The organism is Aquamicrobium sp. LC103 (genome assembly GCF_001014615.2).
Taxonomy (GTDB): Bacteria; Pseudomonadota; Alphaproteobacteria; order Rhizobiales; family Rhizobiaceae; genus LBCQ02.
Genome location: NZ_LBCQ02000011.1, coordinates 55,390 through 165,531, shown reverse-complemented (window position 1 = coordinate 165,531; position 110,142 = coordinate 55,390). Strand labels below are relative to the sequence as shown.

General features: G+C 65.1%; 116 protein-coding genes, 1 other RNA gene, 1 pseudogene and 1 riboswitch (2 of these 119 cut by a window edge). Of the genes and pseudogenes, 54 read left to right on the top strand and 64 right to left on the bottom strand.

The window, feature by feature from the left end:
• From XW59_RS21320 to XW59_RS21310, 3 genes are all read right to left on the bottom strand, one after another.
• Nucleotides 1-440, bottom strand: partial view of a fasciclin domain-containing protein gene (locus tag XW59_RS21320; protein WP_047147627.1) — the 5' portion only. 121 nt of this gene lie to the left of the window's left edge; 440 of the gene's 561 nt are visible here — the first part of the coding sequence; its start codon is at nt 438-440; its stop codon lies beyond the left edge, outside the window.
• Between the two features lie 131 nt (nt 441-571).
• Nucleotides 572-1,288: an anti-sigma factor gene (locus XW59_RS21315; protein WP_136068399.1), complete on the bottom strand. Its 717-nt coding sequence runs from the start codon at nt 1,286-1,288 to the stop codon at nt 572-574.
• Nucleotides 1,285-1,824, bottom strand: coding sequence for a sigma-70 family RNA polymerase sigma factor (locus XW59_RS21310; protein WP_137327070.1), 540 nt, complete (start codon nt 1,822-1,824; stop codon nt 1,285-1,287). Before XW59_RS21310 ends, XW59_RS21315 begins: the two co-directional genes overlap by 4 nt.
• A 106-nt stretch (nt 1,825-1,930) precedes the next feature.
• Between XW59_RS21310 and argB the strand changes: the two genes are divergently transcribed.
• Nucleotides 1,931-2,824 carry an acetylglutamate kinase gene (gene argB, locus XW59_RS21305; RefSeq protein WP_047147630.1) on the top strand — a complete coding sequence of 298 codons (894 nt, stop codon included), beginning with the start codon at nt 1,931-1,933 and terminating at the stop codon, nt 2,822-2,824.
• 5 nt (nt 2,825-2,829) lie between these two features.
• On the opposite strand, the gene XW59_RS21300 is transcribed toward argB, so the two are convergent.
• Nucleotides 2,830-3,627 (bottom strand): hypothetical protein, encoded by a 798-nt coding sequence (locus tag XW59_RS21300; protein ID WP_047147631.1) that lies wholly within the window; start codon nt 3,625-3,627, stop codon nt 2,830-2,832.
• A gap of 3 nt (nt 3,628-3,630) precedes the next feature.
• On the bottom strand, nt 3,631-4,401 hold the full coding sequence (locus XW59_RS21295; protein WP_047147632.1) for a hypothetical protein: 771 nt from the start codon (nt 4,399-4,401) through the stop codon (nt 3,631-3,633).
• 202 nt (nt 4,402-4,603) lie between these two features.
• Here XW59_RS21295 and XW59_RS21290 point away from each other — a divergent pair, with 202 nt between their 5' ends.
• On the top strand, nt 4,604-4,942 hold the full coding sequence (locus XW59_RS21290) for a hypothetical protein (protein ID WP_047147633.1): 339 nt from the start codon (nt 4,604-4,606) through the stop codon (nt 4,940-4,942).
• A gap of 178 nt (nt 4,943-5,120) precedes the next feature.
• On the opposite strand, the gene XW59_RS21285 is transcribed toward XW59_RS21290, so the two are convergent.
• Together XW59_RS21285 and XW59_RS21280 are read right to left on the bottom strand one after the other, a co-directional pair.
• Nucleotides 5,121-6,026: a DMT family transporter gene (locus tag XW59_RS21285; protein ID WP_137327069.1), complete on the bottom strand. Its 906-nt coding sequence runs from the start codon at nt 6,024-6,026 to the stop codon at nt 5,121-5,123.
• Nucleotides 6,027-6,141: 115 nt separating this feature from the next.
• The gene (locus XW59_RS21280) at nt 6,142-6,924 is read right to left on the bottom strand and encodes a GGDEF domain-containing protein (protein ID WP_047147635.1); all 783 of its coding nucleotides are present in this window, start codon (nt 6,922-6,924) and stop codon (nt 6,142-6,144) included.
• 111 nt (nt 6,925-7,035) lie between these two features.
• Between XW59_RS21280 and XW59_RS21275 the strand changes: the two genes are divergently transcribed.
• Together XW59_RS21275 and XW59_RS21270 are read left to right on the top strand one after the other, a co-directional pair.
• Nucleotides 7,036-7,746 carry a pyrimidine 5'-nucleotidase gene (locus XW59_RS21275; protein WP_047147636.1) on the top strand — a complete coding sequence of 237 codons (711 nt, stop codon included), beginning with the start codon at nt 7,036-7,038 and terminating at the stop codon, nt 7,744-7,746.
• Nucleotides 7,743-8,609: a DUF817 domain-containing protein gene (locus XW59_RS21270; RefSeq protein ID WP_047147637.1), complete on the top strand. Its 867-nt coding sequence runs from the start codon at nt 7,743-7,745 to the stop codon at nt 8,607-8,609. Before XW59_RS21275 ends, XW59_RS21270 begins: the two co-directional genes overlap by 4 nt.
• An 8-nt stretch (nt 8,610-8,617) precedes the next feature.
• Here XW59_RS21270 and XW59_RS21265 read toward each other — a convergent pair whose 3' ends face one another.
• Nucleotides 8,618-9,460 carry an LOG family protein gene (locus tag XW59_RS21265; RefSeq protein WP_136068401.1) on the bottom strand — a complete coding sequence of 281 codons (843 nt, stop codon included), beginning with the start codon at nt 9,458-9,460 and terminating at the stop codon, nt 8,618-8,620.
• Between the two features lie 155 nt (nt 9,461-9,615).
• Here XW59_RS21265 and dapD point away from each other — a divergent pair, with 155 nt between their 5' ends.
• The 4 genes from dapD (at nt 9,616) to XW59_RS21245 (ending at nt 12,751) form a co-directional block, all read left to right on the top strand.
• Entirely contained in the window at nt 9,616-10,470 is an 855-nt protein-coding gene (gene dapD / locus XW59_RS21260) for a 2,3,4,5-tetrahydropyridine-2,6-dicarboxylate N-succinyltransferase (RefSeq protein ID WP_047147639.1), read from the top strand.
• A 39-nt stretch (nt 10,471-10,509) separates the two neighbouring features.
• Nucleotides 10,510-10,878 (top strand): DUF805 domain-containing protein, encoded by a 369-nt coding sequence (locus tag XW59_RS21255; protein WP_246666161.1) that lies wholly within the window; start codon nt 10,510-10,512, stop codon nt 10,876-10,878.
• A gap of 89 nt (nt 10,879-10,967) precedes the next feature.
• Nucleotides 10,968-12,155, top strand: coding sequence for a succinyl-diaminopimelate desuccinylase (gene dapE / locus XW59_RS21250; RefSeq protein ID WP_047147641.1), 1,188 nt, complete (start codon nt 10,968-10,970; stop codon nt 12,153-12,155).
• 2 nt (nt 12,156-12,157) lie between these two features.
• Complete coding sequence (locus XW59_RS21245; RefSeq protein WP_047147642.1) at nt 12,158-12,751, top strand: hypothetical protein; 594 nt, start codon at nt 12,158-12,160, stop codon at nt 12,749-12,751.
• Here XW59_RS21245 and XW59_RS21240 read toward each other — a convergent pair.
• Entirely contained in the window at nt 12,746-13,930 is a 1,185-nt protein-coding gene (locus tag XW59_RS21240; RefSeq protein WP_047147643.1) for an MFS transporter, read from the bottom strand. The genes XW59_RS21245 and XW59_RS21240 overlap by 6 nt on opposite strands.
• A 48-nt stretch (nt 13,931-13,978) precedes the next feature.
• Here XW59_RS21240 and XW59_RS21235 point away from each other — a divergent pair, with 48 nt between their 5' ends.
• Nucleotides 13,979-14,539, top strand: a complete 561-nt coding sequence (locus tag XW59_RS21235) for an Lrp/AsnC family transcriptional regulator (protein ID WP_047147644.1) — start codon at nt 13,979-13,981, stop codon at nt 14,537-14,539.
• Here the strand turns inward: XW59_RS21235 and truA are convergent.
• The 6 genes from truA to def all read right to left on the bottom strand — a co-directional run bounded on the left by truA (nt 14,523) and on the right by def (nt 18,038).
• Complete coding sequence (gene truA, locus XW59_RS21230) at nt 14,523-15,266, bottom strand: tRNA pseudouridine(38-40) synthase TruA (protein WP_047147645.1); 744 nt, start codon at nt 15,264-15,266, stop codon at nt 14,523-14,525. The genes XW59_RS21235 and truA overlap by 17 nt on opposite strands.
• Nucleotides 15,266-15,766: an N-acetyltransferase gene (locus XW59_RS21225; protein WP_047147787.1), complete on the bottom strand. Its 501-nt coding sequence runs from the start codon at nt 15,764-15,766 to the stop codon at nt 15,266-15,268. Before XW59_RS21225 ends, truA begins: the two co-directional genes overlap by 1 nt.
• Nucleotides 15,763-16,698: a methionyl-tRNA formyltransferase gene (gene fmt / locus XW59_RS21220; protein ID WP_047147646.1), complete on the bottom strand. Its 936-nt coding sequence runs from the start codon at nt 16,696-16,698 to the stop codon at nt 15,763-15,765. Before fmt ends, XW59_RS21225 begins: the two co-directional genes overlap by 4 nt.
• Before the next feature lie 84 nt (nt 16,699-16,782).
• The gene (locus tag XW59_RS21215) at nt 16,783-17,169 is read right to left on the bottom strand and encodes a PIN domain-containing protein (RefSeq protein ID WP_246666160.1); all 387 of its coding nucleotides are present in this window, start codon (nt 17,167-17,169) and stop codon (nt 16,783-16,785) included.
• The gene (locus tag XW59_RS21210) at nt 17,166-17,453 is read right to left on the bottom strand and encodes a plasmid stabilization protein (protein WP_047147788.1); all 288 of its coding nucleotides are present in this window, start codon (nt 17,451-17,453) and stop codon (nt 17,166-17,168) included. Before XW59_RS21210 ends, XW59_RS21215 begins: the two co-directional genes overlap by 4 nt.
• Before the next feature lie 57 nt (nt 17,454-17,510).
• Nucleotides 17,511-18,038, bottom strand: a complete 528-nt coding sequence (gene def, locus XW59_RS21205) for a peptide deformylase (RefSeq protein ID WP_047147647.1) — start codon at nt 18,036-18,038, stop codon at nt 17,511-17,513.
• A 101-nt stretch (nt 18,039-18,139) separates the two neighbouring features.
• Between def and XW59_RS21200 the strand changes: the two genes are divergently transcribed.
• Together XW59_RS21200 and XW59_RS21195 are read left to right on the top strand one after the other, a co-directional pair.
• Nucleotides 18,140-19,402, top strand: a complete 1,263-nt coding sequence (locus XW59_RS21200) for a DNA recombination protein RmuC (protein ID WP_047147789.1) — start codon at nt 18,140-18,142, stop codon at nt 19,400-19,402.
• Between the two features lie 84 nt (nt 19,403-19,486).
• Nucleotides 19,487-19,984 (top strand): CAP domain-containing protein, encoded by a 498-nt coding sequence (locus tag XW59_RS21195; RefSeq protein WP_047147648.1) that lies wholly within the window; start codon nt 19,487-19,489, stop codon nt 19,982-19,984.
• Nucleotides 19,985-19,990: 6 nt separating this feature from the next.
• Here the strand turns inward: XW59_RS21195 and XW59_RS21190 are convergent, their stop codons facing one another.
• The gene (locus tag XW59_RS21190; protein WP_047147649.1) at nt 19,991-20,449 is read right to left on the bottom strand and encodes a MarR family winged helix-turn-helix transcriptional regulator; all 459 of its coding nucleotides are present in this window, start codon (nt 20,447-20,449) and stop codon (nt 19,991-19,993) included.
• Nucleotides 20,450-20,551: 102 nt separating this feature from the next.
• Between XW59_RS21190 and XW59_RS21185 the strand changes: the two genes are divergently transcribed.
• The 5 genes from XW59_RS21185 to XW59_RS21165 all read left to right on the top strand — a co-directional run bounded on the left by XW59_RS21185 (nt 20,552) and on the right by XW59_RS21165 (nt 24,745).
• Nucleotides 20,552-21,634: an exo-alpha-sialidase gene (locus tag XW59_RS21185; protein WP_137327068.1), complete on the top strand. Its 1,083-nt coding sequence runs from the start codon at nt 20,552-20,554 to the stop codon at nt 21,632-21,634.
• A gap of 12 nt (nt 21,635-21,646) precedes the next feature.
• Nucleotides 21,647-21,943: a MoaD/ThiS family protein gene (locus XW59_RS21180; RefSeq protein ID WP_047147650.1), complete on the top strand. Its 297-nt coding sequence runs from the start codon at nt 21,647-21,649 to the stop codon at nt 21,941-21,943.
• 133 nt (nt 21,944-22,076) lie between these two features.
• A complete protein-coding gene (locus XW59_RS21175) occupies nt 22,077-22,424 on the top strand; it encodes a GFA family protein (RefSeq protein WP_047147791.1) in 348 nt (115 codons plus the stop codon).
• A 160-nt stretch (nt 22,425-22,584) separates the two neighbouring features.
• Nucleotides 22,585-23,631, top strand: a complete 1,047-nt coding sequence (locus tag XW59_RS21170) for an LLM class flavin-dependent oxidoreductase (protein ID WP_047147651.1) — start codon at nt 22,585-22,587, stop codon at nt 23,629-23,631.
• A 97-nt stretch (nt 23,632-23,728) separates the two neighbouring features.
• A complete protein-coding gene (locus tag XW59_RS21165) occupies nt 23,729-24,745 on the top strand; it encodes an LLM class flavin-dependent oxidoreductase (RefSeq protein ID WP_047147792.1) in 1,017 nt (338 codons plus the stop codon).
• A gap of 3 nt (nt 24,746-24,748) precedes the next feature.
• Here XW59_RS21165 and XW59_RS21160 read toward each other — a convergent pair whose 3' ends face one another.
• The 4 genes from XW59_RS21160 to recR form a co-directional block, all read right to left on the bottom strand.
• Nucleotides 24,749-25,123: a DUF6481 family protein gene (locus XW59_RS21160; protein ID WP_047147652.1), complete on the bottom strand. Its 375-nt coding sequence runs from the start codon at nt 25,121-25,123 to the stop codon at nt 24,749-24,751.
• Nucleotides 25,124-25,257: 134 nt separating this feature from the next.
• Nucleotides 25,258-25,839 carry a Kazal-type serine protease inhibitor domain-containing protein gene (locus tag XW59_RS21155; RefSeq protein WP_047147653.1) on the bottom strand — a complete coding sequence of 194 codons (582 nt, stop codon included), beginning with the start codon at nt 25,837-25,839 and terminating at the stop codon, nt 25,258-25,260.
• A gap of 138 nt (nt 25,840-25,977) precedes the next feature.
• A complete protein-coding gene (locus XW59_RS21150; protein ID WP_246666168.1) occupies nt 25,978-27,177 on the bottom strand; it encodes a lytic murein transglycosylase in 1,200 nt (399 codons plus the stop codon).
• A 91-nt stretch (nt 27,178-27,268) separates the two neighbouring features.
• Nucleotides 27,269-27,874, bottom strand: a complete 606-nt coding sequence (gene recR / locus XW59_RS21145) for a recombination mediator RecR (protein WP_047147793.1) — start codon at nt 27,872-27,874, stop codon at nt 27,269-27,271.
• Between the two features lie 94 nt (nt 27,875-27,968).
• On the opposite strand from recR, the gene XW59_RS21140 reads away from it, so the two are divergent.
• Nucleotides 27,969-28,478, top strand: coding sequence for a GNAT family N-acetyltransferase (locus XW59_RS21140; protein WP_047147794.1), 510 nt, complete (start codon nt 27,969-27,971; stop codon nt 28,476-28,478).
• A gap of 75 nt (nt 28,479-28,553) precedes the next feature.
• Here the strand turns inward: XW59_RS21140 and XW59_RS21135 are convergent.
• From XW59_RS21135 to ffs, 4 genes and pseudogenes are all read right to left on the bottom strand, one after another.
• Nucleotides 28,554-29,183, bottom strand: a pseudogene (locus XW59_RS21135) (cell wall hydrolase); the annotation flags it as partial.
• A gap of 128 nt (nt 29,184-29,311) precedes the next feature.
• Nucleotides 29,312-29,635, bottom strand: coding sequence for a YbaB/EbfC family nucleoid-associated protein (locus XW59_RS21130; RefSeq protein ID WP_047147656.1), 324 nt, complete (start codon nt 29,633-29,635; stop codon nt 29,312-29,314).
• Between the two features lie 39 nt (nt 29,636-29,674).
• Nucleotides 29,675-31,495, bottom strand: coding sequence for a DNA polymerase III subunit gamma/tau (locus tag XW59_RS21125; protein WP_047147657.1), 1,821 nt, complete (start codon nt 31,493-31,495; stop codon nt 29,675-29,677).
• A gap of 105 nt (nt 31,496-31,600) precedes the next feature.
• An RNA gene (ffs, locus tag XW59_RS21120) (signal recognition particle sRNA small type) lies at nt 31,601-31,698 on the bottom strand.
• A 148-nt stretch (nt 31,699-31,846) separates the two neighbouring features.
• On the opposite strand from ffs, the gene XW59_RS21115 reads away from it, so the two are divergent.
• The 3 genes from XW59_RS21115 to XW59_RS21105 are packed head-to-tail and all read left to right on the top strand — an operon-like array spanning nt 31,847 to nt 34,139.
• Nucleotides 31,847-32,263, top strand: coding sequence for an HIT family protein (locus tag XW59_RS21115; RefSeq protein ID WP_047147658.1), 417 nt, complete (start codon nt 31,847-31,849; stop codon nt 32,261-32,263).
• A 33-nt stretch (nt 32,264-32,296) separates the two neighbouring features.
• The gene (nudC, locus tag XW59_RS21110; RefSeq protein ID WP_047147659.1) at nt 32,297-33,238 is read left to right on the top strand and encodes an NAD(+) diphosphatase; all 942 of its coding nucleotides are present in this window, start codon (nt 32,297-32,299) and stop codon (nt 33,236-33,238) included.
• Between the two features lie 31 nt (nt 33,239-33,269).
• The gene (locus tag XW59_RS21105) at nt 33,270-34,139 is read left to right on the top strand and encodes an aminoglycoside phosphotransferase family protein (RefSeq protein WP_047147660.1); all 870 of its coding nucleotides are present in this window, start codon (nt 33,270-33,272) and stop codon (nt 34,137-34,139) included.
• A gap of 15 nt (nt 34,140-34,154) precedes the next feature.
• Here XW59_RS21105 and XW59_RS21100 read toward each other — a convergent pair whose 3' ends face one another.
• Nucleotides 34,155-35,021 carry a prephenate dehydratase gene (locus tag XW59_RS21100; RefSeq protein WP_047147661.1) on the bottom strand — a complete coding sequence of 289 codons (867 nt, stop codon included), beginning with the start codon at nt 35,019-35,021 and terminating at the stop codon, nt 34,155-34,157.
• 3 nt (nt 35,022-35,024) lie between these two features.
• Nucleotides 35,025-35,759 carry a 3-deoxy-manno-octulosonate cytidylyltransferase gene (locus XW59_RS21095; protein ID WP_047147662.1) on the bottom strand — a complete coding sequence of 245 codons (735 nt, stop codon included), beginning with the start codon at nt 35,757-35,759 and terminating at the stop codon, nt 35,025-35,027.
• A 195-nt stretch (nt 35,760-35,954) separates the two neighbouring features.
• On the opposite strand from XW59_RS21095, the gene XW59_RS21090 reads away from it, so the two are divergent.
• The 7 genes from XW59_RS21090 (at nt 35,955) to XW59_RS21060 (ending at nt 45,718) form a co-directional block, all read left to right on the top strand.
• A complete protein-coding gene (locus XW59_RS21090; protein WP_047147663.1) occupies nt 35,955-36,815 on the top strand; it encodes a cytochrome c family protein in 861 nt (286 codons plus the stop codon).
• A gap of 158 nt (nt 36,816-36,973) precedes the next feature.
• Nucleotides 36,974-38,857 carry an extracellular solute-binding protein gene (locus tag XW59_RS21085; protein ID WP_047147664.1) on the top strand — a complete coding sequence of 628 codons (1,884 nt, stop codon included), beginning with the start codon at nt 36,974-36,976 and terminating at the stop codon, nt 38,855-38,857.
• Complete coding sequence (locus XW59_RS21080; protein WP_047147665.1) at nt 38,854-40,731, top strand: extracellular solute-binding protein; 1,878 nt, start codon at nt 38,854-38,856, stop codon at nt 40,729-40,731. Before XW59_RS21085 ends, XW59_RS21080 begins: the two co-directional genes overlap by 4 nt.
• Nucleotides 40,732-40,872: 141 nt before the next feature.
• Nucleotides 40,873-41,967, top strand: coding sequence for a microcin C ABC transporter permease YejB (locus XW59_RS21075; protein ID WP_047147666.1), 1,095 nt, complete (start codon nt 40,873-40,875; stop codon nt 41,965-41,967).
• Nucleotides 41,967-43,118, top strand: a complete 1,152-nt coding sequence (locus XW59_RS21070) for an ABC transporter permease (RefSeq protein ID WP_047147667.1) — start codon at nt 41,967-41,969, stop codon at nt 43,116-43,118. The genes XW59_RS21075 and XW59_RS21070 overlap by 1 nt, the downstream gene beginning before the upstream one ends.
• Nucleotides 43,115-44,746: an ABC transporter ATP-binding protein gene (locus tag XW59_RS21065; protein ID WP_047147668.1), complete on the top strand. Its 1,632-nt coding sequence runs from the start codon at nt 43,115-43,117 to the stop codon at nt 44,744-44,746. The genes XW59_RS21070 and XW59_RS21065 overlap by 4 nt, the downstream gene beginning before the upstream one ends.
• Nucleotides 44,747-44,770: 24 nt before the next feature.
• Entirely contained in the window at nt 44,771-45,718 is a 948-nt protein-coding gene (locus tag XW59_RS21060) for a glyoxylate/hydroxypyruvate reductase A (protein ID WP_047147669.1), read from the top strand.
• 28 nt (nt 45,719-45,746) lie between these two features.
• Here XW59_RS21060 and XW59_RS21055 read toward each other — a convergent pair whose 3' ends face one another.
• From XW59_RS21055 to XW59_RS21045, 3 genes are all read right to left on the bottom strand, one after another.
• The gene (locus XW59_RS21055; protein ID WP_047147670.1) at nt 45,747-46,607 is read right to left on the bottom strand and encodes an NlpC/P60 family protein; all 861 of its coding nucleotides are present in this window, start codon (nt 46,605-46,607) and stop codon (nt 45,747-45,749) included.
• Nucleotides 46,604-46,954: a MarR family winged helix-turn-helix transcriptional regulator gene (locus XW59_RS21050; protein ID WP_047147671.1), complete on the bottom strand. Its 351-nt coding sequence runs from the start codon at nt 46,952-46,954 to the stop codon at nt 46,604-46,606. The genes XW59_RS21055 and XW59_RS21050 overlap by 4 nt, the downstream gene beginning before the upstream one ends.
• Before the next feature lie 69 nt (nt 46,955-47,023).
• On the bottom strand, nt 47,024-48,400 hold the full coding sequence (locus XW59_RS21045) for a leucyl aminopeptidase family protein (RefSeq protein WP_047147672.1): 1,377 nt from the start codon (nt 48,398-48,400) through the stop codon (nt 47,024-47,026).
• 131 nt (nt 48,401-48,531) lie between these two features.
• Between XW59_RS21045 and XW59_RS21040 the strand changes: the two genes are divergently transcribed.
• A complete protein-coding gene (locus tag XW59_RS21040; RefSeq protein WP_047147673.1) occupies nt 48,532-49,350 on the top strand; it encodes a tetratricopeptide repeat protein in 819 nt (272 codons plus the stop codon).
• 65 nt (nt 49,351-49,415) lie between these two features.
• Here XW59_RS21040 and XW59_RS21035 read toward each other — a convergent pair whose 3' ends face one another.
• The 9 genes from XW59_RS21035 to XW59_RS20995 all read right to left on the bottom strand — a co-directional run bounded on the left by XW59_RS21035 (nt 49,416) and on the right by XW59_RS20995 (nt 58,422).
• Nucleotides 49,416-50,411 (bottom strand): type II secretion system F family protein, encoded by a 996-nt coding sequence (locus XW59_RS21035; protein WP_047147674.1) that lies wholly within the window; start codon nt 50,409-50,411, stop codon nt 49,416-49,418.
• A gap of 12 nt (nt 50,412-50,423) precedes the next feature.
• Nucleotides 50,424-51,437, bottom strand: coding sequence for a type II secretion system F family protein (locus XW59_RS21030; RefSeq protein WP_047147675.1), 1,014 nt, complete (start codon nt 51,435-51,437; stop codon nt 50,424-50,426).
• A gap of 54 nt (nt 51,438-51,491) precedes the next feature.
• Nucleotides 51,492-52,997 (bottom strand): CpaF family protein, encoded by a 1,506-nt coding sequence (locus XW59_RS21025; protein WP_047147676.1) that lies wholly within the window; start codon nt 52,995-52,997, stop codon nt 51,492-51,494.
• 17 nt (nt 52,998-53,014) lie between these two features.
• Nucleotides 53,015-54,301 (bottom strand): CpaE family protein, encoded by a 1,287-nt coding sequence (locus XW59_RS21020; RefSeq protein ID WP_047147677.1) that lies wholly within the window; start codon nt 54,299-54,301, stop codon nt 53,015-53,017.
• A 10-nt stretch (nt 54,302-54,311) separates the two neighbouring features.
• A complete protein-coding gene (locus XW59_RS21015) occupies nt 54,312-55,022 on the bottom strand; it encodes a CpaD family pilus assembly protein (protein WP_047147678.1) in 711 nt (236 codons plus the stop codon).
• Between the two features lie 25 nt (nt 55,023-55,047).
• A complete protein-coding gene (locus XW59_RS21010) occupies nt 55,048-56,619 on the bottom strand; it encodes a type II and III secretion system protein family protein (RefSeq protein ID WP_082137734.1) in 1,572 nt (523 codons plus the stop codon).
• On the bottom strand, nt 56,616-57,425 hold the full coding sequence (gene cpaB, locus XW59_RS21005; RefSeq protein ID WP_047147679.1) for a Flp pilus assembly protein CpaB: 810 nt from the start codon (nt 57,423-57,425) through the stop codon (nt 56,616-56,618). Before cpaB ends, XW59_RS21010 begins: the two co-directional genes overlap by 4 nt.
• A gap of 152 nt (nt 57,426-57,577) precedes the next feature.
• Nucleotides 57,578-58,099: a prepilin peptidase gene (locus tag XW59_RS21000; protein ID WP_047147680.1), complete on the bottom strand. Its 522-nt coding sequence runs from the start codon at nt 58,097-58,099 to the stop codon at nt 57,578-57,580.
• Nucleotides 58,100-58,239: 140 nt separating this feature from the next.
• Nucleotides 58,240-58,422, bottom strand: a complete 183-nt coding sequence (locus XW59_RS20995; RefSeq protein ID WP_047147681.1) for a Flp family type IVb pilin — start codon at nt 58,420-58,422, stop codon at nt 58,240-58,242.
• Between the two features lie 367 nt (nt 58,423-58,789).
• On the opposite strand from XW59_RS20995, the gene XW59_RS20990 reads away from it, so the two are divergent.
• The 14 genes from XW59_RS20990 (at nt 58,790) to XW59_RS20925 (ending at nt 71,841) form a co-directional block, all read left to right on the top strand.
• Nucleotides 58,790-59,218, top strand: coding sequence for a pilus assembly protein N-terminal domain-containing protein (locus XW59_RS20990; protein ID WP_047147682.1), 429 nt, complete (start codon nt 58,790-58,792; stop codon nt 59,216-59,218).
• A 133-nt stretch (nt 59,219-59,351) separates the two neighbouring features.
• Nucleotides 59,352-59,909, top strand: a complete 558-nt coding sequence (locus XW59_RS20985) for a TadE/TadG family type IV pilus assembly protein (protein ID WP_047147683.1) — start codon at nt 59,352-59,354, stop codon at nt 59,907-59,909.
• A 49-nt stretch (nt 59,910-59,958) separates the two neighbouring features.
• On the top strand, nt 59,959-60,567 hold the full coding sequence (locus XW59_RS20980) for a TadE/TadG family type IV pilus assembly protein (RefSeq protein WP_136068403.1): 609 nt from the start codon (nt 59,959-59,961) through the stop codon (nt 60,565-60,567).
• Nucleotides 60,568-60,671: 104 nt separating this feature from the next.
• Nucleotides 60,672-61,901: a phosphopentomutase gene (locus XW59_RS20975; protein WP_047147685.1), complete on the top strand. Its 1,230-nt coding sequence runs from the start codon at nt 60,672-60,674 to the stop codon at nt 61,899-61,901.
• Nucleotides 61,894-62,787: a bifunctional DNA-formamidopyrimidine glycosylase/DNA-(apurinic or apyrimidinic site) lyase gene (mutM, locus tag XW59_RS20970; protein ID WP_047147686.1), complete on the top strand. Its 894-nt coding sequence runs from the start codon at nt 61,894-61,896 to the stop codon at nt 62,785-62,787. The genes XW59_RS20975 and mutM overlap by 8 nt, the downstream gene beginning before the upstream one ends.
• Nucleotides 62,788-62,829: 42 nt before the next feature.
• Complete coding sequence (locus XW59_RS20965) at nt 62,830-63,603, top strand: enoyl-CoA hydratase (protein WP_047147687.1); 774 nt, start codon at nt 62,830-62,832, stop codon at nt 63,601-63,603.
• A 159-nt stretch (nt 63,604-63,762) separates the two neighbouring features.
• A complete protein-coding gene (gene rpsT, locus XW59_RS20960) occupies nt 63,763-64,029 on the top strand; it encodes a 30S ribosomal protein S20 (protein ID WP_047147688.1) in 267 nt (88 codons plus the stop codon).
• A gap of 868 nt (nt 64,030-64,897) precedes the next feature.
• A complete protein-coding gene (gene dnaA, locus XW59_RS20955) occupies nt 64,898-66,364 on the top strand; it encodes a chromosomal replication initiator protein DnaA (RefSeq protein WP_246666159.1) in 1,467 nt (488 codons plus the stop codon).
• A gap of 167 nt (nt 66,365-66,531) precedes the next feature.
• The gene (gene dnaN, locus XW59_RS20950) at nt 66,532-67,650 is read left to right on the top strand and encodes a DNA polymerase III subunit beta (RefSeq protein ID WP_047147690.1); all 1,119 of its coding nucleotides are present in this window, start codon (nt 66,532-66,534) and stop codon (nt 67,648-67,650) included.
• 30 nt (nt 67,651-67,680) lie between these two features.
• Entirely contained in the window at nt 67,681-68,847 is a 1,167-nt protein-coding gene (gene recF / locus XW59_RS20945; protein WP_047147691.1) for a DNA replication/repair protein RecF, read from the top strand.
• Between the two features lie 66 nt (nt 68,848-68,913).
• Nucleotides 68,914-69,675, top strand: coding sequence for a molybdopterin-synthase adenylyltransferase MoeB (locus tag XW59_RS20940; protein WP_047147692.1), 762 nt, complete (start codon nt 68,914-68,916; stop codon nt 69,673-69,675).
• 8 nt (nt 69,676-69,683) lie between these two features.
• Nucleotides 69,684-70,172, top strand: coding sequence for a GNAT family N-acetyltransferase (locus XW59_RS20935; protein ID WP_047147693.1), 489 nt, complete (start codon nt 69,684-69,686; stop codon nt 70,170-70,172).
• Nucleotides 70,169-71,422, top strand: a complete 1,254-nt coding sequence (locus XW59_RS20930) for an aconitase X catalytic domain-containing protein (RefSeq protein ID WP_082137735.1) — start codon at nt 70,169-70,171, stop codon at nt 71,420-71,422. Before XW59_RS20935 ends, XW59_RS20930 begins: the two co-directional genes overlap by 4 nt.
• Nucleotides 71,423-71,448: 26 nt before the next feature.
• Nucleotides 71,449-71,841 (top strand): DUF126 domain-containing protein, encoded by a 393-nt coding sequence (locus XW59_RS20925; RefSeq protein ID WP_047147694.1) that lies wholly within the window; start codon nt 71,449-71,451, stop codon nt 71,839-71,841.
• 320 nt (nt 71,842-72,161) lie between these two features.
• Here the strand turns inward: XW59_RS20925 and XW59_RS20920 are convergent, their stop codons facing one another.
• Nucleotides 72,162-73,154 carry a 3',5'-cyclic-nucleotide phosphodiesterase gene (locus XW59_RS20920; RefSeq protein WP_047147695.1) on the bottom strand — a complete coding sequence of 331 codons (993 nt, stop codon included), beginning with the start codon at nt 73,152-73,154 and terminating at the stop codon, nt 72,162-72,164.
• A 105-nt stretch (nt 73,155-73,259) separates the two neighbouring features.
• On the bottom strand, nt 73,260-74,261 hold the full coding sequence (locus tag XW59_RS20915) for a D-glycerate dehydrogenase (RefSeq protein WP_047147696.1): 1,002 nt from the start codon (nt 74,259-74,261) through the stop codon (nt 73,260-73,262).
• A gap of 251 nt (nt 74,262-74,512) precedes the next feature.
• Here XW59_RS20915 and XW59_RS20910 point away from each other — a divergent pair, with 251 nt between their 5' ends.
• A complete protein-coding gene (locus tag XW59_RS20910; protein ID WP_246666166.1) occupies nt 74,513-74,995 on the top strand; it encodes an SH3 domain-containing protein in 483 nt (160 codons plus the stop codon).
• A gap of 145 nt (nt 74,996-75,140) precedes the next feature.
• Here the strand turns inward: XW59_RS20910 and irrA are convergent, their stop codons facing one another.
• Nucleotides 75,141-75,551: an iron response transcriptional regulator IrrA gene (gene irrA / locus XW59_RS20905; protein WP_281406243.1), complete on the bottom strand. Its 411-nt coding sequence runs from the start codon at nt 75,549-75,551 to the stop codon at nt 75,141-75,143.
• A 271-nt stretch (nt 75,552-75,822) separates the two neighbouring features.
• On the opposite strand from irrA, the gene fabA reads away from it, so the two are divergent.
• From fabA to fabI, 3 genes are read left to right on the top strand one after another with little or no spacing between them, the layout of a single operon-like run.
• Nucleotides 75,823-76,338: a 3-hydroxyacyl-[acyl-carrier-protein] dehydratase FabA gene (gene fabA / locus XW59_RS20900; protein WP_047147797.1), complete on the top strand. Its 516-nt coding sequence runs from the start codon at nt 75,823-75,825 to the stop codon at nt 76,336-76,338.
• A gap of 54 nt (nt 76,339-76,392) precedes the next feature.
• The gene (fabB, locus tag XW59_RS20895; RefSeq protein ID WP_047147699.1) at nt 76,393-77,613 is read left to right on the top strand and encodes a beta-ketoacyl-ACP synthase I; all 1,221 of its coding nucleotides are present in this window, start codon (nt 76,393-76,395) and stop codon (nt 77,611-77,613) included.
• Between the two features lie 13 nt (nt 77,614-77,626).
• Entirely contained in the window at nt 77,627-78,439 is an 813-nt protein-coding gene (gene fabI / locus XW59_RS20890; RefSeq protein ID WP_047147700.1) for an enoyl-ACP reductase FabI, read from the top strand.
• Between the two features lie 19 nt (nt 78,440-78,458).
• Here the strand turns inward: fabI and XW59_RS20885 are convergent, their stop codons facing one another.
• Nucleotides 78,459-79,478, bottom strand: a complete 1,020-nt coding sequence (locus tag XW59_RS20885; protein ID WP_348639326.1) for a class I SAM-dependent methyltransferase — start codon at nt 79,476-79,478, stop codon at nt 78,459-78,461.
• A gap of 199 nt (nt 79,479-79,677) precedes the next feature.
• Here XW59_RS20885 and XW59_RS20880 point away from each other — a divergent pair, with 199 nt between their 5' ends.
• Together XW59_RS20880 and XW59_RS20875 are read left to right on the top strand one after the other, a co-directional pair.
• Nucleotides 79,678-79,968 carry a metalloregulator ArsR/SmtB family transcription factor gene (locus XW59_RS20880; protein WP_047147701.1) on the top strand — a complete coding sequence of 97 codons (291 nt, stop codon included), beginning with the start codon at nt 79,678-79,680 and terminating at the stop codon, nt 79,966-79,968.
• Nucleotides 79,969-79,996: 28 nt separating this feature from the next.
• Complete coding sequence (locus XW59_RS20875; RefSeq protein ID WP_137327067.1) at nt 79,997-81,112, top strand: alkene reductase; 1,116 nt, start codon at nt 79,997-79,999, stop codon at nt 81,110-81,112.
• Between the two features lie 249 nt (nt 81,113-81,361).
• Here XW59_RS20875 and pnp read toward each other — a convergent pair whose 3' ends face one another.
• The 10 genes from pnp to rimP form a co-directional block, all read right to left on the bottom strand.
• Nucleotides 81,362-83,512 carry a polyribonucleotide nucleotidyltransferase gene (gene pnp, locus XW59_RS20870; protein ID WP_047147703.1) on the bottom strand — a complete coding sequence of 717 codons (2,151 nt, stop codon included), beginning with the start codon at nt 83,510-83,512 and terminating at the stop codon, nt 81,362-81,364.
• A 292-nt stretch (nt 83,513-83,804) separates the two neighbouring features.
• Nucleotides 83,805-84,074, bottom strand: coding sequence for a 30S ribosomal protein S15 (rpsO, locus tag XW59_RS20865; protein ID WP_047147704.1), 270 nt, complete (start codon nt 84,072-84,074; stop codon nt 83,805-83,807).
• Nucleotides 84,075-84,244: 170 nt separating this feature from the next.
• Nucleotides 84,245-85,963, bottom strand: coding sequence for a sensor histidine kinase (locus XW59_RS20860; RefSeq protein ID WP_246666158.1), 1,719 nt, complete (start codon nt 85,961-85,963; stop codon nt 84,245-84,247).
• A gap of 83 nt (nt 85,964-86,046) precedes the next feature.
• Complete coding sequence (gene corA / locus XW59_RS20855; RefSeq protein ID WP_170990196.1) at nt 86,047-87,102, bottom strand: magnesium/cobalt transporter CorA; 1,056 nt, start codon at nt 87,100-87,102, stop codon at nt 86,047-86,049.
• A 91-nt stretch (nt 87,103-87,193) separates the two neighbouring features.
• On the bottom strand, nt 87,194-88,177 hold the full coding sequence (truB, locus tag XW59_RS20850) for a tRNA pseudouridine(55) synthase TruB (RefSeq protein WP_047147706.1): 984 nt from the start codon (nt 88,175-88,177) through the stop codon (nt 87,194-87,196).
• Entirely contained in the window at nt 88,177-88,584 is a 408-nt protein-coding gene (rbfA, locus tag XW59_RS20845) for a 30S ribosome-binding factor RbfA (RefSeq protein WP_047147707.1), read from the bottom strand. Before rbfA ends, truB begins: the two co-directional genes overlap by 1 nt.
• A 108-nt stretch (nt 88,585-88,692) precedes the next feature.
• Complete coding sequence (gene infB, locus XW59_RS20840; protein ID WP_047147708.1) at nt 88,693-91,269, bottom strand: translation initiation factor IF-2; 2,577 nt, start codon at nt 91,267-91,269, stop codon at nt 88,693-88,695.
• Nucleotides 91,266-91,925, bottom strand: a complete 660-nt coding sequence (locus XW59_RS20835) for an RNA-binding protein (protein ID WP_082137736.1) — start codon at nt 91,923-91,925, stop codon at nt 91,266-91,268. Before XW59_RS20835 ends, infB begins: the two co-directional genes overlap by 4 nt.
• A gap of 27 nt (nt 91,926-91,952) precedes the next feature.
• Nucleotides 91,953-93,569 carry a transcription termination factor NusA gene (gene nusA / locus XW59_RS20830; protein WP_047147710.1) on the bottom strand — a complete coding sequence of 539 codons (1,617 nt, stop codon included), beginning with the start codon at nt 93,567-93,569 and terminating at the stop codon, nt 91,953-91,955.
• 50 nt (nt 93,570-93,619) lie between these two features.
• The gene (gene rimP / locus XW59_RS20825) at nt 93,620-94,240 is read right to left on the bottom strand and encodes a ribosome maturation factor RimP (RefSeq protein ID WP_047147711.1); all 621 of its coding nucleotides are present in this window, start codon (nt 94,238-94,240) and stop codon (nt 93,620-93,622) included.
• A gap of 316 nt (nt 94,241-94,556) precedes the next feature.
• On the opposite strand from rimP, the gene XW59_RS29410 reads away from it, so the two are divergent.
• Nucleotides 94,557-94,721, top strand: coding sequence for a hypothetical protein (locus XW59_RS29410; RefSeq protein ID WP_170990194.1), 165 nt, complete (start codon nt 94,557-94,559; stop codon nt 94,719-94,721).
• Between the two features lie 31 nt (nt 94,722-94,752).
• Here XW59_RS29410 and XW59_RS20820 read toward each other — a convergent pair whose 3' ends face one another.
• From XW59_RS20820 to XW59_RS20795, 6 genes are all read right to left on the bottom strand, one after another.
• Nucleotides 94,753-95,451 (bottom strand): tRNA (guanine(46)-N(7))-methyltransferase TrmB, encoded by a 699-nt coding sequence (locus tag XW59_RS20820; RefSeq protein ID WP_047147712.1) that lies wholly within the window; start codon nt 95,449-95,451, stop codon nt 94,753-94,755.
• 17 nt (nt 95,452-95,468) lie between these two features.
• Nucleotides 95,469-96,743 (bottom strand): methionine adenosyltransferase, encoded by a 1,275-nt coding sequence (metK, locus tag XW59_RS20815; protein ID WP_047147713.1) that lies wholly within the window; start codon nt 96,741-96,743, stop codon nt 95,469-95,471.
• 180 nt (nt 96,744-96,923) lie between these two features.
• Nucleotides 96,924-97,337 (bottom strand): helix-turn-helix domain-containing protein, encoded by a 414-nt coding sequence (locus tag XW59_RS20810; protein WP_047147800.1) that lies wholly within the window; start codon nt 97,335-97,337, stop codon nt 96,924-96,926.
• 450 nt (nt 97,338-97,787) lie between these two features.
• Complete coding sequence (locus XW59_RS20805) at nt 97,788-98,438, bottom strand: LysE family translocator (RefSeq protein WP_047147714.1); 651 nt, start codon at nt 98,436-98,438, stop codon at nt 97,788-97,790.
• Nucleotides 98,439-98,527: 89 nt separating this feature from the next.
• A complete protein-coding gene (gene dmeF, locus XW59_RS20800) occupies nt 98,528-99,490 on the bottom strand; it encodes a CDF family Co(II)/Ni(II) efflux transporter DmeF (protein WP_047147715.1) in 963 nt (320 codons plus the stop codon).
• A gap of 12 nt (nt 99,491-99,502) precedes the next feature.
• Nucleotides 99,503-99,781, bottom strand: coding sequence for a metal/formaldehyde-sensitive transcriptional repressor (locus XW59_RS20795; RefSeq protein ID WP_047147716.1), 279 nt, complete (start codon nt 99,779-99,781; stop codon nt 99,503-99,505).
• A gap of 91 nt (nt 99,782-99,872) precedes the next feature.
• Between XW59_RS20795 and XW59_RS20790 the strand changes: the two genes are divergently transcribed.
• Nucleotides 99,873-100,610, top strand: coding sequence for a GNAT family N-acetyltransferase (locus XW59_RS20790; RefSeq protein ID WP_047147717.1), 738 nt, complete (start codon nt 99,873-99,875; stop codon nt 100,608-100,610).
• A gap of 232 nt (nt 100,611-100,842) precedes the next feature.
• Here XW59_RS20790 and XW59_RS20785 read toward each other — a convergent pair whose 3' ends face one another.
• A complete protein-coding gene (locus tag XW59_RS20785; protein ID WP_047147718.1) occupies nt 100,843-101,277 on the bottom strand; it encodes a 6,7-dimethyl-8-ribityllumazine synthase in 435 nt (144 codons plus the stop codon).
• A 79-nt stretch (nt 101,278-101,356) separates the two neighbouring features.
• Nucleotides 101,357-101,501, bottom strand: a riboswitch (FMN riboswitch).
• 52 nt (nt 101,502-101,553) lie between these two features.
• Entirely contained in the window at nt 101,554-102,489 is a 936-nt protein-coding gene (locus XW59_RS20780; protein WP_047147719.1) for a GlxA family transcriptional regulator, read from the bottom strand.
• 95 nt (nt 102,490-102,584) lie between these two features.
• Between XW59_RS20780 and XW59_RS20775 the strand changes: the two genes are divergently transcribed.
• A complete protein-coding gene (locus XW59_RS20775) occupies nt 102,585-103,733 on the top strand; it encodes a DJ-1/PfpI family protein (RefSeq protein ID WP_137327066.1) in 1,149 nt (382 codons plus the stop codon).
• A 60-nt stretch (nt 103,734-103,793) separates the two neighbouring features.
• Here the strand turns inward: XW59_RS20775 and XW59_RS20770 are convergent, their stop codons facing one another.
• Nucleotides 103,794-104,384, bottom strand: a complete 591-nt coding sequence (locus tag XW59_RS20770; RefSeq protein WP_047147721.1) for a TetR/AcrR family transcriptional regulator — start codon at nt 104,382-104,384, stop codon at nt 103,794-103,796.
• Between the two features lie 93 nt (nt 104,385-104,477).
• Here XW59_RS20770 and XW59_RS20765 point away from each other — a divergent pair, with 93 nt between their 5' ends.
• Both XW59_RS20765 and XW59_RS20760 read left to right on the top strand, forming a co-directional pair.
• Nucleotides 104,478-105,269, top strand: coding sequence for a crotonase/enoyl-CoA hydratase family protein (locus tag XW59_RS20765; RefSeq protein WP_136068417.1), 792 nt, complete (start codon nt 104,478-104,480; stop codon nt 105,267-105,269).
• Nucleotides 105,270-105,415: 146 nt separating this feature from the next.
• The gene (locus tag XW59_RS20760) at nt 105,416-106,765 is read left to right on the top strand and encodes an EAL domain-containing protein (RefSeq protein ID WP_047147801.1); all 1,350 of its coding nucleotides are present in this window, start codon (nt 105,416-105,418) and stop codon (nt 106,763-106,765) included.
• Between the two features lie 31 nt (nt 106,766-106,796).
• Here the strand turns inward: XW59_RS20760 and XW59_RS20755 are convergent, their stop codons facing one another.
• Nucleotides 106,797-107,153: a septal ring lytic transglycosylase RlpA family protein gene (locus XW59_RS20755; RefSeq protein ID WP_047147723.1), complete on the bottom strand. Its 357-nt coding sequence runs from the start codon at nt 107,151-107,153 to the stop codon at nt 106,797-106,799.
• A gap of 495 nt (nt 107,154-107,648) precedes the next feature.
• On the opposite strand from XW59_RS20755, the gene XW59_RS20750 reads away from it, so the two are divergent.
• Nucleotides 107,649-108,350, top strand: a complete 702-nt coding sequence (locus XW59_RS20750) for an outer membrane protein (RefSeq protein ID WP_052958345.1) — start codon at nt 107,649-107,651, stop codon at nt 108,348-108,350.
• Nucleotides 108,351-108,453: 103 nt separating this feature from the next.
• On the opposite strand, the gene XW59_RS20745 is transcribed toward XW59_RS20750, so the two are convergent.
• Nucleotides 108,454-109,914, bottom strand: coding sequence for a PepSY-associated TM helix domain-containing protein (locus XW59_RS20745; RefSeq protein WP_082137737.1), 1,461 nt, complete (start codon nt 109,912-109,914; stop codon nt 108,454-108,456).
• A 61-nt stretch (nt 109,915-109,975) separates the two neighbouring features.
• Nucleotides 109,976-110,142, bottom strand: the 3' portion of a protein-coding gene (locus tag XW59_RS20740; protein WP_052958349.1) for a hypothetical protein. Its footprint extends 232 nt past the window's final position; the window shows 167 of its 399 coding nt (coding positions 233-399); its start codon lies off the right edge, out of view; it ends in the stop codon at nt 109,976-109,978.

Sequence of the window (110,142 nt, the reverse complement as noted above, 5' to 3'; positions counted from 1 at the left end):
TCCATCTTCGCCTTCAGCACGCAGCCGCCGACAGTCTTCACGTCGTGCTCGCCGCCGTCGTCGGAGATCATCTTGCCGATGGCGTCCGACATGGCATCGGCCGCGACGACATGGCAAGTCAGCACCTTGGCGAGCTGTTCCTTGTTCTCGGGCTTCAGGAGCTTGTCCACCGTGCCGGCGGGAAGCGCTTCGAACGCCTCGTTCGTCGGCGCAAAGACCGTGAACGGTCCCTCGCCCTGCAGCGTCTCGACCAGGTCCGCGGCCTTCACGGCCGCGACGAGCGTCGTGTGATCCTTCGAATTCATGGCGTTCTCGACGATGTTCTTGTCGGCAAACATCGCCGCGCCGCCGACCATCGGGTTGTCCTTGGCGAAAGCGAACCCGGCAAAGCTGCCGACGGCAAAGGTGGCCGCGACGATCGTGGGAGTGGTCTTGCGCATGTCGTATCTCCTCGGATGCTCTCCCCTTCATTGGGGCGCGTGCAGTTACGGGAGATCGGACGGCGATGTTTCACATGCAGGCGTTTTCGCCGATAAGCTTTTCGTGATCGGGCGGCGCGGCTGGCAATATTTCAAATATTCCGCAGGTCGCCGGTAGCCACGACGGGTCCGGTGGGCTGGCCGGTCGAGGAGCCACCCTGGGGCTCGAGACTGATGGCGAGGAGAGCCCCGGCCGCGATTCTCGCCCGCAGTTCCGGCGAGACGGGAAGTTGAACGGTTGCGCCGATGGGTATGACACCCAGAGAAACCGGAGGCTCGGCGCCTTCGATCACCCACAACTCGAAATCGCTCCCCTGCCCCCGGTCGCCGGTGACATGCGAAAGCCCGAGCGAACCCGCCGCCGGATCATATACGGCGAGGTAGCGCACGCCCGTGCTGTCTTCCGCCAGCGAGGCCGCTAGCCGGCCAGGCGGCTCGGTCGGCATCGGCGCAAGCAGCGGCACCGCGACGGAGATCGCGAGAAGGGCGATCGCGGCGGCGGCAAGCGCGCGCCAGAAGGCGATGCTGTGCAGCCATCCGCCGTGCACCGGCGCGGTTTCCGCACTGGAAAAGAGCCGCGCGTCGAGCGCCTGCTTGACGGAGGGAGGCGGCTCGACCTCGTCGTAGTCGGCATCGAGAGGAGACAGGCGCGCCTGCCATGCCTCGACGAGCCCCGCGAAGGCTGCGTCCTGTTCGACACCGCGGGCCGCCTCCCGGCGTTCCGCGTCGGACAGCACGCCAAGCACATATTCGGCGGCCAGCAGATCGTCGCCGCCGTTTTCGCGATTGCCTTCGTCCGTCGCCGTCATCGCTCCAGACATTCCTTGAGTTTCATCAGGCTGCGCCGCAGCCAGGTCTTCATCGTATTGAGGGGCACGCCATGTCGCTCGGCAAGCTGCGCATAGCTCTCGCCCTTGAGATAGGCGCCGCGCACGGCCTGCGCCCTGTCCTTCTCCAGCTCATCCAGGCAGCGGTGGATCCTCGCCTTCTCGCCCGCCGCCACCGCCATTTCCTCCGGCCCGGAGCCCGGGTCGGCGACGTTGAGCGCAGCGTCGATACCGGCGGTTTCGCGCCGCCTTGCGCGCAGCCTGTCGATCGCATGGTTGCGCGTCACCGCGACCAGCCAGGAAATCGGGCTCAGATCAGACACTGCATAGCGGTCGGCCTTCGTCCAGATCTTGACGTACACCTCCTGCAGCGCCTCCTCGGCCTCGGCCCTCTCGCCCAAGACACGAAGGCATACGCCGAAAAGTTTCGCGCTCGTCTGCCGGTAGAGCAGATCGAAGGCGGCGCGATCCTTCATCGAAGTCCGCACGATCAGCTTCGAGATATCCGGCGATCCCATGGATGATGAAACTAGCGCCGAGGCGCCGATTTGCAATGCGAGACCATTTGCCCGCGGAACGCTTTCCCGTTATTAGAGCGCGACCCGTTTCTGGCCGAGGACAATCATGACGGAACCTCTCGACACCGCCGAGCAGCAGGCAAGCCTTCTTTCGGCGGCCCTGCCCTTCATGCAGCGCTACGAGAACAAGACGGTGGTCGTGAAATATGGCGGCCATGCCATGGGCGACACGGAACTCGGCAAGGCCTTCGCGCGCGACATCGCGCTCCTGAAGCAGTCCGGGGTCAATCCCATCGTCGTGCATGGCGGCGGTCCGCAGATCGGCGCGATGCTCACCAAGATGGGCATCGAATCCAAATTCGAGGGCGGCCTGCGCGTCACCGACCGGAAGACCGTCGAGATCGTCGAGATGGTACTGGCCGGCTCGATCAACAAGGAGATCGTCGCCCTCATCAACGCCGAAGGCGAATGGGCGATCGGGCTTTGCGGCAAGGACGGCAACATGGTCTTCGCCGAGAAGGCGCGCAAGACCGTGACCGACCCGGATTCCAACATCGAGCGCGTGCTCGATCTCGGCTTCGTGGGCGAGCCCGTCGAGGTCGACCGCACGCTGCTCGACCTCCTCGCCCGTTCTGAAATGATCCCGGTGATCGCGCCGGTGGCACCGGGGCGCGACGGCCACACCTACAACATCAACGCCGACACCTTCGCCGGCGCCATCGCCGGCGCGCTCTCCGCCTCGCGGCTCTTGTTCCTCACCGACGTTCCGGGCGTGCTCGACAAGGACAAGAAGCTGATCGACGAGCTGACGGTCGCCGAGGCCAGGGCGCTGATCAGGGACGGCACGATCTCCGGAGGCATGATCCCCAAGGTCGAGACCTGCATCGAGGCTATCGAGCGCGGCGTCGAAGGCGTCGTCATCCTCAACGGCAAGACGCCGCATTCGGTGCTGCTGGAACTCTTCACCGAGCACGGCGCGGGCACGCTGATGCTGCCTTAGGACGGCTACTGGGCGACGGCCTCGGCCTGTGCACCGGCTTCGGCGACCGTCACCCGGAAGAAGTCGCCCTGTATCAGGAATTCCTCGACGCCCGCCTGCGTCGCCGTGAACACGATCGCGCGCGCGGGCGTCTCGCCCTTGCAGAACTTGCTGTTGCGCCGAGCGAGACCGCCGTCGGAGAACGTGCCGGTCTGGGTCACGGGCAGCGCATTGGCGACGTCGGGCCAGTCACGCGGCAGCTTGCCGCAATCGCCGCGCTCGGAGTGGATGATGCGGCTTTCCCCGACGGTGATCTGAAACTCCGGCGTATAGTCGACGAGCGGCGCGTCGGCAGGCACCAGGCTCCACGGCCGCCAGTCGGAGGCGAGCAGCGCACCGCTGCCTACCCCGAGGCAGAACAGCAGCGCCCCGCCCGCTGCCGTCCGCATGTCGAACCATGCGAGGCCGCGTTGTCCGCCGGTCGCCTGCGCCGCCGTGCCCGCCGGCACGGCCGGCTCGTTGTCCTCCTCCGCCTCACGTGCCTGCCGGTAGAGCGCATGCCAGCGCGCCGCAAGCGCCGGATCGTCGTCGACGCCGAGGAGCTGTTCCAGTATCCGCAGGCTGCGCAGGCGCGGAACATGCCGGCCCGAACGCCAGTTGTTGAGGTTGCGCATTGCGGTGTCGAACTCCCGCTGCGCGCCATTGTTGGACAATTCGCAGAAGCGGGCCGCCAGAGACGCCGTGTCGACGAAGCCGGCGCGGTTGCACAGCTCGTCCAAAAGGACGTTCCAGCGATTGATGTGGTCGTAGCGTTGTTCGGACATGTCTCACTTCCCCTCGTTTGCAGCTTCCGGCTTTATGGTCACCACGTCGACCTTGACGTAGTCGCCGAACAGCCTCAGCTCCGCGGTTCCCGGCGCGATGCCGGTGAACCTCACACCCCTGACAAGTTTCTCCGCTGTGCAGCGCCGCACCACCTTGCGGACGAGCCCGCCGTCGGTAAGGGCACCGTAAGGCGTCTGCGGCAGCGTGGCGGCGATCTCGTCCCACTCGGGCGCCTCGCTCTCGCAGCTTTCCAGCGCGCCGTGGATGAGGTGGCTGGTTCCGACCGGAATCCGCACATATCCCTCGAAGCTCACCTGCGGCAGCGCCGCCAGCGCGGCGTGCCTGCTGCTGGCCATGGCGGCGTAGACCGCGCCGGAGCCGAGAAGCAGGGCCATGCCCGCCAGCGCCCAGCCAGTCGGGACGCGCCGCCCGGCGTGTCCCATGGCCTGCGGCGCGACATGCGCGTCGCTCGTGTCGTCCGCCATTGTCGCGTGGCGATAGAGCGTCAGCCACCGGCGTTCCAGCTCGGGATCGCCGTCCACCTCCAGCAGTTGCGCCAGCGTGGCTAGGTTGCGCCGCAGCGGCAACCGCCGGCCGGCGCGCCATGCACGCAGCTTCTTCTTCGCGGCCTCGAAGTCCTGGCGCGAATTCTTGCCGAGGCGGGCGCACAGCTCGCTTGCCGGATCGTTGTTGTCATACCAGCCGCGACGGTTGCACAGCGCATCGAACAACTCGTGCCAGGTGTCGAAATCGCCCCAGCCTCCTGCGCTCATGCCCAAAGCCCCCCCCGACAGTCCTTTCGGTATTTTCCGTCAGTTTCCGGGAATGGCAAGCGAGCCCGACGCGGCTTTTTCCGTAGTTTCCGGCAATGACCGCATTTTGCGCGGGACGAGGATCGAAAATCGCACAAGCTTTGCGCGACGAACGGGCGCGTCCGCGCTCGCGTCGCAGGCAACCATCAAGGGAATATAGAGCATGTACCATCGCCTCGCACTCCTGCTACTCGCTCCACTCGCCGGCTGCGTCAGCGCCGGCAGCGCCGACAAGACCGTCGAGCTTTCCATTGGGGAGACGAAACATCTCACCGCCTATCGAGCGGATGGCTGCGGCGCCGCGCCGCCGAGCTTCGACACGGTCTCGAGGCGCCTGCCTCGGTCAGGCATCGTCTCCTATTCGGACGGCGGCCTTTCCAGTCGCGTCAGTGACCAGTGCAAGACGCGGGTGCCCACACGTGCCGTCAACGCGACAGGCGTCAGGGCCGGGTCTGAGGTGAAGCGCTACCAGTCGGGTACGGTCGCGATCGTCGTCAGGTAGTGTCCACGATCTGAGCCGTCCTCCACGAGAGACTAAGGCGCGCGTGCCGGGCTCCGGGGAGCCTTCGTATCGCATTCGCCGCCGATACCGGCCATGGCGACATGGCCGTTCGATCCGGCTCGCAGCTGCTGATGAGGCCCCATCGGAGCCGTGAGCCGGATCCTTTTGCCGCCGGGGATTATCCCGCCAGCACCAGCACCACGATCCCCGCCACGATCAGGATGCAGCCGGCGGTCTCGATGCGGTTGATCTTCTCCTTGAAGAAGAAGACCGAGGCGGCGAAGGTGAACAGCATCTCTATCTGCGCCAGCGCCTTGACCACGGCCGCCTGCTGCAGGGTCATCGCCATGAACCAGCCGAAAGAGGCGGTCGCTCCGGTCAGTCCCGTGAAGAGCGCTGGCTTCCACGCCTTGGCGATGCGGCCGATCTCGTCGCGCTCGCGCCACAGCATCCATATGGCCATCACCGCGCTCTGCAGGGTGATCGTCCAGGCGAGCGTGACGGCCGCCTGCATCATGAAGTTCGGCCCGCCGAGCGAAAGCGAGGCGGCGCGATAGGACACAGCGGAAATGCCGAAGAAGGTGCCGGAGGCAAGCCCGATCAGGGCGTTGCGGGCGAAGACGGAGGCGACGAGGTTGCGCAGCGTCAGATGCATGTGCGCGACCGAGATCAGCATCACCCCGAAGACGCTGATCGCGATCGCCACCAGCGCACCCGCCGTCACGCGCTCGCCGAAGAAGATCAGCGCGAAGAGCGCGGCCTGTGCCGGCTCGGTGCGCGAATAGGCGGTGCCGACCGCGAAATTGCGATGCGAGAAAAGGTGGATCAGCAGGAAGGTCGCGGTGATCTGGCCGAGCCCGCCGATCACGACCCAGCCGAGAAAGCGCGCATTCGGCGCGGGCAGCGCATAGCCGGCGACCAGATGCAGTCCCGCCACGAAGGCGAGCGCGAAAGGCAAGCCGAAGCCGAAGCGCACGAAGGTCGCCCCGGTCGTGCCCATCACGGCTTTCAGATGCTTCTGCGCGGCCGAGCGGAGGTTCTGCAGGAACGCCGCAGCGATGGTTATCGGGATCCAGAGTTCCATGGGGAGAAGGCGCTGGGTGCTCGGTGAAACGGTTGGTCGACTGACTAAGCCATCGCGGCCGTGCCCGCAATGGCTGGCCCATCGTTGGAGCGCAACTGCGCCCAGCCGTTCTCGCCTATGCCGCGGCCGAAACCGAGCCGTCGAGCACGACACGGTTGCGGCCGAGCCGCTTCGCTTCATAGAGGCGGCCGTCGGCCGCCCGCATCAGGTCCGATAGGCCCTGCCGGGGGCGATGCGGCGTACCGCCGATGCTGACCGTCAGCGGCAGGACCGCGTCATCATCGGGAAAGAAGCGCAACCGCTCAACCGCCTGCCTGAGGCGCTCGGCGGCCTGGGCTGCCTCTTCACCCTCCACGCCGGCGAGGAAGACGGCGAATTCCTCGCCGCCGATTCGCCCGAGCAGGTCGCCCTCGCGCACCGCGCCGCGGATGGCCGCGCTGATCAGACGCAACGCCTCGTCGCCCTTGAGATGGCCGAAATTGTCGTTGATGGCCTTGAAATTGTCGGCATCGACGATGAGCAGCGTGCCGGCGTCGGTGCGCCTCCGGCTCTTCTCCAACGCGGCAAAGAAGGTCTCGCGGTTGAGCAGGCCGGTCATCTCGTCGCGCCGCGCCTTCTCCGCCAGGCGCGCATGCGCCTCCGCAAGCGCGGAGTGGGCGTCCTCGAGGCGCAGATGCGTCGCCTTCAGCTCGGCGAGCGCCATGGCGAGCCTTTCCTTCTGCCAGAAGGTGTAGGCGCTCGCCGGCCAGGCGATCACGAGCGGACAGAGGATCGACATCAGTATCGCGTTGCCGTCGACGCTTCCGCCCAGTGCCGGCACCATCACCGCCACGATCAGAAGCGACGCCGCGGCCGAGCCCAGCGCCGCCACGGTGGAGTTCAGGATTATCCGCTGCATCGAAGACGTTTCCCCCATGGGCGGCGGTCATGCCACGACAAACGTGAACCGAGCGTTTCCGTCGGGCTAAAATTCGCGCCGGCGCGCCCGAATCCATGTTAACGATGCGCCATGACCAACGCACCCGATCCCCGCCGCTTCACCCAGATCACCGACTGGGTCTTCGACCTCGACAACACGCTCTATCCGCATCATTCGAACCTGTTTTCCCAGATCGACGTGAAGATGACGGCCTATGTGTCGGAGCTGCTGCAACTGCCGCGCGACGATGCGCGCAAGCTGCAGAAGGAGCTCTATCTCGAATACGGGACGACGCTGAACGGGTTGATGGAACGTCACAAGATCGACCCGGACGACTTCCTCAACAAGGTGCACGACATCGACTATTCCTGGGTCGATCCCAACCCGAAACTCGGCGAGGCGATCAAGGCGCTGCCGGGACGCAAGTTCATCTTCACCAATGGCGACCGGGGTCATGCCGAGCGGACCGCCCGCCAACTCGGCATCCTCGACCATTTCGACGACATCTTCGACATCATCGCAGCCGGGCTCCTGCCGAAGCCGGCAGCCGCCACCTACGACAAGTTCGTCGCGCTGCATCGGATATCCGGCCCAAACGCGGTGATGTTCGAGGATCTGGCGCGCAACCTCGCCGTGCCGAAGGCGCTCGGCATGACGACCGTGCTCATCGTGCCGAACAATTTCGAGCCGACATTCACCGAGATATGGGAACGCGACGCCGATCATGAAGACGACGTCGACTATGTCACCGACGATCTCGCAGGTTTTCTGTCGTCGATCCTGAAAGCGCCGCCCGCTTGAAGCGCTTCACCTCGCTCGAGGCGCGGATCGACGCGGCCGCGCATGCCGTCCTCGACAGGCTGCCGGCGTCAGGCCTGTCGGGCGGGCTGGTCGAATTCCTCGTCTTCGGGCTGAAGCAGGCCTGGGCCTGCCTGTTCGGCGGGGCGATGCTGGCGCTCATCATCGGCACGCGGCTCTTCTGGCCGGACGATGTCGTGCTTGCGCGCTACGATTTCCTGTTTCTGGCCGCGCTCGGCATCCAGCTCGCCATGCTGGCCTTCAGGCTGGAAACGCTGTCGGAAGCCAAGGTCATTCTGATCTTCCATATCGTCGGCACGGCGATGGAAATCTTCAAGACGCAGGCCGGCTCCTGGATCTACCCCGAAGACAGCTTCTTCCGCATCGGCGCGGTACCGCTCTTTTCAGGCTTCATGTATGCCGCGGTCGGCTCCTATCTCGCCCGGATCACGCGCATCTTCGACATGCGCTATACGCGCTATCCGCCGTTCTGGGCCACGGTGGCGCTGGCTGGCGCCATCTACGTCAATTTCTTCGCCCATCATTTCACGCTCGACATCCGCTACGGGCTCTTCGCCGCAACCGCCATCCTTTATCTGCGGACGACCGTGCACTATCGCGTCTTCCGCTTTCGCCACCGCATGCCGCTGCTCGTCGGCTTCCTGCTGGTCTCGCTCTTCATCTGGTTCGCCGAAAACATCGGCACATGGTCGCGAGCGTGGGTCTATCCCAGCCAGAACGAGACATGGACGCCGGTCTCCATCCAGAAGCTCGGTGCCTGGTATCTCCTGATGATCATATCCTTCGTGCTGGTGACGGTGGTTCATCGCCCCCAGGGACCGGAGGACGCCGACGCCATGCGGTAGAAACGCGGTCAGGCGATATCGTAGAACTTCGCCAGGATCTCCCAGGCCTCATCCGCCGTATCCACGGCATCGATGAGGTCCTGGTCGCCGGGCGAGATCGTTCCCTGCTCGGCGAGGAAATCGAGATCGATGGCGCGAGACCAGAATTCCTTGCCGAAGAGGATGACCGGCACGCGCTGCATCCGCCCGGTCTGGATCAAGGTCAGCGTCTCGAAGAACTCGTCCATCGTGCCGTAGCCGCCTGGAAACACCGCCACGGCCTTGGCGCGCATGATGAAATGCATCTTGCGCACCGCGAAATAGTGGAAGTTGAAGCAGAGTTCGGGCGTCACATAGAGGTTCGGCGCCTGCTCGTGCGGCAGCACGATGTTGAGGCCGATCGACGGCGCGCCGCAATCGGCCGCGCCCCTGTTGCCCGCCTCCATCACGCCGGGCCCGCCACCGGTCACTACCACATATTCGCGGTAATAGGATTTCGCCGAATGCTCGGAGCAGAGCCGCGCGAATTTGCGCGCCTCCTCGTAGTAGCGGCTGTTGGCTTCCAGGTTCTTCTTCTGCGTCTCGTTCTTGGCCGCCCAGGCCTGACCGCCCGGCTCGGGAATGCGGGCGCCGCCGAACAGCACCACCGTCGAGCGCACGCCGCGCTCCGCCAGAATCATCTCCGGCTTGAGCAATTCGAGCTGCAGCCGCACCGCGCGCAGCTCGCGTTGGGTCAGGAATTCCTCGTCGTCCCAGGCCAGCCTGTATGTCTGGGAGCGCGTCTGCGGCGTGTCGGGAACGCTGCGCGCGCGCTGGAGATCCTCATCCGAATGCGGAAGAGGCGTCCAGCCGGTTTTTTCCATGGGGTTCATTTGAATCTGCACCGTATCGTTGCGCCTCTGCCCAGGGCGCGTCCCGTGATTGACCCTTTTCGGCGCATGGAATAGTTTCCGCGCCAATTGCGGGTCGACTTGCCCTCCCAGCCTAACGGCTACCCCCTTAACAGCACGTGTAACGGAGCTTTTTGATGACCAAAACGGATTTCGCGGCCCTGGAGAAGACCATCGACAAGGCCTTCGACGAGCGCGATGCTGTGAACACCGGCACGCGCGGCGAAATCCGCGAGGCGGTCGAGACTTCGCTCGAACTGCTCGACAAGGGCCAGGCGCGCGTCGCCGAACGCCAGGGCGACGGCCAGTGGACCGTCAACCAATGGCTCAAGAAGGCGGTACTGCTCTCCTTCCGGCTCAACCCGATGGAGATCATCAAGGGCGGGCCGGGCGAATCCGTCTGGTGGGACAAGGTCGCCTCCAAATTCGACGGCTGGTCGCCGAACGAGTTCGAGAAGGCCGGCTTCCGCGCGGTGCCGAACTGCGTGGTGCGCCATTCGGCCTATATCGCTCCCGGCGCGGTGCTGATGCCCTCCTTCGTCAATCTCGGCGCCTATGTCGGCGAGGGCACGATGGTCGACACCTGGGCGACCGTCGGCTCCTGCGCGCAGATCGGCGGGAACGTGCACCTGTCGGGTGGCGTCGGCATCGGCGGCGTGCTCGAACCGATGCAGGCCGGCCCGACCATCATCGAGGACAATTGCTTCATCGGCGCGCGCTCCGAAGTCGTGGAAGGCTGCATCGTGCGCGAGGGCTCCGTGCTCGGCATGGGCGTCTTCATCGGCAAGTCGACCAAGATCGTCGACCGCGAGACCGGCAACATCACCTATGGCGAGGTTCCGCCCTATTCCGTCGTCGTCGCCGGTGCCCTGCCCGGCAAGCCGATGGGCAATGGCGAGCCCGGCCCGAGCCTCTACTGCGCCGTCATCGTCAAGAAGGTCGACGAGAAGACCCGCTCGAAGACCTCGATCAACGAACTCCTCAGGGACTGACGAGCCCTTTCAGGCGCCATGCAGCCGGAGCATCACAATTTGAGCAAGAACCAGATCCTTTGGCTCTTCTTCGGCTTTTCGGGCCGCGTCAGCCGCGCGGCCTATTTCCTCGCCGGCCTGTTCCTCGCCATCGTGCAGGTGTTCCTGCTCTATCGCTTCAGCATGGTGCCGGAAGAGAGCGCGGCGAGCCAGTTCTGGGCGCTCGCCTTCTGGGTGGCCGTGATCGTCTCGATCTGGTCGAACGTCGCGCTCGGCGTCAAGCGGCTGCACGATTTCGGCAAGCCCGGCATTCTCGCCGTCGCGCTCTTCATTCCGGTCGTATCGATCATCGCCTATGTCGTGCTCTGCCTTCTGCCGGGCGACCGCGGTCCCAACATCTATGGCGTCCACACCAACGCGCCGCGCTGAGCATGATGGCTGCGTCCGGCGTCTGGCCCATTCGAGGAGCGGACACAGCAGCGTGACAGCCGGCTTTCTTTCGAATATCCGTCGTTGCCATGACATTGCCCAAAGACCCCGCTGAAAACCTCGCCGCCCTCATCCGCTGTCCGTCGGTGACGCCTGCCGAGGGCGGCGCGCTCTCGGCGCTGGAATCGATGCTGAAGCCGCTCGGCTTTTCGATCGACCGCCCCACCTTCTCCGAGGACGGCACGCCCGACGTCGAGAACCTCTACGCGCGGCTTTCGGGCAACGGCCCGCATCTCATGTTCGCCGGGCACACCGATGTCGTTCCGATAGGCGACGAAGCCGCGTGGACGCATCCGCCTTTCGCGGCCGAGATCGCCAATGGCGAGATGTACGGCCGCGGCGCGGTCGACATGAAGGGCGGCATCGCCTGCTTCATCGCCGCGGTCGCACGCTATGTCGAAAAGCATGGCGGGCCGAGGGGCTCGGTCTCGCTGCTGATCACCGGCGACGAGGAAGGCCCGGCGATCAACGGCACGGTCAAGCTCCTCGATTGGGCGGCGAAGAAGGGCGAAACATGGGACGCCTCGGTCGTCGGCGAGCCGACCAATCCGCAGGCGCTCGGCGACATGATCAAGATCGGCCGGCGCGGTTCGATCTCCGGCACCGTCGTCGTCCATGGTCGCCAGGGACATGCTGCCTATCCGCACCTCGCCGACAATCCGGTGCGCGGCATCGTCACGCTGGTCGACGCGCTGCTTCACCCCGCCTTCGACGAGGGCACGAAGGACTTCCAGCCGACCAACCTGGAAGTGACCACCATCGACGTCGGCAATCCGGCGGCCAACGTCATTCCCGCCAAGGCGACCGCCTCCTTCAACATCCGCTTCAACGACAGCTGGACGGCCGAGACGCTGCAGGCGGAGGTTCACAACCGGCTCGACCGCGCCGCCTCGGACACGAAGCTGCGCCCCGGCCGCGACGAGAACATCGAGTTCGAACTGATCTGGCGCGCGCCGCCGAGCCCGGTCTTCCTCACCCGCGACGACAGGCTGGTCGCCGGCCTGACCAAGTCGATCGAGGCGGTGGTGGGTCGCACGCCGCGGCTTTCCACCTCCGGCGGCACCTCCGACGCACGCTTCATCAAGGATTATTGCCCGGTCGTGGAATTCGGCCTCGTGGGCCAAACGATGCACATGGTGGACGAGCGCGTGGCGCTTGCCGATCTCGAAACGCTGACGCAAATATATCTGCGGTTCCTGGAAGACTGGTTCGGATAGAAATGCCGCCCGCCGAAGACATACAGCGCTACCTCTTCGGCGTCTGGCGAATGATGACCGGCCGCCCCGACGGCCTGCGGATGCTCGACCTATCCGTCGACGGCTTTTGGAATTCCTTCTCCGCGATCGTCGTCGCACTGCCGGCCATGCTTGCGGGCTGGGTACCGATGGCCAATGACGCGTTTGGCCCGGACGTGCCCTTCGCCGCGCGTCTCGCCCATGTGGTCAGGCTGGCCATCATCGACCTCGGCTCATGGGTTATTCCGCTCGCCATATTCGTCACGGTTTCCGGCTATGTCGGGCTCAAGGACCGCGTGATCCCCTATGTGGTCGCCAGCAACTGGGCCTCGGCGCTGCTGATCTGGTTCCTGCTGCCCGTCTCGGTCATCGATCTGTTCTGGCCTGGCGCCAGGGACGCCACCTCGGTTCTCGCCCTCGTCATCTTCCTGGTGACGCTGGTGCTGTTCTGGCGGCTCACCAATGTGGCGATCGCCAAGGGGCCCGCGATGGCCTCCGCCGTCTTCGCCGGCATGTTCTTCGCCTCCCTCCTGGTCCTGTTCGCGCTGCAGGAGCTTTTGGGCGTGCCGCCGCTATAGGCTTCGCGGCCGCGGAGCGAGCGCCGCCGCGGCGGCGGCAATCAGCATCAGGCCGGAAGCCACGATGGCGAGGAAGCCGAGGCCGTTCGCCGAATAGAGCGGGCCGAAGCCGGCGGTTCCGGCAAACAGCGCAAGATATGTCACACCACTGTTCAACCCCATGATGGCGCCGCGGCGCGTGGGGTCGAGCGCGGTCAGGCGCATGATCAGCACGTTCAGCCCGAAATGGTTGGCGAGCCCCCAGAGCAGCACCATGACGAGCATGACGGCGTAGCTTCCGGCGGCGAAAGCCATGGCCGCGTAGACGGCCGTCACCACGAGGAAGATCGCCGGCAGGAGGCGGCTCGCGGCGAAGCGGTCGATGAGCCCGTCGAGGAACACCGCGCCGCCGAAGCCGATGCCATAGGCCAGGGCGACAAGACCGTTGGCGCTGAGGCTGAGCCCGAGCGCGTCGTGCAGATGGTCGCCGACATAGGCATAGACGCCGTAGAACGAGGCCATGAAGGCCGCGCATGCGACGAGCAGCGCCGCCACACCCTTCACGCGCAGAGCCTCGAACGGCGATGGCGCGGTGGCGGCGCGCGGCGCCTCGCCGAACGCGGTGAGCGAAATCGCGCCGAGCACGACGAGCGTTGCCGTCGCGACGACGCCATAGACGAAGCGCCACCCGAAAAGATCGGCCAGCACCGCCGCCAGCGACACGCCGGCCACCATGCTGAGCGTCCAGCCGGTAAGCACGATGCCGATCGTCTCGCTTTCGCGTCCTTCGGGCGCCACCACGGCGGCGAGCGTGTAGATCGCCGGCAGGGCGATGCCGGCGGCAATCCCGGTGACGAACTGGGCGGCGACCAAGGTCGCGAGCCCCGGAGCGACGGCGCTCAGCACCAGCCCGACGGCGAACAGCATAAGCGAGACCCTCAGCATGGCGCGGGGCCCGAAGCGGTCGATCACCCGGCCGAGGAAGAAGGCGCTCGCCGCCGTTCCAAGCCCGAAGACGGCCGAGGCCGACATCACCGCCGGCACGTCCGTGCCGAGCGCGTTCGCGACCTCGGGCGCGATCGGACCCAGGGCGAGCGAGTTTGAGCCGATGACGCCGATGCAGGCGGTCAGCGCATAGGCGATCGCGGGAATCCCCGGGCGGCGGGAGGAAGCAGATATCTGTTGATCAAAATTCGTCATTACCTCATTATTACCGAATGAAATTCGGCTACAATCGGGAATATCGAGATGGATGAAAAAACAGATGTCGTTCGGCTGAAGCGCCCGGCCGAACGCGCGCTCGACGCCATGGACCGAAAATTGTTAGGCGCTTTGATCGAGGACGCCACGGTCAGCTATGCCGAACTCGGCGACCGGGTCGGGCTCTCGCCGCCGGCGGTGCATGAGCGCGTCAAGCGGCTGAAACGTTCCGGCGCGATCAGGAAGATCGCCGCCCTGATCGATCCGGACGCGGCGGGCAAGCCGCTCCTCGCCTTCGTTCATGTGGACACGACCGGCTGGGGCAAAACGCCGGTGCTGCTCGCCATCGAGGAGCACCCCGAGGTGGAGGAAATCCATTCCGTCGCCGGCGACACCTGCATGCTGCTCAAGGTGCGCACGGAAAACGCCCACGCCCTTGAAGGGCTGCTGGCGCGGCTCTACGACACGCCCGGCGTCAAGGCGACACGCAGCTACGTCGTGCTTTCCACCTATCTGGAACGGCCGGTGCAGGCCGGCGTGACGACCCAATGGCCGGCGCTCGCCAAGCTGGCGCAGGCGGGGCTCGAGGCGGTCAGTAGTCGACCCTAGTGAGGTAGAGCCCGTCCGGCGGCGAGACCGGGCCGCAGGCCGCCCTGTCCGCCGCCTTCAGCGCAGCCTCGACATCGCCGGCATCCCACGCGCCCTCGCCGACGCGCTTCAGCGTACCGACCATCGAGCGCACCTGATTGTGCAGGAAGGATCGAGCCGAGGCGCGTATCTCGATCAGGTCGCCGTCGCGCGTCACGTCGAGCCGGTCGAGTGTGCGGACCGGGCTGTTCGCCTGGCATTGCACGGAGCGGAAGGTGGTGAAGTCGTGCCGGCCGACGAGCCGCTGCGCGGCCTCGTGCATGGCGCCCTCGTCCAGAAGCTTGGGCACGTGCCAGATCTTTTTGCGCATGAGCGCCGCCGACGCGCGGCGGTTCAGTATGACATAGAGATAATGCCGGGCCGTCGCGGAGAAGCGTGCGTCGAAATCATCCGCAACCAGGCTCGCCGCCAGAACCGAAACCGCATCGCCGGCCATCGCAAGATGGGCGTTGAGCGCGCCCTGGACCTTGTCGGGGTCCCAGCCCTTTTCGAGGTCGACATGGGCGACCTGACCCGTCGCATGTACACCGGCATCCGTTCGGCCGGCGCCGCGGATCGTCACTTCCTGGCCGCAGAAGCCGAGGATCGCCTTCTCGATCGCCGCCTGCACGGACGGCAGCTCCGCCTGGCGCTGCCAGCCGGCATAGGCGCTGCCGTCATATTCGATGTCGAGGCGGTAGCGCGGCATCAGATGGCGGAGAAGGCGGCGGCATAGACGAGCCGCCCCGTGGCAGGCGCGTCACTCCAGGCCAGTGCCTGCAGCGCATAGCCCTGATAGTCGCTGCTGAAGCCCGCCGCCCTTTCGTGGCTGTAGCCGAACCGGCCGTAATAGGCCGGATCGCCGAGCACGACCGAAAGCGCCTCGCCGGCAAGCCGCAAGCGCCGGTGCGCTTCCTCGATCATCACGCTGCCGACGCCCTGGCCGCGATATTCCATGTCCACCGCGACGGGCGCGAGCGCCACCGCCTGAAAGCTGCGGTTCGCCGTCTCCACGCCGAGCCGTGAAAACAGGACATGGCCGACGATCCTGCCGTCGCGCTCGGCAACGAGTTCCAGCACGTCGTCGCCATCGGCCACCAGACGGTCGACCAGATCGGCTTCGCCCGCCTGGCCAAAGGCATGCGCCACGACATTGCGGATCGCCTCGCGGTCGGCCTCGCGGACCTCGCGGATCAGAGCATGGGTCATCGCAAGCAATCTCCCGGTTCGAGTTTCGCCCCGCGCAGGAAATCCACCGCCGCCAGCGGCTTGCCGCCGGCGCGCTGCAGCTCGAGGAGCCGAACGGCGCCTTGCGCGCAGGCGATCGCCAGCGTCCCGTCCAGCACCTCCCCGGGCTTGCCCGCGCCTTTCACCTGTGTTGAACGCAGCAGCTTCACGCGCTCGACCTTGCCCCCGAGTTCCATCTCGCACCATGCGCCGGGAAAAGGCGAGAGGCCGCGGATATGATTGTGCACCTCGTCCGCCGGCCGATTCCAGTCGATGCGGGTTTCCTCCTTGGCGATCTTTTTCGCGTAGGTCGCGCCTTCCCCGGGCTGCGGCGCAAGCTCGAGCGTTCCGGCATCGAGCGCCGCGAGCGCCTTCCCCATCAGCCCCGCGCCGACAGCCATCAGGCGGTCGTGCAACTCACCGGCCGTCATGTCGGCGCCGATCGCAACGCGCTCGGTCATGGCGACGGGACCCGTGTCGAGCCCCTCGTCCATCTTCATGACCATCATGCCGGTCTCGGCGTCGCCCGCCATGATGGCGCGCTGAATGGGAGCCGCGCCGCGCCAGCGCGGCAGGAGCGAGGCATGACCGTTGAAGGCACCGAAACGGGTGCCTTCGAGAATCGGCTTCGGCAACAGCAGGCCGTAGGCGACGACCACCGCCACATCGGCTCCGAGGTCGCGGAAAGCCTGCTGCTCCGGCTCGCTTTTCAGCGAAGCGGGCGTGCGCACCTGAGCACCCAGTTCCTCGGCCAATCGGTGGACCGGCGATCTGGTGAGCTCGAGTCCGCGCCGGCCGGCCGGACGCGGCGGCTGCGAATAGACGGCGGCGATCTCATGCCCGGCATCGGCGAGCGCGCGCAGGGTCGCGGCCGAGAATTCCGGCGTTCCCATGAAGACGACGCTTAATGACATGCCGCTACCTGCCCTGTTAGCGATCTTTTCCGAAAACCGATTGCGGCTCAGACACCCGCTTCAAACGGGTTTACGAGCTTCAGGTCAAGCCCATCGAAGTCGCGCGTGTTGCGCGTCGCGAGCGGCGCCATGGGCAAGGCAGATCGCGGCGATCATGGCGTCGCCGACACTTGTAGGTCGACCTTCCCGCTCGCGAGCCGCCCGCAGCCTGCCAGCAACAAGTGGCGTTTCACCATCAAAGTTCAGCACCTGGTTGCGAAATTTCTCGCTCAGCAACTCTTCGAGGATGCGTACATAGCGATCCGATCCGGTTCTTAGACGAAGCTTCTCAGCTCCGAATGCCTGCTCCATTACCACTGGCCCGCAAAGGAAAAGCTCCGCCAGCTCCTGCCGTTTGAACCAGTCGCGGACACTGACGTCCGGCTGAAGTTTGCTCACCTCGGAGATGACATTCGTGTCGAGCACTATCATTCGAAATCCGGCAAAGGCCGCCCGAAATCCCGTTTTCTCTCCGCCTCGATTTCATCCATCACCTTGGAGAAGGTATCGTCCTCTTCGTCATCCGGTCGAAGAATGGCCCGCAACTGCTCCCAAGCGGATTTGCCTTCTATTTCAGCGGTATTTCGTCGGGCCAAAAGGCCTTGGCGCAAAATGTCGATCGCCTCCGCGGAAAGACTATTGCCGTCTTTCGCGGCCTCCTCGGCGAGTTCATGTCTCAGTGCGTCCGGAATGTTTCTGATCAGCAGGTCGCCCATTTGCGCCTCCATCGGTTGATATCAACGATATCAAACGCCGGGCCGGGCGGCAAACGATCAGCCGACCATGCGGCTCGGCGCCTTGTCACGGGCGAGCTTCTTGAACTTGCGTACGACCATGTCACGCTTGAGCTTGGAGATATGGTCGATGAAAAGAACGCCGTTGAGGTGGTCGATCTCGTGCTGCAGGCAGGTCGCCATCAGCCCTTCGGCCTCCATCACCCGCTCCTTGCCGTCGCGGTCGAGATACTTCACCGTCACCGTATCCGGCCGCTCGACCTCGGCATAATAGTCCGGGATCGACAGGCACCCCTCCTCATAGACCGAGATGCCGTCCCCCGTGGCAACGATCTCCGGATTGATGAAGACGTGCGGCGCGTTGGGCTCGTCCTCCTTCGAGAGATCGATCACCAGCATGCGCAACGGCTCGCCCACCTGAATGGCGGCGAGGCCGATGCCTGGCGCATCGTACATGGTCTCGAGCATGTCGTCGGCAAATCCGCGCAGATCGTCGTCGACGCGTTCCACCGGCTTGGAAACCAGGCGCAGGAGGGGATCGGGAAGGATGATGAGCGGTCTGATCATGCCCGTCAGGTAATGACTAAGCCGTCGGGCGTCAACGGGTTTGGCGGCAATGTTCACCTTTTGGTCTTATGCTGGAGGATCGAATCATCTATCCTCCAGCGATGAGCGATTTGACCGCACTGCTTTCCCTGCCCATGGCGCAACTTGGGGCCACCACGATCACGCTCGGCAATCTGCTTGCCGGAGCGGGCATTCTGTTTACCGCACTCTTCGCTATGCTGATCGTCGCCTTGTGGCGTTCGGCGCGCCAGCGGGCGGAAGCCGCCGCGGATGCCGCCGAGCGGGCGCGCGAGGCCGAAGCCCGCATGGCCGAGATCGTACGCGCGCAATCCGAGATGCAGGGCCGCATCGGCACGATCGCCGAGGTCTTCGGCAACCGCCAGGCGGAGCTCACCAGAACGCTCGGAGAACGGCTCGACGGCATGACCTCGCGTCTCGGACACTCGATCACCGAGCAGACGCGTTCCACCCACGAGAACCTGGCGAAGCTGCAGGAGCGGCTCGCCGTCATCGACACGGCGCAGTCCAACATCCAGTCGCTCGCCGGCCAGGTCGTGCAGCTCCAGCAGATCCTTTCCAACAAGCAGACACGCGGCGCGTTCGGCCAGAGCCGCATGGAGGCGATCGTCGCCGACGGGCTGCCGCATGGCGCGTACGAGTTCCAGGCGACGCTCTCCAACAACAACCGGCCCGACTGCCTTGTGCGCATGCCCAACGGCGCGCCCGACCTGGTCATCGACGCGAAGTTTCCCCTTGAATCCTGGAATGCGATCCGAGCGGCGGCCGAAAACGACAATCCCGATGCGCAGAAATATGCCGCGCAGACGTTTCGCCGCGACGTCGAGGTCCACATCAAGGCGATCTCCGAGAAATACCTGATCAACGGGGAAACCCAGGACACGGCCTTCATGTTCGTGCCGTCGGAATCGATTTTCGCCGAGATCCACGAGAATTTCGAAGCGCTGGTGCAGAAGGCGCATCGCGCGCGCATCGTGATCGTTTCGCCCTCGCTGTTGATGCTGTCGATCCAGGTCATCCAGGCAGTGCTGAAGGATGCGCGCATGCGCGAGCAGGCGCATCTGATCCAGGGCGAAGTGATCCGGCTGATGGAGGATGTCGGCCGCCTCGACGAGCGCGTGCGCAAGCTGCAGACGCATTTCATGCAGGCCAGTCGAGACATCGACCAGATCATCACCTCCACCGAGAAGGTCACCAAGCGCGGCGCCAAGATCGAGGCGCTGGAATTCGGCGTCGCGCCCGCCGAAGAACCCGAAGGTTCGAAGCCCACGAAGGAACCCGCGCCCCGCGTCGCGGATTCCCGAACCGGGCAATTGCGCCTGCGCGTCGTCGAGGACGGGGAATAGATTTTCCGGCATTTTTATCGGTCTGCCCGGTAATTGCCATGTTCGTCCCTATCCCGGTGTCGATCGACAAGCTTGAGGGACCTCATGCAACAGTCCAATGCTTTCGCGGTGCTTTCGCGCCGCGCAATCCATGTCGCCGCGCTCGTTTTCCTCGCGCTTCTCGCCGCCTGCCAGACGGCGGGCCGCCCGGGCGACGGAGCGGGTGCTTCCCGGGCGGGGGTCTCCTATCTCGCGGACATACGCTCGCAGAACGGGCTGCCGACGATGTCGCCTGATGCGACGCTCGAACGCGCCGCGCTGCGGCAGGCCGGCTATATGGCGCAATCCGGCCGCATGGCTCACGACACCGGCTGGCGGAAGGATTTCGCCACGCGGATGGCGCAGGGCGGAGTCGCCGCGCCCGCCGCCGAGAACCTCGCTCACGGACGCATGGAACTCGACCGGGTCTTCCAGATGTGGATGAACTCGCAGGGCCATCGGCGCAACATGCTCGACGAACGCTTCACCCGCTTCGGCCTTGCCTATGTCAAGGAAAGCCCTGACAGCGACAGGCGCTACTGGGCGCTGGTGCTGGGCAAGTAGCCAGGCTCACGAAAGCGCGACGAGATCGGCGAGAAGCTTCTCGATCTCGGGCTTCGAGACCATCCTGATGTTTTCCGCCTGTCCCTTGTTCCAGAGCGGCACGGCCTCGACGAGGAGCGCCAGGCCTTCTTCGGTGAGCGCCAGCCGGCGGCCGCGCTTGTCGTTGGCGTCGATGCTCACCACCAGCAGCCCGCGCCTTTCCAGCGGCTTCAGGCTGGCCGTCAGCGTGGTCCGATCCATCGCGAGCAGCGAGGCGACATCCTTCATCAGAGGCGGTTCCGGCCTGTTCAGCGACATCAAAAGCGAGAACTGCCCATTGGTCAGGCCGACCGGGCGCAACGCCTCGTCAAAACGCCGCGCGATCGCGCGCGCGGCGCGCTGCAGATGGAGGCAAAGGCAATTGTCGCGGACCATCAGCGTGGTCTCGAAGGGCGGCCCAGGACGAATCACGTCTACTTTTGACATGCGATAATAATGTTGATATCAACTGATTTGTCCAGCCCTGCGCCGGCTTTTTTGCCGATTTCCTCCCGAGCAAGGGCCGGTCCGCTGTGAATGGAGGAGAAAATGGCGGAGAAAATCCTGATTCTCGTCGGTACGAAAAAGGGTGCCTTCATCGTCGAAAGCGATCCCGGCCGCAAGTCCTGGCGCATTCGCGGCCCCTTCTGCGAAACCTGGCCGATGAACCACGTCGTCGGCGATCCGGCAACGGGCGCGATCTACGGCGCCGGCGGCAACGAATGGTTCGGGCCGGCGGTGTGGAAATCACGAGACTTCGGCGAGACATGGACGCATTCGAGCGCCGGACTTGCCTACGAAGCCGGAGAGGAGCCGATCAAGGCGGTATGGAGCCTCGCGCCGCGCAACGGCCGCCTCTATGCCGGGGTCCAGCCTGCCGGCCTGTTCTACAGCGACGATCGCGGCGAGAACTGGAACCATGTCGAGGGGCTGCAGAGGCATCCGACCAGGCCGGACTGGCAGCCGGGCGGCGCCGGCCTCATTCTCCACTCTCTTATTCCCGATCTCGACGACGAAGACCGCATCTGGATCGGCATATCGTCAGCCGGCGTGTTTTACTCGGGCGACGGCGGCCAGACCTGGGAGCCGCGCAACCGCGGCACGCGCGCCGACTTCCTGCCGGAAGGCCAGAACTATCCGGAATTCGGCCAGTGCGTGCACTGTCTGGTGAGGCCGAAGGGAGAAAGCGACCTTCTCTACCAGCAGAACCACTGCGGCATGTACCGCAGCGAGGATGGCGGCAGGTCCTGGAAAAGCATCGAGGCGGGCCTGCCCTCCACCTTCGGCTTTCCCGCCGCCGTGCATCCGCGCGATTCCTCCACGCTCTATCTGCTGCCGCTCAACGGCGACATCGCCGGCCGTTTCGTGCCGGAGGCGAAGGCCGCCGTCTGGCGCACACGCGACCGTGGCGAGACCTGGCAGGACCTGCGCGAGGGCCTGCCGCAGGAAAACGCCTTCTTCGGCGTGCTGCGCCAGGCGATGGCCACCGACGTGCTGGAACCGGCGGGCGTCTATTTCGGCACCAGCGGCGGCGCGCTTTTCGCCAGTTCGGACGAGGGCGATAGCTGGACCTGCATAGCGGAGCACCTGCCGTCGATCTCCTCCATCGAGACTATGGTAGTTCGCGACTGAACGGAGAAGAACATGGCGCATGACGGCGAAGGAACCGCCGCGCGGAGGATCCTCGTCAAGCTCTCGCCGCTGCTCGTCGATCTCTTTCCCGGTTCGGCGCGGCGCGTGGAGATCGAGGCGGCGAGCGTGAAGGAGATGGTCGACGCGCTCGACCGCCGCTGGCCGGGAATGCGCGACCGCATCTGCGATTCCACGCCCGCCATCCGACGCCACATGAACGTCTTCGTGGAAGGCCGCCGCGCTCGTCTCGACACGCCGCTTTCGCCGGGCGCGGAAGTCTTCGTCATCACCGCCATCAGCGGAGGATGAGGTAAATCATGGAAGAAGAACCGAGATTTCCCGCCGGATCGACCCCCTCGCCGCTATCGACAGCCATCGCCGCGCGAAGTAGCTTTTCTGCGTCCGGCATTCAGTTCACAAGAGCCGGCGTTGGGAGATGAAAATGCTCACTGGAAGCTGCCATTGCGGCGAGATCAAATTCGAAGTCGATGGAGAAATGCCGGCCGAGGCGCTCGAGTGCAATTGTTCGCATTGCAGCCGCAAGGGCTATCTCTTGTGGTTCGTCCCGCGCGCGGCACTTGCGCTGAAAACGCCCGAGGAAAAGCTCTCGACCTATCATTTCAACAGGCACGTCATAGATCACCATTTCTGCGGCAATTGCGGCTGCGCGCCCTTCGGCTTTGGAACCGATTCGAAGGGCAACGCCATGGCATCGGTCAACATACGCTGCATCGAGGGCGTGGAGCTTACCGAGATCAAGCGCATCCCCGTCGACGGACGCAGCTTCTGACCAAGCCGCGGCGGCGGCTCGCGGCCGCGTAGCCGTGCGTCTGTTCCGGACCGTCGTCCGCTTTTCGACCGCAAATGGAGAACACCCTGTTCACCGGCGCGCCACTGGCATGGCGGCGCGCGAACACATAGTTCTGTGACCGACAACAAGGAACACGTTCATGGAAATCGGTCTCTATACGTTCGCCGATGTCGGCACGGATCCCGTAACCGGCAAGAAGATCGGGCCTTCCGAGCGCCTGCGCAATCTCGTCGAGGAAATCGAGCTCGCCGACCAGGTGGGCCTCGACGTCTTCGGGCTCGGCGAGCATCACAGGTCCGACTATGCGGTCTCCTCGCCCGCCGTGGCGCTCGCGGCGGCGGCGACGCGCACCAAGCGCATCCGGCTGTCGAGCGCGGTCTCGGTGTTGAGCTCGGATGACCCGATCCGCGTCTTCCAGCAGTTTTCCACCCTCGACAACCTCTCCGAGGGACGCGCCGAGATCATGGCGGGGCGCGGCTCCTTCATCGAATCCTTCCCGCTCTTCGGCTACGACCTCGGCGACTACGACACGCTGTTCGCCGAAAAGCTCGAGCTGCTGATGAAGCTCAACGAGGGCGAGCGCGTCACCTGGCCGGGCGGACAGCACACGCAACCGATCAACGAACGCGGCGTCTATCCGCGGCCCTATCAGGAGAAGCTGCCGATCTGGATCGCCGTCGGCGGCACGCCGCAGTCGGTCGCCCGCGCCGGCGTTCTCGGCTTGCCGCTGGCGCTCGCCATCATCGGCGGCGAGCCGGCGCGCTTCGCGCCGCTCTTCGACCTCTACCGCCGCGCCGCCGCGCAGAGCGGGCACGACGCGGCGAAGCTCGCGACCTCCATCAACGTTCACGGATTCGTCGGCGAGACCACGGTGGAAGCGGCCGACACCTTCTATGCTCCGCAAGCGGAAGTCATGAACCGAATCGGCCGCGAGCGCGGCTGGGGGCCGACCAATCGCGACCATTTCGATCAGTCGCGCGGTCCGCGCGGAGCGCTTTTCGTCGGCAGCCCGGCGGAGGTCACCGACAAGATCCTCGCCAATCACGAGGTTTTCGGCTTCAGCCGCTTCCTCATCCAGATGGCGATCGGCGTGATGGACCATGCCAAGCTGATGAAGGCGATCGAACTGCTCGGAACCAAGGTCGCGCCGGAAGTGCGCAAGGCAACGGCGAACAAGTCGAGATAGGAAAGGATCGAAAGGTTGGGGGGCTGGGCGCATCGGGTTTGCGGCGATGCCTGCGGCGACCTATATCGATAGGCGACACAAGCCGGATGCCTCGCCCATGATTCCCCTTTCCGTACTCGATCTTTCCCCCGTCCCCCAAGGCAGCGACGCCGCTCAATCGCTGAAGAACACGCTGGACCTTGCCCGACATGCCGAGAAGCTGGGCTTTAGCCGCTACTGGCTGGCGGAGCACCACAACATGCCGGGCATTGCGAGCGCCGCCACGGCGGTCGTGATCGGCCATGTGGCGGGCGGCACCTCGACGATCCGCGTCGGCGCCGGCGGCATCATGCTGCCCAACCATTCGCCGCTGATGGTCGCCGAAGCCTTCGGCACGCTCGCCTCGCTCTATCCCGGCCGCATCGATCTCGGCCTCGGCCGCGCGCCCGGCACCGACCAGCTCACCGCGCACGCGCTTCGCCGCAACATGAACGCCGACATCAACTCCTTCCCCAACGACGTCGTCGAGCTGATGTCCTATTTCCGGCCGCTCGAGCCGGGCCAGCGCGTGCGCGCCATTCCCGGCGCCGGCCTCGACGTGCCGATCTGGATGCTCGGCTCGAGCCTGTTCGGCGCCCAGCTCGCCGCCGCGCTCGGCCTGCCCTATGCCTTCGCGTCGCATTTCGCGCCGGCCGAGATGGAAGGCGCCATGCAGGTCTACCGCGCGCGCTTCGAGGCGTCCGAGCAGAGCGACAAGCCTTATGTGATGCTCGGGCTCAATGTCATCGCCGCGGAGACGGACGAAGAGGCGCAGTTCCTTTTCACCTCCCTGCAACAGGCCTTCGTCAACCTGCGCACCGGCCGCGCCGGACAATTGCCGCCGCCGGTGAAAGGCTTCCTCGACGAGCTCGACCCGATGGCGAAGATGATGCTGGACCAGGCGCTGTCATGCGCGATCGTCGGCTCGCGCGAAACGGTCCGGCGCGGCCTCAAGGCCTTCGTCGAGCGCACGGGGGCGGACGAACTGATGGTGACGGCGCAGGTCTACGACCATGCCGCCCGCGTCAGGTCCTACGAGATTCTCGCCGACGTCCACCGGCAGCTCTCCGAGGAAGCCGCCGCCGCAGCGGAGTAATCGCTATTTCTGGCGCGCCTTGCGCGCGGCGTAGCGGGCATCGCGCTTCGCCTTGCGCTCGGCCTCGTCGGCCAGAAGGCGCGAGATGCGGTCGCGCTCGGAGTTCTCCTTGGCTTCGGCCGCCGCCTTGGCTTCAGCTTCCGCCGCCGCCTCGCGTTCGGCGCGCTCACGCGCCTCCTGCTCGGCCTTCTCGCGCCTCAATCTCTCGCGTTCCGCGTTGCGCTGCTCGCGCGCCTCGGCGATCGCCTTGCGTTCCGCCTGCTTGGCGAGCAGCACCGGATCGTCGGCTGCCTGCTTGAACTTCGTCAGGAGCGCCTTCTTGGCGTCGTTTGCCGACTGGCGGCGCTCCGCAAAACCCTTTTCCTTGTAAACTGCCATTTCTGCCTTCAACTCATAATCCGTCGAGGCGCTTAATGGTGCGTCATTCGACTCTGTTCAAGGCAAAAAAGCCCTTCTCCGCATGAAAACGCGAAGAAGGGCGGCAGTTTCGTCAAATTGTCGACGGCTTGCGCCTAGCGGCACTCGCCTCGGCCGACGATCTGATAGCGGGCGGACTCCGCCTCGCAGGCATTGCCGAAGGTGCGGACATGGCCTCCCCGACGTGCGCAGACCGGCGCGTATTCGCGCGTGCAGGCCATTGCCGGCGGACGCCCGCCTCCACCGCCTATGCCGCCGGCGCCGCGGCATTCGCCCCTGGAAACGACGCGGAAGCCTTCCGCGCTGGCGATGCAGGAATTGCCGAAGGTCTGGCGCTGGCCGCGCCGTTCGCCGCAGACCGGATCATATTGCTGCGTGCAGGCGACCGGCGGGCGCGGCCCACCGCCGCCGCTGCGGCACTGGCCGTCGCTGACCACGCGATAACCCTCCGAGCGCGCCACGCAGGCATTGGGGAAGGTCTGGCGGTCGCCGCCGCGAATGCCGCAGACCGGCGCGTATTCCCGCGTGCACATGCCCGGCCCGCCAGGCCCGCCCGGAAACGGCGGACGAGGGCCGGGACCCGGTCCGGTCTCGACGACGGTGCAGGCGGCGAGAAGCAGCACCGCGAAGGACGCGAAAATGCCGCCGCGCCCCTTGAAGAAATCGAAGAATTTCATGGAATGTCCTCCAGCCGGCGCGCCCTCCATCCCCGAGAACGCGCATTGCGAGCAAACGATCCACCACTACCTGTGATTTGGCAAGTGGCATAGTGAAGCCGCGGATTGCAGCGACGATTTCCAAGGTTTCAAAACGGCTCAGCGCAGCGCGCGTACCAGTCCGGCGTCGGGGAAGCAGGTGGGATTGCGGCCGTTCCTCGCCTGCCACTCGCCGATCGAGCGGCGCGTGCGGAAGCCGGGCAGGCCATCCGCGCCGCCGACATCGTAGCCGAGCTTTTCAAGCCCGCGCTGCATTGCGGCGATGTCGGAGCGGTAGAGCTTGTCCACCCTGCCCCAGCCGGCTGAAAAGCCGCGATCGCCATAGGCGATGCGGTCGCCGGCGTGACCGACGAAGAGCGCGTAGAGGTCGCTCTCGTTGTATTCCTTCAGGACGTAAAAGTTCGGCGTCACGATGAAGGCCGGTCCGGAGCGCCCGGCGGGCATCAGGAGATAGCCCTCGGCGCGCAACTCATGGTCGGGAAAGGGGCGGCCGTTCACCCTGGTCACGCCGAGCAACGCCCATTCGGATATGCGCTTGCCGCGGTCCGGCCCTTCGAGCGCGCAGGAGACGCTCTCGGGAACCTTGACCTCGAAGCCCCAGTCGCGGCCCCTCACCCAGCCATAATGCGCCAGATAATTGGCGATCGAGGCGAGCGTGTCGACCTGCGAGTTCCAGATGTCGGGCCGTCCGTCGCCATCCGCGTCGACCGCATGTTCGAGATAGGAGGTCGGCAGGAATTGCGGCTGACCGAGCGCGCCCGCCCAGGAAGATTTCATCGCGCCGGGCGAGACATGGCCGCGCTGAACCATTTCGAGGGCCGCAAGCACCTCCTTGCGAAACATGTCCCTGCGGGTCGCCATGAATGCCTTGGTGCCCAGCACCTCGAAGGCGTTGTGCGGGATGTTGGCGGAACCGAAGCCCGATTCGCGGCCCCAGATGGCGAGCACGATGCCCGGCGGCACGCCGTATTGCCGCTCGATCGCGGCAAGCGATTGCGCGTGACGACCGGCGCGGCTGCGCCCGCCGGACGTGACGCCGGCGACCGTGCGTTCGGCGAAATAATTGCCGGGCGAGCCGAACTCCGCCTGATGCTGTGCCCTCGGCGTCTGCGGCTTCTGGCCGGGCATCACCAGGTCGGGCAACTTCAGGTTCGGCGTCACACCCCGGAACGCCGCATTGAAGGTCTCCGCCGAAATGCCGCGCGCCCGCGCCTCCGGCCAGAGGTCGCTCTGCAGCCAGTTCTGGAACTGGGCGTTGACGTTGGACTGAGTGGCGGCGGGGAAGGCGTACGAAATCAAAGCGAGGAAGAAGCCGACGAGCGCGAGAGTTTTCGTCAGAGGGGGGCAACGTAGAGCTAAATTTCTCACACCGCGCTCCTTTAAAACCGCATCAAAACGCCGTGCGCGACTTCAGCGCGGCGGCGAGCGTTCCTTCGTCGAGATAATCGAGTTCCCCGCCGACCGGTACGCCGTGGGCAAGCCGCGTCACCCTGACGTCCATGCTGGAGAGCTGATCGGTGATGTAGTGGGCGGTGGTCTGGCCCTCGACCGTCGCGTTGACGGCAAGGATCACCTCCGACACCCCGCCTTCGGCCACGCGCGCGATCAGCGCGCGGATGTTCAGGTCCTCCGGCCGGATGCCGTCGAGCGGGGAGAGCGTGCCGCCGAGCACGTGATAGCGGGCGTTCATCGCCGAGGCGCGCTCCAGCGCCCACAGATCGGCGACGTCCTCGACCACGATGATCGTCGAGTCGTCGCGGCGCGGATCGGTGCAGACGATGCAGGGATCGGACGTGTCGACGTTACCGCAGGTGGAGCAGACGCGCACCTTGTCGACGGCCTCGCCCATGGCGCCTGCGAGCGGCACGAGCAGCTGCTCCTTCTTCTTGATAAGATGCAGCGCGGCGCGGCGAGCGGAACGCGGCCCCAGCCCCGGCACCTTGGCGAGGAGCTGGATCAGGCGTTCGATCTCGGGGCCGGCGATTCGTTTCGACATGTCGATTTTATAGCGGCGAATGCCGGGCATGGGTAGCGCCGGCAGCATCGCGGCCTATGATACCGGAAGGACGCCACCGGCAGGAAATAGCGTCATGAGCACAGATCGCATACGTATCCGGACTGCCACCTCCGAGGACCTGGATACGTTGTCGGAACTGATCGCGGCCTCCTACGCCACGCTGCGGGAGAGCGGCTACGAGACCCAGGCGCTGGAAGCCGCGATGCCGAAGATGTCGCGCGCCAATCCCGACCTGCTTTCGAGCGGCACCTATTTCGTCGCCGAGGTGGACGGCGTGCCGGCCGGCTGCGGCGGCTGGACCACGGCAAAGCCCGGAACCGGCGAGATCGTCGACGGGGTCGCCCATATCCGCCATTTCGCGACCCATCCGCGCTTCGTGCGCATGGGCATCGCGCGGCTGCTTCTCGACCGCTGCCTCGCCGAGGCGCATGCGACGGGCGCGCGGCTGATGAAGAGCCAGTCGACGCTCTCGGGCGAGCGCTTCTACGCCGCCGCCGGTTTCCGCCGCATCGGCGAGGTGGAGGTCGAATTCGCGCCGGGCATCATACTGCCGGCGATCGAGATGGAACGCGCCCTGCCGTAGAACGACGCATCACTGCGCCGGCGAAGGACGTTCCTGCGCGGCAAGCAGCGCCCCGATCGCGTCGGCCGCCTTCGGATCGACATCGTAGGACAGCGCGGTCGCACCCTGCACCGGCGGGTTCTTGTCCTCGGCCACGGCGGCAACGGACGTCGTTTCAGGCTTGGCCACCGGCGCCGCGGCCACCGCCGTCGCCTTGCGGTCGCGCCGGCTGCGCTTCTCGTAGAAGGCGTTGCCGCCCGCTTCGAGCACGTAATGCATGTTCTTGTACGGGAATTTCAGTCCGGCCTGGTGAAAGAACTTGGCGTTCCTGACCTTCGGATGACGCTCGCCGCGCAGCACCGCGTCGGCGGCGGCCTGCACGTCGGGAAGCGCCTTCGAATTCATCGGCCGCGAAAGCACGCCGGGCGCGAACTGACCTTTCTGGCCGACCACCTTGCAGACCGTGTCGCCGTGATCGCCCGAATCCAGCCGGTTCATGACGACCGTGCCGACCGCGACGAGGCCGTCCCGGCTCGAGCGGTTGGATTCGAAGAACATCGCCCGCTGCAGGCATTCCCTGTCCTTCATCGTGTAGGCATGCGGCCGCACGCTGACGGAGGACGTGGCGACGCCGTCGAGCGCACCGGTGCTCTGCGAACAAGCTGCAAGAAGTGATGAAAACGCAACGGCGCACAGCGCCAGGGGCAGCTTAAGCTGACTGACCACGGTATGGACCCTCTCCGAACTGCCCCCGCCGCTTCGGATGGAGACACAAGAAAGGGAAATTCTGGGCAAAAGCGTGGCAAAGCGCGACGAAACCGCCGCGCTTCGTCACAATCGGCGACCGTCCTGTTTCAGAACGGCAGCTTCATTCCCGGAGGGATCGGCAGGCCGGCGGTCAGTTCCTTGGTCTTTTCCTGCATGACCGCCTCGACCTTGGCCTTGGCGTCGTTGTGGGCGGCAAGGATCAGGTCCTCGAGGATTTCGACGTCGTCCTCCTTGAACAGCGACGGATCGACCTTCAGGGCGCGCATCTCGAACTTGCCGGAAAGGGTGACCTGGACGAGCCCGCCGCCGGCCTGGCCGGTGGCATCGATATTGGCGATCTCCTCCTGCAGGGCCTGGAACTTGGCCTGCATCTCCTTCGCCTTGCTCATCATTCCAAGAAGATCTTTCATCGTCGTCTCCGCATATCTTCCTTCAAGGCGCCGCGCGCCTCAGATTTCGTCGTCGTCATCGTCGCCCGCAACGCCGGGATCGGGGATGGCGTCCGGCTCGATCTCCTCGACCTCCGGCGCGTCGGGAATGCGTATGTCTATGATCTTCGCGCCGGGAAAGCGCGACAGGATCGCCGCCACGGTCGGGTCGCTGCGCGCGTCCATCAGGGCGGACTCGCGCTTCGCGTCGTCCAGCTCGGCAAGGGTCGCGCCGCCCTCCTCGCGCGACAGCGAAACCACCCAGCGCCTGCCGGTCCAGTCCTTCAGCCGGTTGCTCAGATCGTTGAGCAGCGTCTTCGGCGCCTCGCCGGTGAGGCTCACCTCCAGAAGCCCGGGCTCGATGCGCACCGGCCGCACGCAGCGCTTGACCAGCACCTTCAGCGCCATGTCGCGATGGCTGTCGGCGAGCGCGGCGATGTCGGCGAGCGAGGAGATGCGGGCCTTCGGCTCGGGTTCCCCGGCTGCGGGAGGCGCATCGAAACGGGGCGGGGCGGCTTCGGCCGGAACCGTCTCGACAAGGCGCATGGTCTGCCCGCCGCCATTGCCGGAGGGCATTCGCGCCTGGGATACCGCCGAGGCGCCAGGGCCTGGCGATTGCATCGCCGGTGCGCCGTTCGACGGCCTCGGCGCGGGCGCGGCGGCGCCGTTCTCCAGCGACTTCAGCGCCTCGTCGAGCGTCGGCAGGTCGGCGGCATGCGCGATGCGGATGATGACCATCTCGGCGGCGCTGACCGGCCTGTTGGAGCCCTGCACCTCGGTAATGCCCTTCAAGAGCATCTGCCAGGCGCGCGAGAGCACGCGCACGGACAGCGACTTCGAAAATTCCAGCCCCCGCGCCCGCTCGTCCTGCGACAGCGAGGGATCGTCGGCGGCCGCCGGTACGAAACGCATGCGCGTGACCAGATGATTGAATTCCGCCAGATCGGTGAGCACCGTCGCCGGATCGGCGCCGACGTCGTACTGCGCGCGAAGCTCGGCCAGCGCGGCGGCGACGTCGCCCTTCATCAGATGCTCGAACAGGTCGATGACGCGCGCGCGATCGGCAAGGCCCAGCATGTCGCGCACCGCTTCGGCCGTCACCCGGCCGGAGGAGTGGGCGATCGCCTGATCGAAGATCGACTGGGCGTCGCGCATCGAGCCCTCCGCGGCACGGGCGATCATCGCCAGCGCGTCATCGTCCGCCTCGACGCCCTCCAGCCCGCCGATGCGGGTCAGGTCGGCCTTGATGGTGGCGGCGTCGATCCGCCTCAGGTCGAAGCGCTGGCAGCGCGACAGCACGGTGATCGGGACCTTGCGGATTTCGGTCGTCGCGAAGATGAACTTCACATGCGGGGGCGGCTCCTCCAGCGTCTTCAACAGGCCGTTGAAGGCCTGGTTGGAGAGCATGTGGACCTCGTCGATGATGTAGACCTTGTAGCGCGCCGAAACGGGAGCGTAGCGCACCTGCTCGATGATGTCGCGGATGTCGTCGATGCCGGTATGGGAAGCCGCGTCCATCTCGATCACGTCGACATGGCGGCCTTCCATGATGGCGTTGCAGTGCTCGCCCGGAACGGAAAGGTCGACCGTCGGCTGGTCGATCTCGGCGGTCTTGTAGTTGAGCGCGCGCGCCAGAATGCGCGCCGTCGTCGTCTTGCCGACTCCGCGCACGCCGGTCAGCATCCAGGCCTGGGCGATGCGGCCCGTGGCAAAGGCGTTGGTAAGCGTGCGCACCATCGGCTCCTGGCCGATCAGCGCGGTGAAGTCGCGGGGACGGTACTTCCTGGCAAGCACGCGATAAGCGTTGGCCCTGCCCGTCTCGTCTTTCCCGGTTTCGCTCATGCCTCGCTCCAGCTTCCTGCGGCGGCGCCCTCGTGGCGCAAGTTTCGCCTCCGGGAGCTCACAACGTCAATGGCGCGGCGACGAAGTCCGGTGGATGGCGGAAAGGTGGGAGGCTGGCACGATGACCCGTGCCGTGGCTCGTTAGGGCTGCTTCCTTCCGGACCTGACCCGGTTGGCGAGTGGCTCGTCCACCACCAACCTCCCGCGCTCCATATCGGAAATCCCGCGCGAGATTGCAAGGGAAATGCCCGAACCCGGAAAAGAATTCCGCGATATGCCACCCGAAAGGTTTCGCTTGCAGCGCGGCGGGCACGCCTCTAGCTTCGATGCAAACGATAAGGGAAACGCCGCATGCAGGGCAGACTGGCAGGATTTCAGCTCGACGCCAGGCTGGAAAACGACAGCGAGCCGCTGATGTGGCTCGGCCTGTGCGAGTTGCGGGTGCTCAACGACCGGCGCTGGCCCTGGTTGCTGCTGGTGCCGCAGCGTCCGGGCGTGACAGAGCTGCACGACCTGACGCCGCTCGACCAGACGATGCTGACCTTCGAATCGAACCTCGTCGCCCAATCGCTGAAAAAAGCCACCGGCTGCCGCAAGATCAATGTCGCATCGCTCGGCAACGTCGTGCCGCAACTGCATGTCCACGTCATCGCCCGCAACGAAGGCGACCCCGCCTGGCCAGGCCCGGTCTGGGGCCACGGCATGCGCGAGCCCTATCCGCGCGAGGAGTTGCACCAGTTCGTCAACAAGATACGGTCGGCCCTCTAGTCACCATCGGTCTCCCCACCTTCCGGAAGCATCATGACATTCTCCCTGTTCTCCGCGCCCGAGCGCGAGCCTAGCCAGTTCGTCGGCTTCGCCGGCAACCGGATCGACCGGCAATCGGAAAACCGCTCCGACGACGTCCTGGAAAAGGCGTTCCAGGATCCGCCCCTGCGCATCATGCAGAGCCGCGCCGGCCGCCTCTACCTGAAGCTTCCCGGCGAGGCCTTCGATCCTTATTTCACCCTCGCGGAAGCGCGCGCGATGGGGGCCAAGCTCGACCATGCGATCCTGCTCGGCATGTCCTCCGCCGGTCCCGTCGTGATGGCGCCCGGCTCGGTCGAGCCGGAGGAACTGCCCGACGGCATCAAGGCGATCGACTACCGCTCGATCTACACCCAGGGCCTCATCGGCGAGGAGAGCCTGGGGGAGCTCGCGCAGGGGGCGGCACTTCTCGCCTGGCATCACAATCACCGTTTCTGCGGCCGCTGCGGGGCGCGGACGGAGATGCGGATCGGCGGCTACAAGCGCGTCTGCTCCTCCTGCGCTGCCGAGCATTTTCCTCGCACCGACCCGGTGGCGATCATGCTCGCGGTGAGGCCGGAGAAATGCCTGCTCGGCCGCAGCCCGCATTTCGCGCCGGGCATGTATTCCGCGCTCGCCGGCTTCATCGAGCCGGGCGAGACGATCGAGAACGCGGTGCGGCGCGAGACCTTCGAGGAAGCGGGCATCCGCCTCGGCCGCGTCGCCTATCACGCGAGCCAGCCCTGGCCGTTTCCCTATTCGCTGATGATCGGCTGCTTCGGCGAGGCGCTCGACGACGACATCCGCGCCGATTCGAGCGAGCTGGAAGATTGCCGCTGGTTCTCCCGTGCCGAGGTCCAGGCGATGCTGCGCGGCGAGAACGCGGAAGGGATCGTCGTGCCACCCTCGGGGGCGATCGCCCATCACCTGATCAGGGCATGGGCGACGGCGGGTTGATCGAGCCGGGCGATCCGGTTAGGACCCTTGCATGACTTCCGATACTACCCTCGACGATCTGCGCGCCGCGATCGTCAACGTCTTTCCCGAGCACGAGACCTCCCGTTTCTCCCTGCTTCCGCCCGGCTGGCACAGCGAAGCGGTCGACGTGGACGATCGTTTCGTCTTCAAGTTCCCCCGCCACGAGGAGGCGGAAAGGGCGCTGGAGAAGGAAGCGCGGGTGCTTTCGCTGGTCAGGCCGGCGGTGACGATGCCGGTGCCCGACCTGACGGTCATTGCCGGCCCGCCCATGTTCTCCCGCCACGAAAAGCTCAAGGGCGACCACCTCGTCACCACGCAATACGCTGTCCTGCCGGAAGCCGCGCGGCAGCGCCTCGCGGCCGACATCGCGCTCTTCTACGCCGAGCTTCACGCTCTCGAGGCCGCCTCGATGGCGGCAGCCGGCGCCGAGCCGATCGAGCCCTGGCTGCGACCGGAGGACATTTTGCGACGCGTCTGGCCCGCCCTGCCGGAGGAGCTGCGCTCCTTCGCCGACCGGACGATCGCGGAATGGAAGGACATGCCGCCGGACCCCCACGGCACGACCTACGGCTTCTTCGACGGGCACGGCTGGAACATGGCCTTCGATCACGAAGCCGGCCGGCTCAACGGCATCTACGACTTCGCCGATTCGGGCTTCGGCCTGCTCCATCAGGAATTCATCTACACGAACTTCATCGATCGCGACCTGACCGCGCGAATCATCGACGAATACGAGCGGCTCACCGGCCGCGCGCTCGACCGCCGGCGCGTCGAGGTCCTGAGCGGCGTCCTGCGCCTCTCAGAGCTCGCCGCCTATGCCGACGACCCAGAGCACGCTCCCGGCATGATCAAGTTCGTCGAGGAATGGGCCGCCGGCTGAGCCGACTCCCCAGCTTCAATCGTCGTTGGTTTGGGTGGCCCGGAAGGGATGCGCGTGGTAGACGCCCAAAATGCGCACCTCGCGGGAGAAGAAGTTCAGCTCCTTCAGCGCCTGCGCGACATTCGCATCGTCCGGGTGACCCTCGATGTCGGCATAGAACTGCGAGGAGAAGAACTTCCCGCCGAGCTGGTAGCTCTCCAGCTTGGTCATGTTGACGCCGTTGGTGGCGAAGCCGCCCATCGCCTTGTAGAGCGCGGCTGGAATATTGTGCACGCGAAAGACGAAGGTGGTCATCATCAGCTCCGCCGGATCCTTGCGCGGCGCCCATGACTTCTCCTTCGACAGCACGACGAAGCGGGTGACGTTGTTGTCGGTGTCCTCGACATTCTCGGCGACGATCTCGAGACCATAGAGGTCGGAGGCGAGACGCGGCGCGAGCGCCGCCCAGGAGCGGTCGCCCTCCTCCGCCACCACCCGGGCCGCACCGGCCGTGTCGCCCGCCACCACCGGCTTCCAGCGATGGCGGCGGATCACCTTGCGGCACTGGCCGAGCGCATGGATATGGCTGTGGACGGACTTGATCTCCTCGATCTTCACGCCCGGAAGCACCATGAGCTGGAAATGGATCGGCAGGAAATATTCGTTGACGATGTGCAGCTTGGATTCGGGCAGCAGATGATGGATGTCCGCCACCCGGCCGGCGATCGTGTTCTCGATCGGGATCATCGCGAGGTCGGCCTTGCCCGTCTCGACCGCGTTGAAAGCATCCTCGAAGGTCGGACACGGCAGCGGTTCCATCGCCGGATACATGTCGCGGCAGGCGGTGTCGGAATTGGCGCCGGGCTCGCCCTGGAACGCGATCTTGTTGGTCTTGTTCGTCATGCTCTAACTTCTCTGCTTCATTATCTCGCGGGCACGCTCCAGGTCGGCCGGGGTATCGACGCCGAGCGGCGGCGAATCGACGATGCGGGCGTCGATGCGCATGCCGGCTTCCAGCGCGCGAAGCTGCTCCAGGCTCTCGCGCCGCTCCAGCGCGGAAGGCGGCAGCGCGACGAAGCGCTCGAGCGCGGCGCGGCGATAGGCATAGATGCCGACATGGTGATAGAGCGGCCCTTCGCCCCAGGGGGCGGTGGCGCGGGTGAAGTAGAGCGCCCTCAGCCTGTTTTCACCGAGCGGCGAACCGACGATCTTGACGACGTTCGGGTTGGCTTTTTCCGCCTCTTCGGTGATCTCCACGCCGAGGGTGGCGATGTCGACGGTCGCGTCCGCCAGCGGCTCGACCGCGGCCGCGATGACCGCCGGATCGATGGTCGGAAGGTCGCCCTGAAGGTTGACGACGATGTCGGCCTCGCTCACGGGATCGATTTTGCCGAGCGCCTCGAAGATACGATCCGAGCCAGAGGCGTGGCTTGCCGCCGTCATCACCGCCTCGAAACCGTGCGCCTCGACGGCCTCGGCGATCGCCGGCGTGTCGGTTGCGACGACGACGCGGCCGAGCCCGCTTTCGGCCGCCCGAGCGGCGACATGGACGATCATCGGCTTGCCGGCGATGTCGGCGAGCGGCTTGCCCGGCAGGCGGGTGGAAGCCATTCTGGCGGGGATCAACAAAAGAACTGTCATGCTGCGCGGAAGGGTCCGGTCGGTGGCGAAAGTGGCAAAAGGTCTCACTTGGAATGGTTCTTATATGTGTTGCAACAGGGAAGCAAAAGACCTAGTTTCCGCGCGATTTCACCGGCAACGACCGGATGGGGTATCGTTTGCGCGTTGCGCGCACGGGGGTCAGCCTCACGGTCGGACTAGGGAGCCTTTGGGTAGATGGACTCTAATGAACTCAACAAGCTGATCGGCGGCTTTCTGGCCGTGGTTTTCGTTGCCTTCTCGATCAGCCTTGTCTCGGACGCGATCTTTGCGGCGCACGCACCGGAAAAGCCGGGCTATATCATCGAGGCCCCCGAGGGACCGGTCGCGGCCGGCGGCGGCGCCCAGGAGGAACAGACGCCGGTCGTCGAGCTTCTCGCGGCCGCCGATCCGGCCGCCGGCGAGCAGGCCTTCCGCAAATGCGTGGCCTGCCACACCGCCGAGGACGGCGGTGCCAACAAGGTCGGCCCGAACCTCTACGACATCATCAACCGCCCGATCGCCTCGCATGAAGGCTTCAGCTATTCGGGCGCCATGCGCGACTTCTCCGAGGGCGGCTCGGTGCATTGGGACTACGAGCACATCAGCCAGTTCCTGCGCGCTCCGCGCTCCTACATCAGCGGTACGGCGATGTCGTTCGCGGGCATCAAGAACCCGCAGGAAGAGGCCAATCTGATCGCCTATCTGCGCACGCTCTCCGCCAATCCGGCTCCGCTGCCGGAGCCGGCGGCAGCCGGCGAAGAGGCCGCGCCGGCCGAGGGCGAGGAGGCAGCTCCTGCCGAGGGAGAGGAAGCAGTTCCGGCCGAAGAGGCACCTGCCGGCGAGGAAGCAGCGCCTTCGGGCGAACAGCAGGCGCCGGCGGAAGGTCAGGCTCCGGCCACGGACGAGACGCCCGGCGACCAGCCCGAAGCCGGCACCGACGTTTCGCCCGAGACCGACGCGGGCACGCCAGCCGGCGAGGAAGCGCCTGCCGATGAGGAGGCCCCCGCCCAGCAGCAGGAAGCTCCCGCCCAGCAGCAGGCGCCGGCGAATCAATAACGAATTTGTAATCTGACGATCACGAAAAAGCCGGGTTTCGCCCGGCTTTTTTATTGTCGCCATCGCCTTCCTTGCCGCAAAAAGGTTTTCATACGCTGCCAGTGGGCTACGTTGAATGCACGAACAGGAAATCGGGTACGATCAATGAGAGGAAGGTCATGAGGCAAATCGGATTCCGCTCGCTCGCCGGCATGGCGGTAGCCACACTCGTATGGACAGGCGGAGTATCCGTGGCATCCGATGGCGAATGGCTGACCACCTCGACGCTTACCGGCGAATCCAAATACAGCGAGAATTTCGAGCGCTACGACTACGTCAATCCCGATGCGCCCAAGGGCGGCACGCTGAATGCGGTCGCCACCGGCACTTTCGACAGCTTCAACCCCTATATCGTGCGCGGCAGCGCGGCGGCCGGCCTCGCCTTCTTCGGCGGCGGCCTCCTCTACGACACGCTGATGGAACAGGCGATGGACGAGCCCAGCACCAGCCATCCGCTGCTTGCCGAGGCGTTCAAATATCCCGACGACTACTCCTCGGCCACCTACCGGCTCAATCCCAAGGCCAAATGGCACGACGGCAAGCCGATCACGGCGGAGGACGTCGTCTGGTCCTTCAACGTGCTGAAGGAAAACAGCCAGCTCTACAATCGCTACTACGCCAATGTGACCGAGGCGGTCGCCCTCTCCGACCACGAGGTGGAATTCCGCTTCGACCAGAAGGGCAACCGCGAGCTGCCCCATATCATGGGCGACCTCGCCGTCCTCCCGAAGCACTGGTGGGAAGGAACCAACGCGAGGGGCGAAAAACGCGACATCACCCAGCCCACGCTCGAGCCGCCGCTGGGCTCCGGCCATTACCGCATCAAGAGCTTCCGTCCAGGCGCCGAGATCGTCTGGGAGCGCGTCGAGGATTATTGGGGCGCGGACCTGCCGGTGAAGATCGGCCGCGAGAATTTCGACATGCGCCGCTATGTCTACATCCAGGACGAAAACGCGGCCTGGCAGGCCTTCACCAAGGGCGGGCTGCAGGATGTCCGGCCGGAAAGCCGTTCGGCACGCTGGGCGACCGGCTACAACTTCCCGGCCTTCGAGGCCGGCGACGTGGTCAAGAAGGCGTTCAAGACCGAATCGGGCGAACCGATGCAGGGCTTCGTCATGAACACGCGCAGGTCGCAGTTCCAGGATCGCCGCGTGCGCCAGGCGCTGACGCTTGCACTCGACTTCGAAAGCATGAACCGCCGCCTCTTTCACGGCTACAACACCCGCACCCAGAGCTATTTCCAGGGACAAGAGCTCGCCTCGAGCGGTCTTCCGGAAGGTCGTGAGCTTGAAATCCTGAACGAATTCAAGGACGAGCTGCCGCCCGAACTCTTCACGGAAGAATTCAAGCTTCCCGTCTACGACAGCGCCCAGGCGCAGCGGCAGCATTTGCGCGAGGCCGTCGCGCTTTTTGCGGAAGCCGGCTGGAAGATCAATGGCGGGCGCATGGTCAACGAGAAGACCGGCAACCAGTTCAAGATCGAGATACTCGGCAACAATCCGACCGACGAGGTGATTTCCAACTCCTACATGGACAATCTGCGCTCGATCGGCATCGACGTCTCGCTGCGCATCGTCGATCCCAGCCAGTACCAGAACCGCGTCCGCAATTTCGACTACGACATGGTAACGGACATGATGGCCCAGTCGGCCTCGCCCGGCAACGAGCAGCGTGATTTCTGGAGTTCGGCGGCCGCCGACGCGCCCGGATCGCGCAACAGGGCGGGCATCAAGAATCCCGTCGTGGACAGGCTGGTCGACAGGATCATCTTCGCCGAGGATCGCGACGAACTGGTCGCCACGACGCGGGCGCTCGATCGAGTGCTCCTGTGGAACTACTACGTCGTGCCGCAATGGTATCGCAACGAGATCTGGCTCGCCTACTGGAACAAGTTCGGCATGCCGGAGAAGCAACCGGCCTATATCGGCGCGGACATCGATTCCTGGTGGATCGATCCAGAGAAGGAACAGGCGCTCGCGCGCAAGTACAGGAGCGGCAATTGAACATCCGCGACGGCATTTCGCGCCGCGACTTCCTTTTCATCGGAGGCGCGGCCGCCCTCGCGCCCCTGCTGCCGGCGGACGCGCTCGCGGCGGTCGCCACCGAAACTCCGCTGCACGGCATCTCCCCCTTCGGCGACCTGAAATACGGTCCGGACTTCTCTCATTTCGACTATGCGAGCCCGGACGCGCCGAAGGGCGGAACGTTCAACTTCATGGTGCCGAACTGGAACTTCAACCAGAACGTCCTGACCTTCAACACGCTCAACAGCTTCGTACCCAGGGGCGACGCGCCGCCGCGCATGGAGCTCTGCTTCGACAGTCTGTTTTCTGGCGCGCTGGACGAGCCGGCATCGGCCTACGGTCTCGTGGCGGAAACCGTCACGATCTCGGCCGACCGCAACAGCTTCGTCTTCAAGCTGCGGCCCGAGGCGCGCTTTCACGACGGTTCGCCGCTGACCGCGGCAGACGTCGCGTTCAGCTACAAGCTCCTGAAGGAGGAAGGGCACCCGATCCTCGCCCTGATGCTCTCCGAGATGACCGAGGCGGTCGCCGACGATCCGCAGACCTTCCGTCTCGTCTTTTCCGGCAAGCAGTCGTCGCGGACGATCTTCGCGGTGATCGGCTTTCCGATCCTGTCCGAGGCCTATCTCTCCGAGAACCCGTTCGACGCCTCGCAGCTCAAGGCGCTGCTCGGCTCCGGCGCCTTCAAGGTCGGCCGTTTCTCCGCCGGTCAGTGGATCGAATATGACCGTGTCGAGGATTATTGGGCCCGCGACCTGGCGGTGAACCGCGGGCTCAATCATTTCGACCGCCTCCGCATCGAGTTCTTCCGCGACCGACAGGCCGCCTTCGAGGCATTCAAGAAGGGCGACATTCATTTCCGCCAGGAATTCACCTCGCGCGTCTGGGCAACGGGCTACGACTTCCCGGCCGTTACCCAGAAAAAGGTCGTCATGCGCGAATTCCCCGGCGAGAAGAACCCGACCATGCAGGCCTGGGCGATCAACCAGCGGCGTGCGCGCTTTCAGGATCCGCGCGTCCGGCGCGCGATCGGCATGTGCTTCGACTTCGAATGGACGAACCGCAACCTCTTTTACGGCGCCTACGAGCGCTCCAACTCGACCTTCGAGAAATCGGACTACAAGACGAGCGGCGCGCCATCGCCGGAGGAACTCGAGCTCCTGGAAACATTCCGCGGCCGCGTGCCGGAGGAGGTGTTCGGCGAGGTCTACGTCCAACCGGTCACGGACGGCTCGGGGCGCGATCGCAGGGTGCTGCGCGAAGCGCGCCAGATGCTGATCGAAGCGGGCTGGAAACCCAGCGGCCAGCTTCTCGCGAACGATGCCGGCCAGCGTCTGACGCTCGAATTCCTGACGCAGGAGGAAGGCATCGTGCGTCTCACGACGCCTTACGTGGACAATCTGCGCGCCATCGGCGTCGACGCGACGATCAGGACGGTCGACGCCTCGCAGTATCAGGCGCGTCAGCGCGATTTCGATTTCGACGTCGTGCTGATGGCGCTGTCCTTCACCCCGCTTCCCTCGCAGGATTCGCTGACCCAGATATTCCATTCCCGCTCGGCCGACCTGCCCTCTCTGCGCAATCTGCCGGGCACGAAGGACCCGGTCGTCGATGAACTGGTCGAGATGGTCGGGCGCGTCGACAACACCGACGACCTCACGGTGATCATGCGTGCGCTCGACCGGGTCTTGCGCGCACGCTCGGACTGGATTCCAACTTACTACATGGCGAATCACAAGGCTGCCTATTGGGACATGTTCGGCTTCAAGGAACCGAAACCCGACTATGGCTTTCCTGTTGAATCGCTGTGGTGGCACGACGAAGAGAAGGCAAGAACGATTGGCAGAGCCTGACGGATATTTTTTGAAGCCTCACCTGGTCTCGGGCGGCCGTCCTTCCATGCTCGCTGTTTCCATCACCGTCGCGGAGCCTTTCGTTTCCCCGAGAGGGCGCAAATTCCTCGCGCATGCGCCGCGCAACGCGGGAGCCGCCTGATGGGCGCCTATATCCTTCGCCGCATCCTTCTGATGATCCCGACGCTCTTCGGCATCATGGCGATCTCCTTCATCGTCATCCAGTTCGCCCCCGGCGGGCCGATCGAGCAGATCATCGCGCGCATGAGCGGCCAGGGCGGCGGAATGCTCGACAACATCTCCGGCGGCGGAGCCGCCGACACGGCGCAGAATTTCGACCTGTCCGGCGATTCCCGCTATCGTGGGGCGCAAGGCCTCGATCCCGCCTTCATCGCCAAGCTCGAACAGCAGTTCGGCTTCGACAAGCCGCCGCTCGAGCGCTTCTTCACCATGCTATGGAACTACATCCGCTTCGATTTCGGGGAGAGCTATTTCCGCGACATATCCGTGATAGACCTGATCCTGGAGAAGATGCCGGTCTCCATCTCGCTCGGACTGTGGATCACGCTCATCTCCTACGCGATCTCCATCCCGCTCGGCATCCGCAAGGCGGTCAAGGACGGCTCCTCCTTCGACATGTGGACCAGCGGCATCGTCATCATCGGCTATGCGATACCGGGCTTCCTCTTCGCCATCCTGCTGATGGTGCTTTTCGCCGGCGGCTCGTTCTTCGACTGGTTCCCCCTGCGCGGACTAACCTCCGACAATTGGAGCGAGCTTTCCTGGCCGCAGCGGATCCTCGACTATTTCTGGCACCTGACGCTGCCGCTCACCGCGATGGTGCTGTCGGCCTTCGCGACGACGACGCTTCTGACCAAGAACTCCTTCCTCGAGGAAATCCGCAAGCAATATGTGACGACGGCGCGCGCCAAGGGGTTGAGCGAGCGCAAGGTGCTCTATGGCCACGTCTTCCGCAACGCCATGCTGATCATCATCGCCGGCTTTCCCGGCGCGTTCATTTCGGCCTTCTTCACTGGCTCGCTGCTGATCGAGAACATCTTCTCGCTCGACGGTCTCGGTCTGCTCGGCTTCCGGGCGGTGATCGACCGTGACTACGCCGTCGTGTTCGCCAATCTCTATATCTTCTCGTTGATCGGACTCTTCGTCAGCCTGCTCTCGGACCTCACCTACACCCTCATCGATCCGCGTATCGATTTCGAGCGGAGGGACGTGTGATGTCCGACATCATCACCAAGGGCGAGGTCGAACAGGTTCGCGAGCGCGCCGTGCGCCCCTGGCTTTCGCCGCTCAACCAGCGCCGCTGGCAGAACTTCAAGGCCAACCGGCGCGGCTACTGGTCGTTATGGATATTCCTCCTCCTGTTCGTGCTCTCCCTCTTCGCCGAGTTCATCGCGAACGACAGGCCGATCCTCGCCATGTACAAGGGCGAGCTGCTCTTTCCCTCCGTCGTCTCCTATCCTGAAGAGAAATTCGGCGGCTTCCTCGCGGTGACCGATTATCGCGATCCGGTCATCCAGGAAGAGATCAATGCGAATGGCTGGCTGGTCTGGCCGCCGATCCGCTACTCCTACCGCACGGTGAACAACGAGATTCCGGAAGCCGCTCCGGCAAGACCGTCCTGGCTGTACACGGTGGAAGAGCGCTGCGGCCGCTATTTCGAGGGCGTCGACGACCCCAACTGCACGGTCGGCAACTGGAACTGGCTCGGAACCGACGACCAGGCGCGCGACGTGATGGCCCGCGTCATCTACGGCTTCCGCATCTCGGTTCTGTTCGGACTGGTCCTCACGCTCGCCTCAGCCGTCATCGGCGTCTCGGCCGGCGCCGTGCAGGGTTATTTCGGGGGCTGGACCGACCTGATCTTCCAGCGCATCATCGAGATCTGGTCCTCGATCCCGGTTCTCTATCTCATCCTCATCATCGCGGCCGTGCTGCCGCCGGGCTTCTTCATCCTGCTCGGCATCATGCTGCTCTTCTCGTGGGTGGCCTTCGTCGGCGTGGTGCGGGCGGAATTCCTGCGGGCGCGCAATTTCGAATATGTCAACGCCGCGCGCTCGCTCGGCGTGCCGAACCGCACCATCATGTTCCGCCATCTCCTGCCCAACGCGATGGTGGCGACGCTGACCTTCCTGCCCTTCATCCTCAACGGCTCGATCACGACGCTGACCTCGCTGGACTTCCTAGGCTTCGGCCTGCCGCCGGGCTCGGCCTCGCTCGGCGAGCTCCTGCGCCAGGGTCAGCGCAACCTCAACGCGCCCTGGCTCGGCATCGCCGGCTTCCTCACCCTGTCGGTCATGCTTTCGCTGCTGATCTTCATCGGCGAAGCGACGCGCGACGCCTTCGATCCGCGGAAGACATTCCGATGAGTTCCTCTCCCCTCCTCTCCGTGCGCGATCTTTCCGTCGCCTTCATGCAAGGCGGCAAGGAGGTGAATGCCGTCGATCACGTCTCCTTCGACATCGCCAAGGGCGAGACGGTGGCGCTCGTCGGCGAATCCGGCTCTGGCAAGTCAGTCTCCGCGCTCTCCGTCCTGAAGCTGCTGCCCTACCCTTCGGCGAGCCACCCCTCCGGCCAGATCCTGTTCGACGGCAAGGACCTTCTGTCGCTCGATGAAAAGGCGCTGCGCCAGGTGCGCGGCAACAAGATCACCATGATCTTCCAGGAGCCGATGACCTCGCTCAACCCGCTGCACACGATCGAGCAGCAGATCGCCGAAATCCTCAGGCTTCATCAGGGCATGGGCGACAATCAGGCGCGCAGGCGCACGCTGGAACTCCTGCGCGAGGTCGGCATCCAGGAGCCGGAAAAACGCCTCGGCGCCTATCCGCACCAGCTTTCCGGCGGCCAGCGCCAGCGCGTGATGATCGCCATGGCGCTCGCCAACGAGCCGGAGCTGCTGATCGCCGACGAGCCGACAACCGCGCTCGACGTGACCGTGCAGGCACAGATCCTGGAACTCCTCGCCAAGCTGAAGAAGGCGAAGGGCATGTCGGTGCTGTTCATCACCCACGATCTCGGCATCGTGCGCAAGATCGCCGACCGCGTCTGCGTGATGACCAAGGGCAAGATCGTCGAAGCGGGTCCGACGCGGGAAATCTTCGAGAATCCGCAGCATGCCTACACCAGGCATCTCATCGCCGCCGAGCCCAAGGGACGCCCGCCGAAGCTCGACACCGATGCCGAGAAGGTGATGACCGGCGAGAACATCCGCGTCTGGTTTCCGATCAAGCAGGGCTTCTTCCGTCGCACCGTCGACCACGTGAAGGCGGTGGACGGCATCGACGTCGCCGTGCGCGCCGGCCAGACCCTCGGCGTGGTGGGCGAATCGGGTTCCGGCAAGACCACGCTGGGGCTCGCGCTGTCGCGCATGATTTCCTCGCAGGGGCGCATCCGGCTGGGCGCGCGAGAGATCGACCGCTTCTCCTTCAAGGAGATGCGCCCGTTGCGCCGCGAGATGCAGATCGTCTTCCAGGACCCGTTCGGCTCGCTCAGCCCGCGCATGTCGGTGTCCGAGATCATCGAGGAAGGATTGACCATCCACGAGCCGCGGCTTTCGGCGGACGAACGCGACGACATGGTCGTCGACGTGCTCAACGAGGTCGGCCTCGACCCGGCCTCGCGCTTCCGCTACCCGCACGAATTCTCCGGCGGCCAAAGGCAGCGCATAGCCATCGCCCGCGCCATGGTCCTGAAACCCCGCTTCGTCATGCTCGACGAGCCGACCTCCGCGCTCGACATGAGCGTGCAGGCGCAGGTGGTGGATCTCCTGCGCGAGCTGCAGCACAAGCACTCGCTCGCCTATCTCTTCATCAGCCACGACCTGAAAGTCGTCCGTGCGCTCGCCAACGAGGTGATCGTCATGCGCCACGGCAAGGTCGTCGAGCATGGCCCGTCGGAGCAGATATTCGAAAGGCCGCAGACCGACTACACCAGGGCGCTCATTGCCGCCGCATTCGAGATAGCGACGGCGCCGACGGGCGTCGTCAGCCAGTAATATCGATTTTCAAGGAAAACGGTCATGTCTTCATCGCCGCGCCGGCGCATTCTCCTTTCGGTCACCAACTACAATCCGCGCCGCTGGCACGAACTGCTCTCGGCAAGGCACGACGTCGTGCTGGATGCCGAGCCCGGCGACCCGACCATCGACTACGCCGTCGTGTGGAAGCACAAGCCGGGCATACTTTCCCGCCTGCCCAACCTCAGGGCGATCTTCTCCATCGGTGCCGGCGTCGACCACATCTTCGCCGACACCGACCTGCCCGACGTGCCTATCGCGCGCGTGGTGGCGCAAAACCTGTCGCAATACATGACCGAGTTCGTCGTCTGGCGCGTGCTCGACCATCAGCGCCAGGGCATGCTTTACCGCGCGCAGCAAGGCAAGAAGGTCTGGCACGAGCCCGAGCAGCCGCCGGCCAACGAGGTCGCCGTCGGCATCATGGGCCTCGGGCAGCTCGGCCGTGCCGCGGCAAGGGCGCTGCTGGCGCTCGGCTTCAAGGTGAACGGCTGGACGCGCACGCCGCGTCCGATGGAGGGCGTGACCTGCTGGGATGGCGCGGAAGGCCTTCCGGGCTTCCTCAACGCCACCGACATTCTCGTCGTGCTCCTGCCGCACACGCCGGCGACCGAGGGCATAATCGATTATGAATTGCTCCGACGGCTACGCCGCGACAACGGGCTCGGCGGCGCCATTCTCGTCAATGCCGGCCGTGGCAAGCTTCAGAAGGAGGCCGACATCCTGCGCGCGTTGGAGGACGGCACCTTGAAGGAAGCGAGCCTCGACGTCTTCGAGCGCGAGCCGCTGCCTGCCGAAAGCCCGCTCTGGGAGCATCCGCGCGTCTTCGTCACGCCGCACGCGGCCGCCACTTCGGATCCCGCCCATCTCGTGCCGCTGATGCTGGAACAGATGGCACGGCTGGAGCGCGGCGAACCCATGGAGAACCTGGTCGATCGCGAAGCCGGCTACTGACGGCAGCCGGCTCTTTGGATTCGCATTCTCAGGGCCTCCTGAACACGGTCGGGCGGCCGTAGAGATAGGCGATGCGGTCGACGGCGTCCCGCAACCGCTCGCGCGAAACCATCATCGTATGGCCGTTGGCGTGGATGATGTTCTCACCGTCGAGCATGACCGCGACATGGCCCTTCCAGAAGACGAGATCGCCTCGGCGCAGACCGGCCAGATCATCGCCGATGTCGAGCGTCCCGCCGATCGAGCCGGCCTGCATGTCGGTGTCGCGCAGGACCGAACGGCCCGCCATGCGCATGGCAAGCTGCACGAGCCCCGAACAGTCGATGCCGAACGCGCTGGCGCCGCCCCACAGATAGGGCGTGCGTTCCAGCTCTTCCGCGATCGTCACATAGTCGCCGGCCGTCTTTTCGACCGTGCGCAGATGCGAGGCGATCACGGCTTCGCCGTTTTCGAGAAGCGCGTAGGCGGTACCCCTGTTCTCGGCCGTTTCGACAACCCGCAGCCGCGCCCCCATGGAGTGGGTTCGCATCGCCGGCGATTTGAGTTCGGGACCGGGGTAGACGAAGGTGCGCGGCGCGACGACGACATGGGTCGGCGCCCCCTCTTGCCGTGCCAGCGCGTCAGACGAGGCGTAGCCGACATAGCCGTCGGTCTCGGATTGCAGCCACGCCCAGCCTTCGCGCTCTTCGAAGACCAGCACGTCGTCACCACACAGAAGCTGCGTGTCGACGCCGGCATCGGCGCGCGGCGCGTTGCGCAGGTCAAGCACCGGGGCGGACACCCGCGCCGGCCTTCCCTCGGCATAATCCGTCGCCTCGACCCTGCCGCGAAGGCGGATGTCGGCAAGGTCCGGCCTGTGGGCATTGAGCCTTCCATCGAGCTTGGTCACAGCGGCAGCTCCGCAGCCTTGTCGATCACCACGTCTCCGAAGCGCTCCACGAAGAGCGCTCCTTCCACGGTCCTTTTGACGAGCACGTTGCGACGATCCTTCTGATCACGGTGCCGCGACACCAGCTTCAGCGCGCCCATCGTGTCGAGCGCGCGGGTGATTACCGGCTTGGTGACGCCGAGCTTGGCGGCGAGCCCCCGCACCGTGTGCGGCGGCGGGTCGAGATAGATCGTCAGCAGGATCGCCATCTGGCGCATGGTCAGGTCGGGCGAATCCGCCTGGACCTCGCCCAGCATCACTTGTTGCCAGAGCCGCAGCGACTGGCTCGGCCGCATCACAATTCCCATACGCGCACTCAATCAGGAAATTGTTTCGGTTGCGTTTCATTCCGACAGGATCGTGGCGGAAAAATGCCCTCATCGCCGATAGCGCGAAACGAGCACATGCTCGATGGCGCGGATCGCCTGCGCCTCACCGCCGACCGGCCCGTGCGGCCGCTCGTTCGGCGCCCAGCCGAAAATGTCGAAATGCGCCCAGCTCTTCGCCTTCTCGACGAAGCGTTTGAGGAACAGCGCGGCGGTCACCGAACCGGCGAAGCCGTCGCCGTTCACGTTGTTGAAGTCGGCGGACTTGGAGGCGAGCCTGGCGTCGTAAGGCTTCCAAAGCGGCATGCGCCACAACGGATCTGCCACATGGTCGCCGGCCGCGAAAAGCTCCGCCGCAAACGCTTCGTCGCCGGTGTAGAAGGGCGCGAGGTCCGGCCCGAGCGCGACCCGCGCTGCGCCGGTCAGCGTCGCCATGTCGATCAGGATTTCCGGCGTCTCCTCGTCGGCGAGCGCCAACGCGTCGGCAAGCACCAGCCGGCCTTCGGCGTCGGTGTTGCCGATTTCCACCGTATGGCCCTTGCGGCTCTTCAATATGTCGCCGGGACGGAAGGCGTTGCCCGAGATCGAGTTCTCCACCGCGGGGATCAGCACGCGCAGCCGCACCTTCAGCTTCGCGGCCATGATCATCGAGGCGAGGCCGAGCACGTTCGCCGCGCCGCCCATGTCCTTCTTCATCAAGAGCATGCCCGACGCCGGCTTGATGTCGAGCCCGCCCGTGTCGAAACACACGCCCTTGCCGACCAGCGTCACCTTCGGCGCGCCCTTCTCGCCCCACACCATGTCGATCAGCCGGGGTGCCGTGACCGAGGCGCGACCGACGGCGTGGATCATGGGGAAGTTGGCGGAAAGCAGCGCGTCGCCCTTCGTCACGTTCACCTTGGCCTTGTGGGTCCTGGCAAGCGCGCGGACAGCCTTTTCCAGCTCCTCGGGGCCCATGTCGTTGGTCGGCGTGTTGGTCAGGTCGCGAACGAGAAAGACGGCTTCGGCCTGCCGCTTCACGGCAGCCGCGTCCGCGCCCTTCGGCAGCGCGAAGCGAATGTCGCGGGCGCCGTTCTTGCCGTAACGGGTGAAGACGTAGCTGCCGAGCACCAGCCCGAGAGCGGCGAGCGAGGGATCGGCCGGCTCGCCGGCGAACTTCCAGTCGCCCCCCGGCAACTGCCTGGCGAGCGCACCGGTCGTCAGCGAAGCGAAGCCGCCCGTTTCCTCCGGCAGGCCGAAGAGCGCGCCAGCCAGCTTGCCGCCCTCGCCCGGCAGCAGCAGCACCCTGCCCGGCTCGCCGCAAAATCCGTTCGCCTCCGCCCAGGTCCTGGCGGCATCGCCGATCTGCGCGTTCGCCAGGCCACCCTTGGCGACGAGATGGACGGGAAGGGCGGCGGATTTGGATTTTTCGATCAGTTGCAGCGGCATTTCAGTCAATCCTCGAACAGGCGCGGCACGGGCCGCTGAACGGTTCTTAACCGTCCGTTAGGGTTAACAGAATATTTCTCTTTACCGACAGCGGCCGGGCGGCCGTTTATACGGGATGGGGGCTTGCGCCGATGTTGACCAATCGCAGCGCGAACGCAACGGGAAAACGGTTTATCACCACCGCATTGGCGCTCGTTCTGGCAGCCGCACTGGCCGGCTGTGCCAAGGATAGGATGACGACCGGATCGATAGCCGGCTCCTCTTCGGGACCAGCCACCCAGATGTCCGGCAGGGAGCTTCAATCGGCGGTCGATACGCTCGGCCGCTCCTACGCGCGCAACCCGAAGGACGTGAACCTGGCGATGCGCTACGCCTCTTCCCTGCAGATGAACGGCAGGACCGACCAGGCGCTCGCGGTGATGCGCAAGCTCGCCATCGAGCATCCCAAGGAGCGCGCCGTGCTTGCCGCCTACGGCAAGTCGCTCGCCGCCGCCGGACAGCTCGAGCCCGCGCTGGACGCGGTGCGCCGCGCGCAGACGCCCGAATATCCGGACTGGAAGCTGCTCTCCGCCGAAGCCGCCATTCTCGACCAGCTCGGCCAGCAGGACGAGGCGCGCAAGCTCTATCGGCGCGCGCTCGACCTCAAGCCCGGCGAATCGTCCGTGCTCTCCAATCTCGGCATGTCCTACGTCCTCGGCGGCGATCTCAAGACCGCCGAAACCTACATGCAGCAGGCGGCGGAAGCGCCGGACGCCGACAGCAGGGTCCGTCAGAACCTCGCTCTGGTCGTCGGGCTGCAGGGCCGTTTCCAGGAGGCCGAGCAGATCGCCAGCCGCGAGCTTTCCCGCGAGCAGGCGCAGGCCAACGTCGCCTATCTGCGCTCCATGCTTTCACAGCAGAACGCCTGGAACGAACTCAGGCAGGACGAGAAGAAAAAGAAGGCCAACTGACGCTTCTCCGCTCAGCGCATCGGCATCGAAAAAAGGCTCCGCGATACGCGGAGCCTTTTTCGACGTCAGTTCGGGAAGATGCCCTGCTGCGAGACCTGGATGCCGGCTGGGCCGAGAATCACGGCGAACAGCACCGGCAGGAAGAACAGGATCATCGGAACGGTCAGCTTCGGCGGCAGGGCGGCCGCCTTCTTCTCGGCGGCGTTCATGCGCATGTCGCGGCTTTCATTGGCGAGGACGCGCAGCGCATGGGCGACCGGCGTGCCGTAGCGTTCGGCCTGGATCAGCGCCTGCGAAACCGCCTTTACCGATTCAAGCCCGGTGCGCTGGGCAAGATTCTCATAGGCCTGACGCCTCTCCTGCAGGAAGGAGAGCTCCGCGTTGGTCAGCACGAATTCCTCGGCCAGTTCGACCGATTGCGTGCCGACCTCGTCGGCAACGCGGCGGAAGGCGGCTTCCACCGACATGCCCGACTCCACGCAGATCAGCATCAGGTCGAGCGCGTCGGGCCAGGCCTTCTGGATCGATTCCTTGCGCTTCGTCGCCCGGTTGGAAACATAGAGCACCGGCGCGTAGAAGCCGGCATAGGCGAGCAGGATGCAAACGAACAGCTTGACGAAGGGCGGTTGCGCCGCGAGTCCGCCGAGCACGAATATGTAGAACGCGCCGGCGAACAGGCCCGCGAAGGGCAGCACGAGCCGGAAGAACAGGAACTTGGTCAGCGGATTCTGGCCGCGAAAGCCCGCCATTCTGAGCTTGCTGAGCGTCGTCTCGTCGACCAGCGCGCGCCTGAGATCCAGGCGGTCGACCACGGCGCGCATGCCGACGGACTGTTCCTCGCGCAGGCCCCTGCGCTTGCGGTCGGCCTCGGCGGCAAGCCGCGCCCGTTGCCTGGCGCGCAGTTCCTCGCGCTCGAGCGCCACGGACTTCATCCGGGCCTTCAGCGGATCTCCGCCGAAAGCGGGCAGCGCCGTGAACACGGTGGCGAAGACAGCCACAGCCACCAGAAGCGCGATGAGGAAGCTCGGATCGGTAAGCGACTTGACGATCTGTTCGGTCATTGCGCGCGCTGCCTATATCTCGAAATTCATCATCTTGCGCATCACGAAGATGCCCATCGACATCCACACCGCCGACACGCCGAGGATGAGATGGCCGGTGCTGGTGGTGAAAAGCGGCATGATGTAGTTCGGGCTCGACAGATAGACGAGGAAGGCGACGAGGAAGGGCAGCGCGCCGATGATCACGGCCGACGCCTTCGCCTCCATCGAAAGCGCCTGGATCTTCGCCTTCATCTTCTTGCGGTCGCGCAGCACCTTGGAAAGGTTGCCGAGCGCTTCGGAAAGGTTGCCGCCCGCCTGGCTCTGGATCTGGATCACGATGCCGAAGAAGCTCGCCTCCGGGCAGGGCATCGTCTCGTGCATGCGCAGCGCGGCGTCGGGCAGCGAGATGCCGAGTTGCTGAGCCTCGACGATGCGGCGGAACTCCGAGCGCACCGGCTCCGGCGATTCATTTGCGATCAGTCGCACGCCGTCGTTGAGCGGAAGGCCGGATTTCACCGCGCGCACGATGACGTCGAGCGAATTGGGAAACTCGTCGAGAAAGGCCTTCACCCGCCGCGCACGCTTGAAGGTGACGAACCAGCGCGGAATGCCGAGAAAGCCGACGAGAAAGGCGCCCGGCACCACCGGCAGCGGCGCCCCGAGAATGAAAACCAGCACCGCTAACACGAAGCCGCCGGCCATCGAATAGAGATAGAAGCGCTCGAGCGACAGGTTCAGCCCGGCCTGGCGGATCTGCACCTTCAGCGGCGGTTTGCGGAGATTTTCATCGCGCGACTTTTGCTTAACCTCCAGCTCTTTCAGCGAATCCTGGACGGATTTGCGCCGCTTGGCCGCTTCGGCGAGCCTGTCGCGCGAGGCCTTGACCAGCGCCCGGTCGGTTTCCGCGCGCTTCACGATCTCGAGGCGGCGGTCCGCCTTCCTCTCGTTCTCGATCCTGGCGAAGAGCAGCGCGTAGGCGATCGCTCCGGCGCTCAGGCCGGCAAGCAGGACGAAAAGCAGCGTGGTCGTGTCGAGGCCGAACATCTTGTGCCCGCTCCTAACCGCCGTCGCCCGGCCGAGGCTCGGCGAGCGGCGTCGTCACGACTGCTTCTCCATCGCTTCCAGCGCATTCGCCAGCCGCTGTTCCTCGCCATAATAGCGGGCGCGGTCCCAGAAGGCGGGCCGCGCGATGCCGGTGGAGACGTGATTTCCGATCAGGCGGCCCTGCGCGTCCTCACCCTTGAGATCGTAGAGGATCAGGTCCTGGGTGATGACGACGTCACCCTCCATGCCGATCACCTCGGTGACGTGGGTGATGCGGCGAGAGCCGTCACGCAGACGGGCGGCCTGGATGATGATGTCCACCGAGCCGACGACGATCTCGCGCACGGTCTTCTGCGGAAGCTGGAAACCGCCCATGGCGATCATGGATTCGATGCGGTTCAGGCATTCGCGCGGGCTGTTGGCATGGATCGTACCCATCGACCCGTCATGGCCGGTGTTCATCGCCTGCAGCAGGTCGAACACTTCCGGCCCGCGCACCTCACCCACCACGATGCGCTCCGGGCGCATGCGCAGACAGTTCCTGACGAGGTCGCGCATGGTGATCTCGCCTTCGCCCTCGAGATTGGGCGGGCGGGTCTCCAGCCGCAGGACGTGCGGCTGCTGGAGCTGGAGTTCGGCGGAATCCTCGCAGGTGATGATGCGCTCGTCACGGTCGATATAGTTGGTCAGGCAGTTGAGCAGCGTCGTCTTGCCCGAGCCCGTCCCGCCCGAGATCACGACGTTGCAGCGCACGCGGCCGATGATCTTCAGCACCTCCGCGCCTTCCGGCGAAATCGCGCCGAAGCGGACGAGTTGGTCGAGCGTCAGCTTGTCCTTCTTGAACTTGCGGATGGTTAGCGCCGTGCCGTCGATCGCCAGCGGCGGGACGATGACGTTGACGCGCGAGCCGTCGGGAAGCCGCGCGTCGCAGATCGGGCTCGATTCGTCGACGCGCCGGCCGACCTGGCTGACGATGCGCTGGCTGATGTTGAGAAGCTGCTGGTTGTCGCGAAAGCGGATACCGGTCTGCTCGACCTTGCCGTTGACCTCGATGAAGACCTGCTTGGCGCCGTTGACCATGATGTCGGCGATGTCGTCGCGCGCCAGAAGCGGCTCCAGCGGGCCGTAGCCGAGCACGTCGTTGCAGATATCCTCGAGCAGTTCCTCCTGCTCGGCGATCGACATCGCGAAATTCTTGATCGCGATGATGTCGTTGACGATGTCGCGGATTTCCTCGCGGGCGCTGTCGGGCTCGAGCTTGGCGAGCTGCGACAGGTCGATCGTGTCGATCAGCGCGGAGAACACCTGGCTCTTGGTGTCGTAATAGGATTCGCTGCGCTCGCGCGGCATGCGCCTGGGCTCGGGCGCGAGCGGCGGCGTTTCCACCGTCCGCGTCCGCGCGGCGGGAGACACGGGCACGGATGGTTCTGAACGAGTGGCCGGCACCTGCTCGTCGAGGACGAGGCTGTCGCCCGCTGGCGCGCTGAACTGCGCCGGCGTGGGCGCGCGGAATTCCGGCGTCCCGCGATTGCCTCCGTCGTTGCCTCTCCTGCCGAACATCTAGCGCACCTGCCGTTTCACATTCGCTTCTTGCGCTTCAGGCGCGCGATCAGGTCGCCAAGTCCGACCTTCTTCTTCGTCTTGATCTCGCTGCGCCCCGTCAGTACATGCGCGATCTCGTTCACCGTCTGGACAATGGCGTGCTGCGCATCCATCTCGCCGAGCATGCGGCCGTTATTGGCGCTGTTGCCGAAGAGTTGCGGATCGAACGGAATGACGGCCATCGGCGCGATGCCGAGCGGCTCGGCGAAATCGGCCGGCGAAATCTCGGGGCGTTTGGGCATCCCGGCCTGGTTGACGATCAGCTTCGGCGGCCCGTCATTGGGGCGCAGCTTCCTCAGCATGTCGATCAGGTTCTTCGCGTTGCGCAGATTGGCGAGCTCCGGCGTCGCGGTGATCACGATCTCGTCGGCTTGCGTCAGCGTGGTCTTCGACCAGCCGCTCCAGATGTGCGGAACGTCCAGCACCACCGCGGGCGCGGTGCGCTGCGCCGTCTCGATGATCTGCGAAAAGGCTTCCGGGTCGAAATCGTAGACGCGCTCGAGCGTCGAGGGCGCGGCCAGCAGCGACAGGTGCTCGGCGCATTGCGCGAGCAGGCGGTCGAGATAGACCTCGTCGATGCGCTCGGGCGCGAAAACGGCCTCGGCGATGCCTTGCGCCGGATCCTGATCGAAATTGATGTTGGCCGTTCCGAACGCGAGATCCAGATCGGCGACCACTACCTCGGAGGAAAACAGCGACGACATCGACCAGGCGATGTTATGCGCGATGGTGGAGGACCCGACCCCGCCCTTGGCACCGATGAAAGCGAAGGATCTTCCGATCGGCGCGGCCTCCGGATCGACGAAGATCGCCGATATGACGGCGACGATGTCGGCCATCGAGATCGGCGCGACCACATATTCGGAGATGCCGAAGCGGATCAGCTCGCGATAGAGCCACACATCGTTGTAGTGGCCGATGACGATGACTTTGCTGTTGGGATCGCAGACCTCGGCCAGTTGCTTCAGCGCGGCGATGAGCTGCCTGGGCTCGTCGCGCGATTCCAGCACGATGAGGTTCGGCGTCGGTGCCGAATGGTAGAAGTCGATCGCGGTGGCGATGCCTCCCATATGCACCTTGAGGTGCGTCTTCGACATCCGCCGGTCGTCCGCCGCCCGCTCGATCGGGCCGGCCACGCCCTCGGTCTCGCAGAAGGCCTGGATGGAGATGCGCGGCACCGGACGCAGCGTGCTCATCGCCGCGACCTCGCTTTCGCTCGGAGCCTCGCCTTGCAGCGCGGCGTCGTAGGCCAGATTGTTCATGCCCGTGCCCCTAGTAATCGACCTCGGAATTGCTGAAGAACTCGTCCGAGATACCCCGTTCGCGATAGACGTCGATCGCCGCGCTGCGGTTCTCGGCATCGATCGGCGTCTGCTTGCGCGGCCCGAGCAGGTCGGCCGGATCGGCGATCTGCGCGGCCAGGTTGTTCTGATAGGAACAGCCGAAATTCGCGTAGTGCTTGTTCTGCGTGGTATCCAGGAGATCGCCCGGCCAGCGGCCGCATGGTCCGGTCGAGGCCTTCATGGCGAAGTAGCTCACGCGGATCGGCGGAGCTTCCTGCGCCGACGCCTGGTAGGGCTGGTGCAGGATATGCCCCTCCGGCACGCCGTTGGCGCGCAGACGCCTGAAGAAGTCGGCCGAGACGCGCGAAGCCGCCGCCTCGTTCGCCGAACCGGTCGGCACCAGTATCGAAACGACGGGCGCTGCCTTGCGGTCGTACCTGGAAATGAAGCCGTCGAGCGCGGTGCGCTGCATCCCGGTCATGCCGCGATCCTGCACGCCGACGGGAATGTCGATTTTCGTCTCCTTCTCGGAGATCACGATCGGATGATTGGTTCGGTAGTCGTCCGGTATGGCGCCGACCTTGATGCTGTCGCGGTTCGCGCAGCCGGCAAGCAGCGCGACCGATGCCAGCGCGGCAAGCGTGAAGGTTCCGGCCAGCGGGAGGCTGCCGCGGCGGCCGGCGGGCCTGTTCATGAGCATGTCAGACATCGCGCTCGTTCCCCGATCATTTGTAGATGTAGCCGACGACGCCGTGATAACGGCCGGCGGGCCTGTCGGTGCTCATCGTCCCGTAGACGCGGTTGACCCGCCCGAGGAACATGCCGGCCCCGTCGCTGGCGGCATTGAAATTGTCGTCCGGCCTGGCAAGCTCGTTGCGCGCCACCGGCCGCGCCAGATACGGCGTCACGATGATGACGAGCTCGGTCTCGTTGCGCACGAAATCGCGGCTGCGGAAGAGCGTGCCGAGCACGGGCACCTTGGAGAGACCGGGGAGACCCTGCGCGACCTGGCGAACATCGTCGCGCACGAGGCCGGCGATCATCATCGAACCGCCGGACGGCAGCTCCACCGTCGTGTCCGCCAGCCTTTTGCGGATCGACAGCATGTTCGTGCCGATCGGCAGTTGCCGGGTCCCGCCCTCGAAAGCCACCGACCCTTCGTTGGTCGGTTCGGAAACCTGCGTCCTGACCTTGAGGCTGATGCGCCCCGGCGAAAGAACGACCGGCTGGAACTCGAGGCCGATGCCGTATTCCAGGCGCTCGATATTGTAGGTCGTCTGGCCCGTCTGATTGTCGTCGGAGACCTTGCTGTCGCGGCCGGTCACGAGATTGAACTCGCCGCCGACGCGGAATGTCGCCTTCTCGCCGGAGACGGCCGTGAGCGTCGGCTCGGCGAGCGTCTTCATGACGCCGGCCTGCTCCATCGCGTTGATATAGGCATCGAGCAGCGACGTGCTGAGCTGCAGGCTCGAAGCCGAAAGCGGTTTGCCGAGCCCCATCGAGTTTTCGCTGATCGCTCCCCAGCTTATCCCGTCGAAGCTGCCGGAACCGATCATGTTGACGCCGAGCTGCTTCATCACGTTGCGGCTGACCTCCGCCACCGTCACCTTCAACGTGACCTGGTCCTCGCCGATGATCTGCAGCATGTTGACGATGCGGCTGACGCGGCGCTCGGAATCCGGGTTGTTGATGTCCACCCCGCCGCCGTCCGTCGGTGCCGCCGCCGTCTGCGCGAACTGGCCGGTCGTCGCCTCACCGCCGCTGACGAAGAGGCGCGCGAGCTGTTCGGCGCGCTTGGCGTCGAGCGGCGTCTCCACCGTTCCGGTGAGAACGACGTTGTCGTTGATCAGCTCGACCTTGATGTCCGAATTCGGCAGGAACCTCTTCAGATTGTCCTCCAGGCCGGACACGTCGCGCTCGACCGCGAGGTCGAGGCTGGCGATCTGCTCGCCGTTCGGCCCGAAGACGAATATGTTGGTTTCGCCAACCTGCTTGCCGAAGAGATAGATGCGCCGCGCCGTGCGGGTGACGGCATCGGCAACCGCGGGGTTGGCCACCAATATGTCATAGGCATCGCGCGGCAGGTCGATGACGATCGACTTGTTGAGGCCGAGCTTCACGCGCTGGTTGGCGGAGGTGGCGCTGACGGCCGCCGTCCCGTTGGCATACGCCGTCGCCTGGGTTCCCGGAACGATGCCCGCCACGCAAAGCGACAGCAATGAAACGGCCGCGAGAACGGCAAGCCGCGGCCGCCCCGGAAGCGGCTTCGTTGCCGCGATGTTTCGGTTCCTGATCATTTGCGGGCTCCTACCTCGGAGACTTCCCCGGACTTGATGAGACGCACGGTTCCGCGCCGGCCGTTGCCCACGAGATAGTCTGCCTCGAAATCGGGCCTGTCCTGTGCATCCGCAACCGAACGCAGCGCCAGCGTGAGGCGATCGGCCATCTGTTGCGCGACCGTAATGATCTCCGCCTGCTGCGGGGTCAGCTCCAGCGTCGCCGTGTCGCCGACGCGCACCTTCTTTCCTTCCTCGTCTTCCTGGATGGTCTGGTCGATCGCCAGGACGCGAATGTTCTGAAGGATGGTTTCGGTGACGAAACCCTCGCCGCCCGTCTGGTTCTGGGCGCGGCGCGTCATGATGACGTCGACATAGTCGTTGGGCAGGATGAAGCCGCCGGCCGACGTGTCCGCGGCGATCTGCGTGGCCACCGCGCGCTTGCCCGCGGGCAGTATCGACGACATGAAGCTCTGGCCTTCGCCGATGAGTTTTGAACGGCGCAGCGGCTCGCCGGCATACATCGGCACGCGCGCGATCGCGCCCTGCAGTTCCTCGAGCGCGCCGGGTTCCTTGGTCCGCGTGATGAAGGCGTCGTTGAGGTTGTCTTCAGGCCAGCCCTGCCAGGCAAGCTGCGCCCCGACGACGCTGCCCATCGGCACGTCGCCGCTCAGCACGAGCACCTCGGCGAGCTTGACCGCCGGCTCGGCCTCCCTGGTCTCGACGATCACCTCCGGCGTCCGCGCGGCCATGTTCTTTGCAACATAGCCCGCGCCGATCGCCGCCACGACGGCAACGCCCAGGATGATCACTCGCGAAGGAGCCATTTGCCCGCCCTCTTAAACCCGGCACCCCAATACCGAGGAGGACATTGCCTTCCCAATCGTCAACTTATGGTTAACGGGAGGCTTACGGTCGTGATTAACAGAAGGTTTATGCAATTTTCACGGGGAAGGCGCCTGGTCCGCGAAAGTTGAAGTCACCCGGCCGACAAGCGTTCCACTGCCCATTGCACGAGAGCAGTGTCGGGATAAACGAGTAATCCGCCTACACCGAGAGCGACGCCGTAAGGAATGCCGACTTTTTCATTGGCGAAATGGCGCAAAAAGAGGTTACCGCCGGTAAGGATCGAAAGATCCGACTTGCGGTAAAAAATAATCAGCAAGGTCAAAAGGCCACCAATCACCGACGAATAGACGAGATACTGGAAGAGTCCCGCGCCGAAACCTATCCAAAGCGAGGTCGCCGCAAGAAGTTTCGCATCGCCGCCGCCCATCCCGCCGATCGCGAAAAGGCCGAAGGTTGCCGCCAGCACGAGGCCGGCGCCCGCGAAATGCATGCCGTAGGTCGCCCAGTCCATGCCGGTGAAGGGCGCGATCGCGGCGAAGGTGGCAACGAGGACCAGCGAAACGCGGTTTGCGATCGTCATCGAAACCATGTCGGACACGGCCGAAAACACCATGCAGAACGGAAAGACGACGAAGATGAGTGCCTCGAGCATCTGAAGACGGCCCTGTTTGACTTTGTGATTCTTATCCGCCGCGGCTTAATTCTTGATGAAACGGCGGAAAGGAAAAGGCCGCCCCGGATGGAGCGGCCTGATCTTGCGGCCATGCCGCTATTTATCGAGTTCTTCTCGGATTATTCGCACGCCGCAGTATCTGCGATACAGTCGGAGATGTTCTCGAACTGCGTGTTCAGCGAGCTGCCGAGCGCGCCGGCGCCGGCGACGATGGCGAGTGCGATGAGGGCGGCGATCAGACCATATTCGATGGCGGTCGCGCCGGATTCGTCCTTCATGAAACGGGCGAAAAGCTTGGACATTCGTGAGCTCCTTACTCCACGAGTTAACAGCACTTCCGTCAACTTTCTGCTGCGTCGATCGGATGGCCGACACTATGCCGGGAGCTCTTTCGATCGGCTTAAAAAACAGCCTTACCGAAACCTTTCACCTGCCGCCCTGCTTGCTTGGTTAAACAAAGGATAACCGGAAATATATTGTTTTAATTACACCTCATCAGCATCGGCGCATGCAATATAAAGAGAAACTCGAACGGAACGTTCCAGCGGACCGCCGTTGCTTCGAGACGGTTTCGTGCCGACTTCGTCCCGCCTTAACGCTTGCTTCACCAATCTCCTTCATCTTCCGTTCAGCAACGGGGATTGGGGAACGCCATTCATGGCCAGGGGCATGTCCGGAAACATCAAGGCTTGCGTATTCGCGGCCGCGCTCGCGGGCGGCGCGCTCCTCGCGGTGCCCGCGCTCGCCGAGGGCCTGCCGATCGAGGTGCTGATGAACCAGGCGAAGATCGTCAAGCTCGCCCGGCCGGCCGACACGATCGTGGTCGGCAATCCGCTGATCGCCGACGCCTCGGTGCAGGATGCGTCCACCATCGTGCTGACCGGCAAGGGCTTCGGCGTCACCAATCTCGTCGTGCTCGATCTCGACGGCAACCCGATCGTCGACGAGCAGATCGTCGTCTCGCGCCAGTTCGACAAGTCCGTGCGCGTCTATCGCCGCTCCGAGATCCAGACGCTCTCCTGCACACCCTATTGCGAAAGCTCGTTCAAGAACGAAGCCGAGCGCGTCTCCGAAATGGAAATGAACGCCAGCCAATAGGCTTTTCACCAAGCCCGCCCGGCATGGTTATCGTTCGGTTTATCGCCGACGGAGAATTTTAGCGGCCGCTAAAACCCGGTTTCAACGCAAGCCATGTATGAGCTTGGTCCAGGTTGAACGGCGGGGGCCGAGCATGGACACCGGAAAGGCTCAAAAACGGCGCATCGATTTCCTCGACCGCTTCAGGCGGGACAGGAAGGGCAGCGTGGCGATCGAGTTCGCGGCGCTTGCGATCCCTTTCTCGCTGCTCGTCTTCGCCATCCTCGAAAGCTGCATCTCCTTTGCCGCCCAGCAGACGATGTCGAACGTGACCGACGACGTCGCGCGCCAGTTCCGCACCGGCCAGCTCAAGGCGGCCGACATGACGGAAACCAGGCTGCGCGACATAATCTGCGGCCGGCTGGAAATCATGGTCTCGCAGGGCTGTCCGGGGCTGGAAATCGACCTGCGCACCTACGACACCTTCGCGGACGCGGCCAGGCAGCGCATCGCCTTCACTTCGGCCAGGGATATCGACACCGAGGATTTCAGGGTCGAGCCGGGCCAGTCCATGTCCAAGAACATGCTCCGGGTCTTCTATCGCTGGCCGGTCATGACCGACTTCCTGCGCAAGTCGATGTCGAACCTGAAGGACGGCAAGACGCTGCTGTTCGCCACCGTGACGTGGCAGAACGAGCCGTTCGATGACTGACCGACGGAAAGGCGTGGAGAATGGCTTGGGGGGATTTGGGATCATGGCGATGAAGGCCTTGGACATCAGGCGGATTTTCACGGGCCTGCGCCGGCTTGCAGCCGACAGGCGCGGCGTCGCCGCCGTCGAGTTCGCCTTCATCGCGCCGGTCCTGCTCTCGCTCTATTTCGTGACGATGGAAGTCGCGCAGGGCATCGACGCCAACAAGAAGGTGAGTCGCGTCGGCTCGATGGTGGCCGACCTCGTGACGCAGCAACACCCGATCAACAGATCGGAGCTGGAAGCGATCATGAAGATCGGCGAGGCGATCCTCCAGCCCTATAACCGCTCGCGCGCCGACATCGTCGTCACGGCGATCCAGATCACCGACGAGAACACGCCGAGGGCGAGGGTGGCGTGGTCGCGCAAGCTCAAGAACGGCAGCTTCAACGCAGACGCGGCGCCGGGAACGATCGCCACGGTGCCGGACAGCCTGCGGATCAGAAACACCTTCCTCATCCGCGTCACCAGCGAACTTTCCTACCGCCCGGTCATCACCTGGAGCGCGAGCCAGCAAAAGGCCGTCGGGCTTCTCGGCATGTTCGACGCCCTTCCGATGAGCGAGACCTACTATCTGCGTCCACGCATGAGCCAGACCATTCCCTGCCAGGATTGCTGACGCGGCCGCCACGATCCGAAATCGCTCCTGACGTTTCCGAATTGCCAAGGCAGCCGCGCGCGCCTATCTCTGGGCTATCCTCACGAGCAACAGGCCGGGTAAGAATGGTGCGCGCTTTCCTCTTCGTACTCGACTCCTTCGGGATCGGCGGTGCGCCGGATGCGGACGAGTTCGGTGACGCGGGCGCGGACACGTTCGGCCATATCGAGGCGGCCTGCGCCGACGGCAAGGCGGATGTGGCTGGCTTGCGCTCAGGCCCGCTTTCGCTGCCCAACATGCGCTCGCTCGGCCTCTGGCACGCCGCCGCGCTGGCAACCGGCAGGCAGGCCCCGGACGAGACCCCCGACGGCTTCTACGGCGCCGCGGAGGAGGTCTCCAGCGGCAAGGACACGCCCTCCGGCCATTGGGAGATCGCCGGGCTGCCCGTTCGCTTCGACTGGGGCTATTTTCCGGACACGCAGCCGGCCTTCCCCGAGGAACTGACGCAGGCGATCACCGTGGAAGGAAACGTCCCCGGCATTCTCGGCAACTGCCACGCCTCCGGGACGGAAATCATCGAGCGCCTGGGGGAAGAGCATATCCGCACCGGCAAGCCGATCGTCTACACCTCGGTGGATTCGGTGATCCAGATCGCCGCGCACGAAACCCATTTCGGCCTGCAGCGCCTCTACGACCTCTGCAAGGTGGTGCGCCGGCTCGCCGACCCGCTGAAGATCGGCAGGGTCATCGCGCGGCCCTTCGTCGGCGAGCACGCGCGCGAGTTCGAGCGCACGCCCAACCGCAAGGACCTCGCCGTGCCGCCGCCCGAGCCTACGCTGCTCGACCGCCTGACCGCGGAAGGCCGCACCGTCTTCGCCATCGGCAAGATCGGCGACATCTTCGCCCAGCGCGGCATATCCGAGGTCCGCAAGGCGCCCGACAACATGCGCATGTTCGATGCCGCGCTCGGCGCGATGCGCGACGCCGGGGACGGCGACCTGGTATTCGCCAACTTCGTCGATTTCGACACCAATTACGGGCATCGGCGCGATATTCCCGGCTATGCCGCGGCGCTCGAGGCGTTCGACCAGCGGCTGCCGGAGGCCTTCGCGCTGCTTCAGCCCGGCGACATGCTCGTGCTTACCGCCGATCACGGCTGCGATCCGGGCTGGCGCGGCACCGATCACACGCGCGAGCGCGTGCCGGTCATCGGCACCGGGCCGGGGCTGTCCGCCGGCGCCATCGGCCTGCGCAAGACCTTCTCCGACATAGGCGAGGGCGTCGCCGAGCATCTCGGCATCGCGCCCGGCCGCCACGGCACGTCGTTCCTCTCGGCCTTGCGCGCCCATGCCTGAGCTGCCCGAGGTCGAAACCGTCCGGCGCGGGCTGCAGCCGGTCTTCGAGGGTTCGCGCATCGTCGCGGTCGAGCAGCGCCGACCGGACCTGCGCTTCCCCTTTCCCGCCGATTTCGCGAAAAGGCTGACCGGACGCGAGGTTATCTCGCTCGGACGCAGGGCGAAATACCTGACCGTCCATCTCGACCGCGATCCGGTCCTCATCTGCCATCTCGGCATGTCGGGGTCGTTCCGGGTGGAAACGGGCACGGAAAGCGCCGTGCCCGGCACGTTCCATCACGAGCGCTCCAAGGATGCCGCGCACGACCATGTCGTTTTCCGGCTGAAGGGCCGCGAAGGCGTCGAGCATCGCGTCATCTTCAACGATCCGCGCCGGTTCGGCTTCATGCTCTTCGCGGAAGCCGCGCAGCTCGACACGCATCCCTCGCTTGCCGGGCTCGGCGTCGAGCCGACCGGAAACGCGTTCGACGGAACGCTGCTGAGCGACCTCTTCCGCGGCAGGAAGGTACCGCTCAAGGCGGCCTTGCTCGACCAGCGGCTGATCGCCGGGCTCGGCAACATCTATGTTTGCGAGGCGCTGTGGCGGGCGGGCCTTTCGCCGCGCCGCGCCGCCGGCTCGATCGCGGCGGCACCCGGACGCCGCAGCGCAAGATGCGACAAACTCGCCGGCGCGATCAGGGACGTCATCGCCGAGGCGATCGCGGCGGGCGGCTCGTCGCTGCGCGACTACGTACGGGCCGATGGCTCGCTCGGCTATTTCCAGCATTCCTTCAGCGTCTACGACCGCGAGGGCGAGCCCTGCCCCAAGCCCGGCTGCGGCGGGACGATTTCGCGCATCGTGCAGTCCGGGCGTTCCACTTTCTATTGCCCTGCCTGCCAGCGTTAGCTATTCGAAGCTGATCCAATCGATATTCAGAGGGAGGTATCCATGGCCTACGAGACGATTCTTGTCGAAACCCGCGGCAAGGTGGGCCTGATCACCCTCAACCGTCCCCAGGCACTCAATGCGCTCAATTCGACCGTCCTCAAGGACGTCGTGGCCGCGCTCGAAAGCTTCGAGGCCAATCCGGCGATCGGCGCGATCGTCCTGACCGGCTCGGAGAAGGCGTTCGCGGCCGGCGCCGACATCAAGGAAATGCACCAGAAGTCCTACATAGACATGTATATGCAGGACTTCTTTTCCGGCTGGGACGCGATGACCCGCATCCGCAAGCCGATCATCGCCGCCGTCGCGGGATACGCGCTCGGCGGCGGCTGCGAGCTTGCCATGATGTGCGACTTCATCATCGCGGCGGACAATGCCAAGTTCGGCCAGCCCGAGATCACGCTGGGCGTCATGCCCGGCATGGGCGGCTCGCAGCGGCTTACCCGTTTCGTCGGCAAGTCCAAGGCCATGGACATGTGCCTGACCGGGCGGATGATGGATGCCGCGGAAGCCGAGCGCAGCGGGCTGGTGTCGCGCGTCGTCCCGCTCGGCGAACTGATCGAGGAGACGCTCAAGGCGGCCGCCAAGATCGCCGAATTCTCGCTGCCGGCCGTGATGATGACCAAGGAAGCCGTCAACCGATCCTACGAGACCACCCTTTCCGAGGGGCTCCGCTTCGAGCGGCGCGTCTTCCACGCCATGTTCTCGCTGGAGGACCAGAAGGAGGGCATGGCGGCCTTCTCCGAGAAGCGTACGCCGACCTTCAGGAACCGCTGAGAACCGCTTCGGCTTCATTTTGCCGCCGATGAGCGTTGACGGGCTGCGAAACCTGATCTATAAGCCGCCCAACTGAGGCGGCCGAGCGGCTGCCCCTTTGTTTTTGCGCCCTGCGAACCGATCTCAGGCGCGCCCACGCTGAACATAGAGAGAGGCAATATGGCCAACACGTCTTCGGCCAAGAAGGCTACGCGCAAGATCGATCGCCGAACGGCCATCAACAAGAACCGTCGCTCGCGCGTGCGTACTTTCGTCCGCAAGGTCGAGGAAGCGCTGGCGGCCGGTGACAAGGCAGCCGCCGAGGCCGCCCTGAAGGCCGCGCAGCCCGAGCTGATGCGCGCCGCCACCAAGGGCGTTCTCCACAAGAACACGGCTTCCAGGAAGGTTTCGCGCCTGACGCAGCGGCTCAAGTCGCTCGACGCCTGATCCCATCCTTTTACGGATTGCCGACTTAATTCGACCCGGCGGGCTTCCCGCCGGGTTTTTCATTTGCCGCGCAATGGCTTGCCGCATTGCAAAAAAGAACCTCCCCGGGAGACCCGTTCTCGTTAGCCGAATATTCGGAAAAACTGATCTAACGGGCCGCCTCCGGGAAAGGGATTCCGTTTCTTCCGGGACATAAATTATCTTTTAATTCCAACCGATTATCGATGGATCGCGCGAGTGTTGCCGGGGTGGCGCGAGTCCGCCGGGGCCATTTAGCTGTCAAGCTGATTTTTGTGTTTTTTTTTCGGAGCAGACGGGTTGCGGGAAAAGGTTTTGAATCAAAACGGTTTATGCGTTTCGGTCCATCGCGGCGGGACGCAGAATGGCCACATCGCTGCCTGATTCATGAAAAATTCGTAACCAGCGGGCTTGCCCTCTCCACGGGCTTTTTTGTAGTGTCTGGACATCGAGAGGGCAGGGAATTTGTCCTGCGGATCCAGCCCAAAAACGGCGAGCTTGCAGCGCGGAAGTTGATTCCGCGTGCGGTCTGGACTGCGCCCTATCGAGCAAAGTGGGACTGCAGGTAACTGCGATAAAGTTAACGTTCGACTCCGGTGGCAACGCCGGGGCGGGGCTTTTTGCGGGCAACCGCGACATGAAATTGAAAGGAGACCGGGGGCCGACCTGACGTGTTTTGAGTACCGGCAAAAAAATACCAAGAGTGCGCGTCGCCATGAGGCGAAAAACAAACGTAGCAGCGGCGCGGCACGCGAAATGACAATACAGGGACAGTCACATGCAAAGCGGCATTGAGCTGGAGGCCCAGATTGGGCAGCCACTTTCCAAGAATCAGATCGAGGGGAACAAGATGACCGTCGCCGTAGGGCCCGAGCAAATTTTCGAACGCGTGAACACGCAGTTGAGGGCCCGTCTCGGCAACGACGTTTACTCAAGCTGGTTCGGGCGCATGCAGCTCGCCGAAACTTCAAAGGGGCTCGTTCGACTGTCGGTTCCCACCGCGTTCCTGCGCCAGTGGATCAACGGCCATTATCTCGACACCATCTGCGACCTCTGGAAACAGAGCGCGCCGGAGGTGCTCAAGGTCGAGATCGTGGTGCGCAGCGCCACCCGCAACATCCGCCCCGTCTGCGAGGACGACGATGCCGCGAGGAAACCGCAGCGCCAGGTGATCGCCGGCGCCGGCGCCGTCCATCTCAACCCCTCCCGTCTCGACAAGGTGACGCCGCAGCGCCCGTCTCCGATCGAAGGCGCCGGCAAGCAGACCGTGCTCGGCTCGCCGCTCGACGGCCGCTATACCTTCGATTCCTATGTGGAAGGCCCTTCCAACCGCGTCGCCTTCGCGGCGGCTCGCGCGGTGGCGGAATCCTCCTCTAACGCCCTGCGCTTCAACCCGCTCTTCCTGCACGCCTCCGTCGGCCTCGGCAAGACGCACCTGCTGCAGGCGATCGCCGCCGAGGCCCTCAAGCGCCGGCCGCAATCGCGCGTCGTCTACCTGACGGCGGAATATTTCATGTGGCGTTTCGCCACCGCCATCCGCGACAACAATGCGCTCACCTTCAAGGAGCAGTTGCGCGACATCGACCTCCTCATCATCGACGACATGCAGTTCCTGCAGGGCAAGTCGATCCAGCACGAGTTCTGCCACCTGATCAACACGCTGCTCGACAGCGCCAAGCAGGTGGTCGTGGCTGGTGATCGTCCGCCTTCGGAGCTGGAATCGCTGGAACCGCGCGTGCGTTCGCGCCTCAATGGCGGCGTCGCCCTCGAAATGGCGGCACCCGACTTCCAGATGCGCCTGGAGATCCTCAAGCAGCGCTATGCGGCGGCGACCAGCGAGGACGCCTCGCTCGCCATTCCCGAGGAGATTCTCGTCCACGTCGCCCAGACCGTCACCGGCAGCGGCCGCGAACTCGAAGGCGCGTTCAACCAGATCCTGTTCCGCCAGTCCTTCGAGCCGCAGATCTCGGTCGAGCGTGTCGAGGAATTGCTCGGCCACATGTACCGCACCGGCGAGCCGAAGCGCGTGCGCATCGAGGACATCCAGCGCATCGTCGCGCGCCACTACAACGTCTCGAAGACCGAGCTGCTTTCAAACCGGCGCACCCGCACCATCGTCAAGCCGCGCCAGGTCGCCATGTATCTGGCCAAGGTGATGACGCCGCGCTCGCTGCCGGAAATCGGCCGGCGCTTCGGCGGACGCGACCACACCACCGTGCTGCATGCGGTGCGAAAGATCGAGGATCTTTCCGGCGCCGACAACACTATGGCGCAGGAGATCGAGCTCCTCAAACGGCTGATCAACGACCAGGCCTGATCGGCCGCAAGGTTATCCCCGATAAAGCCCGCGCAAACGGCCCGAAACCGTTGCGCGGGCTTGCCTTTGGGCGCATTTTCCTGTCAGTTTGCACGTCCATTTCGGCGGGCGCCAAGGGAGGCGCATCCGCAGACTCCTGGAAATAATCGAAGCGAGATCGGCTCGTCATGCGTGTAGTTCTGGAACGTTCCAACCTCTTGAAATCGTTGAACCATGTTCATCGCGTGGTGGAACGGCGCAACACAATTCCGATCCTCTCGAACGTGCTGCTCTCGGCGGCCGGCGCGAGCCTCGAAATGAAGGCGACCGACCTCGACCTCGAGGTTACCGAGGCGACCGCCGCGGTGGTCGAGCAGACGGGCGCCACCACCGTGCCGGCGCACCTGCTCTACGACATCGTGCGCAAGCTTCCCGACGGCGCCGAGGTGATGCTCAAGGTCGACGAAAGCGGCAACTCCATGTCGGTGATCTCGGGCCGCTCCTCCTTCCGCCTGCAATGCCTGCCGCAGTCGGATTTCCCCGAGCTTTCCGCCGGCTCCTTCTCGCACATTTTCCGGCTCGAATCCGCGGCCCTCAAGGGGCTCATCGAGAAGACCCAGTTCGCCATCTCCACCGAGGAGACGCGCTATTATCTCAACGGCATCTATCTCCACACCCATGAGGAGGGCGGCAAGCTGAAGCTGCGCTCGGTGGCGACCGACGGCCATCGCCTCGCCCGCGCCGAGGTCGACGCGCCCGCCGGCTCGGAAGGCATGCCGGGCATCATCATCCCGCGCAAGACGGTGAGCGAGTTGCAGAAGCTCGTCGACGATCCAGACATCGCGGTCACCACCGAGCTTTCCGACACCAAGATCCGGTTCACGATCGGCAGCGTCGTGCTCACTTCCAAGCTGATCGACGGCACCTTCCCCGACTATCAGCGCGTCATCCCCACCGGCAACGACAAGCAACTCGTCATCGACCGGCAGACCTTCGCGCAGGCTGTCGATCGCGTCTCGACGATATCGTCGGAGCGCGGTCGCGCGGTGAAGCTGTCGATTTCGAGCGGCCTGCTGACGCTGACGGTCAATAATCCCGATTCCGGCAGCGCCACCGAGGAGGTCGCCGCGGATTACGACGCCGACCCGCTGGAGATCGGTTTCAACGCCAAGTACCTGCTCGACGTCGCCGGGCAGCTCTCCGGCAGCGACGCGCGCTTCATGCTGGCCGATGCCGGTTCGCCGACACTTATCCACGACACGACGGACGACAACGCGCTCTACGTGCTGATGCCGATGCGCGTGTAGCACCGGGCGGACCCTCTCCGCTCAAAGCCGATGCCTGGAGAAAACGAACAAGGCGCTGACCGGCCGGATGGCGAGACGCAAACGCATGTCGCGCGGCTGCTGCTGACGGATTTCCGCAACTATGCGGGCCTGGTGCTGGATTTCCGGCCGGGCGCGGTGGTTCTCACCGGCGACAACGGCGCCGGCAAGACCAATCTTCTCGAGGCCATATCTTTCCTGACACCCGGGCGAGGCTTGCGCCGAGCGGCCTATGACGCGGTCGCGCGCACGGGCAGCACGGGTTTCGCAGTGCATGTCCGCATTGCCGGCTCCTTCGGCGATTGCGAGATCGGCACCGGCACGCTCGGCGAGGACGGCGAGACCGGGCGACGGGTTCGCATCAACGGCGCATCCGCCCGCTCCGCCGACGAGATGCTCGAATGGCTGCGCGTCATCTGGCTGGTGCCGGCAATGGACGCGCTCTTCACCGGCCCTGCCGCCGAGCGCCGCCGTTTCATCGACCGCCTGGTGCTGACGATCGACCCGACGCACGGGCGTCGTTCGCTCGACTTCGAGAAGGCGATGCGCAGCCGCAACCGCCTGCTTGCCGACAACAGCCGCGACGATCTCTGGTTCGAGGCGATCGAGACCCAGATGGCCGAAACCGGCGTCGCCATTGCCGCCGCGCGTGCGGAGATCGTGCGGCTTCTGTGCGGCATGGTGGAAAGGCTGCCCGACGACAGCCCCTTCCCCAAGGCCGACATCGCGCTCGGCGGCACGCTGGAGGAGGCAGTCGCCGCACGGCCCGCCGTGGAGGTGGAGGAGGAATACCGGCTCTCGCTTTCCGCCAATCGCGCCCGCGACCGCGCCGCCGGACGTACCCTGGACGGCCCGCACCGCTCCGACCTCTTCGTGCGCCACCGGCCCAAGGACATGCCGGCCGAGCTCTGCTCCACCGGCGAGCAGAAGGCGCTGCTGACCGGACTGGTGCTCTCACATGCCCGCCTGGTCGCCGAGCTTTCCGGCGCGGCGCCGATCCTGCTGCTCGACGAGATCGCCGCCCATCTCGACGCCGGCCGCCGCGCCGCGCTTTTCGGCATCCTGGAGGAACTGAACTGCCAGGCCTTCATGACCGGCACCGACGCCGCGCTGTTTTCGAGCCTCTCCGGCCGCGCGCAGTTCTTCACGGTTGCCGGTGGGCAGGTCACGCCCGCCTAAATTGGCCTTCCGCTTGGCGAGGCCTGGCGCGCTGACAATCTTTCGCGACGGCGCTATTGTGCGTCCATGAACAAGCTCGACACTCCGCCGCTATCGTCCGAGGAACTGGAGCGCTACGCGCGCCACATCGTGCTGCCCGAAGTCGGCGGGCCCGGCCAGCAGAAGCTCAAGCGGGCGCGCGTGCTCGTCATCGGCGCGGGCGGGCTCGGCGCGCCCATTCTTGAATATCTGGCGGCAGCCGGCGTCGGCACGCTCGGCATCGTCGACGACGACGTCGTCTCGCTCTCCAACCTGCAGCGCCAGGTGATCCACGACACCGGGCATGTCGGCCGGACGAAGATCGACAGCGCGGCCGACAGGCTCCGCCGCATCAACCCGACCGTCTCGGTCGAGCCGCACATGCTGCGGCTGACGGCGGAGAACGCCCGGTCCATCGTCGAAGGATATGACATCGTCGCGGACGGCTCCGACAATTTCGCCACCCGCTATGCCGTCGCCGATTCCTGCGCGGAGGCTGCCCGGCCGCTGGTGACCGGCGCGGTCGGCAGGTTCGACGGCTCCGTCACGGTGTTGAAGCCGTTCGAGACGGGCGCCGACGGCTCGCCCAATCCTTCCTACCGCGACCTCTTTCCCGAACCGCCGCCCGCGGGCCTCGTTCCCTCCTGCGCCGAAGCCGGCGTTCTCGGCGCGCTCACCGGCGTCATCGGCACGCTGCAGGCGATGGAAGTCATCAAGCTCATCACCGGCATCGGCGAGCCTCTGGTCGGGCGCCTGCTGATGTATGACGGGCTGGGCGCGAATTTCGAGACCGTGCGCTACCGCAAATAGGTCAGCTCATGCTTACACAAAACCCGATCGCCATCGAACGCCTCCCCCCCGACTTCGCGCATTGGGCCGAACTGCTCGACCTCATCCGCCGCTCCTTCGCCTATATGGACGGGGTGATCGACCCGCCCTCCTCCGTGCACCGCCTGACCGAGCAAGGTCTCCGGGAAAAAGCGCGGACGGAGATCGGCCTCCTCGCACGCGACGGCGACAGGCTCTGCGGCTGCGTCTTTCTGCGGGCGAAGGACGACCATCTCTATGTCGGCAAGCTGGCCGTCGATCCGGCACTGTCAGGCGCGGGCATCGGCCGTCACCTGATGGCGAAGACGGAAGCGGTCGCGCGCAGCCTCGGCAAGCCCGTGCTCGAATTGCAGACCCGTATCGAGCTCGCCGCCAATCACGCGATCTTCGCTCGGCTCGGCTTCGTCGAGACCCAGCGCACGGCGCATGAGGGCTATTCACGCCCGACCACGATCACCATGCGCAAGGCGCTGACGTGAGCTTTTCCCTCACGGCCGAGGAGAGCGCGATCGCCGCGGGCGACGACGGCGCGGCGATCGCCATGCGCATCGTGGCCGAGGCTGCCCGGCTGATGGGGGCGCCGCGGCTGATCCCGATCCGCTCCGCCCATATCGACGGTGCGCTCTATCATGGCGATTCCGGCACTCTCTTCGCCGAAAGGCTCGTCGAGGGCGGCGCCAGGGTCGCCGTCCGCTCCACCCTCAATGTCGGCGCGCTCGATCTCACCGGCTGCAGCCGCGTGCGCCTCGGCGGGCGCGAGCGCGAAATGGCGAGGCGGATGATGGACGCCTATCGCCGGCTCGGCTGCGAGCCGACATGGACCTGCGCGCCCTACCAGGCAGGACACCGGCCGGCATTCGGAACAGACGTCGCATGGGGCGAATCCAACGCGGTCGTCTTCTGCAACTCGGTGCTCGGCGCGCGCACCAACCGCTACGGCGACTTCCTCGACATCGCCTGCGCCATATCGGGCCGCGCCCCGGACTACGGGCTTCACAGACCCGAGAACCGCGCCGCGACTGCGGTCTTCGACGTCTCCGGCCTGCCGGCAGAGTTCCTCGCCTCCGAGATCGCCTGGCCGGTGCTCGGCAGCCTCTACGGGCGCGAGATCGGCACCGCCGTCGGCGTCGTCAAGGGCGTTGCGGCGCACCCCGGCGAGGACGCGCTGAAGGCGTTCGGCGCCGCGGCCGCCTCCTCCGGCGCGGTGGGGCTCTTCCACGTGGCGGGGGTCACGCCGGAAGCGCCCGACCTCGAAACAGCGCTTGCAGGCACGCAGCCGGCAGCAACGATCCGAGTCACGCCCGAAATGGCGCGCATCGCCAGGGCGCGGCTTTCGACGGCGGAAAAGCCCGATCGCATCGACGCGGTCGCCATCGGCAGTCCGCATCTTTCGCCCGCCGAGTTCGACCTGCTCGAACGCGCCATCGCCGGGCGCAGGCTCGCCGTCCCGCTCTATGCCTGCACCGGCCGCCACGTGCTCACGGAACTCGAAAAGACCGGTCGCCGCAAGACGCTGGAGGCGGCAGGCGTGGTGCTGGTGGCCGATACCTGCGTCGTCGTCACCCCGATCCTGCCGGCGATCGAGGGCGCCGTGCTGATGACGAATTCCGGCAAGTTCGCGCATTACGCGCCGGGCAATACCGGCTATGCCGTCATCTATGGATCGCTGCGCGAGTGCGTCGAGAGCGCGATGCTTGGTAAGGTCATGCTAACGGAAAGCTTGTCGTGAGCGCGGCCGCGCGATGCGGGATCCTGATGCCCGGCAGGGGCGTGACGGCATCGGCGCTGGTGCTTGGCGCGCCGATCAGCTTCTGGGGCGGCGTCGACCCTGGAAGCGGGAGGATCGCCGACGTGCGCCATCCGGAGCACGGCGAGAGCATCGCCGGGCGCGTCCTCTTCCTGCCGGGCACGATCGGCTCGTCATCGGCCTCGGCCGTGCTTCTCGAACTGGTCCACAATGGCAACGCGCCGGCCGCGCTGGTGCTCGACGAACCCGACGCCATCCTGCTGCTCGGCCTCGTCGTCGCGCGCGAGATGGGGCTCGAAGCGCCGCTCGCCCTGCGCCTGCCGCAGCCGCGGCACCACGCCTTCGCGGGCCGCATCGTCCGGATCAGCGAGGACGGGAGGCTGGAGAACGCCGGCGGGTGACTGCCCGCAAGCCCCCATGGTGAGCCTGTCGAACCATGAGGATCGCCCCCTTCCACCGTAACGGGGCGATCACATATGGAATCGGCCGGCATCCTCATGGCTTCGTACCCCCACCCCTAACCCCTCCCCACAAGGGGGGGCTGCCTGACTGCAACGCCGCGCATATTCGCCGATGAGCGGCGCCTTGACGCAATCCCTGCAAGGTCCCCCTCCCCCTTGTGGGGAGGGGTTAGGGGTAGGGGTAAATCCATATGCGATTCACCTGCCTACAAGGGGGAGGAGAGGGACCATGCAGGCACAGAGGGAAGGAGCGGACGCTCCTACCTGAACTCCCATTTCATGCCCTGTTCGGGGATGATGAAGCGGACGCCGAGGTCGTTTGCCTCCTCGAGCTGCTCGAGGATCCGCTCCTGCGGCGTCTCGCCCTTCTTCATCGAATGTTTGATGTGACTGACGACCACCGGCATGTCCTTGAGCGCGCCGGCGCCGGCGGCCGCTTCCAATCCGGCAAGCGATTTCATCAGCCAGGCCGGCGTCAGATGGCCGAAGAGATATTCGTCGGGCTGCTCGTTGGTGTAGGAGGTTTCGATGATGATGCCCTTCAGCCGACCGTCGCGCGCTAGGTCGGCGACGGCGGTCCAGATATTCTCGATGTTCGTCGACTTCTCGACCTCGTCGGGCCCGGTGTCGCCGAAGCAGAGAAGTGCCGCATCCCCGCTCTCGATCAGGAAGGCCGTGGATTCGGCGCCTGCATGGCTCAGCGGAAAGGCGGTCACCGACATTTCCGTGTCGTCGATCTCGCGCGCCTTTCCCGGCCGCAGGTCGGCGTAGCCGTATTTCTTCAGCATCGGTTCCTTGCCGCGATCGCCGAAATTGGGCCAGGCTTCCCAGTTGAAATAATTGCGCTCGATGCGCTCGTTGACCGAGGGCAGCGCGTAGATCGGCTTCTTGCCGTCGTCGGGCGAGGCGATGATCACGCCGGCGAAATGGTCGAGATGGGCGTGGCTGATCAGATAGCCCTTGATCCTTTCGGTCAGGACATGGCCGACGCGATCATTCGGCGAATCCTCCGGCACTTCGACCGCATTGAAGACGCCCTTTTCGTCCGCCGCGCGCAGGCCGCTGACGATCGAACCGGCGTCGCAGGTCACATAGCGCTCGTCGTCCAGCGGCCGGATCAGATAGGCGCTGAGATTGCCGTCCTCGATGCCGCCGCGCGCGCCGAGCGTGACCACCTCGAAACCGGACTGCGCATGGGCAGCGCCGGGAAAGATGAAGCAGGCCGCCAGCGCGGCCCTGACCAAGGATTGCATGAAACACCCCACCGGTTTTGAACGGATGGCAGCCAGCTTACCGACGCCGCGGCGGGATGTAACGCCTCTAAATGTCAGGCGCGCGACATGGCGGCGGCAGACGCGTCAGACACGCGACGGCAGCACGCGATCCGGTGGGCGATGCCCGTCGAAGAAGGTGCGGATATTGATGATGACCTTCTCGCCCATGTCGATGCGGCCCTCGATCGTCGCCGAACCCATATGCGGCAGGATCACCACCTTGCCCTTGGCGGCGAGTTTGACCAGCTTGGGGTTGACCGCCGGCTCCTGCTCGAAGACGTCGAGGCCGGCGCCGGCCAGCTTGCCCGTCTCCAGCATCTTCACCAGCGCATCCTCGTCGATGATGTCGCCGCGCGCGGTGTTGACCAGATAGGCGGTCGGCTGCATCAGCGCGAGCCGGCGCGCCGAAAGCAGGTGGAAGGTCGCCGGCGTCGACGGGCAGTTGACCGAGATGATGTCCATGCGGGCGAGCATCTGGTCGAGGCTTTCCCAATAGGTCGCCTCCAACGCGTCCTCGGTGGCGGGCGCCACCCTGTGCCGGTTGTGATAGTGGATCGACAGGCCGAACGCCTTGGCGCGCCGCGCCACCGCCGTGCCGATGCGGCCCATGCCGACGATGCCCAGCCGCTTGCCCCAGATGCGGCGCCCGAGCATCCAGGTCGGCGACCAGCCGGCCCACTTGCCGTTGGTCTCCAGCACGTTGGCGCCCTCGGTCAGCCGGCGCGGCACTGCCAGCATCAGCGCCATCGTCATGTCGGCCGTGTCCTCGGTGAGCACGTTCGGCGTGTTGGTGACGGCGATTCCCCGCTTCGCGGCCGCCGTCACGTCGACATTGTCGACGCCGGTGCCGTAATTGGCGATCAGCTTCAGGTTCTCGCCGGCCTGCTCGATCAGCGCGGCGTCGATGCGGTCCGTCACGGTCGGCACGAGAACGTCGGCCTCGCGCACTGCGGCGACCAGCTCCGGCTGCGTCATCGGCCGGTCCTCGACATTCAGCCGCGCGTCGAACAGCTCCCGCATGCGGGTCTCGACCGGATCCGGCAGCTTGCGGGTGATGACGACGAGAGGCTTTTTCCTGCCGGCCATGAGTTCCTCGAATCCGGGTCTTGTTGAGACCTCTTTAACCAAGAAAGGCGACACTTGAAACCGGTGTCGGAACAGGTCCTGGACTTGGTATCTGTGTACCAAGCCGTCCCGTCGATGACAAAGGAAAAGGGTTCTTCGCGATGCGCGGTCGGAAAGCGCGGCATGCGGTACTGGGAATGAGAATGCAGGGATTGATGCGACTTCGGTCGAGATTGGGTACGGTGCTGGCGGGCGCCGGATTGGTTGCGGCGATGCTGCTTGCTCCGCTGGCCGAGGCGGCCGCGCAGAGCGTGGGTTCCAGCGGACTGCCGCTGCCGCGATTCGTCAGCCTCAAATCCGGCAAGGTCAATCTCAGGGTCGGCCCCGGTTTGAACTACGCGATCGAATGGCGCTACCTGAAATCGGGCGTGCCGATGGAGATCATCCAGGAATACGACAATTGGCGCCGCGTGCGCGATGCCGACGGGGCGGAGGGCTGGATCAACCAGTCGCTTCTTTCCGGTCGCCGCACGGCTATCGCCGCGCCCTGGCAGCGCGGCAAGGAAACCGAGATTCTGCTGCGCACGCAGCCCGACACCTCCTCGCGCATCATCGCCCGGCTCGAGCCCGGCGTGATCGGCACGATCAGCATGTGCAACGGAACCTGGTGCGAGATGGATTTCGCCGGCCACAAGGGCTGGGTCAGCCAATCGCAGATCTGGGGCGCCTATCCGGGCGAGACCTACAAGGACTGAGCTTGTCCGCAAGGCGCGCGCTGCTGGGGCCCGTGCGGACCCTCACCGCCTCTCCAGTTGCGGCGCAACGGCCGCCTACGGCGATTCATCGCGAACAAAAAAACCCGCCTCTGCGGGCGGGTTCGATCGCTGCTTCGAAGCCGTGTCAGCGGGTCGTCTTAGGCCTCAGGCGGACGATGATGTCCACATTGGCGATTTCCATGCCCTCCGGCGGCTCGGGCAGGTTCATCACGCTGACCGGCCCGTGCTCGATGTCCATCACCCGGTTCTCGCCCTCGATGAAGAAATGATGGTGATCGGACGTGTTGGTGTCGAAATAGGTCTTCGCCCCCTCGATCGCGAGGATGCGCAGCAGCCCCGCCTCGGTAAACTGATGGAGCGTGTTGTAGACGGTGGCCAGCGAAACCGCCACGCCCGCCTGCAGCGCCTCCTCGTGGAGTTCCTCGGCCGACAGGTGCCTGTCGCCCTTGGCGAAGAGCAGGTCGGCCAGCGCCACACGCTGCCGCGTCGGGCGCAGCCCGGCGGCGCGCACCCGCGTCTCCACCTCGAACGTCATGTTGCAGCCGTTCCTGTCCATCTGTCCCTACTCGGTTCGCGACCAGCCGGCGAAGCTCCGCCAATTCGGCAATTCGCGCGGACTGCCGCCTTTTCAACATATATTCCGTGAAGGTGAAGCGATCAATAGCGGCACATTGACCGCCGGGCACCCACGATATAAGCCCTTCGGCGGTTTCCTGCGGGAAACACTCTGTGATAGGGGAATGGCGTCGGCCGAGGAAAATATCAAAGGTCGCGACGCGTCGAAACGGGGACGAAACGGAAAAGAGATGGCTGAACGCAAATCGAGCTACACATATGACGACCTTCTCGCCTGCGCGAAGGGCGAATTGTTCGGCCCGGGCAACGCGCAGCTTCCCTACCCCCCGATGCTGATGTTCGACCGCATCACCGAGATCAGCGAGACCGGAGGCGCATTCGACAAGGGCTATGTGCGCGCCGAGCTCGAAATCCGGCGGGACCTCTGGTTCTTCCCCTGCCATTTCATCGACAATCCGATCATGCCCGGCTGCCTCGGCCTCGACGCGATGTGGCAGATGACGGGCTTCTTCCTCGGCTGGCTCGGCGAGCCCGGCAAGGGCATGGCGCTTTCCACCGGCGAGGTGAAGTTCAAGGGCATGGTCACCCCGAAGGTCAAGAAGGTCGAATACGGCGTGGATTTCAAGCGCGTGATGCGCGGCCGGCTCGTTCTCGGCACCGCCGACGGCTGGCTCAAGGCCGACGGCGAGACCATCTATACGGCGACCGACCTTCGCGTCGGCCTCGCCAAGCAGGAAGCGGCGTAAGCCCTCCGGCTTTGCCATCAACGGCCGCGGGCCTTGCAAACAAAGGAAAGCCAGATGAGACGAGTGGTTGTCACCGGTCTAGGCATCGTATCCTCCATCGGCAACGACGCCGACGAGGTTCAGGCTTCGCTGCGGGATGCGAAGTCCGGCATCACCTTCTCCGACGATTTCGCCGAGCACGGCTTCCGCTGCCAGGTCTGGGGCGCGCCGACGCTGGACCCGACCGAACTGGTCGACCGCCGCGCCATGCGCTTCCTGCACAAGGGCGGCGCGTGGAACCATGTCGCCATGCAGCAGGCGATCGCGTCCGCCGGTCTGGAGGAGAGCGACGTCACCAACGAGCGTACCGGCATCATCATGGGCTCGGGCGGACCGTCGACCCGCACCATCGTCGAGGCGGCCGAGATCACCGAGAAGAACAACAGCCCCAAGCGCATCGGGCCGTTCGCCGTGCCGAAGGCGATGTCCTCCACGGCCTCGGCCACGCTTGCCACCTGGTTCAAGATCCACGGCGTGAACTATTCGATCTCATCGGCCTGCTCGACCTCCGCGCACTGCATCGGCAATGCCTACGAGCTGATCCAGTGGGGCAAGCAGGACATGATCTTCGCCGGCGGCCACGAGGATCTCGACTGGACCATGTCGAACCTGTTCGACGCAATGGGAGCCATGTCCTCGAAGTTCAACGACAGGCCGGCCGCGGCTTCCCGCGCCTATGACATCAACCGCGACGGCTTCGTGATCGCCGGCGGCGCCGGTGTGCTCGTGCTCGAGGAACTGGAGCATGCCAAGGCGCGCGGCGCGACGATCTATGCCGAGGTGGTCGGCTACGGCGCGACTTCGGACGGCTACGACATGGTGGCTCCTTCGGGCGAGGGAGCGGTGCGCTGCATGAAGCAGGCGCTCGCGACCGTGCAGGGCGACGTCGACTACATCAACACGCATGGCACTTCCACGCCTGTCGGCGATTCCAGGGAAATGAACGCCATCCGCGAGGTGTTCGGTGAGAAGATCCCGCATATTGCCTCCACCAAGTCGCTGACCGGCCATTCGCTGGGCGCCGCCGGCGTGCAGGAATCGATCTATTCGATCCTGATGATGCAGGGCGGCTTCATCGGCGAGAGCGCGCATATCGAGGAGCTCGATCCGGAATTCGAGGGCATGCCCATCGTGCGCAAGCGCATCGACGACGCCAGGATCGACACCGTGCTGTCGAACTCCTTCGGCTTCGGCGGCACCAATGCCACGCTCGTTTTCCAGCGTTACAACGGCTGAGGATATACTTCCCATGGAAGGATTGATGAAAGGCAAGCGCGGCCTCGTCATGGGCGTCGCCAACGACCATTCGATTGCATGGGGCATCGCCCAGCGCCTCGCCGAGCACGGCGCCGAGATGGCCTTCACCTATCAGGGCGAAGCCTTCGGCCGCCGCGTGAAGCCGCTGGCGGAGAAGGTCGGCGCCTCGCTGGTGCTGCCCTGCGACGTCGAGGACAGCGCCAGCGTCGATCAGGTTTTCGACACGCTCAAGGCCGAATGGGGCACGATGGACTTCATCGTCCACGCGATCGGCTTTTCCGACCGCAACGAGTTGAAGGGCCTCTACGCCGACACCACCAAGGACAATTTCGTCCGCACCATGGTGATCTCCTGCTACTCCTTCACCGAGGTGGCGCGGAAGGCGGCGGCGCTCATGCCGGACGGCGGCTCGATGATCACGCTCACCTATGCGGGTTCGGTGCGCGTCATGCCCAACTACAACGTCATGGGGATCGCCAAGGCGGGGCTGGAGGCGAGCGTGCGCTATCTCGCCAACGACTACGGCCCGCGCGGCATTCGCGTGAACTGCCTGTCGCCCGGCACGGTGCGCACGCTGGCGGGCGCGGGCATTTCGGACGCGCGGATCATGTATTCCTACCAGCAGCGCAATTCCCCGCTGCGGCGCAACGTGACCATCGAGGACGTCGGAGGCTCGGCGCTTTATCTGCTCTCGGATCTGTCCTCCGGCGTGACTGGCGAAATCCACTATGTGGATTCGGGCTATCACGTCACGTCCATGCCCTCGCTTTCCGAACTCAAGCGCACCGACACCGGCGAGAGTTGATCTCGCCGGCCGCCGGTCCTCAGCGGATTGCCCAGAGAATCTTGAAGCGTTCGTCGCGGCATATTTCGCCATGCCGCGCGAATTTCGCCTGCAGCACCGCTTCGTAGGGCAGCGGCCTGTTGGCGACGAGGAGAAGGCGGCCGCCGGGCTTCAGCGCCGCCGACGCCGTCTGGATCATGCGCTCGCCGATCGAGGGTTCGGCCGCCCTGCCCTGATGGAACGGCGGGTTCATCACGACGAGATCGTAACGCCGCTCGACCTTCTCGCTCAGCAGGTCGTGCCAGAAGACGCGCGCGGGCACGTCCGGAGCGAGCACGGCGAGATTCGCCTTCGCGGCCTCGCTTGCCGTGAAGCCGGCCTCGTAGAGGTCGAGCGCCGAAAGCCCCGCCGCACGCTCCGCCACTCGGACCGAGAGATAGCCCCACCCAGCGCCGAAATCCGCCACCGCGCCCTTGATGTCGGCCGGCAGATTCCCGGCGAGAAGCCGCGAACCGGCATCGACCCGGTCATGCGAGAACATGCCGGGCGCGGTGCGGAACCTGCCTTCGACCAGCATCGCCGGATTGGCCGCCTCGAGCGCCGACGCGGCCGCGAGATCGTCCGATCGCGTCAGCCAGAAGACGACGCCATGGTGCTTCGATGCGTGTCCCTCGATCTCCATCAGCCCGCCGAGGCGCTTGCGCAGGCTGGCGGCCCCCTCGGTCTTGCCGCCCGCGATGACGACCCTGCTCCCCGGCTTGACGCGGCGCAGGGCGTCGGCGACCCAAAGCTCGTTCTGCCCGCGATGGCGGCCGCACAGCACCAGCGCGAGATCGTAGCCGTCGCCGCTAGCCTCCGAAGCCGCCGGATAGCCGGACTTTACGAGATCGAGGAAGAAGGGGCGAAAATCCTGAACCGGGAAGAGCGCGGCGCGAAAGCCCGTAGGCGCCCGGAAACCGGGGGGCGGATTGAAGATCAGCACGCGCTCCGTCGACCAGGGAAGCGGCAGCATTTCCGCCTCGAACGGATGGAAGAGCGTCCTTGCATGTCCTTCGCTCACGAAACTTCCCTTATCTGAAACCATTGCGGTCGTCATTCCCGCTCGCGTGCCGAAAATCAAGCGAACAAATGGAATGCCGGCGGGACGGCCTTGCTCGAGGGAAAAGATTTTCTCGACATCGCAGCCACAGCGACCACCACATGCCTTTATATCGTCTCCCGACGATATATATATCGGTAGAAATCAATGTGGACCGACCATGGACAAGGATGCCGTTCTCAAAGCCGTCGCGCACCCCGTGCGCCGGAACATGCTCGCCTGGCTCAAGGAACCGGAGAAGCATTTCAGCGGCCAGGAGCACCCGCTGGAGATGGGCGTGTGCGCCGGCCAGTTCGAGAAGTGCAAGCTGTCCCAATCGACCGTATCCACCCACCTCGCCGTGCTCACCGCCGCCGGGCTCGTATCCAGCCGGCGCGTCGGGCAATGGGTTTTCTACAAGCGCGACGAGGCGGCGATCGCCGCCTTCCGCTCCTCGCTCGACGATCTCTAATCCCCCTAAAACCGTGAAAGGTTCTTTGATGGCCACTCTTTTCGACCCGACCAGGATCGGCGACATCGACGTCGCAAACCGCTTCGCCATGGCGCCGCTGACGCGAAACCGCTCCCCCAACGCGGTTCCGACGGAGCTCTCGGTGACCTATTACAGCCAGCGCGCCACGGCCGGCCTGCTGATCACCGAGGCGACGGCGATCAGCCATCAGGGCCAGGGCTACGCCGACGTGCCGGGCCTCTACGCGCCGGAGCAGCTCGCGGCGTGGCGCAAGGTCACCGACGCCGTGCACGCGGAGAAAGGCAAGATCGTCACCCAGCTCTGGCATGTCGGGCGCATTTCCCACGACACACTGCAGCCGGGCGGCGGCAAGCCCGTCGCTCCGTCGGCGATACGTGCGAAATCGAAGACCTATCTTGTCAACGAGGACGGCACCGGCGCATTCGCGGAGACCTCCGAGCCGCGCGCGCTGGAGGCGGGCGAACTGCCCGGCATCGTGGAGGACTATCGGCGCGCAGCACGCGCGGCGGTGACCGAAGCGGGCTTCGACGGCGTCGAGATCCATGCCGCGAACGGTTATCTGATCGACCAGTTCATGCGCTCGGGCAGCAACCATCGCACCGACCAATATGGCGGTTCGATCGAAAACCGCACGCGGTTTTTGTTCGAGGTCGTCAAGGCCGTCGTCGAGGAGGTGGGCGGCGGCCGTGTCGGCATCCGGATTTCGCCGGTGACGCCGGCCAACGATGCTTCCGATCCCGACCCGCAACCGCTGTTCGAGCATGTCGCGGCGGGGCTCGGCGCCTACGACCTCGCCTATATCCATGTCATCGAAGGCGCCACGGGAGGCGACCGTGCCTTCCGGCAGAGTGAGAAGCCGTTCGACTACGAGGCCTTCAAGACGGCCTACCGCAACGCCGGCGGCGCCGGCGCATGGGTCGTCAACAACGGCTATGACAGGCAACTCGCCGAGGACGCGGTTTCGAGCGGCCGGGCGGACATGGTCGCCTTCGGCAAGCTCTTCATCGCCAATCCGGACCTGGTGCGCAGGTTCAAGGACAAGCTTCCGCTCAACGAGCCGCGGAAGGAGACGTTCTACGGCGGCGGTGCCAAGGGCCTGATCGACTATCCCTTCGCGGCTTAGGGCAGTTCAGGTTTTCACCGAAACGCCCCCTCCCCCCATGAAAACGGGGGAGGATCCACGGTGCGGCCGTCCGCGACGCCGATTCCTCCCCTGCGGAGCGGGACCACGCGAAGCGTGGTGGAGGAGGCGTTCCAAGCGACGATTCCATTTCATCCGGAAACGCCCGGGAGCGATTTCCCCGCCACGACAAGAAAGGGGCGCGACCTTGCGGTCGCGCCCCTTCTTTCGTTTGAACGGAGATGCCTGGAATCAGGCGTCGGCCTCCTCGGCGTCTTCCTTCTTCTTCTCGCGCGCGATCTCCTTGCCGGTCTCCTGGTCGACGACCTTCATGGAGAGGCGCACCTTGCCGCGCTCGTCGAAGCCCATGAGCTTGACGTAGACCTTGTCGCCTTCCTTGACGACGTCGGTGGTCTTGGCGACGCGCTCGTTGGAGAGCTGCGAAATGTGGACGAGACCGTCCTTCGGGCCGAAGAAATTGACGAAGGCGCCGAAATCGGCGGTCTTGACGACCGTGCCCTCGTAGATCTCGCCGACTTCCGGCTCGGCCACGATGGTGTGGATCCACTTCTTCGCCGCCTCGATCTCCTTGGCGTTGGAAGAGGCGATCTTGACCGTGCCGTCATCCTCGATGTTGATCTTGGCGCCGGTCTTCTCGACGATCTCGCGGATGACCTTGCCGCCCGAGCCGATCACGTCGCGGATCTTGTCGGTCGGTATGGTCATGACCTCGATGCGCGGCGCGAACTCGCCGAGTTCCGAACGACCCTCGGTGATGGCCTTCGCCATCTCGCCGAGGATGTGCTCGCGGCCGCCCTTGGCCTGGTCGAGGGCGATCTTCATGATCTCCTCGGTGATGCCGCTGATCTTGATGTCCATCTGCAGCGAGGTGATGCCGGCATCGGTGCCGGCGACCTTGAAGTCCATGTCGCCGAGATGATCCTCGTCTCCGAGAATGTCGGAGAGAACCGCGAAGCGATCGTCTTCCTTGATCAGGCCCATGGCGATGCCCGCGACCGGCTTGGCGAGCGGCACGCCCGCATCCATCAGCGCGAGAGAGGTGCCGCAGACCGTCGCCATCGAGGACGAGCCATTGGATTCGGTGATCTCCGAGACGACACGCAGCGTGTAGGGAAACTGCTCGGCTCCCGGCAGCATCGGACGGATCGCGCGCCAGGCAAGCTTGCCGTGGCCGATCTCGCGGCGGCCGGGCGAACCCATGCGGCCGGTCTCGCCCACCGAATAGGGCGGGAAGTTGTAATGCAGCATGAACGTTTCCTTGTACGTGCCGGTCAGCGCATCGATGAACTGCTCGTCCTCGCCGGTGCCGAGCGTGGCAACGACGATCGCCTGCGTCTCACCGCGGGTGAACAGCGCCGAGCCGTGGGTGCGCGGCAGGATGCCGACTTCCGACACGATCGGGCGAACGGTCGACAGGTCGCGACCGTCGATGCGCGAGCCGGTGTCGAGGATGTTCCAGCGAACGATCTTCGCCTGAAGGTCCTTGAATACCGAACCGATCTGCTCCGGCGTCCACTTGGGCGCTTCGTCCTCAGCCGGCGTGAAATGCGCCTTGACCTTGGCCTTGACTACGTCGACGGCAGCGTAGCGCTCGGCCTTCTGCGTGTTCTTGTAGGCTTCGCGCAGTTCGCCCTCGACCAGCTTCAGCATTTCCGCTTCCAGCTCGTCATAGGTCGGCGAGGTGAACTCGCGCGGCTCCTTGGCGGCAACCTCGGCAAGCTTGATGATCGCGTCGATCACCGGCTGGAACGCCTTGTGGCCGAACATGACAGCGCCGAGCATGATATCCTCGGGAAGCTCCTGGGCTTCCGACTCGACCATCAGGACTGCATCCGACGTGCCGGCAACGACGAGGTCGAGCTTGGACTCGGGCATTTCGTCGAGATGCGGGTTCAGGACGTATTCGCCGCCGATGTAGCCGACGCGCGCGCCGCCGATCGGCCCCATGAAGGGCACGCCAGAAAGCGTCAGAGCAGCCGAGGTGGCGACGATTGCGAGGATGTCCGGATCGTTCTCGAGGTCGTGCTGCACGACGGTGACGACGATCTGGGTGTCGTTCTTGTAGCCGTCGGCAAAGAGCGGGCGGATCGGGCGATCTATAAGACGCGACGTCAGCGTCTCCTTCTCGCTCGGGCGACCTTCACGCTTGAAGAAGCCGCCGGGAATCTTGCCGGCCGCGAAGGTCTTTTCCTGGTAGTTGACGGTCAGCGGGAAGAAGTCGAGGCCCGGCTTCGGCTCCTTCATGGAAACGACGGTCGCGAGCACCACGGTTTCGCCGTAGGTCGCGAGCACCGCGCCGTCAGCCTGACGTGCGATCTTGCCGGTTTCCAGAATGAGGGGGCGGCCGCCCCACTCGATTTCCACTTTGTGGTGATTGAACATGTCTTGTCCTCGATGAGGGAACGGGTCGCGCCATATCCTTCGGCGCACGGAAACGTTCCCTGGCTTCGTTTGCGGACGAGCCACGGGCAAGACAACGGGACGCTTCGTGTATCAAGGGCGGCGGAAACCGCCAAAAGCGCCCTGCAATCCTGCCCCATGACCTGTCCCATGGGCGGCTCCGGATACTGCCTTTCCGATAATGCGGAGCCGGGCGGGCCTTGGGGTTCTTATCCCCGATCGACGGCCCTGATGATCGACCGGCGGGCCGTCGGGGCCCGCCGGTCAAACTTTCTTAGCGGCGCAGGCCGAGCTTCTCGATCAGCGTCTGATAGCGGCCTTCGTCCTTGCCACGGAGGTAGTCAAGGAGGCTGCGGCGCTGGGAAACGAGGGCGAGCAGACCACGGCGGGAATGGTTGTCCTTCTTGTGGTCCTTGAAATGCTCGGTCAGGTTCTTGATGCGTTCAGACAAGATTGCGACCTGGACTTCCGGGGAACCGGTGTCGCCCTGCTTGGTCGCGAATTCGCTCATCAGTTCCTGCTTGCGCTCTGCGGTTATCGACATCGCGTTTTTCCTTTCGATTTTGAGGAAACGGGTCGCCCATAGCCAGGATGTCGTCCAGCAAGGGCCGTTCAACATGACGCCTCATGGCGCGATGCTGCGGCGCATATAGTCGATAATGGAGGCAATTTCCAGCTAAATAACCAGTATCGGACGGCGGATGCGGGCCCTCTTCATTCCGCCGGGCCCGAAAGCTCGGGCTCGACGCGCTCCAGCGGCATGCGGAACCTGTATTCGATGCCGTCGCGATGCAGCGTCCGCTCGATCTCGGCGTCGAGCGTCCCACCCAGCATGCGCTCGATCACCTCGGTGCCGAAGCCGCGGCTCTCGGCTCGCCTGCGCAGCCGCGGCACGAATTCGCGCCATCGCATCTCCAGGCGGTCGCCCGACCGGCTCCACGACACGACCAGCCGTCCCGACGAGGCGGCGAAGGCGCCGTATTTGGCGGCGTTCGTCGCCAGTTCGTGGATGGCGAGGCCCAGTGTCTGCGCGGCCTGGTTGGACAGGCGGAAGTGATTGCCGTTCACCTCAAGCCGCGAGGCGTCGCTCGGCCTGAACGGCTCGATCTGAGCATTGAGAAGCTCGCGCAGTTCCACGCCCGCGACGCCGCCCGCGACCAGCAGGTCCGTCGAGCGCGCCAAGCCCTGCACGCGCTTCTGGAAACTGTCCTGGAAGGCGGCGAAGCTGCGCGCGGTGCGCGCCGTCTGCTTGGCGATCGACGAGACCACGGTGAGCTGGTTCTTGGAGCGGTGGGCGACCTCGCGCATCAGGAAGCGTATCTCGCTCTCCGCCGCGCGCCTGTCTTGCGCGGCCTGGGCCAGCGCTGCGGAAACCGTGGCGATTTCGGCCACGGGGAAATCGACCGCCTCGACCGCCTCGCCGGCGCCGAGGCGGCGGGCGTCCTGCGCCAGCCGGCGCACAGGCTTGGCAACCTGCCGTCCGAGCGCCCAGGCAAGTATGGCGCCGATAGCTATGATCGCCGCTCCGCCGATCGCCAGCGCCCGCAGCGTCTGCGTCATCGGCGCCTGCACGATCGACGACGGCGCCCAGACGATCACCTCCCAGCCGGTGAGCGACGACCTCGTGGTGATCGTCTCGTAGGTCCGGTCTTCCAGACGCACCCTGCGGCGCACCGTGGTGTCGTTGGGCTCGATGTCCTGCGCAAGGAAGAACGGCTTGCCGATGTCGGAGGACATGTAGGACGAGGCGAGCACTATGTCGTTGCGGTCGACCAGCACGGCGTTCCAGCCGCCGCGAAGGTTCTGGCTCGCCAGCGCCTCGGAGAGCCTCTCGGCGTCCTGAGTCATGACCAGGAGACGGCGCGGCCCCTCCTCGGAGAGCGGCGGCTGAATGACGTTGAAGCCCCAGCGGCTGGCATTGGCCTCGAGCACGCCGTCGGAAACGACAGGCTCGCCCGTGTGCAGCGCCCACGCCGCGGCCGCGGTGTCCTGCAGCCGCCCGAGCGGCAGGCTGTATTCCGACCGCGTGTCCAGAAGCTGGTTCATGTTCTCGTCGACGACGATGAGATGCGCGCCGGTGCCCTCCAGCGCGACCTTCGCACCGTCGTAGAAGCGGCTGAGATCGCTCGCCCCGAGCGACGGAGTGGCGGCGAGCACGCGCAACGTCGTCACCGTGCCCATCAACTGCCGGTCGATCGTTTCGGCGATGGAACCGGCCGTCGCCTCCGCCAGCGTCGTTACGATCTCCTGCTGCGCCTGATTGCTGCGCTGGAGAAGGATGACCGAGAAGATCAGCGCCGGGATCAGCGTCGCCGCCATGAAGAGCGACAGGAAGACGCCGATGGGCAGCGGCAGCAGGCGCGTCCGGCGCGGCGCTTGCGACGACGGCTCGCTCGCAGGCACATTTCCATCGGTGTTGTTCTCGGTGGACAACAGTGTCTGCTCCTGGCATCGAATGAGATCAATCGCGCCCAAGGCGGCGGCGGTTAAGCTACTGATTTAAATCAAGTAGCCGCTTATAGCCACTTTTTCCAGCGGAAGAAGAGAAGGAGGCCGACGCCGGTCGCCGCCATCGACAGGAGCGCGAGCGGATAACCGTAGCGAGCCGACAGTTCCGGCATGTTCCACGGCGAAGAGGCGGGGTCGAAATTCATGCCCCAGACGCCGGCCATGAAAGTCAACGGAATGAAGATCGTCGCCACGATTGTCAGCACCTTCATCACTTCGTTCATCTTGGTCGAGACATTCGACAGATAGAGGTCGAGCAGGCCCGATGTGAGCTCGCGATAGGTCTCGACGATATCGATGAGCTGGACGGCGTGATCGTATGTGTCGCGCAGGTAGAGGCGGACTGTGTCGGGAACAAGGTCGAAATCCTCGCGCGTGAGCGAGGACAGCATTTCGCGCGTCGGCCAGGTGGCCCGCTTCACCACCAGGAGATCGCGCTTTATCGCATGAAGCTGCGAGATGTTATGCGGATCGGGACGGGTGGTGATGAGGTTTTCGAGATCCTCCAGCTCGTCGCCGATCCGCTCCAGCAGCGGGAAATAGGCGTCCAGCACCGTGTCGATTATCGCATAGGCGAGATAGGCCGGACCGCCGCGACGCATCCGCCCCTGCGGGGCGCGCAGGCGCTTGCGCACGGGATCGAGGCAGTCGCCCGCCCGCTCCTGGAATGTCACCACGTGCCGGTCGTCGAACAGCACGGCGAGCTGTTCCTTGGAGCCGACGTCCTGTCCGTCCGTCATGTGCAGGAAGACGAGGGCATGGTCGCCATAGACGTCCATTTTCGGCCGCTGACCGGTATTGTGGACGTCCTCGAGCGCGAGCGGGTTGATGTCGAAGATGCGCCCCAGCTCCTCGAGCAGGGCGAGATCGCCGAGGCCGACGACGTCGAGCCACAGCCTCTTGTCGGAGACGACGGCTTTCCCGACATCGGCGATCGACGGCGCCTCGATCTCCTCGACCGTGTCGTCGCCGATCAGCGTCAGCCGCATCGAGGTCGGGCTGGCGCGTTCGTCGGGGATAAGCGTGCCCGGCGGCGCCCCCACCGGGGCACGGCGGCGATGCACCAATCGCTTTCCACTCATGCCTGACTTCGCGTCCTGATGGAATCGGTCTCGCGGAAGAATGCATGCCCCGCGCCGTTCGCGCCAGCGGAAATCAGCCGGTGAAGACGCGTTTCGGCTTGAACGTGCCGGCTTCGATGGCACCGATCGCCACCAGCCTGCCGCGCGCAGTGGCGCAGGCTTCGTCGGCGTCCAGCGGTGCGTCGCGACCGCGTATGATCACCGGATTGCCGAGGCGGATGCGGGCGGCCGCGTCGTCGCCGATGATGACCTGCGGCAGGCAGTCCAGGGCCGCTCCGGTGTCGACGACGAGCCGGTCCAGCGCCTTCCACTCGCTCGGGCCGGGGCGGCGCGAGCCTTCCTGGCCGTCCTCCGCGTCCGCGTTTTCGGCGCGGGCGGCGGCGATCGCCTCCTCGATCATCTCCATGGTGACGAGATCGTCCGGCGTGAAGGGATCGACCTCGGTGCGGCGCAGTTCGGAGATATGGCCATAGCAGCCGAGATCGCGGCCCATGTCGCGCGCCAGCGAGCGCACATAGGTGCCCTTGCCGCATTCGATTTCGAAGATGGCGTGGCCTTCATCGGGCCGTTCGATCAGGTCGAAGCGGGCGATCTCGACCTCGCGCGCCGGTATCTCGACGGTCTCGCCGTCACGGGCGAGATCGTAGGCGCGCTCGCCGGCGATCTTCACCGCGGAGAATTGCGGCGGCGTCTGCATGATCACGCCGGTATATTTCGGCATGGCGGCGCGGATCGCCTCCTCGCTCGGCCGCTCGGCGGAGGTCTTCGTCGCCTCGCCTTCCAGATCGTCGGTGGAGCGTTCCTCGCCCCAGGCAACGGTGAAGCGATAGACCTTCGCGCCGTCCATGACATAGGGCACGGTCTTCGTCGCCTCGCCAAGCGCGATCGGCAGCATGCCGGAGGCGAGCGGGTCCAGCGTGCCGGCATGTCCCGCCTTCTCGGCATTGAACAACCATTTGATCTTCGAGACGGCGTCGGTGGAGCCCATGCCCTTCGGCTTGTCGAGCACCAGCCAGCCGGAAACCGGCCGGCCCTTCTTCTTTCCCCGACGCGCCATCAATCTTCGTCCTTGCCTTCGTCGTCGAGATCGCGCGCCACTTCCGGCGAGCGCAGGAGCGCGTCGATCTTCGCCATGTTGTCGTAACTGGTGTCGAGCCGGAAACGGAACTCCGGCATGTATTTCATCTGCCGCAGCGCGCCCGAGACGCGGCCGCGGATGAACTTCGCATTGCGGGCCAGCGCCTTGATGACCGCGTCGTCGTCCTTCGCGCCCAGCGGCGCGATGAAGGCCGTTGCGATCTTCAGGTCCGGCGACATGCGCACCTCGGAAACCGATATGACGGCCGTCTCGATCACGTCGTCGCGGATGTCGCCGCGCTGAAGGAGATCGGAAAGGGCATGGCGCACCTGCTCGCCGACGCGAAGCTGGCGCTGGGAGGGGCCTGAGCTAGGCAAGCGTGACATTTGCAAATATCCGAAAACGGCGGCGGCCGGGATCGAACCGGCGCGCTCGCATCATCAACTGGAGCGGGCGGCGGAAAAGTCCCGCCGTCCGGTATCTCCCTGCACTGCTTAAAGCGTCCGCTTCACCATCTCGACGCGGAAGCACTCGATGACGTCGCCGGCACGGATGTCCTCGTAATTGGCGAAGGCCATGCCGCATTCCTGGCCGACCGGAACCTCGGCGACCTCGTCCTTGAAGCGCTTCAGCGTCTTCAGCGTACCCTCGTGGATCACGACGTTGTCGCGGATCAGGCGGACGCCCGCACCACGCTCGACCTTGCCTTCGGTCACGCGGCAGCCGGCCACCTTGCCGACCTTGGTGATGTTGAAGACCTCGAGAATCTCGGCATTGCCGATGAAGGTCTCGCGGCGCTCCGGCGAGAGAAGGCCCGACATCGCCGCTTTGATGTCATCCACGAGATCGTAGATGATGTTGTAGTAGCGGATTTCGATGCCGGCCTGCTCGGCCGCGTCGCGCGCCTGCTTGTTGGCGCGGACGTTGAAGCCGATGATCGCGGCGTTCGAGGTCTCGGCTAGCGAGACGTCGCTTTCCGTGATCGCGCCGGCGCCGGAATGGACGATGCGGGCGCGCACCTCGTCGGTGCCGAGCTTGTCGAGCGCGTTGACGATCGCCTCGATGGAGCCCTGCACGTCGCCCTTGATGAGCAGCGGGAACTCCTTGAGGCCCGAGGTCTGGAGCTGCGACATCATCTGCTCGAGCGAACCGCGCTGGCCGGCCTGGCGGGCAACCGCCTTCTCGCGGGCGAGACGCTGGCGATATTCGGCGATCTCGCGGGCGCGCGCCTCGTTTTCGACGACGGCGAAGCGGTCGCCGGCCTGCGGCGTGCCCTGGAGGCCCAGCACCTCGACCGGCATCGACGGGCCGGCATCCTTGAGCTGCTCGCCCCGGTCGTTGACCAGCGCGCGCACCCGGCCCCATTCGTTGCCGGCGACGAGGATGTCGCCGGTGTGGAGCGTGCCGGCCTGCACGAGCACGGTCGCGACCGAGCCGCGGCCCTTGTCGAGCTTGGCCTCGATGACGACGCCCTCGGCGGTGCGGTCCGGATTGGCCTTCAGGTCGAGGATTTCGGCCTGCAGCAGGATCGCCTCGAGAAGCTTGTCGAGATTCGTGCCCTTGGTGGCCGACACCTCGACATCCAGCACCTCGCCACCCATCGATTCGACGAACACCTCATGCTGGAGGAGTTCGGTGCGCACCTTCTGGGCATTGGCTTCCGGCTTGTCGATCTTGTTGATCGCCACGATGATCGGCACGCCTGCCGCCTTGGCGTGATTGATGGATTCGATCGTCTGCGGCATCACGCTGTCGTCGGCCGCCACCACCAGCACGGCGATGTCGGTCGCCTGCGCGCCGCGGGCACGCATGGCGGTGAAGGCGGCGTGGCCGGGCGTGTCGATGAAGGTGATCTTCTGACCGTTCTTCTCGACCTGGTAGGCGCCGATATGCTGGGTGATGCCACCGGCTTCGCCAGAGACGACATTAGCATTGCGGATCGCATCGAGAAGCGAGGTCTTGCCGTGGTCGACGTGACCCATGATGGTGACGACCGGCGAACGCGACTTCAGATCCTCGGTCCTGTCCTCGATGTCGAACAGGCCCTCCTCGACGTCGGATTCCGCGACGCGGCGCACGGTATGGCCGAACTCCGAGGCCACCAGTTCCGCCGTATCGGCGTCGATCAGGTCGCCGGGCTTCATGATCTGGCCCTGCTTCATGAAATACTTGACCACGTCCACGGCGCGCTCGGCCATTCGGCTTGCGAGATCCTGGATCGTGATGGTTTCCGGCAGAACGACCTCGCGGATGATCTTCTCCCGCTGCTCCTGGTGCATGCCGCGCTTGAATTTCTCCTGGCGACGACGCATCGAGGACAGCGAGCGTCCACGTTTGGCGTCGTCGTCGGACAGCGCGGTATTCAGCGTCAGCTTGCCGCGACGGCGATCGTCCTCGCCCTTGGTCTTGACCGGGCGCGGAGCCGCGACCTCGGGCTTGACCGGCCCGCGGCGCACCGCGGCGGCGGCACCGCGCGGCTTCTCTTCCTCTTCGTCCGCTTCCGTCGCGACTGCGGCTTGAGCGGGGGCACGGCGCTTGGCTTCTTCCTCGGCGCGGCGGCGGGCTTCGGCCTCGGCCTTCAAGCGCGCTTCCTCCTCCGCCTGGCGGCGCGCGGATTCCTCACGCTCGCGCTTGCGGCGCTCCTCGTCCTCGGCGCGACGCTGGGCTTCCTCGGCGGCACGCTTGCGCTCCTCGACCTCGCGCACCTTCGAATCCTGCAGCGCGCGGCGGCGGGCGTCCATCTCCTCGGAGGAAAGTTCGTTCAGCACCATGCCGGAGCGCTCGGTCGCAGGCGCGGGCCGCGACGGCTGCGAGGGAGCCGGCGGCGGCGCGGGAGGCGTCGGCTGCGGCTGCGCGCGCGGCTTCAGGCTGACGGGAGCCTGAACGGGCGCCGGCTGCTCGTCGGGCCGCGAGAACTTCCGCTTCTTCGTCTCGACGACGACGGACTTCGTGCGCCCGTGCGAGAAATTCTGCCGCACGGTGCCCTGCTCTATCCCGGGCCGCTTCAGCGTCAACGTCTTCTTGGTGTTGACACTCAGCGTCTTGTCGTCACCCGATTTGGTATCGCTCATTCCGTATCCTCTGCGGCATCATCTGCTTCGCCGGTCGCCGCAACATCCAGCCGGTCTTCCGGGGTTCCGCCCCGATATCGGTCAAGCGCGACCATGCGCTTAAGCACTGCCTTGCCCGTATCCCCGGCGAGCACGGCAGCATGTATCACATTTGTGGCCCCCAATGCCAAACCCAATTCCGCTTCGGAGAAGAGTTTGTAGGCGGGTATATCCGGGCCGCCGGCATATGCAACCGCCCGGCGGGCCTGCGTCATCTTCCGGACGCCGTCCGGAGACGCTTCAACGGCATGCAGGACAAGCATCGCCTTGCCGCCGCGCACCGCACTTTCGACCTTCGTGGCGCCCAACGCAACCTGCCCGGCCTTGCGGGCAAGGCCGAGGAGGCCAAGGGCGGACTTCGCCAGAAGCGAATCGACGAGAAGGCCAAGATCGCCAGCCGGCTGAACCTTGATCTTCAAGGCGCGCGCAAACAGATTCTTGCGCGCGGCCTCGTCGACATGCGTCCGGTCAGCGGTGACCCAGCATCCGCGTCCGGGAAGCTGGCGCTTGAGATCGGGAACGACGGACATGTCCGGCCCCGCCACGAAACGGATCAGCTCTTCCGGCTCGCCCGCGCGGCGCGTCACTATACATGTGCGCTCGTTCATTTCGTTCAAGTGCCTCTCCCTCCGGACGCATGATCATCAGGCTCCGGCGGCTTCCTCTGCCTCTGCGGCTTCGGCTTCGGTTTCGTCCTGCTCGGCGGCGAGGTCCTCTTCCGTTATCCAGCCCATCCGCAGGCGTGCCGCGACGACCATCTGCTCGGCTTCCGCGCGGCCGATGTCGAAATCAGCCAGCACGCCCGCATAGGTCTTGGTCTCGCCGTCCTTGCGCTCCTTCCAGCCGACGAGATCGTCGACCGCGTAGCCGGCAAAGTCCTCGATCGACTTCACGCCGTCCTCGCCGAGCGCCACCAGCATGGCGGTGGTGATACCGGGAAGCTCGCGCAGCTCGTCCAGGACACCCAGTTCCTTGCGCTTCGCATCCTGCTCGGCCTCGATGCGCTCCAGATACTCGCGGGCGCGCATCTGGATCTCGCTGGCGGTGTCCTCGTCGAAACCGTCGATCGAGGAGATTTCGTCGGAATCGACGAAGGCCAGTTCCTCGATCGAGGTGAAGCCTTCCGACGCCAGGACCTGGCCGACCATCTCGTCGACGTTGAGCGCGTCCATGAACAGCGACGAACGCTCGACGAACTCCTTCTGGCGGCGCTGCGATTCCTCTTCCTCGGTCAGGATGTCGATGTCCCAGCCGGTGAGCTGCGAGGCGAGGCGCACGTTCTGGCCGCGGCGGCCGATCGCCAGCGAGAGCTGGTCGTCCGGCACGACGACCTCGATGCGTTCGGCATCCTCGTCGAGCACCACCTTGGCGACTTCCGCCGGCTGCAGCGCGTTGACGATGAAGGAGGCGGCGTTGTCGTTCCACGGAATGATGTCGATCTTCTCGCCCTGGAGCTCGCCGACGACCGCCTGGACGCGGCTGCCGCGCATGCCGACGCAGGCGCCGACGGGATCGATCGACGAATCGCGCGAGACGACCGCGATCTTGGCGCGGGAGCCCGGATCGCGGGCAACCGACTTGATCTCGATGATACCGTCGTAGATTTCCGGCACTTCCATGGTGAAGAGCTTCGCCATGAATTGCGGGTGCGTGCGCGACAGGAATATCTGCGGGCCGCGCTGCTCGCGGCGCACGTCGTAGACATACGCGCGGACGCGATCGCCGTACTTGAAGTTCTCGCGCGGGATCAGCTCGTCACGGCGGATGATCGCCTCGCCGCGGCCGAGATCGACGATCACATTGCCGTATTCCACGCGCTTGACCGTGCCGTTGACGATCTCGCCGACGCGGTCCTTGTACTCGTCGTACTGGCGGTCGCGCTCGGCCTCGCGCACTTTTTGAACAATTACCTGCTTGGCGGACTGGGCGGCGATGCGGCCGAAATCCATCGGCGGAAGCTGCTCGGCGATGAAGTCGCCGACCTGCGCGTCCGGGTTGCGGGTGCGCGCGTCTTCCAGCGAGATCTGGCGGGCATATTCCTCGACGGTCTCGACGACCTCCATCAATCGCTGAAGCTTCATCTCGCCCGTGTTGGGATTGATGTCGGCGCGAATGTTGGTCTCCTGGCCATAGCGCGAACGCGCGGCCTTCTGGATCGCATCGGCCATCGCCGCGATGACGATCTGCTTGTCGATCGCCTTTTCACGCGCGACCGCATCGGCGATCTGCAGAAGTTCTAGCCTGTTTGCACTGACTGCCATCTTAGTAGTCTCCCTGGGCAATTCGTCCGGCAAGGCGCCGGGTGCTCGAATCATTCATCCGTTTCTGCTTCGTCTTCGGCGGCGTCGCCGCCGCTATTCTTCTTGGCCTGCTGACGCGCTTCCTTGTCGCTCTTGAGCGCGTCGCGGATAAGATCGTCGGTCAGGATCAGCCGCGCCTCGGCCACCGCGTCGAAGGGAATGCGCACCGTCGGCTCTTCGCCGTAGCCCATCTTGTCGCGCTCGAGCACGAAGCCCTCGCCGTCCGCGTCGACGATCTTGCCGCGAAACCGCTTCTTGTCGGTGACCATAATCGCGGTCTCGAGCTTCACCAGATGACCCTTCGCCGCCTCGAAATCCGACTTGCGGACAAGCGGCCGATCGATGCCCGGCGAGGAAACCTCCAGATGATACGCCTTCTCGATGGGATCTTCCACATCGAGCACCGGCGACAGCGCGCGGCTGACCTCCTCGCAATCCTCGACGGTCATGGTGCCGTCGTTGCGCTCGGTCATGATCTGCAGCGTCAATCCGTTCTGTCCCGACAGCCGCACGCGCACCAGCCGGAAGCCGATGTCGCGAAGCACCGGCTCGACGATCAGCGCAATGCGCGCGTCGATGCCCGTCTCGCGGATGATCCGGTCGTCGCCATGTTCAGCCTGGGCAGAATTCATTCCATCTCCATCGTCGCCGGCCTGACGCCCTTCGGGTAACAAAAAAGAGCGGGACCGGGTGGACCCACTCTTCGCCATACCGACCAAGAATTTAAGCAGCATATAGACCAGACAGGCCGCGTTATCAAGGGCGGGCGGAGCAAGTGGCGCGCGGATGGAAGCCGGAACAAGCGACCGTTCCTGTCCCCATGCGCCCGCCCATGGTGTTGCACTGCACAAAACGCATGGCTGCCCTGCGCTGCCGGCCCTTCAAGATCGAGGCCTGGCCTCCTATTTATGTTGCATCGCACAATGCGATGCGAAAGGAACGAGAAAAATGTCCAATGGACGTCTGACGCGGGGAATCACCGAATTCCTCGGCATAGTGGGAAGCGCGATCGCCGTATCGGCGGCAACTCGCAACCGTACGCCTGCCCGCGATGCGGACCTGGTCCGCCTCGGTATCGAGCCGGCGCGGTTCCGCGAGATCAAGCGCTTCTAAAGCGGGCCGAAGCCCGCATGCGGCTGCCGGCCTATCTGCGCAGAAATGCGAGATAGGCTGGCGCCCTCCCTTCCCTGACGGCCTTCGCTTCGTAGCGAGTTCCCGGCCACCCCTCATAGGCCAGGCGCCAATCGTCGGGCGACGACGCGATCCATTCGAAGGATGGATGCGCGCGGCAATGCGCCAAAGTCCAGTTCACATAGGTATCGATGTCGGAGGCGAAGCGAAACTTCGCGCCCGTGCGCATGACGCGCGCGAAGCGGTCGAGGTTCGCCGCGCTGACGAAGCGCCGTTTCCAGTGCCGCTTTTTCGGCCAGGGATCGGGATAGAGAAGGTCGATGCCGTCGACCGAGCCCTCCGGCAGCCAGTCCAGCAATCTCGTCGCGTCGTCGTCGTAGACGCGGATGTTGGCGCGCGGCTCGGCCTCCAGTTGGGCCAGAAACTTGGCCATTCCGTTGACGAAGGGTTCGACGCCGATGAAGCCGGTGTCGGAAAACCTGCCGGCTTCGTGATGCAGGTGCTCGCCGCCGCCGAAGCCGATTTCCAGCCTGACGGCACCGACCGCAACCGGAAACAGTTCACGCGGATCGGCGGGCGCGGGTCGATCGAGATCGACCTTCAACGCCGGCAAGAGGCGCGAGACGGCCCCTGCCTGCACCGGCCGCAAGGTCTTGCCGTGCCGGCGGCCGAAGAATGCTTCGGTCGCCCGCTGTCTTCTCTGTTGGGTCATCGATGCTTCCGGCGGCCTCAGGCCGCGACGGCTTCCTTCACCGCTTCCCGCAGCGCCTTGACGAGGTCGGTCTTCTCCCAGGAGAAGGATCCGTCGCGGCCGGCCTTGCGGCCGAAATGGCCGTAGGACGCCGTCTTGGCGTAGATCGGCTTGTTGAGGTCGAGATGGCGGCGGATGCCCGAGGGCGAAAGGTCGATCACCTCGCGCACCGCGCCTTCGATCGCCTCCTCGCTCACCTTGCCGGTGCCGTGCAGGTCGACATAGACCGACAGCGGCTGGGCGACGCCGATGGCGTAGGAGAGCTGGATCGTGCAGCGATCGGCGAGGCCGGCCGCAACCACGTTCTTGGCGAGGTAACGCGCGGCATAGGCGGCCGAGCGGTCGACCTTGGTGGTGTCCTTGCCGGAGAATGCGCCGCCGCCATGCGGGGCCGCGCCGCCATAGGTGTCGACGATGATCTTGCGGCCGGTCAGGCCGGCGTCGCCGTCAGGCCCGCCGATCACGAACTTGCCGGTCGGGTTGATGTACCACTTGCAGCTCTCGGAGATCTTCAGGTCGCCGAGTGCCTCGCGGATGTAGGGCTCTACGACCGCGCGCACCTTCTTGGAATCCCAGCTCGCATCGAGATGCTGGGTGGAGAGCACGATCTGGGTGGCTTCCGCCGGCTTGCCGTTGACATAGCGGACGGTCACCTGGCTCTTGGCATCGGGGCCGAGCTTGGCGGCTTCGCCCTCGCCGGCATGGCGGGCGGCGGCGAGCAGTTCGAGGATCTTGTGGCTGTAGTAGATCGGCGCCGGCATCAGTTCCGGCGTCTCGCGCACCGCGTAGCCGAACATGATGCCCTGGTCGCCGGCACCTTCCGCATTGGCATCGGAAGCCTTGTCGACGCCCTGCGCGATATCGGCGGACTGCGCGTGCAACAGCACGTCGATCTTGCAGGTCTTCCAGTGGAAGCCGTCCTGCTCGTAGCCGATGGCGCGAATCGCGCGGCGGGCGACGGAGCGGAACTTCGAAGGATTGATGAGCGGATGGCCACCGGCGTCGGTCGCGACCTTGCCGGCCTTGTCCTTTTTCAGCAGCGTATCGGGAACGCGAACCTCACCCGCGATGACGACGCGGTTGGTGGTCGTCAGCGTTTCGCAGGCGACACGGACGTCCCAAGGATTCATGCCGACCTTTTTGGCCTCCTTGTAGATCATGTCCACGATTTCATCGGAAATACGGTCGCAGACCTTGTCTGGGTGACCTTCGGAGACGGATTCACTTGTGAAGAGATAATTTAGGCGCGGCACGGGTAACCCCCACTTGAAAGAAGACTGCCGATGAAACGGCAGGGACGGCAATCTGTTAGCGAAGCCGGTCTTCGTTCGTCAAGCCGCATCTTGGTTCCACCTGGCGGCGGAGCCTGCGTAGGATGCGTGAGATCCTGCGGCTTTTTTCTCTTCAAACGCCGGATTGGAGCAATCCCTGCCCTATTCCTCGTCCGTCGCGAGGGCCTTTACCAGGTCGATCACCTTGCGGCGAATTTTTGGATCAGAAATTTTTACAAAGGCGCGATTGAGTTGAAGACCCTCGGAACTGCTCAGGAAGTCGACGACGTAGTTTGCCGAGGATTCCTCGGCGAATCCGCCCTGAGGCGTCCCTTCCTGGCCTGGGGCATCCTCAAAGAAGAACGAAACGGGCACGCCGAGGACGGCGGCGGCCGACTGCAGCCTGCTCGCGCCCACCCTGTTCGTTCCCTTTTCGTATTTCTGAACCTGCTGAAACGTAATTCCCAAGCTTTCGCCAAGTTTTTCCTGGCTCATCCCGAGCATGTTTCTCCGCAGTCTTATACGTCCGCCTACATGGATATCGATCGGATTCGGTTTTTTCTTGTTTTCCGGCATGTGTTCCTCGCCCATTTTTGCGGGCTCTACTTGTCTCGCCTCATTTTCCGAAATCCCAAACCCCGCTCGACGCCCCATATTCCGGCGCTCAATGCCTCCCGGCAAACGGCGCGCGCACTATGAATCCCTAATATACGCGCTGTCAATTGTCCCTCTCGGCTGATGGCTAACGAGGGGCGTCGCAGCCGGTTCCGCGCGCGGGGAAATACAGCGCGACTGTCAATCCGTCGAGAGGTGGCCGCGAGCGCCCGGCGGCTGCGGCTATCGGCGTATGGCGGCGGAAGCGCACCGGTGTGGACGAGTTGCAAGGTTGCTGCTGGCTTAACCCTCTTGCATGATCTTCCTGCAACACGGCGTCGACGATGAGTGCCCGGCCACAACCGGAAGTATAGTGCCATGGAAAGGCGGCGCCCGGGCTCGGCTTGTGCCGCGCGCAACCGTGCCGCCCGCCTATTTCCGGTGATTTCCGGCGAAGGCGGCCGTCAGCCCCAGGCCGATGAACAGGACCCCGCTGACATAGCGTTCGAAGCCGAGATAGGCACGGTTGCTCTTCAGCCAATTGCCGGCGGTGCCGGCCGCAAGCGCGTAGCAGCTATCGGTCACGAGACCGATCAGCATGAAGAGAAAACCGAGAAATATCATCTGCGCCGCCACATGGCCGCGCCCGACATCGACGAATTGGGGCAGGAAAGCGAGAAAGAACAGTGCCGTCTTCGGGTTGAGCAGATTGACGATGAAACCGTCGCGGAAGAGCTTTGCATAGCCGTGCTTGGGCAAGGATATCCCGGGCCCCGGCGCCTCCGCGCGGCCGAAGATCTTTCTGAGGCCGAGCCAGATGAGATAGGCGGCGCCCGCATATTTGACGATGCCGAAAGCCAGGGCCGACGAAGCGATCACCGCCGACAGGCCGACGGCGGCGGCGAGAATATGGACCCCTGTCCCGGTGTGGATGCCGAGGACCGAGACGAAGCCGGCAAGCCGGCCCTGCTCGACAGAACGCCCCACAAGATAGAGGACGGACGGTCCCGGTGTGAGCAGCATGATGATGGATGCGCTGACGAAAAGGCCAAGCGCGGCGGCACTCGGAACGACGATGTCCATTGGCTTTGTCCTTGCGTGATGCCAAACTGCAGGCTGCCAATAGGCGTAGCGCGCATTTTTGCGATGTCAACGCAGTCCGCGCAGCCTGCTCAGTTTCGCCGAAGGGCGTCGATTTCCACGGTCAGGTGCGACAGGTCGCGAAGGTGAGCAAGCTTGCGTCGGTAGAAGGCGACGGGGCGTGGCCTTTCCGTGACCAGGGAAACGATCGCGGCGTGGTGACCGGGGCCAACCTGCCAGACATGCAGATCGGTGATCCGGTCGCCCTCCGCTTCTATCGCCTCCCGTATCTCTCGCGGCAGTTCGTCGCTCTCGGGCAGGTAGTCGACCAGCACGCGGCCCGCGTCGCGCATCAGGCCCCATGACCATCGCGCTATGATCAGAGCTCCGACGATGCCCATCATCGGGTCCAGCCAAATCCAGCCATAGAGACTGCCGAAGGCAAGCGCGACGATCGCGAGCACGGAGGTTAGCGCATCGGCGAGGACGTGAAGATAGGCAGCGCGAAGATTGTGATCGCGACCGCCCTCCTCGTGCCGGTGCCGGCCGTGGGAATGGTCGGTGTGGGAATGGTCATGGTGATGGTGATGCGCATGATCGTCCCGCAGCAGCCAGGCGCTGACAAGATTGACCAGCAGGCCGATCGCCGCGACGGAGATGGCCTGACCGAAAGAAATCGGTACGGGGGCGGCCAGGCGAAGAACGCTTTCATAGCCGATGAAAAGGGCGATCAGCGCCAGGATCACCGCGCTCGCGAAGCCGGCAAGATCGCCGAGCTTTCCCGTCCCGAAGCTGAAGCGGGCATCGTGGCTGTATTTGCGGGCATAGAAATAGGCGCCGGCGGCTATGAGCATGGCGGCGGCGTGGGTCGACATATGGAACCCGTCGGCCACCAGCGCCATCGAGCCGTAGACGGTTCCGGCAACGATCTCAACGACCATCATCGAGGCGGTCAGGGCGACGACGACCCAGATGCGCCGCTCGTTGCGTCCATGGTCACGCCCTAGAAAGTCGTGGTTGTGACCGCCCGGCGCGGCATAAGCCTGCTGCTGCATCGGTCTTCTCCGTCACTTCATATAGGTGCGCAGGACGGCAATGAGATCCGCCGCTCCCTTCGCCCTGGCCGGGTCGGCATCGAGGTCGGGATTCACGACGTGGTGCCGGATGTGGTCTTCCACGAGTTCGATCGTCAGCCCGTTGATCGCGCCCCGCGCGGAAGCCACCAGTTGGAGGATGTCACCACAGGGCGTGTGGTTCTCCAGCGCCCGCTCGATCGCTTCCATTTGTCCGCGCAGCCGGCGGACCCTGGCGACGAGCTTGGCATTGTCCTTCTGCAAATGCGTCATGGTATAGGGGGGTATCCTATATTCGAGTGTTCGGCAAGTTATCGGTGAGGCAGTCTTTGCAGCCGGCGGCGCGGACGATAGACTTTCGAAAATGATTTCCGACATCGAACTGCTCGGCATCGACTATCGAACGCTTTTTCTTCTCGCTGCAAACGGGCGCATCGAGCGCGAAAACGACCCCGACCGTTCGCCCGGCCCCCGCTTCTGGCTGGCCGGCTGCGCCTCCGGCAACGTCTTCGGCATTCGTGCGGATGTCGCCAACGAGATAGCGGCCGAGATAGGCTCGATCGCCGCGTCCGAACCGCCCTTCGCTAGCCATGACGGGTTTCCAAGGCATATCGAGCGCTATGTGGCCCTGCTCGGCAAGCAGGCCTCGGAACTTCGCGCCACCAGCGGGCTGATTTACGAACTGCCCCATTCGCTTCGACATGAAAGCCGCGCCAGACTGATCGGAAGCGAAAGCGAGGAAGGACGGGCGCTTCACCGGACCCTGTGCGACCGCGGAATGCCCGAGGGAATGGCGGAGCTAGGCTTCCGCGTCGTCTCGGATTTCTGGCCGCCATGGTGCGCCGCCCTCGTCGACGGCGAGATCGCCTCGGTCGCGTTCGCTGCCCGCATCTGCGACGTCGGCGCGGAACTCGGGCTGGCGACGGCGGCGAAGTTCAGGGGACAGGGCTTTGCCGCGGAAGCCGTCTGCGGGTGGTCGCATCTGCCCGTGCTCGCTTCGCGCAGGCTGTTCTACAGCACCGACCAGGCAAATCTCGCCTCACGGCGTGTCGTTTCGCGTCTGGGCCTGCGTTTTCTCGGCGCCAGCTTGCGGATTTCCTAGGGCAGTTCAGGTTTTCACCGCCCCCTCCACCACTTCGTGGTCCCCCTCCCCCGCTCCGCAGGGGAGGAACCAGCGTCGCGACCGGCCGCACCGTGGATCCTCCCCCATCTTCATGGTGGATGGGGCGTTCCAAGCGACGATTCCATTTTCATCTGGAAACGCCCTAGGACCTGCCGCCTTACCGGAAGCGGGCATCGGAACGGCGCGCGAGGCGCCATCCCGACGCGGATCGTCATGCCGCCAGAGAAGCGCGGGTCCTGCCGATCATCAGCGCCGCTCTTGCCGCCTCGCGCCCCTTCTCGACGAAATGCGCGCGGTAGATCTGCCTGTGATGCTCCGTCTCCTGATATTGGTGCGGCGTCAGCGAGACCGACAGGACCGGCACGCCGGTGTCCATGCCGGCGCGCATCAGCCCGTCCACCACCGCCTGGGCGACGAATTCGTGGCGATAGATGCCTCCGTCGACGACGAAGGCGGCAGCGGCGACGGCGGCGTAGCGCCCGGTCGCGGCGAGATCGCGTGCGAGCAGCGGCATTTCGAAGGCGCCCGGCACGTCGAACACGTCGACCCGATCGGCCGGCACGAGTTCGAGGAAGCCGTCGAGCGCACGGTCGACGATGTCGGCGTGCCAGTTGGCTTTGACGAAGGCATAGCGGGTGGGTGTCATTGTGATCTCCTTTGGCAAACAGACACGTCACCCAAGGCGATCACGAGCGAGACCGATCACCCGCGGGGCATTCGGCATCGCGCGTTCTCTTTCATCCGGACTGTGACCGTCGGCTCAGGCATCGCACCTGATCTGCTGACCCTTCCTCGAGGAAGGCGCTCGCGGGCTCGCAACTTGCATTGCATACCGCCGGTGGGGACTTTCACCCCGCCCTGAGAACGCACTCACCATATACGAGTCGCGCCGGACGGCAAGGCCGAGGTTTCCACCTCCGTGCTATGCCCGCGCGACGCGCCTGAGTGCCTGCGGCGGCTGGCCCAAGCCGCGCAGGAAGGCGCGGCGCATGCGGCCGGGATCGCCGAAGCCCGCCGCTTCCGCGATGCGGTCGAGAGGGGCGCGGGTCGCCTCGACCGCCGTGCGGGCGGCCTCCAGGCGCAGCCGCTCCACGGCCTTCGCCGGCGTGGTCCCCGTCTCCGCCAGGAAGGCGCGCGCAAAGTTGCGCGGGCTCATGGCGGCGCGATCGGCGAGGCGATCGACGGTCAACGGTTCGGCGAGATGCACCTGCATCCACTCGATCAGCTCGGCGAAGCGGCCGGTTCTGCCACCGAGCTCCACCAGCGCCGAGAATTGCGACTGGCCGCCCGGCCGGCGATGGTGGACGACGAGCTGCTGCGCCGTCCGGCGGGCGACTTCGGGACCGAGATCGTCCTCGACGAGGGCAAGCGCCAGGTCGATGCCGGCGGAAATTCCGGCCGAGGTCCAGACATCGCCATCCCTGACGAAGATGCGGTCCGCGTTCAGCGTGATCTTCGGATAGCGGCGGCCGAAATCCTCCGTGCTGGCCCAGTGCGTGGTGGCGCGGCGACCGTCGAGCAGTCCGGCTTCCGCCAGCAGATAGGCGCCCGAGCAGACGCTGGCGATCCGTCGCGCCTTCACGGTGCGCAGCCAGGAGGCGACGTCCCGCGCCGCGGCCATGGAACGGATGATCTCGCCGCCCGACACGATCACCGTGTCGAAGCGGCCATCGTCCAGAGGTGTCGCGGAGAGCCTCAGCCCCGACGAGCTCTCCACCTCGCCGCCACCCGGCGAAATCAGCCGCAATTCGTAGCTTCCGGGGCGGAAGCGCCCGGCGATCTCGAACACCGCCGTGGGGCCTGACGTATCCAGCAGTTGAAAACCGGGATGTATGACGATTGCGATATTTCTCTGCATGGCAGTTTTCGCCTGTTTTATGTCATTTCGGACAAGCATGAGCCGCTGTAAGCTGCGCGTCAAGCTGACCGGCGAAAGCCATCGAGGGAACGACCATGTACCGGCGGATCGCATTGTGGGGTGTGCTCGGGGCCATTTTGCTCGGCCTTGCTGGGTTTGCCGGCTGGATTCTCACCCTTCCGCCCGCCGCGGCCGCGGCAACCGCGCCGGCGATCGACGGGCAGGAGACGGCCGACACGCTCGCGGCGCTGAAGCCGCCCACGCGCGAGCGGCCGCTGATCGCGATCATAGGCCTCAACGACGCCACCGAGACCACCGACTATCTGATGCCCTATGGCATCCTCCGGCGCGCCGAGATCGGCGACGTGGTGGCGCTGGCGACCGGGCCGGGACCAGTGACGCTCTACCCGGCGCTCAAGATAGAGCCGGACGCGACGGTGGCGGAGTTCGACACGCTGCACCCCGAAGGCGCCGACTATGTCGTCGTTCCGGCCATGAGCCGCGACGACGACCCGGCGGTCCTGCGATGGGTGCGCAGCCAGGCCGACAAGGGCGCGGTCGTCATCGGCATCTGCGCCGGCGCCAAGATCGTCGGCGAAGCCGGCTTGCTCGACGGCAGGCGGGCGACGACGCATTGGTATTATCTCGAGGAGATGAGCGAGAAGCACCCCGCGCTTCGCTACGTTGCCGACCGGCGGCTGGTGGTCGATGAAGGCGTGGCGACGACGACGGGCATCACCGCGTCCATGCCGATGATGCTCACATTGATCGAGGCGATCGCCGGTCGCGGCAAGGCGGAAGCTGTCGCCAGCGATCTCGGCCTCGCAAACTGGGATGCGCGCCATGCCAGCGAGGCGTTCAAGTTCACGCGCCCCTTCGCGCTGACGGCGATCGGCAACGGGCTCGCCTTCTGGAACCGCGAGCGGCTCGGCATCGAGTTGCGGACGGGCATGGACGAAGTCTCGCTCGCACTCGTCGCCGACGCCTGGTCGCGTACCTATCGCTCGAACGCGGTAACCTTCGCCGGATCGGCGGCCGCGATCGAGACCCGCAACGGCATCCGCATCATTCCCGACCAGGTCGAAAGGGGCTGGCCCGACGAGCTTCTGCTTTCGCAGGTCGACAGCCGCCCGCCGGCAATAGCCCTGGACGAGGCGCTTCGGCAAATCGGCGCCCGCTACGGGACGCGCACCGCCGATTTCGTCGCCATGCAGCTCGAATATCCAGGACAGGCAGCACGCTGAAGATACCGCGGCACGGCCGCGACGAAGATAAAGTTGGCTACCAGGCCGCCCGAAGCACCCTCATCCGGCCGGTCGCCTTTCCCCTGCCCTTTCGAGAAGCGCGACCGCGGCATCGCCCGCGCTTTCGATATAGGCGGCGTCGCGATGGACGAGCATCGCCGAAAAGCTTCCGTCCATCAAAAGCACGATCTGCCGGGCGAGCTCTTCGGCCTGCGCCCGCCCGTCGACCGCGATGATGCCGGCCAGCCAGGCCTCCAGCTTCTTCTTGTGCAGGCCCGCCAGCTTCACCGCCGGATGGCCCGGCGTGTCGACCAGTTCGGCGGCGGTGCGAAGAAAGCCGCATCCCTTCCAACGGCGGCCGCGTGTCGAAGCGGCGAGGTTGGCGAAGAGAGCCCTGATCCGGTCCGGGAACGCGCCTTCCGCCTCATCGAACCATTTGGCGAACAACGCCAGATTGGGCTGGTCGCGCGAGGCGAGATAGGCCTCGACGAGGTCGTCCTTGCTCCTGAAGTGGTAGTACAGCGTCTTTTTCGTCACGCCGGCTTTCTCGGCCACGGCGTCGACGCCGACCGCCCGCACGCCGGCTCCGTAGAAGAGGCGGTTGGCGGCTTGAAGGATCCTCTTCCGCGTGGCATCGCCGTTTCTGGGCATAGGTTATGTATACCGACTAGTGAGTGTATAAAAAGCGGCTCCGAGCGTAGCTGCATATGGCGAGACATGCAATCAACGCCGGAGGTTGGAATGATGCGGAATACCGTCCTCTTCGAAATTCGCGGGAAAGTGGCGATCCTTACCCTCAACCGTCCCGAGAAGCTCAACGCTCTCGACTACGCCACCAACGATCTGCTGCTGCGCCATCTCGACGAGATCGAACGCGACGGAAAAATCGCGGCCGTCATCGTCACCGGCGCGGGTGAGCGGGCTTTTTCGGCCGGCGCCGACATTCACGAGTTTTCCGAGAGCGTGAGGAAGGGAACCGACGTCGCGGTCAGGGATTTCGTGCGCCGCGGCCAGGCGATGACCGCCAGGGTGGAAGCCTTCCCGAAGCCCATCATCGCCGCGGTGAACGGCATTGCCTTCGGCGGCGGCTGCGAGATCACCGAAGCCGTCCATCTCGCGGTCGCTAGCGAGAACGCGATATTCGCGAAACCGGAGATCAACATCGCCATCCCGCCGACATTCGGCGGAACGCAGCGGCTGCCGAGGCTGGCGGGGCGCAAGCGCGCACTGGAATACCTGCTTACCGGCGATACGTTCTCGCCCGCCCGCGCCTATGAAATGGGCATCGTCAACAGCGTGGTTCCGCATGGCGATCTTCAGGATACCGCGTTCGACATGGCCAACCGTATCCTGCGGCACTCGCCCTTGGCCGTCGCGGGAATTCTCGCGGCCGTCACGCGCGGATTGAATGTCACGATCGCGGAAGGGCTACAGATCGAGAGCGAGCGGTTCGCGAGAATGGCGCCGACCCTGGACATCCGCGAGGGACTGGATGCCTGGATCGAGCGGCGCCCGCCGAGCTACCACGGCCGCTAGCGGCCGGCCGGCGCCAACCCGGGCCGGCGCGGGCTCGAAGCTTGATCGCGAAGCCGGCAAAAAATTGTTCTGAATGATACCATTCCTAAACGGTTTCCCGCCTATTTCGGCGCAGGGCTTGGACAAATGACAAAATGGGAATGCCGATGGGCGGTTCGTTCGGCAGCGGGCAGGTCTTCAACGAGGGTACGGATCTGGCATTCACCGATCCGCTGACCGGCCTCGGCAACATGCGCCGCTTCTTCGACAAGGTCGACCGGCTGATCGCCGAGCGCGCCGAGGATCCGGCGCCCTTCGCCATCGGCATCGTCGACCTCGACGGCTTCAAGCCGATCAACGACCTCTTCGGCCGCCGCGCCGGCGACGACATCCTCCAGCAAGTCGCCATGCGGCTCAAGGCGGCGATGGACACCCATTCCACGGTGACGCGGGTAGGTGCCGACGAGTTCGCCTTCCTCTACCCGCTGGTCTTCAGCGAGGATGCGATCGTGGACAAGGCACTGATGCTGGTCGAGGTGCTTTCGGCGCCCTACGACGTCGGCGACCGCACCGCGCGGCTTTCCGCCTCGGTCGGCTGCTCGCTGTTCGCATCCGGCGAGGAAACGACGGAGATACTGGTCAGCAAGGCCGAGACCGCGCTCTACCACGCCAAGCGCTCGGGGCGCGGACGTGTCGTGGTTTATACCCGCGAGATGGAGGAAGCCGCCAAGCGCGTCACCCGCATCGAGCAGGCACTGCGGCGCGCGGTGGCCGGCAGCGAGGTGGAACCGCATTTCCAGCCGATCGTCGACCTGAAGAGCCGGCGCATCATCGGCTTCGAGACGCTCGCGCGCTGGACCGACCGCGATCTCGGCTTCGTCTCGCCGTCGGTCTTCATCCCGATCGCCGAGGAACGCGGCATCATCGGCCAGCTTTCCCAGCTCGTGCTGCGCAAGGCCACCGAGGCCGCGCGCGACTGGCCGGACGACCTGTTCCTTTCCTTCAATCTCTCGCCCTCGCAGCTCGTCGACCAGAACACCGGCCTGCAGATCCTCTCGATCCTGGCCAAGACCGGCTTCGACCCGAAGCGGCTGGAGGTGGAGATCACCGAAACCGGCCTGATGACCGATCCGGCCTCGGCGGAGAAGATCGTCAACGATCTGCGCGCCGTCGGCATACGCGTGTCGCTCGACGATTTCGGCACCGGCCAGTCCTCGCTCGGCCGCCTGCGCGAGTTCCACTTCGACAAGCTGAAGATCGACCGCGCCTTCGTCTCCTCGATCATGGACGACAAGCCGTCGGAGCACATCATCCGCGCCATCCTCGCCATGTGCGAGGGGCTGGGCATGGACGTGGTGGCGGAAGGCATCGAGGACGAAGCGCAGGCCAAGCGGCTCATCCAGTTCGGCTGCGCCGGCGGCCAGGGCTATCTGTTCGGCAGGCCCAGCGATGCCAAGACCACGCTCGGCTATCTGCGCGACGCCTATCGCGCCGCGGCTCGCGTCGGCGGTGCCTGAGCGATCCCGCGCGTATCGGACCGCGCTCGAGCTAACCCATATGCTCGATGCAGATCTTGGTATGGCCGGCGCCTATGAAGCCGAGCTTGCCGGCGGCGGCCTTCGAGAGATCGATCACCCTGCCCCTGATGAAGGGACCGCGATCGTTGATCCGTACAACCACGGCCTTGCCGTTGCGCTGATTGGTCACCTTCACCTTGGTGCCGAAGGGCAGCGAGCGATGCGCCGCCGTCATCGCCGAAGGGTTCATCCGCTCCCCGGAGGCGGTTTTGGACGTAAGCGCGTACCAGGACGCGCCGCCGCATTGAGCCGATGCCGCGCCGGCCGACGCGGCAAGGATCACCGCCGCCGTCGCCGCGACGGCGGATTTCTTTGCTTTTCTTGACATCTACAAGACCGCTCCATTTGCTTATCGATCGCGCGTAGGCAGCGAATGGGGCGGCGGCGGGGAACAGGTTCCATAATCTCGGACAATTATTGAGTCGCCCTGAAACATTCGGGTCAGATCAACGCGAATCCGGCAAAGACAAGCCTCAGATACGCGTGCCCGCGGCATGCCCGCCGACAATCAAATATCGACCGCGGCGGCGATGGACTGCCGGATAATTCTGACGTTGCCTATGGGATTTCTTCCTTGCGGGGAAGTTGCTTTGTAAGGACAATGCCGTTGTCTTTCAATATGTTGGAGAGAATGCAGTCTCCCTTTCCCGAGACCCGGCTACCCCGTCTATTAGCCAGACAACGAAATCCGTGGTGGAGCGCCTCCCGGCTGCGACAAAAGAGCCGGAAGGATGCACGCGTAACGGGTGTGGCAGCATTGCTACAGACACGGCGTTACGCCTCCGGTATCCCGCCGTCATTCAACCTGGACGGAGGGCTTTCTATGAATCTGAAACTTATGACTGTAACGTCGGCAGCAGCGCTTCTTGCCGCTTCGAGCGCCTTCGCGGCCGACCTGGCCGCCTACGAGCCGGCGCCCGTGGCACCCGTGGCAGCCGCCCCGTTCGATTGGACCGGCTTCTATGTCGGCGGCATCGGCGGCCTCGGCACGGGCGACTTCGAATACGATCTCGGGGTCGTCGGCGGCCCGAGCGTTCTCGACGGGGAAATCTCGGCGGGCGGCGCTTTCGGCGGCGTGCAGGTCGGTTATGACTGGCAGACCGGCGCCTGGGTGTTCGGCGCCGTCGCCGACATCGCAATCACCGGCATCGACGCGAGCGCTTCCATATCGAGCGGGCCGGACACGCTCAGCGCCAAGTCGGAGCTGGAATATCTCGGCACCGTTCGCGCCCGCGTCGGCTACGCTTTCGACCGCGCTCTCGTCTACGGCCATGGCGGTCTCGCCTATGGCCGCACCGAGCAGACCCTGTCGGACGGCTTCGCCGAGATCAGCGCGAAGCAGAACCGCACCGGCTGGACCATCGGCGCCGGCATCGAGTACGCGGTGACGGACAAGGTCTCGGTCGGCACCGAATACGGCTATGTCGATCTCGGCCGCAAGGACGTGTTCAACGACGGTGCCCTGCGCATCGGCGAGGACGTCCGCTTCCACACCGTCAAGGCAGCGGTGAACTTCCGCTTCTGATCCGCGCGACGCGCATCGCCAAAACGACGACGCCGGGCCTCGCGCCCGGCGTTTCTTTTTGGCAAAGCAGGCTCCGTGCGCGCCTGCTTCCGCCGCGAATGCCTCAAGCCGCCCGGCGGTCGGGCATGCGCCGCGCGCTCCACCAGCGCGCGATATCGACGCAAAGGAAGAACGCCAGGCTGGCGCCGACCAGCGGCAGCGCCCAGCCCAGCCCAAGGGCGACGATGATCACGACCGCCTTCAACCATGCCGAAAGCCGCATCCAGGCGTCGACGAGCGTTCGCGGCATCGCCCCCGGCGCCGGGCGCCGCTGCCACCAGATGCGATAGCCATAGACGATGGTGAAGACGAGCCCGAGCCCAAGCGCCGCCATCAGGAACTGATTGGGAAGCCCGAACAATATGCCCATGTGGAGGTCGATGCCCCAGCGGATCAGCTTGGCGACGATCGGGAAGGTCGCGAAATCGGCCCGGCTGACGACCTCCATCGAACGCGGATCGATAGCGAGCGTGTCGACCTGCGTCGGCCAGGAACGGTCGTACTCGCGCACCAGCCACGCCTGGTCGGCCGATCGCGGAGGGCGTATCTCGATCATCGCCGAATCGATGCCGGCCCGCCGCGCGACGGCGTGGATGTCGTCCAGCAGCGCGGCATCGGCAGCCGCGGGCTGCGCTTCCGCCTGTTCCGGGGCGGTCTCATGGTGGTGATGCGCATGTTCCCCGTGCGCCGCAACGTCCCCCTCGCCCAGCGCCAGCGAGACCGAGGGCGTGACCCATCCGACCGCGGCGCGGAACCCGTCGATGCGCGCACCGGCCCATTGCGACCAGGTCAGGCCGGTTATCGACAGGAAGATCAGGCCGGCCGCGATCCAGACGCCGGCGAGGCCGTGCAGGCGCCGTGTCCGCATCGCGGTGTTCTGCCTGCCGGCCGTGGCCTTCATGCCGCCGCGCCGCCACCACCACAGCATGATGCCGCCGAGCGCCGCGATCCAGAGCCAGGAGGCAGCGAGCTCGCTGTAATATCGCCCGAACTCGCCAAGGAGCAGGTTGCGGTGGAGATAGTCGATCTGGGTGCGGAACGGCAGCGTGCCGCTCGTCCCATAGACGATCATGTCGCCCTTGATGTCGAGCGTCACGGGATCGACGAAGATCGCCCGGCTTTCCGACTCCTTCAGGCCGGGCTCGGCGAACATCACCCTGGAATTCCATCCGGCTCCGGTCGCGGGCCTGACGGCAAAGAGGCGCGGCGCCGCGCCTATGTAGTCGCGGGCGGCATCGGCCTGGTCCGCGAGCGATCGGGCTTCGCCGAGCGAGGCGGTCCGCAGTTCATCGCGATAGAGATAATCCTCGATCTGCGGCGTGATCACGAAAAGCGTACCGGTGATCGCGGCGATCAGGACGAAGGGGCCGACGAAGAGCCCGACATAGAAATGCAGCCGCGTGACGAAGGCTCGAAAGCCCGATCCGCCGCCGGCGATCGCGCCGGTTCGCGGTGGTGTGCGGTTTCGTGAAATCGGCGCGTCGGCCGGCAAGGGCGCGGCCGCCGTGGAAACTGGCGTGGTCATGATTGTTCTCCAAATGCGCAAGGACGGGCGAGCGCATGGGCACTCGCCTTCGGTTCGAACGTCAGATGGAGACTTGGGGAGGTGCCCGGGGATTCGGTATCAGGCCGACGACAGGCGGCGGCCCGCGCGCGGCAAGCGAGGCATGCCATTGCTCGGGAGCGAGCGTCGTGTCGAACTCGACCGGGACGGCGGTCGTCGAGACAGCCGGCAGCGAAGAGCAGGCCGCCT

Excerpts from the sequence above, each read along its gene's own strand:
- XW59_RS21195 (WP_047147648.1), top strand. The coding sequence starts at position 19,487 with ATGCAACAGTCCAATGCTTTCGCGGTGCTTTCGCGCCGCGCAATCCAT.
- XW59_RS21115 (WP_047147658.1), top strand. The coding sequence starts at position 31,847 with ATGCAGGGCAGACTGGCAGGATTTCAGCTCGACGCCAGGCTGGAAAAC.
- XW59_RS20805 (WP_047147714.1), bottom strand. The coding sequence starts at position 98,438 with ATGGACATCGTCGTTCCGAGTGCCGCCGCGCTTGGCCTTTTCGTCAGC.
- XW59_RS20980 (WP_136068403.1), top strand. The coding sequence starts at position 59,959 with ATGAAGGCCTTGGACATCAGGCGGATTTTCACGGGCCTGCGCCGGCTT.
- XW59_RS20760 (WP_047147801.1), top strand. The coding sequence starts at position 105,416 with ATGGGCGGTTCGTTCGGCAGCGGGCAGGTCTTCAACGAGGGTACGGAT.
- XW59_RS21030 (WP_047147675.1), bottom strand. The coding sequence starts at position 51,437 with ATGTTCGGCCTCGACACGACCACGCTGCTTTTCGTCCTGCTTGCCGGC.
- XW59_RS20915 (WP_047147696.1), bottom strand. The coding sequence starts at position 74,261 with ATGGCCGGCAGGAAAAAGCCTCTCGTCGTCATCACCCGCAAGCTGCCG.
- XW59_RS21185 (WP_137327068.1), top strand. The coding sequence starts at position 20,552 with ATGGCGGAGAAAATCCTGATTCTCGTCGGTACGAAAAAGGGTGCCTTC.
- XW59_RS20785 (WP_047147718.1), bottom strand. The coding sequence starts at position 101,277 with ATGACACCCACCCGCTATGCCTTCGTCAAAGCCAACTGGCACGCCGAC.
- XW59_RS21240 (WP_047147643.1), bottom strand. The coding sequence starts at position 13,930 with ATGACGAATTTTGATCAACAGATATCTGCTTCCTCCCGCCGCCCGGGG.
- mutM (WP_047147686.1), top strand. The coding sequence starts at position 61,894 with ATGCCTGAGCTGCCCGAGGTCGAAACCGTCCGGCGCGGGCTGCAGCCG.
- dnaA (WP_246666159.1), top strand. The coding sequence starts at position 64,898 with ATGACCGTCGCCGTAGGGCCCGAGCAAATTTTCGAACGCGTGAACACG.
- XW59_RS29410 (WP_170990194.1), top strand. The coding sequence starts at position 94,557 with ATGTCCAATGGACGTCTGACGCGGGGAATCACCGAATTCCTCGGCATA.
- XW59_RS21310 (WP_137327070.1), bottom strand. The coding sequence starts at position 1,824 with ATGGGATCGCCGGATATCTCGAAGCTGATCGTGCGGACTTCGATGAAG.
- XW59_RS21045 (WP_047147672.1), bottom strand. The coding sequence starts at position 48,400 with ATGCCGCTGCAACTGATCGAAAAATCCAAATCCGCCGCCCTTCCCGTC.
- XW59_RS21170 (WP_047147651.1), top strand. The coding sequence starts at position 22,585 with ATGGAAATCGGTCTCTATACGTTCGCCGATGTCGGCACGGATCCCGTA.
- XW59_RS20920 (WP_047147695.1), bottom strand. The coding sequence starts at position 73,154 with ATGCAATCCTTGGTCAGGGCCGCGCTGGCGGCCTGCTTCATCTTTCCC.
- XW59_RS20990 (WP_047147682.1), top strand. The coding sequence starts at position 58,790 with ATGTCCGGAAACATCAAGGCTTGCGTATTCGCGGCCGCGCTCGCGGGC.
- XW59_RS21275 (WP_047147636.1), top strand. The coding sequence starts at position 7,036 with ATGACCAACGCACCCGATCCCCGCCGCTTCACCCAGATCACCGACTGG.
- rbfA (WP_047147707.1), bottom strand. The coding sequence starts at position 88,584 with ATGTCACGCTTGCCTAGCTCAGGCCCCTCCCAGCGCCAGCTTCGCGTC.
- XW59_RS21165 (WP_047147792.1), top strand. The coding sequence starts at position 23,729 with ATGATTCCCCTTTCCGTACTCGATCTTTCCCCCGTCCCCCAAGGCAGC.
- XW59_RS20875 (WP_137327067.1), top strand. The coding sequence starts at position 79,997 with ATGGCCACTCTTTTCGACCCGACCAGGATCGGCGACATCGACGTCGCA.
- XW59_RS20810 (WP_047147800.1), bottom strand. The coding sequence starts at position 97,337 with ATGCCGGAAAACAAGAAAAAACCGAATCCGATCGATATCCATGTAGGC.
- XW59_RS20770 (WP_047147721.1), bottom strand. The coding sequence starts at position 104,384 with ATGCCCAGAAACGGCGATGCCACGCGGAAGAGGATCCTTCAAGCCGCC.
- XW59_RS21040 (WP_047147673.1), top strand. The coding sequence starts at position 48,532 with ATGTTGACCAATCGCAGCGCGAACGCAACGGGAAAACGGTTTATCACC.
- XW59_RS21265 (WP_136068401.1), bottom strand. The coding sequence starts at position 9,460 with ATGAACCCCATGGAAAAAACCGGCTGGACGCCTCTTCCGCATTCGGAT.
- fmt (WP_047147646.1), bottom strand. The coding sequence starts at position 16,698 with ATGTCATTAAGCGTCGTCTTCATGGGAACGCCGGAATTCTCGGCCGCG.
- XW59_RS21095 (WP_047147662.1), bottom strand. The coding sequence starts at position 35,759 with ATGACAGTTCTTTTGTTGATCCCCGCCAGAATGGCTTCCACCCGCCTG.
- nusA (WP_047147710.1), bottom strand. The coding sequence starts at position 93,569 with ATGGCAGTCAGTGCAAACAGGCTAGAACTTCTGCAGATCGCCGATGCG.
- XW59_RS20775 (WP_137327066.1), top strand. The coding sequence starts at position 102,585 with ATGTACCGGCGGATCGCATTGTGGGGTGTGCTCGGGGCCATTTTGCTC.
- XW59_RS21125 (WP_047147657.1), bottom strand. The coding sequence starts at position 31,495 with ATGAGCGAAACCGGGAAAGACGAGACGGGCAGGGCCAACGCTTATCGC.
- XW59_RS20985 (WP_047147683.1), top strand. The coding sequence starts at position 59,352 with ATGGACACCGGAAAGGCTCAAAAACGGCGCATCGATTTCCTCGACCGC.
- XW59_RS21130 (WP_047147656.1), bottom strand. The coding sequence starts at position 29,635 with ATGAAAGATCTTCTTGGAATGATGAGCAAGGCGAAGGAGATGCAGGCC.
- XW59_RS21285 (WP_137327069.1), bottom strand. The coding sequence starts at position 6,026 with ATGGAACTCTGGATCCCGATAACCATCGCTGCGGCGTTCCTGCAGAAC.
- XW59_RS21025 (WP_047147676.1), bottom strand. The coding sequence starts at position 52,997 with ATGTTCGGCAGGAGAGGCAACGACGGAGGCAATCGCGGGACGCCGGAA.
- irrA (WP_281406243.1), bottom strand. The coding sequence starts at position 75,551 with ATGACGTTCGAGGTGGAGACGCGGGTGCGCGCCGCCGGGCTGCGCCCG.
- XW59_RS20935 (WP_047147693.1), top strand. The coding sequence starts at position 69,684 with ATGCTTACACAAAACCCGATCGCCATCGAACGCCTCCCCCCCGACTTC.
- truA (WP_047147645.1), bottom strand. The coding sequence starts at position 15,266 with ATGCCGCGCTACCGCCTCGACATCGAATATGACGGCAGCGCCTATGCC.
- XW59_RS21300 (WP_047147631.1), bottom strand. The coding sequence starts at position 3,627 with ATGTCCGAACAACGCTACGACCACATCAATCGCTGGAACGTCCTTTTG.
- dnaN (WP_047147690.1), top strand. The coding sequence starts at position 66,532 with ATGCGTGTAGTTCTGGAACGTTCCAACCTCTTGAAATCGTTGAACCAT.
- truB (WP_047147706.1), bottom strand. The coding sequence starts at position 88,177 with ATGGCGCGTCGGGGAAAGAAGAAGGGCCGGCCGGTTTCCGGCTGGCTG.
- XW59_RS21215 (WP_246666160.1), bottom strand. The coding sequence starts at position 17,169 with ATGATAGTGCTCGACACGAATGTCATCTCCGAGGTGAGCAAACTTCAG.
- XW59_RS20910 (WP_246666166.1), top strand. The coding sequence starts at position 74,513 with ATGCTGCTTGCTCCGCTGGCCGAGGCGGCCGCGCAGAGCGTGGGTTCC.
- XW59_RS21050 (WP_047147671.1), bottom strand. The coding sequence starts at position 46,954 with ATGGGAATTGTGATGCGGCCGAGCCAGTCGCTGCGGCTCTGGCAACAA.
- XW59_RS20780 (WP_047147719.1), bottom strand. The coding sequence starts at position 102,489 with ATGCAGAGAAATATCGCAATCGTCATACATCCCGGTTTTCAACTGCTG.
- XW59_RS21000 (WP_047147680.1), bottom strand. The coding sequence starts at position 58,099 with ATGCTCGAGGCACTCATCTTCGTCGTCTTTCCGTTCTGCATGGTGTTT.
- XW59_RS20965 (WP_047147687.1), top strand. The coding sequence starts at position 62,830 with ATGGCCTACGAGACGATTCTTGTCGAAACCCGCGGCAAGGTGGGCCTG.
- argB (WP_047147630.1), top strand. The coding sequence starts at position 1,931 with ATGACGGAACCTCTCGACACCGCCGAGCAGCAGGCAAGCCTTCTTTCG.
- XW59_RS21200 (WP_047147789.1), top strand. The coding sequence starts at position 18,140 with ATGAGCGATTTGACCGCACTGCTTTCCCTGCCCATGGCGCAACTTGGG.
- XW59_RS21090 (WP_047147663.1), top strand. The coding sequence starts at position 35,955 with ATGGACTCTAATGAACTCAACAAGCTGATCGGCGGCTTTCTGGCCGTG.
- XW59_RS20745 (WP_082137737.1), bottom strand. The coding sequence starts at position 109,914 with ATGACCACGCCAGTTTCCACGGCGGCCGCGCCCTTGCCGGCCGACGCG.
- pnp (WP_047147703.1), bottom strand. The coding sequence starts at position 83,512 with ATGTTCAATCACCACAAAGTGGAAATCGAGTGGGGCGGCCGCCCCCTC.
- XW59_RS20765 (WP_136068417.1), top strand. The coding sequence starts at position 104,478 with ATGCGGAATACCGTCCTCTTCGAAATTCGCGGGAAAGTGGCGATCCTT.
- XW59_RS21075 (WP_047147666.1), top strand. The coding sequence starts at position 40,873 with ATGGGCGCCTATATCCTTCGCCGCATCCTTCTGATGATCCCGACGCTC.
- XW59_RS20975 (WP_047147685.1), top strand. The coding sequence starts at position 60,672 with ATGGTGCGCGCTTTCCTCTTCGTACTCGACTCCTTCGGGATCGGCGGT.
- XW59_RS21105 (WP_047147660.1), top strand. The coding sequence starts at position 33,270 with ATGACTTCCGATACTACCCTCGACGATCTGCGCGCCGCGATCGTCAAC.
- XW59_RS21235 (WP_047147644.1), top strand. The coding sequence starts at position 13,979 with ATGGATGAAAAAACAGATGTCGTTCGGCTGAAGCGCCCGGCCGAACGC.
- XW59_RS21155 (WP_047147653.1), bottom strand. The coding sequence starts at position 25,839 with ATGAAATTCTTCGATTTCTTCAAGGGGCGCGGCGGCATTTTCGCGTCC.
- def (WP_047147647.1), bottom strand. The coding sequence starts at position 18,038 with ATGATCAGACCGCTCATCATCCTTCCCGATCCCCTCCTGCGCCTGGTT.
- XW59_RS21035 (WP_047147674.1), bottom strand. The coding sequence starts at position 50,411 with ATGACCGAACAGATCGTCAAGTCGCTTACCGATCCGAGCTTCCTCATC.
- XW59_RS21180 (WP_047147650.1), top strand. The coding sequence starts at position 21,647 with ATGGCGCATGACGGCGAAGGAACCGCCGCGCGGAGGATCCTCGTCAAG.
- XW59_RS21175 (WP_047147791.1), top strand. The coding sequence starts at position 22,077 with ATGCTCACTGGAAGCTGCCATTGCGGCGAGATCAAATTCGAAGTCGAT.
- XW59_RS20755 (WP_047147723.1), bottom strand. The coding sequence starts at position 107,153 with ATGTCAAGAAAAGCAAAGAAATCCGCCGTCGCGGCGACGGCGGCGGTG.
- nudC (WP_047147659.1), top strand. The coding sequence starts at position 32,297 with ATGACATTCTCCCTGTTCTCCGCGCCCGAGCGCGAGCCTAGCCAGTTC.
- XW59_RS21085 (WP_047147664.1), top strand. The coding sequence starts at position 36,974 with ATGAGGCAAATCGGATTCCGCTCGCTCGCCGGCATGGCGGTAGCCACA.
- XW59_RS21020 (WP_047147677.1), bottom strand. The coding sequence starts at position 54,301 with ATGAACAATCTGGCCTACGACGCCGCGCTGCAAGGCGAGGCTCCGAGC.
- rpsT (WP_047147688.1), top strand. The coding sequence starts at position 63,763 with ATGGCCAACACGTCTTCGGCCAAGAAGGCTACGCGCAAGATCGATCGC.
- XW59_RS21290 (WP_047147633.1), top strand. The coding sequence starts at position 4,604 with ATGTACCATCGCCTCGCACTCCTGCTACTCGCTCCACTCGCCGGCTGC.
- XW59_RS21015 (WP_047147678.1), bottom strand. The coding sequence starts at position 55,022 with ATGCTCATGAACAGGCCCGCCGGCCGCCGCGGCAGCCTCCCGCTGGCC.
- XW59_RS21295 (WP_047147632.1), bottom strand. The coding sequence starts at position 4,401 with ATGAGCGCAGGAGGCTGGGGCGATTTCGACACCTGGCACGAGTTGTTC.
- XW59_RS21140 (WP_047147794.1), top strand. The coding sequence starts at position 27,969 with ATGAGCACAGATCGCATACGTATCCGGACTGCCACCTCCGAGGACCTG.
- XW59_RS20995 (WP_047147681.1), bottom strand. The coding sequence starts at position 58,422 with ATGTCCAAGCTTTTCGCCCGTTTCATGAAGGACGAATCCGGCGCGACC.
- dmeF (WP_047147715.1), bottom strand. The coding sequence starts at position 99,490 with ATGCAGCAGCAGGCTTATGCCGCGCCGGGCGGTCACAACCACGACTTT.
- dapE (WP_047147641.1), top strand. The coding sequence starts at position 10,968 with ATGACATTGCCCAAAGACCCCGCTGAAAACCTCGCCGCCCTCATCCGC.
- fabI (WP_047147700.1), top strand. The coding sequence starts at position 77,627 with ATGGAAGGATTGATGAAAGGCAAGCGCGGCCTCGTCATGGGCGTCGCC.
- dapD (WP_047147639.1), top strand. The coding sequence starts at position 9,616 with ATGACCAAAACGGATTTCGCGGCCCTGGAGAAGACCATCGACAAGGCC.
- XW59_RS21245 (WP_047147642.1), top strand. The coding sequence starts at position 12,158 with ATGCCGCCCGCCGAAGACATACAGCGCTACCTCTTCGGCGTCTGGCGA.
- XW59_RS20750 (WP_052958345.1), top strand. The coding sequence starts at position 107,649 with ATGAATCTGAAACTTATGACTGTAACGTCGGCAGCAGCGCTTCTTGCC.
- XW59_RS20820 (WP_047147712.1), bottom strand. The coding sequence starts at position 95,451 with ATGACCCAACAGAGAAGACAGCGGGCGACCGAAGCATTCTTCGGCCGC.
- XW59_RS21070 (WP_047147667.1), top strand. The coding sequence starts at position 41,967 with ATGTCCGACATCATCACCAAGGGCGAGGTCGAACAGGTTCGCGAGCGC.
- XW59_RS20795 (WP_047147716.1), bottom strand. The coding sequence starts at position 99,781 with ATGACGCATTTGCAGAAGGACAATGCCAAGCTCGTCGCCAGGGTCCGC.
- recR (WP_047147793.1), bottom strand. The coding sequence starts at position 27,874 with ATGTCGAAACGAATCGCCGGCCCCGAGATCGAACGCCTGATCCAGCTC.
- cpaB (WP_047147679.1), bottom strand. The coding sequence starts at position 57,425 with ATGGCTCCTTCGCGAGTGATCATCCTGGGCGTTGCCGTCGTGGCGGCG.
- recF (WP_047147691.1), top strand. The coding sequence starts at position 67,681 with ATGCCTGGAGAAAACGAACAAGGCGCTGACCGGCCGGATGGCGAGACG.
- XW59_RS21010 (WP_082137734.1), bottom strand. The coding sequence starts at position 56,619 with ATGATCAGGAACCGAAACATCGCGGCAACGAAGCCGCTTCCGGGGCGG.
- XW59_RS20925 (WP_047147694.1), top strand. The coding sequence starts at position 71,449 with ATGCCCGGCAGGGGCGTGACGGCATCGGCGCTGGTGCTTGGCGCGCCG.
- XW59_RS21160 (WP_047147652.1), bottom strand. The coding sequence starts at position 25,123 with ATGGCAGTTTACAAGGAAAAGGGTTTTGCGGAGCGCCGCCAGTCGGCA.
- XW59_RS21100 (WP_047147661.1), bottom strand. The coding sequence starts at position 35,021 with ATGACGAACAAGACCAACAAGATCGCGTTCCAGGGCGAGCCCGGCGCC.
- XW59_RS21060 (WP_047147669.1), top strand. The coding sequence starts at position 44,771 with ATGTCTTCATCGCCGCGCCGGCGCATTCTCCTTTCGGTCACCAACTAC.
- XW59_RS20940 (WP_047147692.1), top strand. The coding sequence starts at position 68,914 with ATGAACAAGCTCGACACTCCGCCGCTATCGTCCGAGGAACTGGAGCGC.
- infB (WP_047147708.1), bottom strand. The coding sequence starts at position 91,269 with ATGAGCGATACCAAATCGGGTGACGACAAGACGCTGAGTGTCAACACC.
- XW59_RS20790 (WP_047147717.1), top strand. The coding sequence starts at position 99,873 with ATGATTTCCGACATCGAACTGCTCGGCATCGACTATCGAACGCTTTTT.
- XW59_RS21210 (WP_047147788.1), bottom strand. The coding sequence starts at position 17,453 with ATGGGCGACCTGCTGATCAGAAACATTCCGGACGCACTGAGACATGAA.
- XW59_RS21315 (WP_136068399.1), bottom strand. The coding sequence starts at position 1,288 with ATGACGGCGACGGACGAAGGCAATCGCGAAAACGGCGGCGACGATCTG.
- fabB (WP_047147699.1), top strand. The coding sequence starts at position 76,393 with ATGAGACGAGTGGTTGTCACCGGTCTAGGCATCGTATCCTCCATCGGC.
- XW59_RS21065 (WP_047147668.1), top strand. The coding sequence starts at position 43,115 with ATGAGTTCCTCTCCCCTCCTCTCCGTGCGCGATCTTTCCGTCGCCTTC.
- XW59_RS21280 (WP_047147635.1), bottom strand. The coding sequence starts at position 6,924 with ATGCAGCGGATAATCCTGAACTCCACCGTGGCGGCGCTGGGCTCGGCC.
- rpsO (WP_047147704.1), bottom strand. The coding sequence starts at position 84,074 with ATGTCGATAACCGCAGAGCGCAAGCAGGAACTGATGAGCGAATTCGCG.
- XW59_RS20880 (WP_047147701.1), top strand. The coding sequence starts at position 79,678 with ATGGACAAGGATGCCGTTCTCAAAGCCGTCGCGCACCCCGTGCGCCGG.
- XW59_RS21225 (WP_047147787.1), bottom strand. The coding sequence starts at position 15,766 with ATGACCCATGCTCTGATCCGCGAGGTCCGCGAGGCCGACCGCGAGGCG.
- rimP (WP_047147711.1), bottom strand. The coding sequence starts at position 94,240 with ATGAATTCTGCCCAGGCTGAACATGGCGACGACCGGATCATCCGCGAG.
- fabA (WP_047147797.1), top strand. The coding sequence starts at position 75,823 with ATGGCTGAACGCAAATCGAGCTACACATATGACGACCTTCTCGCCTGC.
- XW59_RS21190 (WP_047147649.1), bottom strand. The coding sequence starts at position 20,449 with ATGTCAAAAGTAGACGTGATTCGTCCTGGGCCGCCCTTCGAGACCACG.